Below are 115,343 nucleotides of genomic sequence, written 5' to 3' on the forward strand. Positions count from 1 at the left end.
AGATCGATTTCTTTCATTTTGTTAAAACGATTCATTAGTAAAACAATTCCGCCATGGATCGGTACAGTACCGCCAGCTAAGTTAGTGCCTGAACCTCTTGTTATAACAGGTATTTTAGCGTGATTTGCAACTTTTAAAATAGCAGCAACCTCCGCTACGGTGCCAGGAATCAGAATTGCGTCTGGCATTGCTTGGAAAAGAGGAGTTGCATCAAATGAATAGCAATACCTTTCTTGTGTACTATCCTTATACCATTCTTCTCCAACAATCTCGATAAACTGCGAGCGTATTGCTTGGGTGATCATCATAGATCCTCCCCTGATCAATCATAATTACCATAATCATATGTTGATTCTTTAAAAAAAAGAAATCACCCAAACCAAATATCGGCTTGGGTGATGATTTATTGATAATGATGAGAGATAGCTTCTGATGGATTTTCTGTTTCGTTTAAATCATGTGAAGGGAAGGTGAGGATAAATGTTGTTCCTTGCCCATGTAGGCTTCTTACTTCAATCGAACCATGATTTTCTTTAATTAATTGATAAGAGATGGAAAGGCCTAATCCGACTCCGTTATTTTTCTTGGTGAAAAATGGTTCAAAGAGTTTATTTAAGTCTTCTTGTTCAATCCCACAACCGTTATCTTCAATCGTAATTCTTGTTTTACTTTCCAGTTCTGTTGCATGAATATTTAATTCGCCGCGTTCTTCTAAAGCATCGATCGCATTGATAACCATATTCATTAAGATTTGCTGTAATTGTTGACGGTCAGCAAAAACATGACAGTTTTCTGGAATTTCGACTTTTACAAGAATCCTTTTTTCGACTACTTTTTGATTGAAGAGACGTAGAATGTTCTCTGTAAATGGCTGTAATTCAAAAAGTGTGGGTGTAGATTTTTTGGGTCGAGAGTAGTTCAATAAATCATCGACAAGTTGATTCAGACGCTCAATTTCATTCACAATTTGCTGAGAATAGTACGTACAAAACTCTTCGCTTTCCCTCTTTTTAGGCAACAGTTGTGTATAAGCGAGCATAGAAGTAAGTGGGTTTCGGATTTCATGGGCAATTCCTGCCATCAATTGACCCAAAGCACGTAAACGATTCGCTTCTGAAATACGGCGTTCTAACTCTTTTTTATGGGTAATGTCAGAAAAATTTAGGATAACCCCTATATTTTCTTGATCGCGATTAAATAGTGGAAACAGGCTGTAAGTAATAATCTTTCTTTCGTGATTTTTCACCCATTCTGTTTCAACTTGTAAAAAAACTTCATTTTGATGTAGGCATGCTTCAATTTTTTTGGCTGGAATTAAATTTACAATAGGTGTATGTATGTAAGGAGTCCCCACAATATTTTCTCCCAAAAGCATCGATTGAGCGCGATGGTTAAACATAGAGATTGCTCCTGATCGATCTAAAGTGATTAAACAACTATAAGCACTATCAAGTAACTGTTGTTGGAAAAGAAGATTATCCTCTAGTAACCCCATTTTTTCCTCAAGTTTTCGATTAATCGTTGCAATCTCTTGTGTACGTCGTTCCACTTCTCTTTGCAACATGCGATTCCACCAGACGACGGCGATTAAGACAATCGATGCAATACATAATCCTGTTCGAATCCAAAACATCCATTGATCAACATTTAGTTTAGCAGGAAGAATATACTCGCCGAACCATTTGTGTTCAATTTGATCGTAAATGCCACTTTGTTTTACTTTGTCAATCCCTTCGTTGATGATCGGGATTAAGTGACTGTTTTTAGGCATTACAGCTAAACTATATGCCTGAGGGTCAAGTGGATCTCCTACAATTTTAATTTGCTTTTGTTTATGGTTCTTTTGGATAAAGTATTGCCCAGTAATTCGATTCCCTACAAATGCATCGATTTTATTTTTTGAAAGGAGTTGGATCGCTTCATTTTGATTATCTACTTCAATAAGTTTGATCTGGCTCCCTCGTTTTAAGAGGTCGTGAGCGACATCGCCCCTTTGAACAGCAACACGATTTTGAATTAAATCGGCAACTTCTTGAATATGGATATTATCTGATCGAACAAAGATAGCTTGAGAACTTAAAAAGTAAGGTTTTGAAAAAGAATAAGTTTTCTCGCGTTCTACACTATATTTCATTCCTTGGATTGCATCTATCTTTCCTTGATGTAGTGCTTGAATAGCTTGATTCCAAGGCATAGGGTAGAATTCAAACCGAATACCAGTCTGCAAAGAGATGGCATTCATCATATCCACATTAAAACCAGAGTAGACACCTGAGCTACTAAAATATTCAAATGGAGGTAGATTGCGATCACCAGCAATTCTGATAACTTGGGTAGATTTGCCTTCTCCTGTAGCTGGAAAAGGAACGAAAAAACAGATGAGAAAAATGAACATGAGTAAAAAGCGTTTTCTCATGACAGGAAACTCCTTTATTGATGCTGAAATTGGTATGTATTTACAAACAATTACCAATTTCAGTATTATCTTATTTATCATATCATTTTCTTTTGAAAAGGAGAATTCCATATTCATGAATTTAATCTGACAATGCATACATTTACTCTTTATCTGAGGAAGTCTTTCTAATTAACCATTGGGACTTCGCCAATTTTGCGATCTATATAATTTATTTTTCAGTGGACAAAAAAGTGTACGTTGAACTATTGACTCCTCATTAACGAAAGATAAATGAATAGCGCGTTCGTTGAGTATTGAAAATACTTTAATTAGAAGTAATGTATTTTATTAGGTAAACATAAGAGAGGTGAGGTAATGAAAAGATATTATTTCATGGGTTTTGTATTGGTAGTATTTGGTTTATATCTGTCAGCTTGCAATTTTTTAGAAAATAAACCCGCTCAGGAGTGGTTCGAATACAAAGGAAAAAAATATCATTATACAGAACTAAGCGTGTCTTCGAAACATTTAGGGAGGCAATTAGGAACGATAAAAATAGATGGGGTAATGAATAAATTAATGGAGGTTAAAGGGTTAAATTCGAATGAATGGATTGCGATTCAGATGGAGAGTCAATCGACTGTTTCAATTTTCGTGTATATTCCCACTTCCCATAAATCGATTCAGAATGAGATCGAGAAGAAAATTAAGCCTGATCAATTCATTATCAAAAAAGAAAACTTTTCGAATCCGATTGCCCCTATTGAGACGATAACAGACCCACAGTTGATTTATATGTTACTTCAATCCAAAAAACAAAAAATCTTAAATATAAATCTAGAGGAACAATCTAATTCAACATACAATTTGTATTTCACTTCGAAAAAACTTCCACCATATGCGTATCGAGAGTTAACCTATATTCAAAGTGGAAACCAAGGATTTGTACAAACTGATTATCAAAGATATTTTAAGTTACCATCTCCTTTAATCTACAGTAATAATATGAAATGAAATGTGTCGAGTGAAGAATTTTGGTTGACTTGGAAATTTCATTTAAATTTATATATCCAATCTATTTTTATTTATAATCGAAAAAGTATAATTAATATTGTATTTGGGTCACAGCGAGAATTACTTCTTTTGAGCTTAATCGTACAGAATCCTTTTATATGAACGAGAGCAGAGCTATCTGATGGAAATATATAGGTTTGATGTCATTTTAGACACATTTGATATAAAAGTAACCAACTCTCTGTATACAAAGGAATCGGTTACTTTGTTTTAGAATTCTCTTCAAGAATTCAAGTTTATTGTGAGCATTAGCGGCATAACACTTTTGTCAATACACGTTCGAGTTCTTGCGGTGGTTGTTCGCTGACATTAGGTATTCGCCAAGCAACAAAGCCATCTGGTCGTACTAGCGTAGCACCAGTAGGAGAAATTCCATAAGTACTAATAAAGGATTTATCAACATCTATAAGATCATTATCTATACAGTATGCGTCTAGAGAAATATTCAGTTGTTTTGCCACATAAGAAGCAGCTTCGCACCAAGGTGTACCCTCTACTCCGGCTAGCAAAACAAAGTTACGACCAAAAAGATCGAGTATAGAAATCCGTTGGCCATTGCTTTCCAATGAAATATGAGGAGCGCGTGTACCAGGACGACCAGTTGGAATTCTTGGATCTTCGTAGAGAGAGTCATCCTCTGAATACACTGCCTTTGAGTGATAGATATAGCCAAAGATTGGTATTTCATATCCCATCTCTTTCGCTGTACTTGGAGAGGAGTGTTCGGGGTTTAAACGTTCACAATAAATCGAGTAGGCTTTTTCTACAGCCAGTTTAGAGGCTGGACGACGTTCCAGTTCATAGGATGATAATAGATCAGATCCAGCCTGTTCCTTAATGACCGTGGCTAGTTTCCAAGATAGATTATGTGCATCAGCAATCCCCGTATTTGCACCATAGGCGCCTGTCGGAGGGACAACATGTGCAGAGTCACCTGCTAGGAAAATTCTTCCTTGTTGAAAATGGTCTGCTAACCAGTCGGCCATTTCCCAGCTAACAACATTCTGAATTTTGACTTCCAAGTCAGGTACACCTACCGCAGAACGAATCAACTCAACACCTCGCTCACCTAAAAAGTCCTGCTCGCTCTCTTTCTTAAGATCATAAGGGGCAGAAAGGAAATAGCCGTTTTCATTCCCTCCAAACATACCTTGTACATTTGCGATAAAACACACGAGAAAACGTCGATCACGTAACACCGTTTGTAAATCGGCATGGAACCTTATATTTATCTGATGAGTTAGCGTTCCAGGTCCTTGGACTCCAATGCCTAATTTTTTTCGGATCGGACTTTTATTTCCATCAGCAGCCACTAAGTAGCGTGCTCGGACACGGTGTTCCTGCCCACTTGAGAGATCACGAATGACAGCACTTACTCCGTCGTCATCTTGCTCAACAGAGACGCATTCCGTTGCGAAACGTAAATCTGCACCTAGTTTGCTAGCTTGCTCTTTCAAAACAGGTTCTAGAATATTTTGTGGGATAATACAGCCTGATATAGGACTGGAAGCCATGGAGTAATTACTACTATTCTCTAGATATGTGCCAAGCTCCTTGCCAACGAGCGTATCCACACGTACCATCTTCGTATTTTTAAAGGCGTCTGGTGCAGCTTCCCGAATGGCTGATTCTACTCCAACAGTACGAAAGATCTCTAATGTGCGTGGATTAAAGCCACCAGCACGAGAAAAGGGCGAGATATTGGCATGACGTTCTACCAATAAACACGGAATACCATGCCAAGAGAGAAAGAGTGCGGTTGACAATCCAACTAAGCTACCACCTACAATCAAAACTGGAGTATTCTCGTCATAATTAGAAACATTATACATAACATCCTCAACCTTTCTGTCTTTCCTGATGTTAACAATAGGCCGTGATATTGAAGGATAGTACTTTGAATACCTATCCTGGATCTCTTTTCATACACAATGAAACAGTGAATCTGCTTGCTCGTTAATCATTTAACTCGAGCCAGCGCTCAAGTTGTTGCATAGCTTGTTTTGTTCTTTTGGATGATAATCCAATGTTGGTACTATTTATAAGCGCGATGATGGCAGAGGCAACAGCTTCAACATCTAGAGACTCTGACCAGTTGCCTTGTTTGATTCCTTCTCGAAGAATGTTCACTAGAAATTCATGCCATGCTTCGGCCTGTTTCTGAACCGTAATACGAATGATTGGATCACGTTGTGCACGCAACTTCGCTTCATTTAACGCGATGAAAAGGGCAGGTTCCTCCTGCATTAATTGCTGTATTAAGTGTAGATGGGAACGTAATTGCTCTACTGGAGTTTCTCCTATTGGCACGGTTTGAGCAAAACGTTGTGTCACATAGAGAACCACTGCTTGTACTAGAGCCTCTTTGGTCGGAAAATAATGATGAAGTGTAGCATGATTTAAGCCAACTCGATCTGCAACTTCTCGTAGACGTAACCCCTCAAAACCCTTTTCAGCAATTGTATGATAAGCAGCTAGAATCAAAGTTTGAGACCGGTCTTCATTCTTACTGGTCATGTATCCATCAATCCCCCTGTTCTTTCACTTTCTTTGTACATTAGTTAGATCTTCTATTGTCTCAACCAACCACTTGGTTAAATATTATCATGCAATTGACTAATCGTCAACCAAGTGGTTGGTTATATATAAATTGGTTTGTAAAGGTAGACTTTTAGGGCCCAAAGGAGATCATACAGACGATAGGGAAAGTAAAAAACAATCCTCTAATTTGAAAGCAATAAGACGAATCGAGAAAAGATGGAGCCAATTATTATTTTAGATTTGTTAACGGATACCGAGTATTGGTTAAACTGGACTCGTTTTTGGTCCGATCTCAGGACATGATAAAAGATAGACCATCTATTTAACTTAAATCTTCTAATCTTCTATTATGAAGAGGATAGGGACGAGTATATGAATAACTGGTTCAAGGTGAATTATGGAAATGTTGAACATGATATCCCTCCCCGAAATATATTTGAATCCTTAAACAAAATAAACCGACTACCTTTGCTTAACGTGTAGGTAGTCGGTCTAATTGTCAAATTGAATGTGGGCATCACTATCCTTTGGGTTTAACAAACAAGGCTGCAAAAAAAGAAAAAAAGATAGCAGCAGTGATTCCAGCACTCGTTAATTTAAATACACCTGTCATTAAACCTACCCAACCGGATTCTTTGAGTTCCTGCATAGCTCCATGAACAAGTGAATTACCAAAACTAGTAATGGGAATGGTTGCACCAGCACCTGCAAACTTGATTAAAGGTTCATAAAGTCCCAGACCATCCGTTATCGCTCCAAGTACTACTAAGGTAGCCATTGTATGAGCAGGCGTAAGTTTAAATCCATCCATCATAATCTGACCGATCACACAGATCAAACCACCAATAATAAATGCCCAAATATATTGGGTCATGAGGATTCCCCCATTTCTATAGAAACTGCATGGGCAATGCATGGAATGGTTTCTCCTTGTTGATAGGAGAGAGGAGAGAGAAGTGCTCCTGTCGCAACAACTAACATTCGTTTCCATTTGCCTTCACGCATCTGATTTAATAAATGACCATATGTGACTACTGCCGAACATGCACATCCGCTGCCGCCAGATTGCACCATTTGTTCCTCATAGTTATAAATCATCATGCCACAATCTTTAAATTGTGTACGATCAATTGGTACATTATGTTTTTGTAGGAGTTCATTTGCAATTTCAAAGCCTACTTTCGCCAAGTCTCCAGTTACAATCAAATCGTAATAATCAGGTGCTCTTTGTAAATCACGGAAATGTGCTTGTATGGTATCAACGGCAGCAGGTGCCATTGCTGCTCCCATATTGAAGGGATCACTGATACCCATATCGATAACTCTTCCAATCGTCGCTGAGGTGATTCTGGGACCATCTTTTGCACGGTCAACTACAACAGTTCCAGCACCTGTTACCGTATATTGCGCAGTTGGGGGTTTTTGGGAACCATATTCCGTAGGGTAACGAAATTGTTTTTCTGCTGATGAGTTGTGGCTACAAGTCCCGGCAAGAACTTGATCTGCTGCTCCAGTGTCAACAAGTAGTGATGCGATAGCTAAACTTTCCATTGAGCTGGAACATGCACCGAAAATACCAAGGAATGGTATACCGAGTGTACGCGCTGCAAAGCTGGTACTCGTAATTTGATTCATTAGATCTCCACCAATAAAGAAATGAATTTGGTCTTTGGAGTAACCAGCCTTTTGAATTGCTAAATCCCCAGCTTCTTCTAACATTTTTCGTTCAGCTTTTTCCCAGCTATCTTTATCGACCATGGAATGATCATGAATTCGGTCAAAGTCATTTGCCAAAGGTCCTCTACCTTCAAACGGACCAACAACGGTTGCTGTTGCATGAATTGTTGGTTTTTGATTGAATAACCAGCTTTGATGTCCTTTTAGCATAATTGATTCATCCTCCAGAGAGATTTGGATTGAAGAGGAGGTGGAGGGCGGCGACAATAATTGCTGCAACTGTGCCAAAAACGATAACAGAACCAGCCAGTTTAAACATTTGTCCACCAACGCCTAAGACAAATCCTTCGCTTCTATGTTCAATTGCCGCTGAAGCCATTGAATTAGCAAAACCTGTAACAGGAACTGCTGAACCAGCACCAGCCCATTGTCCTAATTTGTCATAAATACCTATACTTGTAAGAATCACGGAGAGCAAAATCATTGTCGCTACAGTTGCAGTAGCAGCATTATTTATTGGAATTTTTAGCGATTTCGTATAGATGTCTTGAATTGCCTGTCCTACGATGCATATCAATCCACCAACAAAGAAAGCTTTTATACAATTGAGCAATAGGGGTCTTGGTGGTTCATGTTTTTTGGCTAATGCTTGATACTCTTGCTGGACAGGGGTCATTTTTTTTAGCTGTTTATTTGCCATCAGCTTCACTCCTAATCAATAAGATAAGGCTTACTATCGTTAATAATCTGTTTGAGTAACTTGGAACTTTGTTGGTACATATTTTTGTAATTTTGATCTTTTGTAGAAAGAGCAAACAATTCCAGATCAGCTTCACATTTTTTCAAGACAGCTAAAACTTGCGCTTTTTCTTGAACCTTCGGTAGCTCAATCTGATCATCGTAGAGATCTATATATAGACTACCTTGAGCATCTACTTGGGCTGCAAAGATATTTGTTAAAGATACACCTTGTTTTTCTAATTCGGCATGTAGCCATCCACGATTCCGTCCAATCATTGTTAACCCCTTATCTCGGATTGTTCCATCTACAATGACCAAATGAGGCTCTTGTTCATTGCTTACTTTTATACCCATTGATTTAGAGGTTAAGGGTTGATTCTCTTTTTTTAAGAGAACATTAATAGCACCATTTGGCTCCATGACTGCAAATTCAACATCTGCTAATTTGAAAATCTGCTGTTTTCTTAATTCTGCTAGAAACTCATCTACTGTTAAGCGCTCTTTGCGAAAGTTATCATCTAATAACTTTCCGTTTTGAACAAGAATTCGCTGTTGACCATCTAACCAATCGCGAATTCGTTTCCCCCTCATTTGAAGAAATTCAATTCCTAGCACAATTGCTACCCATACAGCTAGCGAGATCATCCCTAGATACCATTTGTCTCCAGTTTCCAATGGAATATAGGAAGCAAGACTGCCAATTGTGATCCCTGTAATATATTCATAAAGTGAGAGCTGGGAAATCTGTCGTTTGCCCAACAGTTTCATCATCGCAAAAAGTAGAATGACAGCTGCTAAAGTACGAAATATAACATTGATCCATTCAGGCATACAACGAATCCTCGCTTTATCAAGATAAATACACTTGTAATATGACTCAATTCATCTTTGTGTATTCATTAAATGAATATTTTATGTTGAACCGTACAGATTAATAAACGAAATGAAAAGAGGAAGGAGGAAGTAATAAATGACTGTTTCTTCAGATGTTAAAACTTGTGTTGCTTCGTTAAAAAGCGCCCAAGCTAGCTTGGAACAATTTGCACTTAGTACTCAAAACAAACAAGCAAAACAAACTTATACACAGGCAGCTCAATCAACCGAACAAATCGTTTCGCAACTGGAACATAGAGTAAAACAACTAGAGAACGAAGAGCCACAATATAAAGGGTTTTAATTGAGGAAGGCTCCTAAGAGGAGTCTTCCTTTTTATTATAAACAAGTTTGCACCATAAACTAATATAAAAGCACTATACAAACATTTAGTTTCAGATAAAAAAAGATCGGTTAGTTGGAAGCCTAAACTCTTTAACAATCATATTGCCAGTTGGGGTAGAACCAGCAACTCTCGCCTAAGAGTAATGAAACCATATAATGAAAAATAGACAAATCCAAAAAGGATATAGGTTCATTATTTTATATCAGGAATGACGTTATCGGGGTACGGCAAGAAATACTTCTTTTTTGAGTTGAAAGACATTGTAGAAAATTAAACAGTTTGCAACTAAGTGATTATACTTAATCATTTTTCTCTGTCTCTGACGATTGTTCTCTGCGATGATCCCTTCTCCACCAAAGAATAACCATTTGATAAATCCATTAAAGGATTCACTTTTATTGGTAGCCGCTTGAATGGTGCTTCGCAATTCTTCATCCGATAAATAATTTTAAAAAAACAAGGCGCGAATTGCACAGCCTAATTCGCGAAATGCTTGATAGCCAGGACGTTCAAAATCTTTTCCACTTTGTTTGTCTACAAAAATCATGCGCTCCTCAATTCCTAGATCTAACATCTTTTTCATTTGGCGTTCTTGATTTTGATCTTTCGAAGAAACACGTACATACCCCAGTTTCATTTCTTTATCCTCCTGTGATTTGATTCAAATTATAGTGAGAATGTTTGTAAAGGTCAATCATGATTGGAGGATGTTTTTTTATAAAATTTCCTATCTTTATAAACGCTAGCTTCCGTTCGTCAGTGATGTATCCTAAAAGTATATCTTTACAAACATTTTACAGATACTTTTTTCTCTAGCACCTAAAAAGGGGTTGTCTGGTATATTTATTGTACATAAATTTTTTTATAAACTTTCTTTCCGCTAGGTGTATAAAATTACCTATTTTTCTTAAATCTTAACGGAGGAGAACCAATGAATATTCAAATTTTGATTATTGAAGATGATGTTGAAATAAACCAGTTGGTGGCTAAATACTTGAGTAAAGAGGGGTTCCATACACATTCTGTCTACAACGGAGAAGAAGCACTATCACATCTTTCCAATCATGAATATCAACTCATTATTTTAGACTTGATGTTGCCTAAAGTTGACGGACAGGAGATCTTACGCAAAATCCGTGAAAAGAAAACAACTCCAGTGATTATTTTGTCTGCTAGAGATCGAGAAATGGATAAAATACTAGGATTAGGACTTGGAGCGGATGACTATATGACCAAGCCATTTACGATCGGAGAACTAATCGCTAGGGTAAAGGCCCAACTTCGTCGGTATATGGATTTTAACTCAGACTCTACGAAAGCGGAACCAAAAATATTTAAACACGGAAGTTTAGAACTTCATACCAGTACATATGAGGTTAAGGTGAGTGGACATAAAAAACTTTTAACTTCTAAGGAGTTTGCCATCTTAAAGCTGTTTCTAACAAATCCCACTCGTGTGTTTAGTAAATCCCAAGTTTTTCAGACCGTCTGGAAGGAGGATAGTCTAGCGGTTGACAATACCGTTATGGTTCATATCAATCGACTTAGAACTAAGATAGAGCCAGACCCCTCCAATCCAGTTTATATTCAAACAGTTTGGGGTTTTGGTTATAAACTGGGTGAGGGGTGTTAGTATGCTGAGCATAGCTCTTGTACTTTTATGCCTTATCCTAGTTCTCTTGTTTCGGCATTTCCAGCTAATTCGTGAAATAAAAAAGATCATCAAGATCACACGGGGAATTCAAACTGGTAATCTTAATTTGCGTTATCGATTACAGATCTCGCAAAGAGACATAGAAAATTTAGGAGGAGAGTTAAATCGACTAGTAGACTACTTCCAAAACGGTTTTGAACGGATCACTTTTCTGGAGGAAGAGCGTAAACGGATGATTGCTAATATCTCACATGATTTACGTACTCCGTTGACTTCATTATTAGGATATACGGAAGCACTGAAATTTGATACTTCCTTAACAACAGAAGAGAGAGAAGATTTTCTTCGCATAACGTCCGAAAAAGGAAATGCCTTGCTGGTACTCTTACAAGACTTTTTTGAACTTGCAAAACTGGAAGCAGATGATTTTGAACTAAAGCTACAAAAAATCAACTTAGTAGAGATCGTGCCTGAGATTCTACTAAGTTTTTATCCTGACTTTGTAAAAGCTGAGATTACACCTATAATCAAACTTCCAGAAACTCCTCTTTATGCCCAAGTTGATGAGGTCTGCTTGCGGCGTGTCTTAAACAATCTTCTATCCAACGCCTTATGTTATGGCATTGACGGCAAGGAGATAGGTATTGCTCTAAGAGAGGAAGAAAGCCTTGTCTGGGTAGACGTTTGGGATCGAGGCAAAGGCATCCCAGCTCAAGATATACCTCATATTTTCGATCGATTATATACGGGAGAAGCTTCGAGGAATTCTTCCCTTCAGGGTACTGGTCTAGGATTGACCATTACGAAGAATTTGGTTGAAAAACAGGGTGGTCGAATTATAGTAACCAGTGCACCGAATGAGATGACTGTTTTTTCGTTTTGCTTAACCAAGGGATGAACACAAGTACTTTCTTAAATTTAAGGACTTTGTAAGGAATTTTTATTTGAGTTGTTAGGTCTCTTCTATATAGTAAGTTTCGAAAGGAGTGCTAACTGTGGACTATATTTTACGAACATATCATCTAACAAAACACTACAAAGATAAAGTAGTGGTCGATGATCTTAACATGAATATTAAAGCTGGCGATATTTATGGTTTTTTAGGGCAAAACGGTGCTGGCAAGACGACCACTCTACGAATGCTTTTGGGTCTGATTCGACCATCGGCAGGGGAGATCGAATTATTCGGCGCAGGATTGAACGGCAATAAAAGTAAGGCTTTGGAGCGTATCGGCGCTATTATCGAATATCCGGGGTTTTATCTCAACCTGAGTGCAGTTGATAACTTAGAGATTCATCGTCGTCTGATGGGTATGGGCAATAAAGAATGTATTGACGAGGTTTTGACCACCGTCGGTCTACTCGATGTGAAACATCAACAGGTGAAGAATTATTCGCTAGGAATGAAACAGAGACTCGGAATCGCACGGGCTTTGCTTCACCATCCGGAACTCCTGATCTTAGACGAGCCTACCAATGGTTTAGATCCAGGCGCGATACGGGAAGTTCGAGAACTCTTTTTAAAATTAGCGAAACAACGTGGTATCACTTTTATTATCTCCAGTCATTTGTTAAACGAGATCGAGCAAGTCGCGAATCGTATTGGGATTATTCATAAAGGAAATTTGCTTGAAGAAATAGATGATAAAACGCTACAGCAAAAGACGAGGCGCTTTCTGGAGATTAAGGTCGATGATGATCAACGTGCAGCCTATGTTTTAGAACAAGAACTACAGGTGACTGACTATCAGATAGCTGGAACTGGGGTTTTGCGGATATATGAATATTTGGACCGAACGGATCTGGTGAATACGACACTAACCCAGCATAATATTGGTGTAAAAGAAATCGTGTTATCTAGAGGGAATTTAGAAGATTATTTTCTTAACTTAACTGGAGGTGACAAATTTGCTTAATGTTGTTTATGCCGAAATCATAAAACTTAAGAATACAAAAATATATTGGTTGATCCTGATTGCATTGATACCTGTATGTCTATGGAGTATTTTGGCGGTTTTACCGAAAGTAGGTCCCAATGGTACCCTTGTTCCTTTTGATCTCCAAGAATTATTTTATCGACAAGGGATGATTGTAACAATACTAGGACCGTTATTGTTTTCTCTGATAACAGGATATATTGTAGCTCGAGAGTATCAAGAACGTACCATCAATCAAGTATTTTCTTATCCAGTCTCACGTGTTAGCTTTCTGTTTATAAAATTATTGGTCGTATTATTACTTATTTCGATTACTGCAGTACTTTCTTTTGTGATCGTGGTTAGCTCTATGCTACTTGTAATACATCAATTAGACATGACTATGTTATGGCTAGGGTTGAAGATGAATTTATTGATTTGTGTTCTCTCATTTGGCACCATTCCTGTGGCTGCAGCAATAAGCATGGTCTGGAAGAGTGTCATACCTACTGCAGTGTTAGGAGGGTGTGTCTCTCTTATTGCGGTAATATGCGAATTAGGTCATAGTATGAACGTTATCTTATTTCCTTGGCTTACACCTTATTGGCCAGTTCGTAATCTAGCTCAAGGTTTAGCTGAAATGGGTCCCAATCCTTATGTGATTCCTGCGTTGGTCATTTTGATAATAACTTTTGTCGTCTCACTCAGTTTCTGCATTTTCTATTACAAGCGTGCTGATGTGCACAGTGGAACATAATTGAAATGGAATTTACTTAGTTGTTGGAGATGCTTCCGTGCAAGGATTAGGTTTGAAAATTGGAGGAGATACAATGCGTATTTTCGAAATGATATTAATATTCGCACATTTGAGTACATTCATTTTGGCTTATTGGACAGATGCAAAAAAAGTTTGGCTAGGGGCTGTTGGTGTCAATCTAACAGTATTCATACTGCATGGGATATTCGAAGGTTTCCGGTACCAAATGTTTTTCTCCTATCTGTTTGTGATTTTGTTTACCGTCTATGCTTTAGCGAAAATAAATAATGAATTATTCGCCCGTAAAATCCCAAAAGTTATCAAAGTGATCACTGTCAGTTTATCTTTGATTGCACTTGTCTTTACATCATTGTTAGCATATGCTCTTCCCGTCTTTACGCTTCCAAAGCCAACGGGTAGTTATGATATAGGAGTAAAGTATTTTCATCTGATTGACGAAAAAAGGAAAGACCCTTTCTTGGATAAATCATCGAAAAAAAGAAGAGAAGTGATGGCGAAAGTCTATTATCCAGCCAAAAAAGATGAGTCGAAAGTCTTTTTTTCTTACTTTCACCATTCATCTGAGTTAATCCGATTACTTACCAAGCATTACGGTATGCCCAGTTTTATGTTAGACCATCTGAACTTAGTCAAAACGCACGCAAAAGAAAACTTGCAAATTTCGAATAAGAAACAAAACTATCCAGTAGTGCTGTTTTCTCATGGAGCTGGCGATTCGATGGAAGTCCAAACCACTATTAGTGAGAACCTGGCTAGCCATGGATTTATCGTTGTCGCGATCGATCATACCTTTACATCTGCAGCAACGGTGTTTCCTGATCGAGTCGTTTCTGCCAAGGAGGCAAACCCAAACAATTTCAACACAGGAGATTTAGATGCAGTCATTAACCAAATCATGGCCGATGATGCTAAATTTGTCATTACCAAGTTAGGAGAACTAAACCAAGGTAAGATGGATTCTGCTTTTAAAGGGAAGTTGAATTTAGATAAAATCGGTGCGATGGGTCATTCAGTGGGAGGTGCAGTTGCTTATAATTTGGCTAACAACGATAGTCGTGTGAAGGCAACGATTAATCTGGATGGACGAGTCTATATTTCTCCGAAAAAAGATGCAAAAAATATGTCTCCTTTTTTGATGTTGGCCAGCGATTCAGGTTTTGTTCAATCGTTACAGAAGCGAGAGGGCCTGCTCAAAAAATTTGAAGATATGCCTAAAGAAGAACAAAATATGAATCTCTCCATGTATGGTAACAAAAAGGAATACAAAAAGGCTTATGATGTTGATCAAAAAAATACCTTGGGGTTAGTCCAAGTGTTAAAGAGGTCTGGCAATTTATTTACGATTAAAGGCAGCGATCATATGAAATACAATGATATTGGACTATTCATAGAAAGCCCACTTCGCGAACTTATTGGAATTAAAGGAGAAATAGACCCAGCTCGAAACTTAGATATTTCAGGTGCTGTCATCTCTACATTTTTTAACCAACATTTGCAAGGCGAAACGAATGATTCATTGGAATCCTTGATTAGAAAGTACCCAGAACTAAAAAAAGTTGACTTGAAATAAAAAAGGGAGTGAATTAATATGGAAGAAGGATTGCGAGATAGGAAAACGGAAGAGTTTCAGATAGATAAGGGAGGCGTGAGCCTCTTTTTTGCGTAACAAAAGCAAATTACAGCCGTTAAACTATATCATTTAATCATATTTTCCGTTAAATCTTTTAACAAGCAATTACATTGTCTGATAAAATCGAGAATGTTTTGAAGCTCCCTATCATCATAATGCGATAATATTTGATTCAATTCTTTACCAAATATATGGAAGAGAGGTAAAATATCTTTTTCAGCCTTTTTTTGATCTAAGTGAATGATAACACGTCTTTTGTCTTGCGGATCTTTTACTCGACTGATGTATCCCACTTTCTCTAACCTATCTAATACTCCCGTGATAGCACCCGTTGTTAGTCCAGTTAAATCAGAAAGATGACCAGCAGTAATAGGTTGGTTCTTCAATATTACATCTAAACATTTGTGATCCGTAGGATTTAATCCTAACTTCGTACCAATCGACTGGTGAAACATAATCGTTGCTGTACTGTTATTTCGTAATTCTTCCGATAGATTGTTGATTATTTGGTTCCTTGACATTTGTATATCCCTCCATTTATTATTATCTTATCTTGTGAGATAAGATAATTTTAGTCAAATATCATTTTATCAATAATTAGTTGACATTTAAAGAACTAAAAAGGGAGATGAGCAAAATGTCATCGATTTCTGTAGCAATTTGCGGTGCTGGATTAAGTGGCTTGTGCTTGGCTCATTCATTACTTCGTGCTGGATTCAATGTACAAGTTTATGAACGTGATCTGGCACCACATATTCGTCGCCAGGGATATCGAATCACTATTGACGAATATGGTATCGCTGCGCTCCAGCGATCTCTGCCGCCTCATTTATTTAAGTTGTTTCTTGCCACAACTTCACCTATTGAAGAGGCTAGTTACTTTCGAGTAACTAATAAGGATCTTGGTGAGATATTTAGACTTACTTTTAAAGGCGATCCTAGCGGCATCAATTTACGTACACCACGGCAAATAGATCGCCAAACATTACGAACCATTATGTTGGAAGGGCTGCAAGATAGGGTTCATTTTGGTAAAGAAGCGTTACGTGCTGAGACGGAATCTGATGGAGCAACGCTTCATTTCTCAGATGGAAGTTATATCCATGCTTCACTTGTAGTAGGTGCTGATGGTGTAAACTCAGTCCTTCGTAAGCAATTTTTGCCAGATTATGAACCGGACGATATCGACAATTGGGGTATTTATGGTCGCACGCTACTTGTTCAAGACGAGGGTTTACTAGTTCCTCGTGCATTAAAAGCCAGTGGAGTATTTGCAATGGGTCCCTCGAATCGTGGATTCTTCTTTACTACAATGCGCTTCCAGGAGGCACCGCAAACAGCTTTTGCCCGTTTCGAAGTAAATCAAATACCTCCAATCACTGATGACTATGTGATGTGGGGGCTTGTCCTACCTAAGGAACAATTTCCAGAGTATCAAGAAAAACTTAGTTCCGAAATGTTGCAACGTGTTGCACAAGAGAATATTCAAAACTTTCACCCAATACTACAACGTCTTGTGAAGCGAGCTGACGTTGATTACACGATGGCAGTAAAATTTAGAGCAGCAAGAAAGCCAACTACATGGTCAGTCTCCCGAATAACATTTATGGGAGATGCAGTACACGTTATGCCTCCTACCGGATCCCATGGAGGTAACACAGCTTTACGTGATGCAGCTCTTCTCGCTGAAAAGCTTGAAGCAGCGATGATTCAAAGCGAATCTCTTGAGAAGGCGATCGGCTCCTATCAAGAGGAGATGAGCAAGTATGCATTTCGTGAGGTTGAAGCATCAAAGACGATGATGAAGCGATTCACCGTTAAAAATCCCCTAATGCGTTGGGCAATGTTGCGTGCTGTACCATGGATTCGTTCAATTACAAACAAACCACTAACCACTGAATGACTTATAAAACAACGATAAACAAAGGGTTGAAAAATCACCGTACATCGCTATCCAAGTTTAAAAAGCACTATTCTTTCAGTAAACACATAAAAGAATAGTGCTTTTTTTATGAGCCTACCACTCATCTTTCCATTATAATGCTGTGTTATATGACGACGTACCCGACTTCTTAGAGTTACTTTCAAACTGCTTTTCTGTTTCAATTTTTACTTCAGTAATTTATATTTCAATAAAGGCTTTTTATAAACATCTTACTCAAGATTTGATGAAATGAGTGCTCGCTCTAATTCTATGAAACATAATTTATCCGAAGAAGATTATTCTTTGCTCATTCGAACAATATTTGATCTCGGCAGCAACTCCGTCACTACCCTGTATATGGGTAAAAAACGAATCGAATGGAGAGACTATTAAAGGGAGATGGATGAATGATCACGAGGATGATTCATGAAGCCATTCTTGATATGAATCGGGTGCATCTTGAACCCGAAACTATTTTTCTAACAGTTAGCCAATGTAATGAGCTAATGAAAGAAATGAATTCTTCCATATATGAATCAATAATTAATGGTTTACCTTTATCTATCTTTGGAATTCCGATTATGCCCAGTAGTACAGAAGGTAAGCAAATTTATATCAAAGCAGAGAGAAAAGATAAATCAACGGTTCTTAGAGGCTATGAATGGGACAATAACAACACAATCAAACTGATTGAAGAACAAATATATCCATAGATGATATGAACGTCAGACTAATGAGAGGTTTAAACTTCCTTGTTTGAGTATTTCAAACCACGTTCGATAAGCTCTAGAATTGCTCACATCCCTAAGCAAAAGGGTAGATTCACTATGGAAACAATATTGCATTAATTATCAATAAAAAGTAAAATAAATAAGGATACAAGAACATATGTTCAAATTTATCCTATACAAGGCAGAAAAAAGGGGTAGTGTATATGCAAAAAGTTACACCATTTTTAATGTTTCAAAATGGCAAGGCTGAAGAAGCGATGAATTATTATACCTCACTTATTGAGGAATCAGAAATTAAAAATATCGTTCGTTACGGTGCGAATGATGTAGGGGAAGAAGGTACAGTTCTGATTGCTACTTTCTCATTAAAAGGTCAAGAATTTCTATGTATTGACAGCAATGTAAAACATGAATTCTCCTTTACCCCTTCGTTTTCAATCTATATCACCTGTGACAGTGAGGAGGAAATCAATGAGCTTTATGAAAAACTAATTAAAGATGGACAAGCACTTATGCCGTTGGGTGAGTATGGATTTAGTAAAAAATTTGGGTGGCTAAATGATCAATTTGGTGTCTCTTGGCAACTCGATCTTCCACAAGAAAAATAACACTAAAAATTCCATTTTATCTATAAAATAGGGAAACAGACGATTTTCTCTACATAAAGAATGAATCCCTCAGCCATTCAAACCGATGAGAGATTCATTCTTTAATTCGTTCTCAGGAGAATAGAACATGAATAAAATTATGAAATATATGGAATGTATTCGCCATTTGTATCCAGATTTGATTTTGTCAAAAATTGAACCGATATCAACAGGACAAAACAATGATATTTTACTCATAAACTCGAACTTGATATTTCGTTTTCCCAAATATAGGTCAGGCATCAAACAGCTTAAAAACGAAGTCAAAAAGCTGGATATGATTAGAGAACGAGTCTCGTTATCGATTCCTAACCCAGTCTATCGGAATTTGCATCAGAACAAGACAGAATGTGTTTTTATAGGTTATCCCAAAATAGAGGGAGAACCACTGTCAGACCGTATTTTTAATAAAATTGACGATATGAACATTTATCGGAAATTAGCCAAACAACTAACCAATTTTCTCAAAGAACTTCATAGTATTCCAATCGATGAAGAAAACAACCAAGAGATAGTGAAAATTATTTATTCAGAATGGTCGGGTCTATATGAACAAATCCAAGAGAAACTATATCCATATATGAATAAAAAGGGAATCTATCGAACAGAACAACACTTTAAAAAGTTTTTGGGAAATAAGGCTCATTTTGATATTCATCCTGTCTGGATTCATGGTGATTTTGGCACGTCAAACATTTTGTATAACTCGAAGGAGCAAATGATTAGTGGTATTATAGATTTCGATTCTTCTGATCTAGGCGATCCAGCAATTGATTATGCAGCACTTCTAGCTTCCTTTGGAAATGATTTTTTTCATCTCCTGCAAGATGAGGAGCCCGATGTCGCGTTATTTGTTGACCGAGTTCATTTTTATCATGGTACATTTGCACTTCAAGAAGCTCTATTTGGGTTAGAGAATAATGACCATGAAGCATTTCGAAATGGCATGGGGGATTATTGGTAAAAATTCTTGAAATTTACTTGAAACTACCCATAACAGAAGCGAAGGATGAGTATGATCGGATTATTCATAACTTCCCCAAAAAGAAAGACCGATTCATGATGGAGTATAGATAACTTGCAGTTCTTTTTGGATAGATATGCCTTTCGTGCATTCAATTGAAGATCTAGATTTTGATCTAATGGGGGTTGGGGGTCACAAGACTTATTGGAGTAAAGTGTACGTTAAGCAAAAAGATAAGAGAAAATCCCTTGATACCTGTACGTTATGATAAAGGGAGCTCCTTTCTATACTCTTAAAGGTCTTAGATGATCTGAATTAAGTATCTGTTTAAACTCTAAACATAATTGATATGCGCTTTCAAAACATACTTTCTATTGATACCACATATTACTACAGTGACAGAACTTGCTGGTCATGAAGATATTAATGTGACACGAAGATATGCTAAGCCCTCTACCAAAGAACTTGAACAGGCAATTGAAAAGGCGTTTGGACAATGAAAAAACTCAGTTCCTTAGCTGCAATGGGTACACACATTATCATCTTACCTGCATGTGAGTTTAACTAGAAAGGGAACAATAGGATGACGAAAAGAAAGGCTGAACTATGCTTGCTCTTACTTGCCTTGATTTGGGGCAGCACATTTGTCTTAATGGAAGATGCGATCAAATCGGTTCCTCCTTTCGCTTTTTTAACCATTCGATTCGCAATCGCCTCTGTCTGTTTGATTTTCATTGTGATTTTTATCCGCCGAACCCCCATAATGTGTAAGTCAATCTGGTTATTGGGATTCGTATTAGGCGGGTTGCTAGCATTAGGTTTTGCCTTGCAGATCCTCAGTCTACTTTCTACAACGTCAGGCAACTCAGCTTTTTTCAACAGTGCAGTAGTTGTCATTGTGCCTGTTTTTTCATTTTTGTTATTATCAACACCACTTACCACTCGCTTGATTTTCAGTCTAGCTATTGTGATGTTTGGACTCTACCTGCTCTCTGGATCCCAACTCGGTAGCATGAATCATGGTGATTTCCTTGCTTTTTTAGGTGCATTTCCTTTCGCAGTACATATTGTCTGTATCAAAAAATGGGGTACTACTTTACCTGTGTTTTCTTTAGTCGCTATACAGATGATTTTTGCTACCTTTTTCTGTGGATTAGCAACTCTACTCTGGGAACCCTGGCAAAAAGTCCTCGCACCAAACGTAATTTCTCAACCTTCCGTCTGGATAGCAATTACTATCTGCTCGCTGTTAGCGACCATTGGTGCCTATTTGATGCTAGCTTACTTACAACGATATACAACTCCTAACCGCGCGGCTCTCATTTTAACAACTGAACCGGTTTTTGCAGCAGGAATCGATTACATGTGGAATCAGGTAACGATCACTGATTGGAGATTACTTGGCTGCTTTTTAATCATTGTCGGAATCATTTGGGGGCAACAGGAAAAGAAGATGGGAAATCTTAACTCCGCAAGCTCTGCATGAATAGATAACTTATAATGTTAGAAACCTATCTTAAAAACCTTATCTAAAAAAAGAACTATCAAACCAAACCTTGATAAATCACCACTTTTTGTAAGATTGGCTTCTGACACTAGTAAAAACACCGACTCCTTAACGTACAAGTTGTCGGTATTTTTTAATGGTCATTGATTTCCTTAGCGTACAATTTTCTTTTTTCGATCACGGTGACCCTTTCTACTGGCGCTCTATTATTTTGAAAATTCGATACCCTGCTTTTCTAAGCGTTGGGCAAAACACTCAAAGTGTACTCAATAATCCAGTCCCTAATCAAGTCACTTAAGAATGTTAGGGTAAAAATGTTAATTCAATATCAGTTCAAAAGTGACGCAAAAAAGTCTTCTATGTCACTTTTGAGTATAATCAGGGGAAAGGTTCAAATCAGCATCCGGTAATTTTTTAGCATCACGAGTCAATATTACTGGACAATATATCTTCATGACACTTGCACTTTCATTGATTTGGTTATATCTATATTCGTGAAATTTAGACTGAGTCTTAACCTTCGCTTAACCGAACTTGTCTTATCATGGGGCTAACGGAATGAGAGGAGAGATGATATTGAAAATATTAGTAGTTGAGGATGATTTGTCAATACAGCGATCAATCAGCATGGGCTTACGAAAATTCGGCTATGCGGTTGACATGGCTTCAGATGGCGAGGAAGCGTTACAAATGGTCGAAATCTATGAATATGATGCGGTCGTACTGGACTGGCATCTGCCTAAAATTGATGGAATTGAGGTCTTACGAGAGATTCGGAATGATAAACCTGACATCAAGGTTCTGATTTTATCGGCGCGTTTCGAAATTGAGGATAAAATTTTTGGTCTAGACACTGGAGCGAATGATTATATGGTGAAACCCTTTCACTTTCGGGAATTGGAGGCCAGAATTCGTGCTCTACTCCGTCGGAAATTCATCCAGACAGATACAAGGCTGTCATATGGAGAGATTCTAATTGATACGTCATTAAAGGCTGTTTACATTAAGGAAAATCCATTAGAATTAACGAAAAAAGAATACGGCATTTTAGAGTATTTGATGCTCAACAAAGATAAAGTCATCAGTACAGAAGAGATCATGGAACATTTATGGGATAACAGCTTCGATGGTTTCTCGAACTCCCTCAAAGTTCATATCAATTCGCTTAAAAAGAAGTTAGCCGTTTTTTTAGGAGATCAAGAGGTGATCAAGAACAAAAGAGGATTTGGATACTACCTTGCAGAGGTACCACAAGATGCTAATTAAAACACTTCCACTTCGTCTTCGTCTGACCTTATTAATGGCTATCATACTTTCAATCGGATGTATCTCGCTTATGGTAGCTTCTATTTATGCCGCTCGTGTTATTTATGTTCAACCGCAGCTTGTTCCTAATGCGGATGTTCTTGATGGAAAGAAGGAAGGATCACTGTCTGTGCCACCTGTACCTCCTATACCATCTGTCTCACCTACACCCGTCTTGATTGAGCAGCAAATTGACTTTGCCTCTGCTGGTTTTCTGTGCGCGATATTGATCATCGCAAGTGGAACTGGCATTACCTATATGGTAACAGGAAGAGCGTTGAAACCTGTCACAAACTTAAGCAAAGAGATCGAAGAGATAGACGAAAATAATCTGTATAGGCAAGTTCAAGTCCCGCTGTCCAAGGATGAGGTTGCCAGTCTGTCCGTCTCCTTTAACCGGATGGTTCATAAATTACAAAAATCATTCTTGGCCTATAAACATTTTTCAGCCAATGCCGCCCACGAACTCAAAACGCCTCTTGCTGCGATGCTAGCTAGAATTGAGGTGGTACAACTAAGTGATCCTCCAATACTTGAAGAATATACGGAAGCACTAGAGGATATACGGAGCAATGTGGAACGCCTTAATTCCATCGTTCATGATCTGCTCCAAATGAATACAGATATGAATGGGTTTAGATATAAAACATTCAAAGCCAATGAACTATTTCAGACAATTATAAGAGAGTTTTCCTTAGAGATCCAACGCAAACATATTCATGTTGAGATTCACCTTGAGAATGTATTGCTATATGGTGAGAAAAATCTGTTATACCAGGCTTTCTCCAACATTCTTCACAATTCCATCAAATATAACAAGGAGAATGGAAACATCCAAATCACTGCCGTTCGGCATTCAGTTACAACGTGTATTACCATTGCTGATACAGGTATTGGAATTCCAGAGGATCAAATAGACAAGATCTTCGATCCATTTTACTGTGTGGACAAGTCCCGTTCGAGTGAACTTGGGGGCAACGGACTAGGACTGTCCATAGTGAAGGCGGTCATTGATAAGCATAACGGCTCGATACAAGTTCATAGTGAAGCAGGCATTGCTACCACATTCGTGATTCAACTGCCTAACTCCCATAGCTGAAATTTTAAAGTGGTTTGCCGTCCTTTGTTTTCTTAACTAAGAATTAACCTTTTCTCCTTTATAGTATTGGAATATCCATACTAAGGGAGGACGAAATATGCCAAGAACTATTTCCGTTTTTCTAGTGTTCATCGTACTTATGACAGGAATTGGACTAGGAGGTCATCTTTTTCAGCCACCGAAGCCGCCGTCCAAATCTGATGCTAATTATCCAGCATATGAGCAGATGATGACTAATCTAAAGGCCACAACCGTCTCGCCGCATCCATCCGGCTCAAATGAGCTAGAATCAGTTCGAGCTCATTTACTAGAGCAAATCCGTAAAATGAACTTGAAAGCAACGGTCGATAAAGTAACCGTCACAGTAGAGGACGTTAAGGCAGACCTAATAGAACGCAAAGGAGCACCGGATTTCAAGAATATACCAACCATTAATGGGATTTCTCCAGAGGAGGGTTTCACGAATACTATTCGTGCAAAAGCCCGATTTGACAAGAACGATAAAGTGGTTCTGCAAAATATACTAGTGAAGTTGGACGCTCCTGAAACAGATCGTGGTATCTTGATGTCAGCCCATTATGACACCAAACCGGAAACTCCAGGCGCTGCCGATGACATGATCTCCGTAGTCGCCATGCTGGAAGCCATGCGTCAACAGATGGGAAACCCGAATCTAAAATCAGACCTTTATTTTCTCTTCACAGATGGTGAGGAATTAGGAGCGATGGGAGCGAAATCATTCGTTCAGTCACACCCGGAGATGCAAAAGAAAATCGATCTGGTTGTCAACTTAGAAGCCCGAGGTAATCGTGGATCGCTACTGATGTTTGAGACTTCCAATCGCAATCTGGATGCTGTGCACTACCTTCAGTCTGCAAGCTCACATCCGTTGTCCTTCTCATTTCTGTCTGCATTGTATCACCGGATGCCAAATGGAACGGACTTGACCCGTTTTTTGAAGGCAGGCTACTCAGGCCTAAATTTCGCGGCAGCAGAAGGTGCTGAAAATTATCACAAAGAGACGGATAGCTTTGCAAATTTAGACCGTGGCACGGCATATCATTTTCTATTGACAGCCTTGGAAATAGCAGATCATGCATCACAAGTACCATTTAAAGAAGGAAGAAAACAGGATAGCCTTTTTTTCTCCTTGTCTCCCAGCTATTTGATGATCATGAGCAGTTTTACATCTTATATCCTATCACTAGTAGCTGTTGTGTCGGTCATATGGTGGATAAACCTGCAGATTCGAAAAGGCAACTTTCAACTTCGTACAATCATGGCAGGAACAAGTTATCTGCTAGGAGTGATGGCTGGGGCGGTGTTATTGAGCTGGGGGATTGTATCTGGGGTAACACAAGTGATGCATCTGGGAGAATCAACGAACAATGACATGATCTTCTTCAGTATCATCTTCATTGTGGGTATATGCTCTTTAATCGCTGGAATTATTCGGGCTCGTAAATTGTCATTACAGGAATCGCTCGCTGGTCTCCTACCTCTTCTCTTGCTACTGGTTGTAGGTAGTGCCGTTCTGTTCCAAGAAATAAGTTATTTATTCTCTCTAACCTTGCTGGGCACTTTGATTGTCGTCCTACTGAATAAATACCGTATCGCGAGGTGGATAGCATCAATCGTGATTGGCACGGGGATAGTGTTTCTATATACGCCTGTATGTTGGTTAATCTATGTATTATTTATGTTGCCATTTACTCCAGTGGCAGTCGCGATAAGCGTTATTCCGATCTTGATCGTTTCTGCTCTGTTCGTAACGAAAGAAACATAAGAGGGCCTAAGAATAAAAAAAGTAAGATAGAATGAAAATGAGGAGGTTCCAAAACAAAATCTAAAATAGGAATTTTTAATAAAGGGCGGATTTGTTTGTGAAGCAAATCATAACAACTTCAAAAGGAAATATAGAATACCAATTAGAGGGAAAAGGTAAATCTGTGATTCTTATCTTAAATGGAGGACACTGCTCTAGTTGTGATTCTCCAATTCCATTTAAACAGTTATTGATTAATCAAGGATTTCAACTTTTAATCCCTTCTCGTCCTGGATATGGGCGAACTCCTTCATCAACCGGCAAAATCTCAGAGCAGTTTACAGATGCTATAGTTGAGTTGCTTGATTCTCTCCATATAAAAAAAGTCATTGTTATTGCGATTTCAGCGGGTGGACGAACGGCTTTACAACTAGGGGGAAGGCATCCAAAACGTGTAGAAAAGATCATTCTTCAAGGGGCACTCACACATAATCAATGGCCAGATACAAGAACAAGATTCGGTGCATACATAATATTTAATCCTGTGATCGAGAAAAGTTTTTGGGCGTTTTTTCGTTTGATGCTCCGAAAATATCCACTTGGAACCTTGAAAGTAATGATGAGAGGGCTAACGAATTTACCAGTAAATGAAGTATTAGAAAAAATGAATAAAGAACAAATCAATAAAACCATTGAGTTTCTTGGAAAATTACAATCTGGTTCAGGATTTTTGAATGATATTCAACATCGATCAGGTGATTTGAGTCGTATTCAGGCACCAACACTGATTATTCATAGTCAACATGATGGTGGCAATCCCATTTCGCACGCAAATTATGCAGCAAAACATATTCCAAATGCAGAATTATTCATAACTGAAGCAGAAAGTCATCTGATATGGTTTAGTCATCATAATGATAAAATTGAACAAAAGATAATAGAGTTTTTGCAATAATTATCGGCGATGATACTGCGTGATTGTACTTTTTTAGGGCTCTGTCGACAAAACGCGAGCGAAGCTCGATTTTGCCGTCATTTAATTAACAGCCAAAAGACCATTAATATGGATGAAAACACCCAAGAATTAACTCAGTCGAAGATGATATCAGAAACGGTAAAAAGCACCTCCCGAATCATTTCAATTTCGAGAGGTGCTTTTTACTGTACTTTTCAAGGGTTGGGCAAAAATAACCTTATTATTTATGCTAACTATTCAAACAACCATAATAAAAACATGTTAAAATAAAAGTGCCCAATACTCCATATTCTCTACTATTTTTATTAATGAGGTGACACTTTGCAACAATTTTTTCGAGTATGTACATTGCTTGTCCTGGGATTGATATTGACAAGTTTACCATGGCTACAATCCACTGTAGCACAGGCACCGCCTGATATCGTCTCTGAAAAACCATTGAGTCTTAGCCAAATGCAAAAAGAAAATGCAACCTTTAAAACTAAAGTAGCGGCAGCGCCCATTTACTACAACGGTCCAAGAACAATCAAAAAAGTCGCACTTACCTTTGACGATGGTCCTGACAACACGTATACAAGTCAAATCTTAGATGTCCTCAAGCAATACAAGGTTAAAAGTACTTTCTTTGTTGTTGGCACGATGGCTGCAAACAACAAATACCAAGCGAATCTCAAGCGGATTGTCATCGATGGACATATCATCGCGAATCATTCGTGGAGTCATAAGGATTTAGCCAAGGTTTCTACAACTACACTCAACGCCGAATTAGACAAAACAAACGCAATCGTTTACAAATATACGAAGAAAAAAATGAAAATTTTCCGACCACCTTATGGGTCAGCAAAAGGTATTACAAACCAAGTAGCAAGTAAAGGGTTTATAACAGTAAACTGGGATGTTGATCCAAATGATTGGAAAAAGGGCATTACTGCAGCAGAAATTATCCGAACCGTAAAATCACAGACTAAAAATGGTAGTATCATTCTTATGCATAGTGCAGGCGGATCACGATCCGAAACAGTAAAAGCATTACCACAAATTATTAAATACTTAAAAAGCAAAGGATATACAATTGTAACTGTAGATCAATTACTGAACAAACCCGCATATGCCAACTAGGGGTGCGGAACTCATTTTAAGAAAAGCACAGAAGGATAAGTGAATTCGTGCCATGATGATGAACGGATCTCGTGTAAATCCTAATGTGAAGAAAGATCCGTTTCAGGATTATGATATTGTTTATGTCGTCATGGAGATGGAATCTTTTACATCCAATTATAATTGGGTTGATTATTTTGGAAGGAAAATCAGAAGGAGACTACATTCGTTTCCGTTTGATTTTCTTTTTCTTGATCAATTTGTAAATATCCCTAGACTATGTCCTATTTTTACAGAAATCTGCCGACTGAAAGCCCACAGTTTGAATCGTGAGATGAAAGACGACTTTGCTCGGTTATTCCTTTCAAGAGATTGCTAAGAGCTACCATTTTTTGTATAATCGAACGCATGAGCGGTGCTCATCCTGCTTGTAGCAGGCTTTGTTCCTGTGTACGTTATGGTATGAGGTTCAAGCGGCGAACTAAACTCTCCCGCTTGGTAAAACCATAAGAGTGATTGATGGAGCGAACTAGCGTACTGGTAACAGGTACGCCACCCATGTAGGTACATGCAACAGAAGTTGTAGAACTGCATGGGATGGGCTGATGGGACAGTCCCTAGCTTGGGAGTAGCACGAAGCAAAGGCGTACGCAAACTACCCAAGAATCCCATGCGTTAAGCGTGAGGAGTCTCAAACATATCTCCTTTGTACCTCAAATAGACTATCACTATCAACAATCCATTTACGAATATCTGGATATTATCATTGCTTGAAAAAGAAAGGATCTGAACTAATAAATATTCTGTTAACAAAGATGAGCGTACAGTCACCCATCAACTAGCAGGAATTGCTATTGTAGAACTGCACAGAATGAGTGATTGCACACCCTTTAACTAGAGCGATTTCCAAAACAGAATCGAATCAAGGAGGCTAACATCTATAAACTAATTTTCTTTTCGTCTAAACCTAGCATTTGTGATGTGAAAATATGAATTTCACGTAGAAGCGATGGGTTCTCAAGTAGAGAGACACCATAAGAGGGAATCATCGCTTTGATTTTCGGTTCCCAATCTTCCATCAGATGAGGGAAACATCTTTTAATGACTTCAAGCATTACATGTACGGCTGTTGAAGCACCTGGAGAAGCGCCTAATAATGCTGCAATCGAGCCATCAGCAGAAGTGATTACTTCTGTACCGAATTGAAGTGTTCCTTTGCCACTGGCAGTATTTTTAATAATTTGTACACGCTGACCCGCTACTACTAAATCCCAATCCTCGCTTTTAGCATTCGGGATAAATTCACGTAGCTCCTCCATGCGTTGTTCTTTCGATAACATCACTTGCTGAATCAGATATTTAGTCAGCGACATCTCTTTTGCACCTGCCGCCAACATTGTTAAAACATTATTTGGTTTTATGGATGATACTAAGTCGAACATGGAGCCTGTTTTTAAAAACTTTGGTGAAAAGCCAGCGAAGGGCCCAAAAAGTAATGATTTTTTATTATCGATATATCTGGTGTCAAGATGTGGAACAGACATTGGCGGGGCACCTACTTTAGCTTTACCGTACACTTTGGCATGATGTTGTGCGATTACATCTGCATTATTGCAGACCATAAATATTCCGCTTATTGGAAATCCGCCGATGTGCTTTCCTTCTGGAATACCGGATTTTTGCAGTAAATGCAGACTTCCCCCACCTCCCCCTATAAAGACAAATTTTGCACGACAACGTTCGATATCTCCACTATTGAGATTTCGGACTTTTAATTCCCACAATCCATCTTTCGTACGTTTCATATTATTTACACAATGTTTATAGCGAATATCGACATTTTTACTCTCTAAGTGGTCAAATAACATGCGCGTTAACGCGCCAAAGTTGACATCTGTTCCAGAATCTATTTTTGTTGCAGCTATAGGTTCGTTCGAAGTTCGACCTTGCATAATAAGTGGAATCCATTCCATTAATTTCTTTGTATCGTCAGAAAATTCCATATCTTGATATAAAGGGGTTTTTGATAGCGTTTCAAAACGTTTCTTTAAAAAGGATACATTTTGTTTCCCCTGCACCAAACTCATATGAGGTAATGGCATGATAAAATCATGAGGATTATTTATCAACTTACTTTTTACAAGATAGGACCAAAACTGCATCGAAAGCTGAAACTGTTCATTTATTTTAATCGCTTTACTAATATCTACAGATCCATCCGATTTTTCGACAGTGTAGTTAAGCTCGCACAATGCCGCATGACCTGTACCCGCATTATTCCATTCGTTTGAACTTTCTTGCCCTGCGTTTGCGAGCTTCTCAAACACTTTAATATCCCATTCTGGTACTAATTCTTTCAAGAGCGTCCCCAACGTCGCACTCATGATTCCAGCACCAATTAAAATCACATCTGCTTTCGTCTCTCTATTACTCATTTTTACCAACCTTTTACTCTAAAATTTACAGAAAAGATATGGATGTTCAATATTGTGGTGTCTAACTTTGTAATCTTTTCAAAACTTGAATCGCACTACTACTTCATAAACATTTTACAAATAATTATAAAGAGGTTCAAACCCGAATGACATATTAATATATACATAAGATATAAGTTTTATAAGTAACAAAATTCTGTTGTATGTGAGCAATGTTCGAGAAACTTTCGTGATGGGGTGAAATACTTGGGAATGCGATAGAATTGGGTATTATCAAGTATCGGATATCTACGTTGATTTGTTTAGCAATTTCATCTCTTGTGTGAAGTATGAGGATGGATCTTGTTAGCAAACATAAATCATAATATTTCGATATAGCCTTCTGTTCCATTTACTCGAATGCGTTGTCCATCTTTTATCAACTTTGTAGCATTTTCAACACCGACAACAGTAGGTAAACCATATTCACGTGCGATAACTGCTCCATGGGTCATCAGTCCGCCGACTTCGGTAACTAGGCCTTTAATGGATACAAACAAAGGTGTCCAGCTAGGGTCTGTAAAAGTGGTAACCAAAATGTCTCCATCTTCTAATACAGCATCCTCCATGTTTAAAATAACACGTGCTCTGCCTTCTATCACACCAGTAGAAACCGGTAGACCGACAATCGCTTCGTCTGGGAGGTTTTCTCGTTTGTACTCGCCCGAAATGATCTCACCATCAGACGTAATAACACGTGGAGGCGCTAATCTTTCATATAATCTGTACTCGTCTTTTCGTTTTTTGATGATTTGATAATCCAGTTTATTTGTCCGTACGACTTCATGAAGTTCTTCAAAAGAGAGATAGTATATATCTTCTTTCTCATGAATCACGCAAGCGTCTACGAGTTGTTCAGCTTCTTTCATCAAGGACTGCTTATAAATGAAATAGCGATTGATTATTCCATATTTTGGATATTCGCGATAACCGATGAAATTCCGGATTAGATCGATCATTTTTTTTGTTTCTTTTGCTTTTTGCTCACCATCTGGTAGTTTCTTCAATCGATTTAATAACTCTTGTTCTTTTTTCAAAGCTTCCTGTCGCCCTTGTTCAAATTTCCGTTTACTAGCATTCGGCTCGAATGTTTTGATGTTATTAAGAATCATGGGGATAAGTATAATTGGTTTTTCGCTCCAACGAGTTTTCGTGATATCGATTTCTCCGACACATCGCATTCCATATTTGTTAAGATAATTATGGATAGCATCTTTTGTTTCTTGTCCACCATCAAACTGAACCAGCTCATCCAAAAAGTGATCATCTTGAACTTGTTGTAAATAATTGATTACTTCTGGATAAGGACGAATCACATCGGCAACATCTAATAGCGCCAGACCCATTTCTGAAGTAATATTGTGTGGTACAGATTGGGAAAGCGTATCTGCTACGTTTTTTTCACCTAACCACTGGTTCATTTTTTCATTGATCCATGATGAAGCATTTATAGCAGCCATAATCACACGCAAACTTTGAGGGTCAAATGAAATTTTCTTTAACTGCTGGAGATCTTCCAGAATAAAATCAAATAAATCTGATCCTGATTTCATTTGAATGTTTTGATTTAACTCTTTTATCGAAGTTTGACTACTCTCAATCAAATCGGAAACGATTGTCGGATCGTTTTCGATTTGTATATCTGCTGAGAATCTACTGAGATTGTTTTTACTAGGACTATCATTTGGTAGCAATTGTATAAAATCTCGCTCTATGATGGTCATGAGTGCATCTTTTATGAGCGGATCGGATGGTCCTAGGGTATTTAATAACATTTCTCTGCCATCAGGTGAAGCCAGATTATGTGTGATATCAACAAATAATCTTCCACCAGCTTTATGCATGGATGCATTCGTTGTTAAAAGAAATAATGACAATCCCAATGGTTTCATGGGGTCAGTCATCATTTGTTGATGACCAACGGATACGTAAACGCGATTTGCTCGATCATCGGATTCAGGAATAGGGTATAAAGTAGTGATAGGGCGACTTTGCACAAAATAAAATGTTTTATCAACTAGACACCATTCAATATCTTGGGGACAACCAAAATACGATTCGATCTGTCTTCCTAAGCGTCCGAGCTGTAAAATTTGTTGATCAGTAAGTGTTTGCGTTTTCTGCTGCTCAGGATCAATTTGCCTCGACTCAGTTCCCCCTGATTTTCGTCCATAAATAGCTATTTTTTTGGTTGCGATCATTTTGTCGACAATTTTCTCTTCCTTTACCTTATAGCAATCGGCAGATACGAAACCGGAGACTAAGGCCTCTCCTAATCCATAGCTAGCATCGATAGAGAGGAGCTTTCGATTAGAGGTAATTGGATCAGCAGTAAATAAGACTCCTGATGCTTGTGGGAACACCATCTGTTGAACGATAACAGATAAATAAACTTGTCTGTGGTCAAATCCATTTTGCATTCGGTAGATCACAGCTCGATCTGTATAAAGGGAGGCCCAACATTTACTGATGTGCTGCAAAATAGCTTCTTTTCCAATGACATTCAAATAGGTATCTTGTTGTCCCGCAAAAGAGGCATGTGGTAAATCTTCAGCAGTTGCACTGGAACGTACTGCATAAGCATGCTCTTCGCCAAATTGGGAGATGGAGTGAGTAATATCTTTTACAACTTCGGAAGGAATTTCTATCTCCATTATATTTTTTCGAATCCTTCTACTGACCTCACCAATTTGATTTCGATTTTCTAACTTTAGCAGTGTAAGTTGATCTAATAATTCATGTAATGTTTCATTTTGTTCAAGGGCTTTTTGATAGGCTTCTGTTGTAACACAAAATCCTGAGGGCACGTGTATACCATGGATCTTCGATAGTTCTCCTAAATGCAACCCTTTTCCCCCAACGAGCAAAAGCTGCGTTTTATCAATCTCTTGAAAACGAACAACATAAGAACCCATTCCAATTCTCCCTTTCTTGAAACGCTTTTATTCTTTGATGTTTTAGAGTCATTACGACACTTGTCTTTTGTTAGTTGCTAAGCATATACATGATTCAGATCACGACTATATCTAAACTTCTAGACGATAAAAGATGAAACAAAGAATTTATCGTGTTCATGGTCGCCTTGAATCAAATATATGTATAAATTCTAGACCCTGGCTCCACTAATAAACAGTCTATTTCTTATCTTATTTATGTTTTATAATAGAGATGGGAGAGATGTATTGTTTAATGAACCATATAGGATAAAAAATGAAACATAACAGTTACAATCGTACCTTTTGTGCTGATTTTTCTTGGTGGATATCTTAATAGAGAGCGGAGCTATTCATTATTTTGCTCACAAAGTATTTTGACTCAGAGTAAATCTGAGTCTTTTTGTATCTAACGATGGAGAATATCAACACAAACCCAATAACCATGTAACCGTCAAAGTTGAGATAGTTTATGATGACAAGTAGACTAGGGAGGAGTAAGCTACCATGAAAATTAGTCTGTGATGAGGCTCATCGAACAATTTTCATAGTCTGTGGTGCCCCGTCAAAGGCGGCGAATATATCATATAGTAACGCAATGAGTTGATAGGGATTTAATTTCCTAAAAACTACAAGCATCGCAAAATCAACAGAATCATCCATGAGCATTTCATGCTAGGAGTTACTTCCACTCTTGATTACTAATAACCTGTTCAGATTGTACGGAGTGATTCTAATATTCGAATGCTCTTCGTAATGGAAGAGATATGGAGAAGAATCACCGAGAACAAACTTCATGTGGAAAGGGATGACTTGAATGAGTCAAAACAGCTCTTCAAAGACCAGAGGTGTTCTTGGAGAGTCAGATGCGTTGAAAGTAGTACGCCCGGTTCGAGAAATAGGAGTTGATGCTCTTTCTAAGCTTGGCATCTTAATTCTGTACCGATACTAAGCATGCCTTCAAGCACTTGCGCGAACTCGAAGGCATGCTTACTCTCAGGATTCGGTCTCTGAACCAAAATCTTTAAAGAGTGCCAATATGGAGAGATCAAACTCTCCTGCTTCTACCCCTGCCTTGAACGCCTCCCATTCTTCATAGGTGAAGAAAAAAGAGGGGTCTTCGGAGTTACTGGTTTTGAATTCTACTCCTCCTTCAATAGGATTAATGATGACTTTCTTTAATTCTGTTTGTTCTGTCCCTTCCATCGAAGTTTCGCCCGACGGCTCTTCCCTTGGTTCTTCCATATGCCCTTCCAGGCTCGCAACGCTCTGATGGCGTTGTGTGGCTATTGCTATCATTATCAGTATATTATAACTCTAAAACTAGAGTAACCTATTTCAATCCAAAATCAACACGATTTTGATTTATCCTACTTAGGGGCATGTACGGTGACCCCTAAACGGGATTAACTTTACCTATCCAAACCATAAAAATCCGGTGATTTCAGATATCTTAATGGAAATCTATCCAGTTAATAAAATTCCACTGCATGCTGTAAATTGAATTCCTATCAACAACACATCACAGTCTTGTTCCAAAACTATATATGCTATCATTTATCCTTGGTTGAAAATATCAGTTTCGCTTAGGAGTGGCGATCCCTTGCTGATGAGATCATTTTTAATGGAAGCAGGTCGAATTATCGAGCGAGGAACTCATCGAGAGCTTTTGGAGGAATAAGCTAAGTATTTTCAAATGATAGAGGTGTGGAGTTAATTAAACGAATTAGTCAGCGCACTGTCGTTTACTACAACAGTGCGCTTATTTCCTTGCTTTATTTTCAAATTGACTTCAACTGATTGATATCACCATTCATAATGAAATTAATATGCTTTGAGATTAGTTCTATTTCCCAATCCCACCATCTAATCGCTAACCAATCATCGATATTTTCTTTGGAAAAACGGGTTCGTATTGGTTTAGCTGGGTTACCACCAACAATGGTATAAGGTTCTACTGATCTGGTAACAACAGACTGAGTAGCAATAATTGCACCATCCCCAATTGTCACTCCTGACAGAATCGTTGCATCTTGTCCAATCCATACATCATTCCCAATTCGGATTCCCCCCTTTAGAGGTAAATCGTCTAGGGAGGGTGAATGTTGTTCCCAACCATGACCAAAAATATTAAATGGATATGTTGAGCCATCCATCCGGTGATTAGCTCCATCCATTATAAAAGTCGTTCCAGCTGCGATGGAGCAAAACTTACCGATGATCAATTGATCGCCAATAAACTCATAATGATGCTGTACTTGATCTTCAAAATGCTCTCCGTTTCTTGCCGAGTAGTATGAATAGTTACCTGCAATGATGTTAGGGCGAGTAATGGTAGGCTTGATAAATTGTACATTTTGATTACCTTTAATCGGGTATTTTACATTTGGATTTGGTCCTATCAAACGACTCACTCCTTGTTATATCTCAATTCTCCAATTTTGTTTTTTTCCTCTGCAAACCAAACAGCGCCATCAAAACTGATTGTAATTCCATGAGGTTCTGATTCTGGCGTAGGAATAGGGTACGATGTGATTTCTCCATTGATTGTGATTCGTCCAATTTGGTTACTTCCCCATTCGGTAAACCATAAGTCATTGTCTTGACCACTTATGATCGCGTGCGGTTTGGCTGAAGGAGTAGGAAGAAGAAATTCTTCAATTGAACCGTGTATGGAAATACGCCCGATTTGGTTTCCCAGGATTTCCGTAAACCATAAAGCTCCATCAGGACCACTTACAATGCCAACTGGTCCCGACTGTGGTGTAGGAATTTCAAATTCATCTATTTTCCCTTCAGAAGTAATTCTTCCAATCCGGTTTCCTTGATTTTCCGTGAACCAAAGAGCTCCATCATAACCTGCTGTAATAAATGAAGGAAAAGAATTTCGTTGGGGCAGCGGAAATTCATCTATTTTCCCTGACTTTGTAATCCGTCCAATTCGATTTCCAGCTAATTCCGTAAACCAAATCATACCGTCGGGTCCTTCTGTTATTCCATAGGGTTCCGAATCAGAATGTGGAAGAGGATATTCATCGATAATTCCATTTGAAATGCGACCAATTTGATTTGCTTTATTTTCTGTAAACCAGATATCACCATTCGTACTTGCCATGATGACGGAAAGCCCAGCATTTGCAGTTGGGATCGAAAATTCATCAATAGCACCAGAATGGGTAATAGTTCCAACTTTATTTCTTTTGTTATCAGTAAACCAAAGGGTTCTATCTTGACCTGAAGTAATACTGTATGGAGCCGAGTCACCAGAGGGAAGAGTGAATTCGCGAAATTGTACCTGCATAAGAAATAACCTCCAATCCATTTCCATGGATAGGAGGCAAGATGTACAAATAGAAACCTCATACCGGAGGTACCGTTGTGTGCTTGAAAAAGCCTATACTAATCCTATCCAAAGAAAATGATACATTTGTTTGATCATTTTTGAAGTTGTTAATGGATAAAGGATTAGTAAATCATCGACTTAACGGTCACCCTCTCATTTTAATGTTTTGATTCTATCATAAATGACGTGAAAAACCAAGACATCTTCTATCGTTTTGTATAACAGGGGATTGATATCATACAAAGTTCAATAAAGCCTTGGTGACAGTGGTAATTGGTTAACCACTGTCACCAAGGCTTACTTTTTTACCCTAGACCGCGTTTTCTGGGGTCACGGCAATTACCTGGACAGCATTCCGAACAATGAAGTCTCTTATCACAGTCTGCTGTTGCTTCACCACAGATCACACAGGAATCAGCAGTCATCATGATCTTCCATAGGGTTCGTTCTAACAAAAACGTTGCATCGTGTAGATCCTCAGTAGTGTCCTTTCAATACACGTAAGGGATGCTCGGAAACTGGTCAGCAATTATTTTACACAAAAAGCGTGATTTTCACAAAGAAAACTTATCGGGATTATATATTTTAATTTTTTGAAAACAAATTTGCTCATTATTGTAGATAGTATTGCCACAAGAATATAGCTCCTTTATTTTATTAAATCTATATTTATCATTTCACTTTGAGATGAGGGAAAGATCTTATGAATGATTCCATTTATAAAAGGGTATATGTTTAAAAAAGGAGAAACAAAAACATCCAAATGGCTCCACTTCATGTTGCATTGCGCAGAGAACGACGAAAAATAAAACGGATATTTAAATTTATATATCACTTAATGAAGAGTAGGAAGATTCCAGATTGGCAATGGATAAAATGTGATTCACCCATTGAAGAAAAAATGTACTTTGCTTTAAAACGCAGAGGATATAAAGTAATTACCCAATATCAAACGTGTGGTTATGAGGTAGACTTGGTATTGCGAAAACATCGAATTGCCATAGAATGTGATGGCTATCAGCACCACCACACAGCAGAGCAACGTAAACGAGACCAGAAGAAAAGTCGTATATTACGTTCGAATGGCTGGAAAGTGATACGTCTTTCGGGAAAAGAGATCTATCACAAAATTGACCACTGCATAGAAAAAGTTCAGCTACAAATCGGTAAAAGGAAAAGTATATAGTGAAGCGGATCAAGATTTATTATGACCCGCAATGTCTTCAAAAGATATTTCACTGTATACTGTATACTGTTTTTTGAAATTATGGTTCTGAGATGCTGTTTGCTAGAATGATTCGTTTACCACAACGTCTTCTATTGGTAAACGTATTGTTTTATATGCTGGAGCTGAAGCGATTCCTGCAGCAATCATCATGATCGGAATATATCGATCAGGGATTTGGAGCTTCTCAGACAGTTGATCCGCTTGAAAGCCGCCCATCGGAACAGAATCATACCCTTTTGATTTTAAAGCTAACATAAGTTGCATAGCAAACAAAGAAGCATTTAAAAATGCACTTTCTCGCCTTACAGATAAGGGCGCTTGGAAAGCATCATTGATATCTTGCAATGCCCGCTGGTACGCTTCCTCTGACATGAGTCCAGCATCTACAAGTGGTTTATGCACGGCATCAGCTGTTTTATTTGCTTCAAGGTCGCCCAAAACAATAAAGACAACAGATGCATCCACTACTTGTTTCTGATGATAAGCAATTGGGGAAATGGCTTTCTTTTGTGCTGGATCTTGAATCACGATTACGCGCCAATGATGTAAATTCCATGCTGAAGGGGCGGTTTGGGCTAGTTGAAGAATTTCTTGTAGCTCATTAGCTGGAATCACATAATCTTTTTTGTATTGACGAACAGCATGACGACTTTTCAGCACTTCAGAAAAAGATAACATTTTTTGCATAATCATTCTCCTTTTATTTTTATTGATAACTCAAATCTGCAATTATATAATCCTTACAATGGTCATGATGTCATCTATTACATGAACAGTAATGACTGCTCATGTAAATGAATAGGGTCTTAATTATTTCGGAATATTCACATCTTTAAGTTAGATAATATTTAACACAGTGAAATGAATAAACATAAGCATGCTAATTAATTGACTTAAGTCATTTGATTTATAGAACTAACATGAAACTTGCCAACTAGCTAGTCAACAATAGTAACTTTACCTAGATATGCAACAAATGCATATATTGAATTTCACAAACTGTATCGGTACAAAATGTAAATAAAAAAATTTAACCAACACCTTTACGAGCAGGTAGTCGGTAAATTAGAGGTGACACTAGAAAAAGGAAAATTTACAATATTAAGGGGATTTGATTAAAAATACCCATTTTCACCACGGTAAGGTGTAACCGAAGATGATTCATATCCCTGATCGTTAAACAGCCGGAATGATTCACAAGTAGTAGCCTTTTTGATCATCATGCTGGTGAGAATTTATGAACACTAAACAATGTCCATTGTTTTTTACTACAAAAAGTGAAACAATTTTTAAAAGGAGTATAGTATGAGATAATTCCAAGGTAGCAACCTCTTCTAACCAATTTGGGGATTACAAATGATTTAGAAAGAACATGCATTACGAAAGGATCAGGTATAACAAATGGGATTGGATATGATGATCGGTGGTGCAATTCTAGTGTTTCTATTCTTGATTGGATCATATTTTTATACGAATATGACCTATATCAAGAAACCATTAGCGAAAATGTACAATGCGGGATTTACCGAGAAACAAATGAAGTTAAGAGATGGAACAGTTTTAAACTATGGAGAAGGACCAGACAATGGACAAATACCTTTATTATTGATTCACGGTCAAGGTATGAATTGGAAGGATTATGCGAAAGTACTGCCTGAGTTATCAAAACATTATCACGTATATGCTGTAGATTGCCATGGACATGGAGGATCTGATAAGAATCCTAAGAAATATTCAGCTAAAGAAATATCTAAAGATTTTATTGAATTTATTAAAGCTAAAATAGGTAAGAAAACAGTCATCTCTGGTCATTCATCGGGTGGAATGATTGCAGCATGGATTGCATCGCATTCATCAGATCTTGTGCTAGGGGTAGTGATCGAAGATTCGCCTTTCTTTGCAACAGAACCTGGTAAACAAGAAAAGACGTATGCATGGGTATATGATTTTAAACTGTATCAAGATTTTAAAAATCAAAACAAAGTAAAAGATTACTTCACATACTATTTAAAACATAACTATTGGAGAAAAGTTTTTGGCAATCTCCTTTGGAATAGGTTTTCAAAAGATGCTCAATCTTATAAAGAAAAGAATCCAAATGAACCAGTACACTTATTTTATTTACCTCCTACTATCAATAGGATATTTGAATCTGTAACATATCCATATGATAGAAGGTTTGGGGAAACATTTTATGATAATACTTGGTTTGAAGACTACAATCAAGCACTGGTGCTATCAAAAATTAAAAGTCCAACTATTTTCATCAAAGCAGCCACTAAGTATGATGAAGATTTATTATTAGCAGCGTTATCAGACAAAGATGCTGATAAAGTAGTTGAATTATTAGAAAATGGAAAGAGGATCAATATTGATTCCCCTGGACATGATATACATTACGATAAACCTAAGGAATTTACGGAGATTATGGTTAATTTTTTAGAAGATGTGCAATTGTGAATGTAGAAGAATTAGGGTGAAAGCCAGATCAAATGTATAGAATTTTTATCTATTGAGGACTACTGTTCAAGTATCTTTTTGTGTTCTTCTTCAATCAATGATATTCACCTCTTCATCTCCATTCATAGCTACTTTATTGATGATAACAAAAATAGTTAATTAACAACGATTAGTTAAAAAATGGGAACTGTGGACCGATGAGAACTATTTTACTTATATCTACCGTGTAGCTGAACCGTTGAATATTCAACGGTTTTTGTTATTTAATGGTAAAAAAATGAAATATATAGATGATTGATTCCAGTAGACGAGTGGAAAACATAAGAATGAATGGAGGTAATTAGTTTGAAAAAAATAGAAGTTAGAAATGTCACTAAGATATTTGGTCGGACTTCTAAAAAAGCACTCAAATTATTAATTAATGGAGTGGATAAGAAACAAATATATAAAAAAACAGGACTAACAGTAGGGGTGAATCAAGTATCTTTCGATGTAGAAACAGGTGAGATTTTTGTGATCATGGGTCTATCAGGCAGTGGTAAATCAACCTTACTACGTATGCTCAATCGATTGATTGAACCAACAGTTGGTCAGATTTTTATTGATGGTGAAGATATTGTGCAAATGCCGATCACTCAATTACGGCATATTAGAAGGAAGAAGTTAGCAATGGTTTTTCAACACTTTGCGCTTTTTCCTCATCGAACAGTACGAGAGAATGTTGAATACGGATTGGAAATTCAAGGGGTTGAAATAGAACAAAGAAAAAATAAGGCTTTAGAAGTCTTACAGTTAGTTGGATTAGATGGTTGGGGAGAGCGGTATCCTGATGAATTAAGCGGGGGTATGCAACAACGCGTAGGATTAGCACGAGCATTAGCAAATGATCCAGATATTCTAATGATGGATGAAGCCTTTAGTGCACTTGATCCACTCATTCGTAAGGAAATGCAGGATGAGCTATTAGAGTTACAGCGTTCATTGCAACGAACCATTATCTTCATTACACATGACCTCGACGAAGCATTACGTATTGGTGATCGGATTGCACTCATGCGCGATGGATCGATTGTTCAAATTGGAACACCTGAAGAGATTTTAACAAATCCGGCAGATGAATATGTGAAGAAATTTGTAGAAGATGTAAACTTAACGGATATTTTGACCATTGAGTCAATCATGCGCAAAGGAGAAACGGTTCTGATTGGACGAGAGGGTTGTCGTGTTGCTTTGAAAAAGATGCGCGAAAAGGGCATTCCAACTCTGGTAGCAATTGATCGGGATAAAAAAGTACAGGGATTATTGACAGCGGACGGTGCTCGAAAAGCGTTAGAGACTGGAAAATCAGTTGCTGATGTGTTGGTCCATGATGTGGTGCAAGTTTCAAAAGAGAGCTCAATTAGTGAATTACTTCCCATTATGGCGGAGCAAGATTTCACTCATCCAGCAGTAGTAGTAGATGATAATCAGCGATTAATAGGTATTGTGGGTCGTGGCGCTATCTTTGCCGCACTAGCAGGAACAGGAGGTGAAGATAAGTGACTGCATTTAAATTACCACTTGCGGAATGGATTGATGCCATTGTCAATTGGCTACAAGTTCATTGGAAACCCTTATTTCAATTGATTAGCCATCTAATCCAACCAACTGTTGATTTTTTTCAGCGTTTCCTCACTGTTATGCCTTCACTTGTTACGATCCTTCTAATCGGGACAATCGCATGGTGGATCAGTCGCTTTCGTATTGCCATCTTCACCATTATTGGACTTTTATTGATCGATCACTTAGGTTACTGGAAAGCAAGTATTGAAACACTTTCTCTTGTATTAACAGCAACTTTGATTTCATTGATCATAGGTATTCCTATTGGATTATGGTCAGGAAAAGATGAACGAATACAAAATATCGTAAAACCAATTCTCGACTTTATGCAAACGATGCCAGCATTTGTTTATCTAATTCCTGCCGTATTCTTTTTTTCATTAGGAACGATACCTGGCGTTTTTGCTTCAGTTATCTTTGCTATGCCTCCTACCATTCGCTTTACAAGTCTAGGATTACGCCAAGTCTCACTTGAATTAAAAGAAGCAGCAGATGCATTTGGATCAACACCTTGGCAAAAGCTATGGAAGGTTGAAATCCCATTAGCTAAACCTACTATTTTGGCAGGAATTAACCAAACCATTATGCTTTCTTTGTCAATGGTTGTCGTCTCTTCCATGATTGGGGCAGGTGGATTAGGATCGATCGTTCTAGAATCGATTTCACGCCTAAAAGTAGGTCGTGGCTTTGAAGCAGGGCTTTCTATTGTGATTATTGCGATTCTATTAGACCGTTTAACTCAAAATGTAGGAGATCAAAGTAATAAAAAACGGCAAGGTTATAGCTTTTGGAGAAAATGGACAGGAATTGTGTTATCTGTTGTTATCGGGGTACTTGCTATCATAAGCATTTTTCCACGCGAAGAAGGAGAAAAAGTAACCCTTGCTTATGTGAATTGGGAGACTGAGATTGCAAGTACACATGTTTTGAAAAACGTTTTAGAAAGTCAAGGATTTCAAGTAGAAATGAAACAGGTAGAGGCAGGGCCGATGTGGCAAGGGGTTGCTTCGGGAACGGTAGATGCTCATGTAGCAGCTTGGCTCCCTACAACCTCTAAACCGTTAATGGAAGCAAGCAAGGGTAAGGTGGATGATTTAGGTCCAAATTTAGAAGGAACCCGAGTAGGTTTAGTTGTGCCTAAATACGTATCAATTCGTTCAATTGATGAATTGGCATCAGTGTCTGATCGGTTCAAAGGACAGATAATTGGAATCGATCCAGGAGCAGGTTTAATGAGTAAAACACAATCAGTGATAAAAAATTATCATTTGCCAATGAAGTTAGTGGAAGGCTCTGATGCAGCGATGACTGCCTCACTTGCAAAAGCAATCAAGGAAAAAGAGTGGATAGTGGTAACCGGTTGGGTTCCACACTGGAAATTTGCGATTTATGATCTTAAATTTCTAGAGGACCCAAAAGGAATGTATGGAGGAACAGAGAGTATTCATACAATTGTGCGTAAAGGGTTGAAGCAGGATAAACCAAAAGTTTATCAGATTATCGACCGTTTTCATTGGACAGTGAATGATATGCAAGAGGTGATGATGAAGATACACAGTGGCACTTCACCTGATGCGGCTGCAAAGGAATGGATTCAAAAGCATCCAAAACTAGTGAAGCAATGGGTAAAGTAATTTTTCTTCAGTAAAAAAAGAAGATTGATCCCACAAGAAGTAACATAGATCGTCTATCAATATATATTCAGGATGAAGGCTCAATCACCTTCATCCTTTTTAATGAGCAAATTATATTAACAAGACATAAAATAATCGAAATAGAATAAGAGGTGATAGATTTGAAAAAAGTTGTTCTTGATCCAGGGCATGGTGGGAATGATTCTGGAGCGACAAATGGGTCATATCAAGAAAAGGATTTCACTTTACAAATCTCTCTGGCAATTCGCGATTACTTGAAATCTCAATATCAAGCTGATATTTATATGACTCGTACAACTGACCAAACCGTTAGTTTAAAAGAGCGGACAGATTATGCTAATCGTCTGAAAGCTGACTTCTTCTGCTCTATCCATGTCAACGCAGGAAAGGGAACAGGATGGGAGGGCTATATTTTTAATGGTAGGGTACCCTCTTCAACAATTCGATATCGTGATATGATCCATCATACAGTAATTGAAGCAATTGGGCAGAAATATAGTGTCAACGATCGAGGTGAAAAGAGAGCTAATTTTCATGTTCTTCGTGAGACTCAGATGTCATCTATCTTACTGGAAAACTTATTTATTGATCATTCAACTGATATTCGATTACTCACAAACAGAATGTTTATTCAGGATTTATCCCATGCGATTGCAATAGGAATTGCGAAAGCTCTTCATCTACCTTCTGTTTAAAGTATGCTATAATAATATACAGACATATATATAATTGAAGGAAGAATGAGAAAAGTGAATTACATCAAGATCTACATCGAACTTACCATCTAATGAAGAAAAATATTAATAATTGAATCATATATTTTTTAGCAAAGAAAGCCCATATCCTTCAAGATGAGGAGGCGCCTAAATTGGTCATTTTAAGTGTGATCTTGGGCATCGTCTTTATCTTAACTGGTTGTGCAAAAATCTTTCAGTTCAATCTACAAGTAGAAGATTGGGAAGAGTATGGTTATCCGCTTTGGCTGATGAATGTGACAGGGATTATCGAAGTGCTTTGTGGTATCGCTTTTGTATTTGGAGGTTTATTTCACCACTTAGCCGTTGGCGCAAGTATCTTAATTGCGATCATTCTCTTAGTTGGACTGTATACGTGTTTGACGCGTGAAAAACGCCTCTGGAAGCGGTCAATTTTTTTAATTATACTTTTCATTGCAGATTTAATTGTGATGATAGGATTTTATTGAGAAAAAGGGCTGTTGCGAATTCGCGATAGCCCTTGTTTTTTGTCAGAATAATGGAGTTATCCACAGATATTGGAAGATTGTGGATAACTCTGTGGATAACTCTATTTTAGTGAGGTGATACTTATAGCTATGAATCCATTAATCAGGCAATATGCTGTAAATCAGCATATGGTTCATTTAAAAGATCCGAATAACCCCATTCGACAAATAATCATAAACGAGAAATTAGGGCTATGGAAAGATACATTCGGTAAAGACATTGATAGGATGTTTGACTGGGATTTGGTTCCTGTTCCTCTAGTTGAAGATGCACTCAATTATACGCCGGATGGTCAGGAATTAATCGACCCTTTCTCGAAAGAGCAAAAATTAGAGATATATAATCAGGCTTTTCAGCTAAGTGACCAGACCACAAAAGGCAACCCAAATCACAATCTACGCCATCATCAACAGTTTGTTACCAATCAACACAATGGTTATAATGCGTTTGAACAGGCTGTCGAAGAAGTAACCGGCACTCCATTTCGTTTCCCTGAATACCAGAAATTGGTCGCTGAAATAGCCGGAGCACTTCATGATTGTCATCATATGGGTGCCGCTTTTCTAACCGATGTTCCACCTGAAAAACGAAAATATTTACCTGAGGTAGGCAACAATGTGACAATGGAAAGTTTATCAGCGGTTCAAGCTGATTATTTTTTAAAGCAACAAGGCTTTAATGTCCCAGCGCGATTAAAAGGAAGTTTTGTTATTGATGCGACCAAAAATGATCCCCAAGCTAGATTTGGTGGGAGTGCAACTCCAAAAAGCTTTGATGGCGCATTGGCTAGAGCAGCCGATATTTTTCTGCTTAGCGAGTTATATACATCGCTTAAAGATCATGTAGACATTCATTTTATAGAAAATGGGCTTACACCCCCTGCTACAAGATTGGGGGATCTATTTAATCGAGTTGGATTTTTTTATAATCATGTAGGGAACACAATGGATATACTTGATAAGGCGTCGAATGACTTAGCTGATTCACTCGATATAGATGCGAAATCAAAAATGAAGTTACAAGGCTCGTTAAAAAAAACAAAATTGACCGAGCGTTTGGGATGGAGAGCAGGTCTTGCTCATCAGAAAAAGCAACTAAAGATGTTAGAAGAAGGAGATCCGGCTCTACACGGGATGCTGCGTTCAACGTTGGCAAGTGCTGGGTATCGTGTAGCTGGTGATGATATTATAAAAGAAAGATGATCATATATCAGAATGAGCGATTTCTTTTTCATAAGTAAACCCCTCTCCTAAAACGTCTCTAGCATCATGAACAACAATAAAGGCATGAGGATCATTGATCAAAACGAGCTCTTTTAATTTTGGGAGTTCATAAGCAGCGATAACAATATACAATATTTCTTTGGCGTTACCTGTGTAGGCCCCTCGGCCATGCATAATAGTAACGCCTCGACCCATTCGCTTGGTGATCTCTGTTGAAATATTTGACGCACGTTCTGAAATGATGGTTACGGCCTTTGATCGATTGAGCCCTTCGATGACAAAGTCGATAATTTTAGCACCAACAAAAACAGTAATTAAGGTATACATGGTTGTGGTAAGTCCGATTACAAAGATTGAAACAAGTAAAACACATAAGTCGAAAAGAAACATAATCTGACCAATACTAATGCCAAAATATTTGTGTAATATACGCGCAATAATATCAACCCCGCCTGTAGTCCCACCTGTCCGGATCACAATCCCTAAACCTAATCCCACGAAAATCCCAGTAAAAAGGGCTGCTAACAACAGATCATCCATTGGATACTTCCAATTGGCAGTTATATTAAGAAATAGGGTAACCGATCCTAATCCGACCAAACTATATATAAAAGTCTGTTTCCCTAATATTTTATAGCCGATAATAAATAGCGGAATATTAATAATGAACATGATAGTACCTGGTGACCATCCGTATAGATAGTGCAACAGGATGGAGATCCCCGCAAAACCGCCTTCTGCTAAGTGATTGGCAATCGCAAAAGAATTAACACCGATTGAAAATAGAAAAGAACCCAAAATGATAAGGATGAGACTTTTAAGATGCGTGAACCAGCTTTTTTTCATAATTTGTTTCCTTTCCATGATTACTCCTCCTTAGACTACCCTGGATGTAGAAAATGATAACATTGGAGTTCTGACTCCAAATCAGGTAACATGAAAGTTGTGGGAGGCGATGATTTTGCCAAGAACTATACAAGATATCCAATTGGAAGTGGATCAATATATTAGTCAGTTTAAAGAAGGATATTTCCAACCTCTCTCGATGCTCGCTCGTTTAACAGAAGAAGTGGGTGAACTCGCCCGTGAAGTGAACCATCGATTTGGCGAAAAGCCAAAGAAACCAGAAGAGGCTGATAATTCTATTGAAAACGAATTAGGGGATCTTATCTTTATTATTGCTTGTTTTGCAAATGCATTAAAGATCGATTTAGATCAATCTTTTTCACAAGTAATGGAGAAATATCGTGTTCGCGATCAGAAGCGGTGGACATATCGAGAGACAGAATCATGAGGAGAAGTGAAAGATGAATATACAAGTCATCGTAGCTGGATCAACTGGAAAAATGGGTCGAGAAGTTGTCAAGATGCTAGGTCAACATGAGTATTTCGAGTTTGTTTGCGGAGTATCTCGTAGTTTGGCAGGGAAAGATGCAGGTGAAGCAATTGGTTTGTCCCACTTAGGCGTTCCTTTGGTGGCGTCTGTACAAGAAGCGATTCAACGTTATCCGCATGCAGATGTATTAGTCGATTTCACACAACCTAGAAGTGTTTTAGAACACGCTTTTATGGCTTTGAATGCTGGAATTCGTCCTGTAATCGGGACATCTGGGCTGAATGAGGAACAGATAGAAAGATTGAAAAATGAAGCTCAACAGAAAAATTTGGGTGCAATCGTTGCCCCGAATTTTGCAATTGGCGCTGTATTGATGATGGTTTTTGCGGCACAAGCTGCGAAATATTTACCACATGTGGAAATTGTAGAATCCCATCACGACCAAAAATTGGACGCACCTTCGGGGACTGCGGTGAAAACAGCAGAGAGTATCTTGGAACATCGTTCAGGTATCATTGAACAAGGACATAATCAGGAGGAAGAATTGTTGCAAGGAGCTCGAGGAGCTTATTATCATGGTTTCCGGATTCATAGTATTCGCTTACCTGGATTAATTGCTCACCAGGAAGTGTTATTTGGTGGTTCCGGTCAATTGCTGACGATTCGACATGACTCTTTTGATCGTGAATCGTTTATGCCTGGTGTAAAAATAGCAATTGAACAGGTTATGAAAAAGGATGAGCTTATTTATGGATTGGAGAAGTTACTGGAAGAGTAGAATGATTTGAACGAAAGGGTGTACATGTTGAGAATAGCCTTGATAGCTCACGATCGAATGAAAGAACAAATGGTACAATTTTCTATTGCTTATGAACCGATACTGGAAAAGCATAAATTATATGCAACGGGAACAACAGGAACCAAGATTATGGAAAATACGAATCTAGAGGTAAAACGTTTTCTTTCAGGTCCTTTTGGTGGGGATCAAGAGATAGGGGCATTAATAGCGAAAAATAAGATGGATTTAGTATTGTTTTTCCGAGATCCATTAACCTCTCAACCACATGAGCCCGACATTTTAGCTCTATTACGATTAGCTGATGTTCATAACATACCGGTCGCCACAAATATGGCTACTGCAGAGATACTGATTCGGTCGATAGATCAGGGGGATTTGGCTTGGCGAGATTCGATTTAACCAGTAGTAAGATAGAGCCAAAACACCTCTTCGCCGCACAAACAGTGATGGGAAAATTAGAACAACAGGGGTTTCAAGCATATATAGTGGGCGGTTTTGTCCGTGATTTTATCCTACAACATCGCTCAAAAGATATTGATATTGCTACAGATGCACGACCTGATCAAGTGATTTCGCTTTTTAACCGAACGGCGCCAACTGGATTACAGCATGGCACCGTTACGGTCATTATTGATGAAATTCCAATTGAAGTCACGACTTTTCGTGTTGAAAAGGATTATAATGATCATCGTCATCCAAGTGTTGTTCAATTTGTAAATTCATTAGAGGCAGATTTAAGCCGACGTGATTTTACGATTAACGCAATGGCAATCAGTATAGATGGAGAACTATATGATCCCTTTGGGGGTGAAGATGACCTTCGAAGAGGTCTCATTCGGGCGGTAGGTGATGCAGAACAACGCTTCCTTGAGGACGCTCTTCGAATGATTCGAGCGATTCGTTTTGCGACAAAATTAAAGTTTAATATAGATTCATCTACTGAGAGAGCATTGCTTAACCATCGATCTCTCTGCCAACATCTATCAATTGAAAGAATAGTAGCAGAGCTGGAAAAAATTTGGGATTCCGAGTACTCAAGTAGTGGAATACAACGATTTGTCAATTATCACTTATGGAAACGTCTCCCTGTTTTTTCTTGCTGGAATTGGATAGAACCAACCGTTCATCAATATCAGATGTTTGATCTAAATGGGGATCGTATTACAAAGTGGCTTTTTTTATTTTTGTTAGGAAATCAATCGGATATAATTATAAGTTGTCAAAATTTACATTTCTCTAATCAAGATACAAACGAATGTTTACAAGCCTTTGTCTGTTATCAATTAGGTGTAGAGAATTTGGATGAAGAATCAATCATTCGCATGTTACTCAAATACGGATTTCAGACAGTGAAAAGAGCTTTTTATCTTATTCAATTTATGCAGTGTTCATCCACAACATCCATGGAACGTTTGGAGCATTTATGGAATCGGTTGATCATTCATCATCTTAAAGAGTTAACTATCAATGGGAATGATTTGTTAAGTATAACTTATCGATCACCTGGTCCATGGATTGCAAAGACTTTAGAAGAGCTATTATTCCTTGTCGCAAGCGGCAAATTACCGAACCATCGCCAGAATTTATTGGAAGAAGGTCGCCGAATTGTCAAAACATTTACGTAACCAATTACTTCGACTATTGTTAGAACAACAATCACCCTATATTTCAGGCGAAGAGATTAGTAAGCAACTTGGATGTAGTCGCGCGGCGATTTGGAAACATGTCCAAGAATTACGAAACCAAGGGTATGAAATTGAAGCACGGTCTCGTAATGGTTATCGTCTCATTTCAAAACCTGATCGAATTGCCCCTGAAGAGATAAATTTCTATCTTCAAACAGAAGTTTTGGGTAAGGAAATCAGATATTATCCTGCCATTACTTCAACTCAAGAGTCTGCTCATCAATGGGCACTAGCAGGTGCCAAGGAAGGCTCTTTGGTAATTGCAGATCAACAAACAACTGGTCGGGGCCGTTTAGGTACTTCATGGGTTTCTCCAGCAGGGACGGGTATCTGGATGAGCCTCATTTTACGACCAAATGCTTTATTGAAATTTGCCTCACATTTTACTTTATTAGCAGCCGTTTCAGTGTTTGAGGCCATTCAATCGCTTAGCTCTTATCCTATCCATATAAAGTGGCCAAATGATCTATTAATCAATAAGAAAAAAGTTTGTGGCATTTTAACAGAATTAAAAGGAGAGCAAGATCGAGTCGATTATATGGTGATTGGAATAGGGTTAAACGTGAAGCAGAATGATCAATTACCATCACATGCTACTTCCTTAGAAGAAGCTGCCGGGAAACAATATATACGTGCTCAAGTCATTGCACAAATTCTTCAACGTATCGAACTTTGTTATATGGAATATGTTAAAGAAGGATTTGCACCCATCCGTAAACGATGGGAAGCAGGAGCACAGTCTTTTTTTGGAAGAGAAGTTCAAGCGAAAACATGGAATGGTGTGATAAAGGGGATTGCTGAGGGTTTAAATGATGATGGGGCATTAATCATTCGTTCAGAGGGAGAAAAACGGATCATTTATTCTGCCGATATTCAAATGACTTAATCAACAATGCTATAGCAGGTTAAATTGTTTTTATGTATAAAATCATTTATCATATATTTAGACGGTATCCATTGGAGCCGTACTTTTCAAGAGCCAGTTAATTCGGAAAATCTAGCTCTGAGCCATTGGGACGGAGACTGCAAAAAGGAGAAAGTGTTCGCCAATTGAAATTTCTGTTAGATTGGCGTATTCTTTTTTGCTCTGCCCCACATGATATGGAGGGTGAGGCAAAAATGCTAAGAAAAGTAACAACGAAGCAATTACGTCAACAAAAGAAAGATCGAGAGCCAATCGCCATGATTACAGCTTATGATTATCCGTCAGCTAAAATTGCTGATGAAGCAGGTGTTGACATCATTCTTGTAGGCGATTCAGTTGGGACTACTGTGCTAGGTTATGACTCGACCATACCAGTTACAATTGAAGATATCTTGCACCATACCAAAGCAGTAACTAGAGGTGCGAAACGATCATTAGTAGTAGCTGACCTTCCTTTTGCAACTGCACATCTTTCTCAAGACGAAGTACTGCGGTCTGCGACACGTTTGATGCAGGAAGGTGGAGCATATGGAGTTAAGGTAGAAGGTAATTCTGGGTTGACGAGTAAAATAAATTCTTTGACCACCGCTGGAATCCCTGTGATGGGTCATATTGGCTTAACCCCACAGTCAGTAAATCAGTTAGGTGGTTATGCATATCAGGGGAAAGATCGTGATACAGCAAAACGTTTATTAGATGAAGCGGTACGAATTGAACAGGCCGGAGCCTTTGCTCTGGTTCTTGAGTGTGTCCCGGAAGAGCTGGGAAAGTTGATAACAGAAACGATTTCAATCCCAACAATCGGGATTGGATCTGGGAAGCTTTGTGATGGTCAAGTACTTGTCTTTCACGATTTATTAAACTTTGGAGCAGCATTTCATCCTTCATTTGTGAAGGTGTATAGTGATCTAAGTAAAATCATTCATGAAGCAGTTCGAACTTATGTGAAAGAAGTAAAAGAAAAGCAATTCCCAGAAGAAAAGCATGTTAGACATATTACAGAAGAGACTTTTGATTCTCTTTACGGAGGACACAGTAAACATCATGAAGCACATTAAGCAAATCAACCAGCTACGAGTTGAATTGAAACAGTTTGCTTCTCAAACAATTGGATTTGTTCCTACAATGGGATATCTTCATTTAGGACATCTAGAGCTTATCAAGCGAGCTAGAGAAGAATGTGATATCGTAGTTTTGTCCATATTCGTAAACCCTCTACAATTTGGACCCAACGAAGATTTTTCACGCTATCCAAGGGATATCGAAAGAGATGAACAGTTAGCGAAAGAAGCAGGAGTTGATTTTCTATTTTCTCCATCTGTAGAGGAAATGTATCCTGAGAAGCCATTAACCCATATTGAGGTTGACGAGATCACATCTAAACTTTGTGGATCATCGCGACCAGGACATTTTTCTGGTGTGGCGACTGTTGTAACTAAGTTATTTCATATTGTTTCACCTGATCGTGCCTATTTCGGGTTGAAAGATGCTCAACAAGTAGCAGTGGTGGAACAATTAGTTAAGGACCTCTCATTTCCAGTTGAAATTGTACCATGTGATATTGTCCGTGAAGAAGATGGATTGGCATTAAGTTCTCGAAATGTTTATCTCTCTTCCGATGCCAGGAAACAAGCAACAGTTTTATATCGTGCCTTAAAGGAGATTCAAGCAAATCCTCCCTCTGATCCTGAATCAATTCGTTCGATTTTGCATGAGCGGATATCTGCTACACCACTTGCACGAATCGATTATATCGATGTTTTAAGTTATCCTGGATTACAAGCAGTAACCACGATCGAAAACCAAACAGTTATTGTGGCAGTTGCTGTTTATTTTGACCAAACTCGTCTAATCGATAATATATTGTTGAGGTGAATTGAGTTGCTTCGTTCGATGATGAAAGCAAAAATCCATCGTGCAACAGTTACGGAATCGAACTTGCACTATGTAGGTAGTGTTACCATAGATAGTACTATCCTTGAAAAAGTAGATATCATGCCAAACGAAAAAGTGCAGATTGTCAATAATAACAATGGAGCAAGGTTAGAAACATATGTAATAGCAGGTGAACCAGGAAGTGGAACCATCTGTTTAAATGGCGCTGCTGCCCGCCTAGTACAACCAGGAGATCAAGTGATTATCATCGCTTATGCATGGCTGAATGAATCGGAGGTAGTCCAGCACCAACCTAAGATTGCCATCATGAACGAGCATAACCAAATTGAACAATTGATTGAAGAAGAGGTATATGGCTTAACCACTCCATAAGTTGGGGTGGTTTTTTCCTGAAATCATAGGACATACACATGAAAACCCTATTTTTGTAGCATACTGCTATGGAATAGGGGGGATTACTTTGCTACATACACAGTGGTTTGAGCAAATGAAAAAAACGTTGGAAGAGATGGAAGAAAAGTACCCTCAAAGCACTGATGGCGAACGAGAAAAGTATAAGTTGCAGCTTCAACAAATTCGTAAAAATTGTGATCAGCTATTAAAAGCTTGGGCAACAGTTGAAGCTCAGGTAGGAAAGTTGTCCAAGAAACATCCCGAATTATTTGGAGAGGTAGAGGAAGAGGCAATTGGCGAGTCTTTTTACTTAGAAGAGTCAGCAGTTCGACACTTCCGCCAAGGACAAGGATACTATCAATTAATGATGTTTAAAGAAGCCAATCAGATGTTTGAACAAGTGATAAATGAAGAACCAGACTTTATATTGGGACGTTTGTATCTCGGATTATCTCAATTTCAACAAGGAGAGTTAGAACAGGCCGAACAACATTTTCGCTGGGTTTCACATATTTCCACTGAGGATATATTTATCGGATTTTCTTTTCATATGCTCGGCTGTATTCAAGTTCGAAAGGAAAATGATCTACAAGCTGTTCGATTTTTCCAAAAAGCTGTTTCCTTTTTACCTGATCTTCCAGACGCATGGTTTAATATAGGAGCCTGTTATTATCGACTTCAAGAATATCAAGAAGCGATTTCTGCATTTCATCAAACATTAAAATATGATAAAGATGATTGGGAATCAATGTATTATCTCTCTAATTGCTATCGGTATTATCACGATTGGGGTAATGTCTCATTTTGGAGACTTGCTTCTTTGGAAAAGCAAAAGCACCCTCAGATTATTGAATCAATTGCCCAAGATTGTGAGGAAATGGGCGATCATGAATGCGCAATTAATTGGTATCTTCGTCTGATGGTTGAAGATCGAAATTCTTGGACAGCTTATCATGGAATGGTGTGGAATTTTTGGGTAATGGGTAAAAAAGATGCTGCTTGGCTTTGGTTGAAGAAAGGGCTCACACTATTTCCCCAACAAATAGAACTTCTTTACTTACAAATCTGGATGCTTTTAGATGAGGGTCGATTAACTGAACTAAAACAAATCATACAAATTCTACCTTTAAACTATCATGAACGACCCATAACCTGGATGATCTTCTCTCGTTTTTATTCTTTGCAGGGGAATACCGATGAAGCGTTTCGGATAACAGAAGAAATGGTACAACAAAGTAATCAAACGATACAAGCATTTGGATATTATCAAAAGGGACGTATTCTATTGGACAAACAACAACCTCAGCAAGCTATTCGCTTCTTTCAAAAGGCATTTGAATTAGAATCGAGCTGGACAGAGCCTAAGTTTTTCGAAGGTATTTGTCATATGCTCGCAGGGGAACTTGATCGAACCGAACAATGCTGGAGAGTGATTGCTTTTCCATATATGGAAAACTAATTTTTTGGATCAGACATCCAATAGCGGATATGTTCTTCTTTTGAAGTTGGAATTCGATCTATGACTTCACCGTTAGGATGATATCTATATTCATATTCTCGATAATGTTCAACACGCCATTTTCCGCCCTTACGATTCTTATCGCGAAACTCATCAGTGGAAACAAATTGCATAACATAACGACTCGTTATTTGTGGTTGATTTGTATTTAAATAAGAAGAAGCAGGGCTCGCTAATGGAAGAGACCAATAATAGCGCCCTAGTATGAGTGTACCAATCATCAGGTTGATTGCAATAGTTGTCACTAACAAAGTCAATTTTAATCGTTTTTTTAGCACTTGCATGTTTGAATACTCCTTCAATTTTCTTTTACTTCTACTTCTTTGACGTCATTCTATGCGTGCGAATCGTGAACTACCCCATTTTTTCGGTTGGATTTTCCAATAAATATGTTACAATAGACCTAGATTATAATTTTTATTAAATGATAACGTTTCTCTATTGGGGGTATATTTCATGCATAAAGTTGTGATTTTAGGGACAGGACCCGCAGGTCTAACTGCGGCCATATATTTAGCTCGTGCTAATATGAACCCATTGGTGATCGCTGGACCAGAGCCAGGAGGACAGTTGACAACAACTACAGATGTAGAGAACTTTCCGGGGTTTCCAGATGGAATAATGGGGCCTGAATTAATGAATCAAATGGAACAACAGGCAAAACGATTTGGTGCTGAGTTTAAGACTGGTTGGGTGAAAAAAGTGGATCTGTCAAACCGACCGTTTACTCTTTATCTCGGAGATGAAGAAATCAAAACAGAAAGCCTCATTCTATCTACTGGAGCTTCAGCAAAATTACTACAAATACCAGGTGAAAAAGAGAATATTGGTCAAGGAGTTAGCACTTGCGCTACATGTGATGGCTTCTTCTTCAGAGGGAAAAAACTGATCGTGGTAGGCGGTGGTGACTCAGCAATGGAGGAATCCACGTTCTTAACAAAATTTGCGACAGATGTTACCATCGTTCATCGTCGTAATGAACTACGAGCATCAAAAATAATGCAAGAACGAGCAAAGGAAAATGAAAAGATTAAATGGAAGTTAAATCGTACACCAATCGAAGTCGTGACAAAAGAACAAGGTGGTGTGAAAGGCTTACTGGTAAAAAATAATGAAACAGGTAACCAGGAATTAATTGAAGCAGATGGCGTATTTATTGCGATAGGTCATAAACCAAACACCGACTTCTTAGAAAACCAAGTGAAAACTGATCAAATGGGATATGTCCTTGTAGAACCAGGTACAACAAAAACTAGCATCCCAGGTGTTTTTGCTTGTGGCGACGTTCAGGATCATTTTTATCGGCAAGCGATCACCGCTGCTGGCACGGGATGTATGGCAGCTTTGGACTGTGAACGATATTTAGAGGGCAGTGCATATCAAGATTGGAGCTTTTCACTAACTAAATAACTATAAAGGTAAAGCCGGCTTGAGTGAGCAATTGATGCTAAGCCGGCTTTGTTTTTTTGTTGTAATAGAAACAATAACCTGTTATAATGACATTGTTTCTATTACAACAAAAATTCGAGGTGATATCTATATGACTTTGGAAGGAGAGTTAAGTGCTATTTTTAATAGAGTCTCCGAAAGACATAAGGTTATTAAAGAAATAGAGCAAAAAAAGTTCAAATTCATGCAGGAAAATACGTTTTTAGAAGTTCATTGCATTGATTGGATCGAAAAGTTGAATGACCCAAATGTAACAAAGCTCTCCAAAGCATTACGAGTCACAAGAGGAACAATCAGTAAAATAACAAAAAAACTAATTTCTGATGGATTGATTGAAAAATATCAAAAAGAAAAGAACAAAAAAGAGATATATTACAAATTAACAGAAGCTGGTCGTGAGATTTATTTGGAGCATCAAGCAATGCACAAAGCACTACTAGAAAAAGATCATGCATTCTTTAGTAAATTAAGTGTGGCCGAAAAAGAGCAACTTGTGATGATATTAAAGAAAATTTATGGAGAAATAGCAGAAGAATTAAAGAAGATAGGGCTAGACAATTATATATAAACGGGGGCTAATCTTATGACACAAATGGATTATGAGTATATAGAAAGCTCTGTCACTTCCAAAGACGGAACGGAGATTAGTTATAAAGTGATGGGAGAAGGCCCTGGGCTATTAATTGTTCATGGAGCATTTCGTGCTTCACAGCACTATCTTAAATTAGCTCAATATCTATCAAAAGATTTTACAGTCTATATCATGGATCGACGTGGTCGAAATAAGAGTGGGACAAAGGGCGATCAGTATAACGTTCAAAAAGAATGTGATGATGGAATAGCAGTTATTCAAAAGCATAATGTATCTTTCTTATTTGGACATAGTTTTGGAGCGGTGGTTTCGCTTAATATTGCTTTACAATATCCTCTTAAGAAAATTGCAGTTTATGAGCCACCCATGGTTCCCTATTTTCCAACATCATGGATACCCAAATTTGAACAAGAACTTCATAAAAATGACTATGTTTCAGCAAGTGTTTCCCTAATAAAAGGTTTACGCATGGGTGGTGTTATGAGCAAACTTCCAAAACCAATCCTAAAACTTCTCTTTCAATCTATGGCAAAAGGACCAGAATGGGAAGAAAATGTACAACTTTTACCAACCGTTTCGGCAGAGGCACAAGCTGTATTGACATGGGATTCAAATATAGACCGCTACAAAAAAAACTCTATAGTAACATTAGTGATGGCAGGAACAAAAACGCCTAACTATCTGCTTAAAAGTGCAAAAGAATTAGGGACCGTATTGCCCAATAGTCAAAACATATTTATAGAAGGACTTGATCATAATGCGCCTGACGAAAGAGCTCCTGAGAAAATCGCACAGATATTAAAAAATTATTTTATAAAATAAAGGAGGAACACCATGAGTGTTTTTCACGGATTAGATGTACCTCTTATGATACTTCTTTTATTAATTTGGATATCTAATGGTTGGATATCGGGGCGCCTTATATTTATTTCAGAATTCAATCAGATTAGGAAATATACAGCTGCATTGAGCATTTTGTCCATTATCTTATTATTACTTATTGTATTTATTATTTTAGAAGCAATTTTAGGACTTGGTTACTTATTTGAAAATGACAAAATGCCTTTGATTTATACATTGTTACTTTTACCACTTCTAGGCGTCATCTTTTTTTCCGTTCCAAAAATAAAAAGCATCTTTCATGAGATGAATAATGCGCCAAATGATGAAATCAGTAAAAATATACGTCAGTTCATAACTAGCTTACCATTTGTTCTTCCCTTTCAACTAGGAATATACGTGACAATCATGAATCTTTGTTTCTTCCTATTTCCATTCGGATTTCTATCTTTCATAGATTATGCTACTCCATATATCTTGCTTCTTTTTATATTCTTAGTACTTTGGTTTCGTTATCGCCACCGACAACGAGTAATTCTTGAGCAAAATCATATGAAAAATAGTTTATGGAACCGGTTATGGAGAACATCTATCAGTCTAGTTCTTGCAGTAGTGAGTCTTGTAGTCTATTTGACGATGGCAGTAACGGCAACAATGTCGAATGGAGTATCAGAAGAGAGTTCTAAAAAAAATGTTAAAGTCCATAGAGGTTATGTGAAGATAGAAGGTGCAAACCTATATTATGAAGTAAGAGGCGAAGGTCCACCCCTTCTTATGATCCCTGGAGGGGGAGGAGACGCAGGATTTTATACTTACGTTGCCAATATATTAGCTGATCGTTATCAAGTCATCACATATGATAGGAGAGGAAATTCTCGAAGTAAATGGAGTGGTCCGCATAATTTTGAATTGAGCCAACAAACGCGTGATGCAGTAGCTGTATTGCGTGCAACTCATCACAATTCTGCATATGTATTTGGAAATAGTGGTGGTGCTATTTTTGCATTAGAAATGGCAGAGAAATATCCTAATATGATAAAAGCTGTAGTGGTTCATGAACCTCCAATAGTTAAAGTTCTCCCAGATCAAAAAAAATGGTTAACGCTCTTTTCTGACATAGATGAATCTTCAAATCGCTTGGGTGCTGAATTTGCTAACACACAATTTGCCTTTGCACTTGGTATACCCGCAAGTGCTTTTACGCACATTCCAGAAGATTTTCAAGGACGAAACGGTAAGAATATAGAGATTCTGATAAATAATGAAATGCAACCCTCTATTCATTACATGCCAAACATCGAAAAAATAAAAAGAAACAAAGTAAAAGTAATCATGGCAGCAGGAGAATTATCTCTTGCAAAAGAGAGATTTTATGCTCGAACGGCCCCTATTTTGGCTCAGCAACTACAAGCCAAATTAGTTATTTTCCCTGGTCACCATCTTTCTTATTTCGACATGCCAAAGAAATGGGCGGAAGCACTAGATAAAGCGATTAAAGGGGGATCTGAGGTAACTCTAAAATTGGCCACTATCTGTCACATCTGCTTTTTTGATGATTTCATTCAATATATTAACTCTACTTATGCACAATTGATCTACTTGATTCTAGAGAATCCTAAGACCACTATGGGCTTCTTAGGGTTCTTTTAGACTTTGAAGATCTATTGGAGAATGAATTAGTTATTTTGCCACAACAGCTCAGACGCTTTTCACCTCCTAGGCAGAAAAATCTTCCTATGATGACTTCATGATTTGTCACAACTGTATCTATTTAACTTTTGCCTCTTGTGCAAATAGATACATAAAAGTGGCCCTGAAAATACTTGAATAATGAGATAACAACATAAAAATCTGTTACAAGTTATTAATGTAAATCCTCACCAAATGCAAATGATGGACGAACTTGTATTTTGTCTTTCGTCAACTTTCAATTCGGATCGATTCAGAGAGGAAGCAAAATAAAAAACTGAGCTAAATGATGATGACGCGATATCTAAACAAATTTTGCTCATTTTAATCGTTGCACAATATATTGTATGCTATATACTCGAGTAGTAACTATATATAGTGAGGCGTGATCGAACTTGGCAACGAAACAAAGAATCTGGGAACCATTACATAAGTTAATTGATAAAGCATGCGTAAAATTTTCAGATTGTAATCCCCAAGCTTTAATAGAGGAAATTGATCAGCAGCTACATGATGGGTTGTCACTTCAAGAGAGTTGGCAACAGGCGATTCAAATCACAGTAGAAAAGACAAGTATGGAAGAGCCAAACTGGCAATTTGTTGCGGCTCATCTATTTGCTCATAAACTTTATCATGGAGCTTCCGAAAATCGTGTATATTCTGCAAAGCAAAAATATGGTAGCTTCCTAGAGTTAATACATACATTAACCGAGCAAGGATTATATGGTTCCTATCTTTTAGACCATTATTCTTCACAAGAGATTGAACAGTTGGAAGAAGCGATTGTGCCAGAACGTGACTATTTGTTCAACTATATTGGTTTGAAAGTTCTTGCTGATCGATACTTAACTAAAGATTTTAGTGGTCGAGTGATGGAACTTCCCCAAGAACGGTTTATGATAATCGCAATGCATTTGGCAATGAATGAAGAACGTCGTGTGTTCTGGGCACGACAATTTTACGATGTGTTATCCCGTTTAGAGCTAACAGTAGCAACTCCGACTCTTTCAAATGCTGGAAAGCCATTGCATCAGTTATCGTCTTGTTTCATTGACACTGTTGATGATTCATTATGGTCGATATATAACACGAATTCAGCAACAGCTCAAGTTTCGAAACATGGTGGAGGTGTGGGCATTTATCTGGGAAAAGTTCGCTCAAAAGGTTCAAAAATTCGTGGTCATAAAGGGGCATCAGGCGGTGTAATCCCTTGGATTCGTAACTACAATAATACTGCAGTTGCTGTTGATCAACTAGGCGTGCGTCGAGGTGCCTTTGCGATCTATCTGGATGTGTGGCATGCGGATATTCTCGATTTCCTTAATCTTAAAACCAATAATGGTGATGATCGGTTAAAAGCTCATGATATTTTTCCAGGAGTTTGTATCCCTGACCTTTTCATGGAAAAATTAGAAGCGCGCGAAAGTTGGTATTTATTTGATCCACATGAGGTTCGAGAGGAAATGGGCTTCTCATTAGAAGATTCATATGGAAAAGAATTTACCAAGCGTTATCAAGCATGCGTAGAGCATTCCACTCTTAGTAAAAAAGAGATTCCAGCACTGGATATTATGAAACGCATTATGGTGAGTGCATTTGAAACTGGAACACCATTTATTTTCTTCCGTGATACCGTGAATGAGGCAAACCCAAATAAACATCTTGGAATGATCTATTCATCTAATCTTTGTACAGAGATTTGTCAAAACATGTCTGCTACAGAATTGGTTAGTGAAGAGTTAGAAGATGGCGTAATTATTACCAAGCAAAAACCTGGTGATTTTGTTGTATGTAATCTTTCATCAATCAATTTGGGACGGATTCAAAACAATGCAGACATTGCCCGCATTCTTTCAGTCCAGATGCGCATGTTGGACAATGTGATCGATCTTAATCATTATCCTGTAAAACAAGCTGAGATTACGAATCAAAAGTATCGTGCTGTTGGTCTAGGTACAAGTGGATATCATCAATATTTAGCTCAAAAAGGGATTCGATGGGAATCAGAAGATCATGTTATGGAAGCTGATCGACTGTTTGAAGAGTTGGCTTATCAAGCAATCCGTTCTTCAATGGAACTAGCAAAAGAAAAAGGAGCTTGTCCAGCTTTTAAAGGTAGTGAATGGGAAACAGGACGTTACTTTGAACGACGTGGATATATGGATGAGCGTTGGCAACAGCTACAGCAAGATGTAAAGCGTTACGGTATGAGAAATGCTTGGGTTTTTGCAGTCGCTCCAACTGGCTCAACATCTTTAATTGCTGGTTCAACTGCCGGGATTGATCCTGTATATTCGAAAGTATTTGTTGAAGAAAAAAGAGGGGTCTCAATTCCACAAACGGCTCCAAATTTAAACGCAAAGACAACTTGGTTTTATAAAGAAGCTCATCATATTGATCAACTTTGGAGTATTCGCGCCGCCGGAAAGCGACAACGCCATATTGATCAATCACAATCATTTAATTTATACATTACTCCTGAAACAGGAGCACGGGACTTTTTGCAGTTGTATACCGAAGCATGGAAACATGGTATGAAAACAATTTACTACGTACGAAATCAATCGGTTGATGTAGAAGAATGTGTGAGTTGCTCCTCATAATGAATTAGAAGATAGGATGGTAGATTCGAAATGGCAGAGTTAAACCGTAAAAAAATTTTCAATGAGCATGGTCAGCGTGGTACACAACGTTTAATTAATGGTAACACGACAAATCTGCGCGAGTGGAATCGAATCAAGTACGACTGGGCTCACAAACTTTACAGAACGATGTTAAACAATTTTTGGATTCCGGAAGAAATTCCACTCGCCAGTGATGCAAAAGAGTTTGAAAATTTGACAGCAGAAGAGCGTCGAGCCTTTGATAAAACTATTTCATTTCTCAATTTTTTGGACTCGATTCAAGGCGAAAACTTGCCGAATATCAATGATTACGTGACAGCTCCAGAGGTAGCATCGTTACTTAATATCCAAGCATTTCAAGAAGAGATTCATGCTCAATCTTATAGCTACATCTTGGATAGTGTCTGCTCTCCAGAAACGCGTGAAAATATCTATGATGAATGGCGTCATGATGATCATCTTCGCGAGCGAAATCGTTTCATCGCTGATCTATATCAGCAATTTGTTGATCATCGTGATGATACACATTTTGTGCGAACCTGTATGGCAAATTTTCTTCTAGAGTCGCTCTATTTTTACTGTGGATTTGCTTTCTTCTATACACTGGCTCGTCAGGGGAAAATGACTGCGACAGCTACTATCATCAAATACATCCAACGGGATGAGTTAACACATGTTGTACTTTTCCAAAATATGATCAAGGAGTTACGCAAAGAGAATCCAGAACTATTTTCTGATGCTTTTATCGAAGAACTCAGAGAGATGACGCGAACAGCGGTAGAACATGAAATTCGTTGGGGGCAATATATTATCAACAATCAAATCACAGGATTAACCAATGAAACTCTTGAAAAATATATTAAATATCTTTCGAACGAACGATTAGGACGATTAGGTCTTGAGATTCTATATCCTGAAATTACAGAACATCCAATGCGTTGGGTAGAAAGCTTTTCTAATCTCAATGCCACAAAAACTGACTTTTTTGAGCAAAAAGTAACCAATTATGTAAAAGCAAGTAACTTAGACTTTGATGATCTGTAAATGATAAAAAGGAGTAAAAGATTCAATGGATGAGGTGTGGAAGAAAGTATTAGAATTTCATCAACTTTTCTCTGTTCCGCATGCAACAAAGCCCACAATGCTTACAACTGAAAGAGCAAAGGTCCGTATGGAATGGATCCAAGAAGAGCTTGGTGAAATGATTGAGGCGCAGACACTCGATGAACAAGCTGATGCCATGATCGATACCATCTATCTTGCTTTGGGGACTTTGGTTGAAATGGGTGTGAAACCTGAAAAATTGTTTGAGATCGTTCATGAAGCGAATATGAGTAAGTGTTGGAAAGATGGTAAGCCGCGCTATCGAGAGAGTGATGGTAAAGTAATCAAACCTCCTACCTGGATTGATCCAGCACCAAGGCTGAAAGATGAAATTAAGCGGCAGCAAAACGATACGATCGAGTCAAAAGACTGTAAATGAATGAATAAGGTAAAGTAAGTGAGGCCAACTGCTTAAGCAGTTGGCCTTTTAAAATCGGAATGAAATTTTCTTAAATTCAATGTAATGGATGAATAAACGAAAAAGATTGACAAGGAAAATGAACCCTGTTAGTATGTTAGTCATATAACATACTAACAGGGTGATTTAATGAAAGTAATCTTCGACGATAAGCAACCTATATTCCAACAAGTAGCCGAAGTCATTGAGGATGACATTTTGAATGGCGTCTATAACGAGGGAGATCAGATTATTTCGGTTTCACAATTCTCAAAAACCTCCCAAATCAACCCCGCAACAATCACGAAAGGGATTGCCTTGCTGGTGAATGAAGGAATCCTTTATAAAAAAAGAGGAATGGGAATGTATGTTCATGAAGGGGCAAAAAAAAAAATTATGATCAAAAGACGGGATCGATTCTACAACGAACTTGTACAAAATTTGCTTGACGAAGCAGAAAAACTAAAATTGAACCTTAACGAGGTGATTGAAATGATTAAACAGAAGAAGAAGGAGTTGGGCTATGATGAAGACAATTCTTGAATGCAAAAATCTATTGAAAAGATATGGGAAACATAATGCATTGATCAACCTTGATCTTACTTTGCAAGAAAACACAATTTATGGATTGTTTGGTTGCAATGGAGCTGGGAAAACTACACTACTCAATATGATTTCAGGAAATATTTTCCCGGATCGTGGAGTAATCAACGTCAATGAAAAACGTTTGAATTATGGTGATTCTTCGAAAGAAATCTGTTATATCTCAGAGAAACAGTACTATTTCAGTGGTGTGAAGGTCATCGATCTACTAGAGTTAGCTGCTGCCTTTCATAATCGATGGGATTGGAATTTTGCTAATCAACTACTGAAAGAATTCAAACTAAATCCTCAGCAAAAGATTGGTCAACTTTCTCGAGGAATGAAAACAATTTTAGGAAATACAATCGGGCTAGCAAGTCGAGCTCCTCTAACAATCTACGACGAGCCAGAAATTGGACTAGATGTACTCATGCGCGAGAAATTTTATCGCATATTAATAGATGATTATTCCAATAATCCACGAACGATTTTACTTTCCACCCATCTAATCGATGAAGTGACCAAGGTAATTGAGCATTTTTTTATCATCGAATCAGGTACGATCCTTCTCAAAGATGCCGTGGAAAATATTTGTATTTCTTCGCACCTACTAACAGGCAACCGTACAGAAATTGAAAAGTTCACTAGTGATAAACAAGTAATATATCAAGAATCTTATGGAAAAGGTATGCTCACGGTCATTTATGATTTGCTCACAGAAGAAGACAAAAGACGAGCAAAGATAGATAATATCTCAGTTGAAAGATTGTCACTTCAAAAATTCTTTGCCTATTTACTCGAAAGGAGGGAATCAAGTGGTGAACGGACTGAAAATTCAATTTAAAACTTCTTTCTATCTTCTCCAAGGTTATTTTTGGAGTATTATTGGCCTAAAGTTTCTTGATATCATATTAAGTCTCATTTGGGGTAATGAGAAGGATACTTATGTTTCTCCTGGTAATTTCATTACTATTTTTCTTCTTTTTGTGGCTACAGTTCTGCCATTAAGCTACTTTAAACGTGTAATTAATTTAGGTGCAAGCCGTAATGAATATTATACTGGATTACTTTCAATCTATGCGATCTGGATAGGTATCTTCGCCGTTTTTAATGTGATATGTCTAAAGATCGAAATGAGTTTATCTCTTATTTATAAATATAACTATATGAACATCTTAGAAATTTTTCACTGGGATCAATTTGGCATCATCGGAATGTTTATTTACCAAATAGGGGTTTATTTACTTGTTGTTTCTATATTAAATTTACTATTTTCATGCCTACAACACTTCATTGGATGGATTATTTGGATCATTCTTATCGTTGCTGCTATTTGGATCAGTATATCGTTCTCAACACTCAAACCTAAACTAGTAGAAATATCTCTGACACTGCTTTCTAACGATTCGTTACTACAGGGATTTGGACTTAATTTCCTGATTAGCTGTTTATTTTTAACAACGGGATGGTTGTTTACGAGAAAACGTTTAATTTTATGGAATAGAGGATGATAGCCAATGGATAGAAAAGCATTGCAAGCTATACTAGTCATGATTATTGTAGTTCAGCTTTTACTTACCGGTTGCCAAGCTTCAGAAGAGGGGGATTTATCCACTGAAGAGGTCAGCAAATTTGTAAATCAATTTTTTCAGCAGGAAAAAATAAAAAAAATGAATGTACCTGGAGGAGCTGTAGTTGTAGTTAAGGGAGATAAAATCTTATATGAAAAAGGATTTGGTTACGCAAATCTAGATAAAAAAATAGCTGTTGATCCCAAAAAAACAGTCTTCCAAATGGCTTCTACTACAAAGTTGTTTACGGCCACTGCGATCATGCAGTTAGTGGAACAAGGGAAAATCGATTTAAATAAGGATATTCAAGCTTACCTAGGGGATATCAAATTTGATAATCCTTATAGAAATCCAATTACTGTGAAACATTTATTAACTCATACATCGGGCTTTGCTTCAAGTGAAACACAAAAAATTGATTTTGAAAGAGATTTACTAAAATTTCATCCAATAAAAACTTTTTTACAGACTCATATACCTCCAGTGGTACGAAAACCTGGTGAGGTGTTCATGTATGATAGTTATGGTTATACTTTATTGGGTTACATGATAGAAAAAGTATCAAATTTACCATTAGAACAATATATGAAAAAGAATATTTTTCAACCTTTGGAGATGAAAAATAGTACTCTATTTTTATCACCTGAAATCCTGATAAAACGATCCCTCGAATATGATCCGAATGGAAATGTAATCACTCCCTATACATGGGCGCCTACAATTGATGGAGCAGCAGGGCTCAATGCAACACCTCATGATATTGCCAATTTTATGATTTCCCATTTGAATAGTGGTGTTTTCAAGAGTAAAAATATTCTCGATTCAAAGACCGTTATGGCGATGCATAAATATCAATCTGAAATTCATCCAACATATCCGGATACAACGCTTGGCTTTGAAAACTCGCTACTTACTCAAGACCACCATAACCAATACGTTATTTCTAAAGGAGGCGATGCTGAAGGTTTTAGCAATTTACTAACTCTACTGCCTGAACAAAAAGTAGGTTTCTTTATTGTAGGAAACAAACCTTCTGACATACGCCAAGAGTTTTATAAGCAATTTATGAATCGTTTTTATCCTAACAAGAAACACCTCGAATACATGAAAACACCTCAAGAAAAATTACAGCGGTTTGCAGGAACTTTTATGGATTTACGTAAAGATTTTTTAATCACTCATATCACTCCATATGGTGATGGGGAGTTAGCACTTGAATATAATATTTCATTTGTTAACAATGGTAAGAAGAAAATAATTTACAGACAGATTGATCCATTATTATTTGTCAATGATGAGGGACAATTGCTAGCCTTCAAAGAAAATTCAGATGGTTCGATCACATATATGAAGAATCTATTATCTTATTCTCAAAGGAGTGAAGTTCCATATTTTCCTGATGTCCAAAAAGATGATGACTATGCACAACAAATTCGTAATGTTCAAGTGTCAAAACTATTGCCCTCAACATGGAATAACCAATTTGAACCGAATCAACCGATAACAAGAGGAGAATTTGTAACCATGACGATGTTGGTACTTGAAGTTTCCCCTACAATTGAACCAGAACAAAGAAAAAATGGATCCATTACAGAAAAGGTGAAGAAAGCTATGGATCTAGGGATTTTAAACAATCCTGACAAAATGGATGAACCGATTCAACGACAGGAAGCTGCAACTATTTTTATGAGAGCAGCCAAGAAACTTAGGATGCCAGAGATAGATAAGTTGGATGCTCAAATAACAGGAGAAGTAAATGACGAATCAACACAAGGGGTTAAGGCAATAGTCGCATTAGAATTATTTGGACCTGAAGTTACTAAAACCAATACAGGTGTTGATTACCATCCTAAACAATATATGCTTAGAAAAGAAGCTGCTGCATTAATTTCCGAAGCCATTTTTAAGTTAGCCCCCTGATGTTGCATTTTGTATCTAAACACATAAAATGGATACAATAAAGGCTGACCACTATTCACCAACTAAAGAGTCTATAATGGCGGCAACCGTTATAGACTTAGGCTTAATTAAATAGCTCCATTAAATTTTTGAGCAGTTCCAAGGATAAAAATTGTTACCATAAGGATGGCGATGGCACTCGTCCATCCTTTTTTGACGTTTTTTTTTACGTTTCCAGGCTAGCTATGAGTTATCACCCCTTCAGTAATGTCCGATTATTGAATAGGTAAAGAGGGAAGGGGTGATTCTGATTCTTGCTTTTGCTCGAAATAATAGAGGGAAATGATAAAGATTGAACCTACAATACCATAGATAACTTGATTAATATATAAGCAGCAACTATTTTAAACCAAAGGAGCTAATCATGAACAAAAAACGACTACATACAGAAGAGTTTTCCTCTCAGAATATGATACGCACCCGTAATAAAGAAGAGACAAAAGCTGCTTTGCTGGCTGCTGCCCGACTGCACTTTGCTCGTGATGGGTATGAAGCCACTAGTTTACGTGATATTGCTGAGGATGCAGGAGTGAATGTATCGCTTATCTCTCGATACTTTGGATCGAAGGATAAGCTTTTTCAAAAAGTAATTTCTTTTGACCAAAATCGTATTGATGAAGCAATACATGGACCATCAGATCAATTGGGAGAGCGTTTGCTCATGAGTATCCTAACTGATCCTGCTGGTTCGAATCATGACCTTTTTGTTACACTGTTGCGTTCGTCTGACCATCCACCTGCTATAGAGTATATGGAAAATTTGCTAAGAACCTTAGAAGGCAATCTAACACAATTCACAGACGCTCCCGATGCCGAACTGCGTGCAAGTTTTATAACTGCTTTGCTTACTGGAATGGTTATTTTAAGACGACTCTTGAAAAAAAATACTCTTTCAGAAACTTCTGCTGACGTACTACTTCCCTACTTTCAAAGTGTTCTCTCAACTCTTTTATCAGAAAAGGATTTTTAAAACCTCTCACTAAGTAAACAATCGTTTGCAAATGATCTAAAACGTGATATATTTTATATGTAAACAGTTGTTTACATATAAAACTTAACATAAATGAGGAGAGGGAATTTTTATGAAAAACTATATGATCGTAAAACAACCAGTGGCTGATTTAGCCCGATTTCGAAAAGCATTTGATGAACTGCAACCACATCGAAAAGAGTATGGCTTGATTGATATCGGCCAATTTCTCTCTGCTGATGAACCGAATACAGTTATTGTAATGATGGAGTATACAAGTCTGGAACGTGCAAAAGAATATTGGCATTCAAAGGTACTTGCAGAAGGCAGAGAGAAAGCTGGTGCATTAGGACCAAACCTTACTCCACCAGAACGGGTTTGGCTTACAGAAGGTTATGTAGAATGATGAAAAAATTTGTTTCTGAAAAATGAAATGAGAAAGACTATTCCTTTATTGTTGACTCAGAGGAATAGTCTTTCTCATTTCTCCTATTCAATTGATTTTGCAACGGTCAGAGCATGAATTTTCCCACTTGTTTTTCTGGTGAAAATCGATTTAAGTATGGATTTTACCCAATACTTACCATTCAAATCCGTTTTCGCGTTCATAAATAATGTTAAATGGCTTTTTATGAGATAATCATCAAAAGATGAATACACATTGCCACTCTTACCTTGTAAGTACGCAAAAACATCAGCAATATGGATCAATTCGTGTACTGTGTTATGTTGGGTGAAACCGTCAATACTATGACGCTTAAAATATCCTTTTAATGCACCAGCATATTTTTCGCATCACGATATCCTGCTTTGGTCATTATTAATCTAGAAAATACGAATCCACAAAATCCACTTTAACACCTAACAATTAATTTACATATAATATAAATTGTAGGCTCCATTATGTATAAATATGTTAGAATTTAAACTAATCATTTCGAAAGGAGGTCTGGGAATGAGCGAAGAAATTGAGGTTACAATTCCCCTACCATCCTATCAGGTTAAAACATTAGAATCGATTGCAAATAATGAGTATGGCAGTAGCAATGAAGTAGATAAAGTAGTCTTTTCGGCACTATTGGATTATTTTGAGTCTCGCGATCCAAGAGAAGTAACACAACGAATGGTGCAAGAGGGAATTGAAGTATTAGAAGATCATGTACGAGTCTTATTAGACTTGGTGAAAACTTTATTATTATCTTCCAGCTATGATACAGCGAAAATTCGTATTCTTTTGGAGCATCTTTTTGAACGTGAAATAGGACGGGATTTGATCGATGAGTTATATAATCGTACTAACCAATCTATTATCGAGCGTTTCCGCGAAGAAGAATTGGAAACCACGGCTCAATTGATCACAGACAATGAAAATTTACAATTAAGTCTACGTAAATGGGAAGAAAGAGAAGGGGAAATCGATCAATTAAAATCTCGTCAAGAGCAAGAAGGCAAAAAAAAGGAACAAGAATTTGCATCTGCTGTTCAAAGGGTGAATCAACAACTTGCTGAATCAGAAGAAAGACAGAAGAAAATGACAACATGGGTTAATGGCTTGCTTAATTTCTTAAACCAGCGTCAAGGTGACCCAAATACATTGATTCAGGAGTATGCGAGACAGAATCCTAAACCGAAAGGGGTTATTTAAATTTAATCAGGGGGGAGGATTTGATGAATAACGACATTATACAATATAAGGTTAAACTACCAAAAGAATTGGTGGGTCAAATCTCTGAAACATCTGATGTTGAATTAGTTGATGTGCTTCGGCTAAGTGTAGCTCGTTATCTTCAGACATATGCAGCAGAGAAAGTGATGTCTGAATTGATTAGTCAATATGTGGAACGAGCTGAGGGTCTATTTGAAGAGCGTTTTGATAAGATTACTAACTTATTAGCCAGTTTAAGTTATGTTAGCAAGTTTAACAATAACATTTTAAATGCTATTTTTGTAAATAATAATGGTAGTGAATCTGATTTAGAACGCTTTTACAATGAGGCGACAGATACAGTTCAAAAGTATTTTCAATTTGACGAAACAGAAGGCAATATTCTTCCGATTATGGAAGAGAATGACCAATTGCGTATTAAAGTACAGGAGCTTGAGAAAAGAGCGATTTCGCAAGCGGCAACAGCACAAACAACAGGTGGTGGAAATACTGCCGAACTTACTTATGCGAACCAATTGCCTGACGATAAGGCTGCTCTTGACCTAACAATCAAACGCATCACAGAACAAATTAAGATCATGGAGCAAAAAAAAGCGGAAGCAGAAAGACAGAAACGCGAAGTAGTCGTATGGATCAACGGCTTGATTACACATTTAGTTAATAATTACAGCCGCTTGAAAACAAACGAACAAATTATTCGGGCTTATATCAAAAGGAATCCTAAACCTAAGATTCAATAACAGATAGGGTGGAACATGATGGAACATGTATTGAGCATTGATAGTTTCTCTACAGAAGATTTACTTGCATTATTTCGACTTACTGATCGCATCAAACATTATCCTGATCGATATCGTGAAGTATTATCTAGTAAAGTGGTCGCTACTCTTTTTTATGAACCAAGTACTCGTACTAGGCTCTCCTTTGAGGCAGCCATACAGCGATTAGGAGGACATGTAATCAGTACAGAAAATGCACGTGAACTTTCCTCTGCTGTAAAAGGTGAAAATTTACGTGACACGATTCGTGTTGTTCATGGATATGCAGATGCTATCATTCTTCGACATTATGAAAATGAGGCGGCTGATATTGCTGCAAGCGTTGCCGATGTTCCAATCATTAATGCAGGAAGTGGTTCCAATGAACATCCAACGCAGGCGATGTTAGACCTTTACACAATCTATTCACATAAAGGAAGATGGAACCAGCTTTCATACGTCCTTTCAGGAGATCTTCGCTATGGACGTACTGTTCATTCTCTAGTCAAAAAACTATCTGAATCGCCAAATGTGACGATTTATGGCTTGAGTCATCCTGCATTTAGATTGCCTGAAGAATATATTGCTTTACTACATAAAAATAACATTCCATATCATGCATGTAGCCGAATCGAGGAGATTCCCTCAGATATAGATGTCATATATCATACACGGACTCAGTTGGAGCGGATGGAAGATTCTGATGAATCTGTCCAGGAAATTATTATAGATCTACAAGCTTTGAATCATTTTCGTGCTGAGACAATTCTACTTCATCCTCTCCCTCGTAATCGTGAAATCGCTACAGAAGTTGATCAAGACCCGCGAGCTCTTTATTTTGCCCAATCAAAAAATGGAATGTACGTACGAATGGCACTATTAACCACTTTATTAGGAGAGTAATTACACAACTTAACAACTATGTTGGTTCTCTACAATGACATCTAAGCGCTGTTTCAGGACATGGATGAATTTGCTGAATGGAACTGGATTGAGCAACTTGAATTATAAGAAAGTTTACCAAATGCTGTAATGCATATTCAGAGATCCGCCGGAGCTAAAGGCAGCAGTCTTCGGTGGATTTCGGAACATTGCTTTAAGTGGAATGAAGTTGCTTTTTCGTGCATGACTTGGAGCCAAAGATTCTGGGTCATGCGCTAATAAATATACATAATATTCAACTATCTAACATTCCCTTTCTTGGTGTTTTACATATCGCCTATAAAGAAGGATGAAATAAAAAAAGCAACCTTTGTAGTTAGTTTTTATGTTGCGGTTGCTATTGATTTCATTGTTCTTTCCGATCGCTTGTAAAGATGCAAAGGGCTCTTATAAGAATTTATGGTAAACTAAGAGTAGTATTTAAGGAAATGGAGATGTCAACCATTGTGAAGGAAGTAGACACTTGCGAAATTACGGTCATACATGAAGAACAAGTGCAACATGCGAAAGAGTCCATGTTGCCAGAGGATCAAATTGCTCGATTGTCAACTGTATTTCAAGCGTTTAGTGATCCGACTAGACTTCGAATTCTTCACTCGCTTCGACAAAATGAAATGTGTGTCTGTGATCTAGCAGCGTCATTAGAAATGACTCAATCAGCCGTATCGCATCAGTTACGAAAGTTGAAGCAAGCAAGAATGGTATCAAATCGTAAAGAGGGTCGAACGGTTTACTATCGTTTGCACGATGAGCATGTTGAAACATTATTACAAACTAGCCTTTTTCACATTCTACACACTTGAATGAGTTGACTCAGATAGATATCGATCAATATCAGGGCGTATTTTATTAGGGGAAGTGGTAGGTGCATAGCGCATCACAACTTCTCCATTATGATCGATCAGAAATTTTGTAAAATTCCATTTGATATCGTCATAGAGCACTCCTTTCGCTTTTTTAGTGAGATATTGAAATAAAGGATGTGCTCGATCTCCTTTTACATCGATTTTTGCAAAGATCGGGAAAGTAACATGATAATTGGTTTGACAAAATTTCAAGATTTCTTCTTCTGTTCCTGGTTCCTGATTCATAAATTGATTGCAGGGAAAAGCCAGAATGGTAAAGCCCTGCTCATGATAATCTTCGTAGAGTTTCTGCAATTCTTGATATTGTGGTGTAAATCCACATCTACTTGCCGTGTTAACAATTAATATAATCTGACCCTTATAGTCCTTTAGAGACTGGTTACTTCCATCGACACGCTTAGCCGAATAATCATATATGGTCAACTTTTTTCACTCCTATTTGCAAGTTTTCGTCTATTATGCTTCTTTTTAAAACGAACGTCAAAGCATTCTGTAGAAAGATCTCGAAAAAATGTTTTTTGTTAAATGGGAGAGGTCAATAAGTGAAACGACGAATACGAAGTCTAAGTGCGATTGGTTTAACTTTCTTCTGTCTATATGCTTTTTATTTATTTTATCAGTTTTACTATATAGAGAAACCTGTTAGAAAAGCTTTAAGAATTATACCAACCGCATCCATCTATACATTTGAGTTTACGACTGATCAAGTTCGGTTAAAAATCATTCTTCCCCCAAAATTCATCTCGAATTTCCCCGAATTATATAGTCGGTTAGATGAAGTAATAGGTGAACGTGATTTACTCATCCAGTTTAAAGGAAATCCAGATACACGATTGACAATGGCTTGGGATCGGATGATGTATGGTATCCAACAAGGTGTAACCAAAAAAGACTTTGTGAAGATTTATCAGACAGTTGATCGTATTTCAAAACAGAAAAATGTGGAATATCGTTTGTCGCATGAAGAGGATTGGGTTCTCATTCAATTAAAACATAATAAACATTTTTTATATCAGGTGGTCTTGTTAGATCATGAACGAATGGAGGAAGATGATATGATTTTGCATCGTTTGGAAATATTAAACATAATTAACTGAAGTTAGTCTGTTCAATAAAAATGCAGATTTGTTTAGGTATCTTTGTTAAGATAATGGTAGTTCAAGATAAAAGAAGGAGAATCTAGTTAAAATGAACCGATTATCGAAACGAGTACAACAGTTGACCCCTTCGCCAACTTTGGCGATTACAGCAAAGGCGCAAGAGCTGAAAGCTGCGGGACATAATGTGATTGGTTTAGGTGCGGGTGAACCAGATTTCAACACACCTAAACATATACTTGAAGCTGCTAAAAAAGCAATGGATGAAGGACAAACAAAATATACACCATCTTCAGGTATTCCAAAATTGCGCCAAGCGATTGTAGATAAGTTATCAAGAGAGAATGGATTGACCTATGTCCCTAGTCAGATCACTGTTACTGTTGGTGCAAAACATGGATTGTATAATTTATTTCAAGTACTTCTGAACAAGGGAGATGAAGTAATTGTTCCAATGCCTTATTGGGTAAGTTATTTGGATCAAATTACACTTGCTGAAGGACAACCTGTCATATTAACAACTGATGAGCAGCAGAATTTTAAAATCACACCAGAGCAACTAGAAGCTGCGATTACAGAGAAAACAAAAGCAGTTTTGATTAATTCTCCCTCTAACCCTACAGGGATGGTTTATACTCCTGAAGAATTACAAAAGATCGGAGAAATTTGTGTAAAATATGATCTTTGGATCATCTCAGATGAAATTTATGAGCATCTTGTATATGATGAACAATTTTCTCCTGTTAGCATTGCTAGTTTAGATCCGCGTTTTTATGAACGAACATTTGTCATTAATGGAGTTTCGAAGACGTATTCTATGACTGGTTGGCGAATTGGCTTTGTAGCGGGGCCAGCAGATGTAATCAATGTTATGAACGATTTATCAAGTCATAGTGTATCAAATCCAACATCTATCGCGCAGTTTGCAGCTTTAGCAGCTTTTACAGGCCCTCAAGAGCCCGTGAAAAAAATGAAAGCGGCATTTAAAGAAAGACGAGATTATGTAGTGAATAGAATTCATGAGATTGAGGGGCTATCTTGTTTAACTCCTCCAGGGGCATTTTATGTATTTATCAATATAAGAAAAGCTCTTGAAGAATCTCCTTACCAAAATTCTGATGAATGGTCAACTGCATTATTAGAAAAAGAGCAAGTTGCTGTTGTTCCAGGGTCTGCGTTCGGGTCCAACCACCATGTTCGCATTTCTTATGCTACATCGATAGAAGATTTGCAAGAAGCATTTAAACGAATTGAACATTTTACTAGCCATCTTGCTGTTAACCGATAAGTTAAGGGATAGGCCACTTCATGAAGTAGTGGTCTATCCGAATGATGATATGGAAACATTCTAGTTCTTGGGGTGTTTTATATATTTCAATCTAATAATGCCTATTTCTATTTTTCAATATGGAGAGTATAGATGATGTTACAAATAAAAAATAGTTTTGCCAGCGATAATTATTCAGGTACACATCCTGATGTGATGGAAGCAATGATTCAAGCAAATGGTGGTCATGTTCGATCCTATGGTGATGATCCATATACATCAACTGCTATTGAAAAGTTCAAACAACAATTTGGCGAAAATGCAGAAGTCTTTTTTGTATTCACTGGTACTGCTGCTAATGTATTAGCATTGAAGGCTGTTACCCAACCTTATCATTCGATTATTTGTGCTGAGAGTGCACATGTCCATGTTGATGAATGTGGAGCTCCAGAGCGTTTTACTGGATGTAAGCTACTCACTGTTCCCACGAAAAATGGAAAACTCACTGTAGCCCAACTCAAAAAACATCTAAAAAGGTTTGGGGATCCCCACCATAGTCAACCACGCGCAGTTACGATTACGCAAAACACTGAGTTAGGAACAGTTTACACCCTAGATGAAATCAAGGAGATTGTAGACTTCACGCATGAAAATGACATGATATTACATATGGATGGCTCAAGATTATCAAATGCAGCAGCTTCATTAAATGTTGGTTTAAAAGAATTAACAGCTGATCTAGGTGTAGATGTTCTCTCCTTTGGAGGATCGAAAAATGGAATGATGTATGGTGAGGCGGTAATATTTTTCAATCAGGAATATGCGAAGGACTTTCAGTATATTAGAAAACAAGGGATGCAGCTTGGCTCTAAGCAACGATTTATTGCTGCCCAATTCAATGCACTACTCACAAATGAGCGGTGGTTCAAAAATGCACATCATGCGAATTTAATGGCCAAAAGATTAGCAACACAACTTAAACAAATTCCTGCTATCAAAATTACTCAGAAGGTTGAATCAAATGTAGTTTTTGCATCTATGGAGCCTGCTTTGATTTACGATTTACAAAAAGTTACTCCTTTTTATATTTGGGATGAAGAAAAATCTGAAGTGCGTTGGATGACTTCCTTTGATACATCCGAAGAAGACGTTGATGCATTTGTGAAATTTATTCGTGATTATTCCACGAGGTGAAAACAATTATTGTGTTATAAATCCTGCGAAAGGTCCTATCATGCAATTTAAGCTCACAGAATGATCTCTTAAACCAATATTTAACGGGTCTAAGGAAACTTGCAGCAGTAAAGGATGAAGAAGAAGTTATCAGAGAATTAAATCAAGAAGATTATAAGCTAGAAGATCAAAATTTGTTAAGTGCTGAATGCGGGTTAAGTGTACTAGACGAATTAGATAAATAAGAAAGAGATGGTTTAATAAAGTCTTTTATTGAATATGAGTTTGCGCAATTTTCACCTGAAAATCTAAACGCTTCGATGCCCGTAAAATTGTCAATGTTGTTTCAAAGATTCGCTGGGGCAAGAACCTTTATGGAAAAGGTAGCACTTTATTATTTGCAAACAGACAAAAATCTTTGGAAAGAGTCTAGCAGTCAACGAGATCAGATCGATACTTTTCGTCAGAACACTCAAAATCAATTAATAGAACAACAAAATGACTTGTCTATTCAACTTTCTGCTTTACACAAACGATTGCAACCTCCATTATTACCAGATATAACGATAATGGAATCTCTACTTTCTCAAAAAGAACGCTGAAAAGTGTCATTTCATAATGAAATGACACTTTTTTTAGGTAAGCGGTCTAAATTCGTGTACCCAAACCTTTGCTTGTGGAATCCAACGCATTTTAGGATGGAGTGAGAGAATATAGTCCTTGTATGCTTGCAAATTGGAAAATCCTTCTTGCTTTGCATCATGATCTTGCATGTCACCCAATGATTGTTGATAAACTCGATATACTTCAAATTTTTGTCCTTGGAGTTTGAGAACTTCACCTGGATCAGCATAACGCCCATTACGACGAGTAGCTAATTTTTGACCCGAAAGTACTCGGTCGATATCTGTTTTTTGTGTAATTAAACGATCGATTGTGCATGTTTTCGGTGGAAGATGTTCTATCATACTCACCTCGTCTTTTGCTTGTTCAATACATTTTAACTCTTCTTGTTTAAATAATATCACTTTAGTTTTGTCCAAATCTAGGCAGGGATCAAAATCCTGGAAGATCATTAGTTGTACCCTGTTTCTCATTTGCGATATATTCATCAATAATTTTACACAGTAGGGGAATTCCTAATGCTATTTGTTTTTCTGTACTATTGGTAAAACTAAGTCGTAAATGGTTATGTTGCGGATTGGTTGGATAACAAGCTGAACCAGGAAAAAAGTCAACCCCCTGTTGTTTTGCGTAAAATAGTAGCTCCGTGCAGTTTATATGTTCAGGCAGTGTGATCCAAATATTAAAACCACCTTTTGGATATATCCAGTTTATCTTTGCCAAGGCATGTTTTTTTAACAGCTTTATTGAAAGATCACGTCGATATTTTAATTGGTCACGTAGTTGTTGTACCAATTGATCGAGCGATTGCTGTTGGAAAATGGGAAGGATAATCCATTGATTAAATAATGGATTTCCCATATCTGCATTTGTCTTTGTCCCTAGCAATCTGCGTAAAATACTTTTTTCTGCAGATAGAAAACCCACCCTACACCCAGGAGCTAGCATTTTGCTTAGCCCTTTCAGATAAATCACATGTCCTTTCCTATCGAATGATTTAATATGTGCAGGAGGAGGAGCATCAAAATAGATTTCACTCCAGGGATCATCTTCAAGAATTAAACAATTAACTTCTTCTGCTATTTCTAATAATTGTTTCCTTCTTCGTTCGCTCATAACTCGACCAGTCGGATTCTGATAAGTGGGGATTGTGTAAATAAGTTGTGGTTGATACGTATCTAGTAAACGAATCAAGTGATTGATTGAAATTCCCTCTTGATCCATCGGTACGGGAAGAACGGTTGCGCCTCGACTTCTAAAAACATCGATTGCACCTGGATAGGTTACTTCCTCCGTGATCACAATATCCCCAGGTCCTAAAAAGCATCTTGCTACTAAATCTATTCCTTGTTGAGAACCATTTGTGACTAAGATATCTTCAGCAGTGATCGGAATTTTTTCCCTATTTAAATACTTGGCAAATGCTTGTCGTAGAGGGAAAGCTCCTTGGATCTCCCCATATTGAACCAGCAATTCGGGATGAGTTTGGATGAGTTCTTTAACATGATTACTCAAAATTTGCGCAGGAAGAAGACTAGGGTCAACTACAGATAAAGAAAAATTAAGTTTAGCTGGATGTTGGCTATAATATAGTTGTTGAGCACGATGTAGATAATCAGGTATTTGTAACATTGTTACCATGTCATGATCTTGTGTATCAGACATCTCGTTTACGAAAGTACCTTTTCCTTGTACACGGGTAATATATTTTTCTTTTTCTAGCATAGTAAATGCTTGTATTACTGTAACTGGACTTACAGAAAGCTCTTTTGCCAGTTTACGAATGGAAGGAAGGCGAGCGCCTCCAGGAAAATAACCGGATTGAATACGGTCAGCAATTTCTTGGAAAATTTGTTTTGATAACGAAATTTGTGCTTGTCGATTCAATTCAATCTTCATTTAAATCCTCCTTCCAAGTATTAAGTGTTATAGTCCGTTATTGACTGTTATATACTACATTAAATAATATCATTCCGTAAACATATTTTTTAATATACTGAGGTGTATAAAATAATGTCTATACCAAAAGTAATTACAATAGCAGGCTCAGATAGCAGCGGAGGAGCAGGAATTCAGGCTGATCTAAAAACATTTCAAGAATTAGGAGTATATGGCATGACAGCTCTAACAACCATTGTCGCTATGGATCCAGACCAAGGATGGAATCATTTGGTCTTTCCTGTTAACTTAGAAACAGTACAAGAACAGACCAAAACAATTCTCGAGGGGATTGGTGTAGATGCATTAAAAACAGGGATGCTTGGATCGGTTGAAATTATTGAACATGTTGCTCAGCTGATCGATAAACACCAATTAGAACGAGTCGTGATTGATCCGGTGATGGTCTGCAAAGGAACTGATGAGGTGTTACATCCAGAAACAGCAGTAGCCATTCGGGAAAAATTAGTACCTCGTGCGACAATTGTTACGCCTAATCTGTTTGAAGCTGGGCAACTGAGTCAAACCAAAACCCCAACCAACTTGGAAGAAATGAAACAAGCTGCTTCCATTATCAAAGAATTAGGAGCAAAATATGTACTAATCAAGGGTGGCAGTAAATTGCAGCATGAACAAGCAATCGATTTACTCTATGACGGGGAAACATTTACAGTTTTAGAGTCAGAACGAATTAATACGACATATGTTCATGGAGCTGGTTGTACGTATGCTGCAGCAATAACAGCAGAATTGTCTAAGGGACAAGCTGTTCCTGAAGCCGTTCAATACGCTAAGCGATTTGTTACAGAAGCTATCCGTCATGGATTTAAACTCAATCAATATATTGGTCCAACGCTTCATATGGCTCATCGATTAAAATAATCATTTTTTAATATTGGTATAAGCATCTTCCATAAGGGAGATGCTTATTTTAAATAGGATTGAATATAAAATTATATTGAATTAACATGATCATTCGGTCATAATTGGGTATAGATGTATAGACCAATTATGCGAAGGAGGTTGTTATGAATTTTTTAGATCGTGAGCGTATTCAACTTGATGTATCAGTTGACACACCAGAAGCAGCCATAAGAGAAGCAGGGAAACTACTGGTCAAAAATGGAGATGTGGAAGAAGGTTATGTTGAAAAAATGGTAGAAGCCTTTCGTCAACATGGTCCCTATTTTGTGATAGCTCCTCAGATTGCTCTTCCACATGCAAGACCGGAAGATGGCGTGAACCAAGCTGCTCTATCATTGATTCGTTTAGAGAAACCGCTTTCATTTGGTCATCAAACCAATGATCCGGTTGAACTGGTATTCGCATTAGCTGCTTCATCGAGCAATGAGCATCTAGAGGTACTGCAAAGAATATCTAAGCTTCTAGGTAATAAGCAGACGATTCAACAATTGTTAATGACAGGTTCGGTCGATGAGATCGAGATCATAATAAAGGAGTTAAGTACATGAAAAAGATTTTAGCTGTTTGTGGTTTAGGACAAGGTACCAGTTTAATTTTAAGAATGAATATCGAACAGGTACTAAACGAATTTGGAGTCACCGCTGATGTTGAACATATGGATGTTTCAAGTGCTTCTGGAATTGAAGCAGATTTAATTGTGACGAATTCAGAATTAGCCAAGTCATTACCTGAGCAACAAGAAAAGATTGTAATCGTGGAAAATTATTTTGATTTAGATGAAATTAAAGATGCATTGCAAGGACATATATAGAAGGAGTTGATAATGTATGAATATACTTACTTGGGTTGCAAATAACATTTTTGGAACGCCTGCTATCTTACTAGGTATTATTGTATTTATTGGACTTCTTCTACAAAAAAAGACAGCGAGTCAGCTTATTACAGGGACTTTTAAAGCAATTATTGGATTTTTGATCATTAGCGCGGGGGCAGGAATCATTACAGGAGCGCTCAATATTTTTGAACCCATGTGGAAAGTTGTGTTTGGTATTCAGGTTCCACCGATGCAAGGTTTCCTAGGACAAACGAAATTCAACGAGCAATTTGGAAGCGCTGTAACGTTAGCAATGTCTATTGGTTTTCTGATCAATATATTATTAGCAAGACTAACCAAGCTAAAATATATCTATTTAACAGGACACATGATGTTTTGGACCACTACAATCTTCGCTGGAATTATTATCAATACTGCTGGTAATGTCTCATTCTGGCCTTTAGTCATTTTCCTCTCTGTTTTCATGGGTCTGTATTGGACCATTCAACCCGCACTCACACAACCATTCATGAAACGAATTACAAAGAATGACCAGATTGCTCTAGGTCATACCTCCGCCTCTGTTGCGCTGCTTGGCGCTGGATTAGGAAAATTATTCGGGAATAAAGAGAATGACGCAGAGAAAATCAAAGTGCCAAAGGGTCTTGAATTTATCAGGGATTCAAATGTGATTACAGGTTTGACCATGGGAGTTCTTTTCTTAATTGGTTCATTTTTTGTTTTAAGTGCTGGGAAAAATCCAGTTGCTGCTGAACTGATCAAAAATGCTGGTACGCAAAACTTTGCGATTTATTCGATTATCCAAGCACTTACTTTTACAGGTGGAATCGCCGTTGTATTAATGGGAGTGAGGATGTTTATAGGAGAACTGATTCCTGCTTTTAAAGGAATTGCAACACGGTTGGTTCCGGGCGCAAGACCGGCTTTAGATGTCCCCGTTGTTTATCCATATTCACCAAATGCAGTCACGCTTGGATTTATTGGGACGCTCGTTGGTGCTTTAATCTGGTTACTTGTACTGGGTCAAGGAATTGGTTATGTATTCGTACCAACGATGATTGTTTTATTCTTTCATGGCGCTGCCGCAGGTGTTTTCGGAAATATTACAGGTGGTGTACGCGGTGCATTGTTAGGAGGTTTTATTACTTCGACTGTTGTGGCATGGGGTCAATATTTGATGGTTACTAACATGATCACAAAAACCATTCCAGATACTGCAATGTGGGCTGCAGATTCAGATATGTTTATTTTAGGACCGATTGTACAGTTGTTCGCTAAAATTTTGTTCTAGGGAAGTGTCAATGAAATGAGTTTTATTCGAACATTTGAAGGCGACATCAAACCGGATACTTTAGGATTTACTTACTCACACGAACATATCATATGTCGTCCTCCGTATTGGGTTGAAAAGGGGGAAGACGATCTTCTGTTAGATGACTATGAGTCTTCGAAAAAAGATGTATTGGATTTTAAAAATGCTGGTGGTAAAACCATTGTAGATGCGACGGCAATCGATTATGGTCGAGATGTTGAAAGTGTTGCGCGTTTAGGTAAGGAAACAGGTGTGCAAATTATAGGAACTGCTGGATTTAATAAAAGTTTTTTATGGACTGCTCAATTGACGAGGTCACATCGAGAACAACTTGGAGAATATGAAACATATGGCCAGTGGATCGAGGAAGCTTCTGTTCAACAATTGACACAGCATGTTATTCGTGAAGTTGAAGAAGGACTTGAAGGTACTTCTTATCGCGGGGGGCAAGTAAAGTTTGGAACAGGATATAACCGGATTACACCGCTTGAAATAAAGACGATTCGAGCGGTAGCTCAAGCACATCATGAAACAAAAGCCCCTGTTCATTCGCATACGGAAGCAGGAACAATGGCATTAGAGCAGATTGAAATATTAAGACAAGAAAAAGTGAATCTCCATTATGTTAGCTTCGGACATATGGATCGAAATCCTGATCCGTACTATCATGAACAGATTGCGAAGACGGGAGCTTTTTTAAGTTTTGATGGTGTAGCGAAGATTAAATACTATCCAGAGAGTACAAGAATTAATTGTATTTTAGAGCTGGTGAAAAAGGGCTATGCTGACCAGATTTTAGTGAGTGGTGATACAGCTAGAAAAAGCTATTACAAGCACTATGATTATGGTCTAGGTTTAGAATATATTATTTCAAAATGGGTTCCAAGATTTATAGAAGAGGCAGAAAACCGAGGTTTCCATGGGCAAGAATTAATCGATAAGTTTTTTATCAGTAATCCCGCTCGATGCTTTAGATTTAAATAAAATGGCGGTGATCAGTTGATGCAGTTTGATAAACAGAATTCTTATGAGATATCTGATCTCATCCATTCATCAAAAACAGCGATTCTCCCGGTTGGTGCAGTTGAGGCACACGGACCCCATTTACCACTCGGAACTGATAATTTATTGGCCGAACGTCTCTCGAATTTACTTGCAAAGCGGGTAAATGGACTTGTTTTACCAACGCTTCCTTATGGGCAAGTTTGGAGCTTACGTGATTTTCCTGGGAGCTTAACTTTATCAAATCAAACATTAACTCAAATGATTGTCGAAATTGGTGAAAGTCTATTTCAACAGGGCATTCGTCTTTTTGTAATCGTGAATGGTCATTATGGCAATGCTGTTGCTCTAAAAGAAGCTGCTCGTGTCCTTTATGACTCATTTCAAAAGAATCGTGTCATGTGTATGTTTTATCCAGGAACGAAGAAAATTATTGAAGAAGTGCGTGAATCACCGTCAGTTCATGATAGCTATTTTCATGCTTGTGAGCTTGAAACATCTTATATGCTCTATTTAGCGAATGAATATGTTGATATGAGTCGTGCGATACAAGATATACCTGAGATTCCTGCTGAAACGGACATTTCACCTACTCCCTGGAGCCAATTTACAAAAAGTGCCGTATTAGGTGATGCAACGAAAGCAACCTATGATAAAGGAGAAAAAATTATACTAGCTGCATTGGATGAAATGGAGAGAATGATTTTAAAAGCAAAGGATGACTTAGGTTGTTAACAAATCGGCTACATGGTTTTCTACTATTTAATTTTCTGGTAAAAGATGATCAGAATCTAGTAGAAGTCTTAGAAGCAGGAAAAGGATATGTTGTACCAGGAATCACTGCCGCAGATCATTCAATAGAGGAGGGAATTCAAAAGGTTCGAACATTCAAGAAACATGTGGATATGGTGAGTATCGGTCTGGGCGGGAATGGTAATCCGGAAAATTGGAAGAAGGCGTTAACCATTGCTTCTACGACTGGTGCAGGTCATCTTAATCAACCATTCGAACGAGCTAGTTATGCTCAGGGATATTGTGAAGGTCAAGGGAAGCGTCAATGGGTCAATGCATTAGTAGCTCCCACAGGTGAAGTGGGTCAAGTTCAATTGAGCTCAGGGCAAAAGATGTCTACACATGCTTTTGTCGATTTGGTCTATACTTTAGGCATCCCATCAATTAAGTTAATGCCGATAAAGGGTTTAACTCATTTGGATGAATTGGTTGACCTGACACGTAAAGCTGCATATAGAGGAATAGAAGGAATTGAGCCAGCAGGTGGAATCTCTGTCGACAATATCGTTAATATGGTTGAAGCTGTTCAAACAAGTGGCATCAAGCTTTTTATGCCCCATATATTTGGTTCAACGATTGATCCTCAAACAAAACGTACCATTCCAGAGCAAGTGGCCATGATTTTAGAGAAGGTGAGTGGTTAGTGCAAATGATGAGTATGTATATCCAACAGATTCGAAAGCTTTTGGATCGTATAGAACAAGAAGGAGCGGAAGCCATTCGAAGAGGTGCTGATAAAATAGCTTCAGCAATTGAAAATGGAGGTATTGTACAGATATTTGGTTGTGGGCATTCACACATACTGGGTGAAGAGGTATTTTATCGAGCTGGCGGATTAGCACCTGTTCGTGTCATTTTTCATGAACCTTTAATGCTGCATGAAGGGGCAGTTACATCCTCGCAAATTGAAAGAAAAAATGATTATGTTGACTCATTTATAGAACAGGAAGAGATCCGTCCTGAAGATGTAGTCATTGTCGCTTCTACATCGGGCAAAAATCCAGTTCCAATCGATGTAGCATTAAGTGCAAAAGAAAAAGGTGCATATGTAATTGGTCTAACTTCTTCAGCTTATGCTAATGAGCCTTCCCGTCATAAAAGTGGAAAGCGTCTTTGGGAAGTTGTCGATTTAGTCTTAGACAACTATGTGGAGAAAGGTGATGCGATGATTCAACATCCAAGTTCATCAATTCGCTATGGTTCAGCTTCAACTGTGATTGGGGCTACAATTATTCATTCATTAATGATCGAGGTTACCAATCGCTTAATTGAAAATGGATATAATCCACCTCCTGTCTTTATAAGTGGTAATGTTGAGGGGGCTGACGAACATAACCAGAAACTCGTAGAAAAATATCAAGAACGTATTCCGTTGTTATCTTAGAGATGAAGCCTCTCGATGAAGTCATGAACTTCATCGAGAGGCTTTTTATTTTTCATATCTTCATTCATTTTTGTTATTAATTTGGTGAACATGGAAAACACTTCTGCTTCATCAGTTGGAGTTTAGAGCATTAAATTAATAAATTGCTAGTCTTTTATAATAATTATTTCCGGTATATAAATATTATTGGGAAGGGGAATTGAATAATGAAACTTAATCACGCGAATTTAACTGTGACCGATGTACATGCTGCTATGAAATTTTCTAGAAACATATTTTAATCTTGAATGTAAAGCTACAAAGGGAGATAATTTTGCAATAATGCTAGATGAGGATGGTTTTGTACTTACTTTGATGAAGGGAAAAGAAATCAATTATCCGAAAACTTTTCATATTGGTTTCTCACAGAGAAGTGAAGATCAAGTGGGCGAAATCAATAAGCGTATGAAAAAAGATGGATTTGATGTGAAACCACCTGTACACTCTCATGGTTATACTTATTATGTAAATGCACCAGGTGATTACTGTCGAAGTACTTTGCTAATTTCCCAAGCATTAAACCAGCTATAATTCAATGAACAACTTTAAGGAAGAGTGCCATTCAGTGGATAAATGGCACTCTTTTTCTTTTAATTCGATTTCCACTTAATATTACAACCAAGACTAGGCTTCTGTCTTTCTGGAACAGGTTTTCCAGCTAATATGGAATCTAGTGCTGCGCGGATTGAAGCACCATTTGGTTCGATTCCATTCCCTGGACGGGAGTCATCGAGTTGACCACGATAAACACATTTTAGTTCTTTATCAAAAATATAGAAATCAGGTGTACACGCTGCTTGATATGCTCTAGCTACTTCTTGTGTCTCATCATAAAGATAGGGGAAGGGGTATTGTAAATCTTCAGCTACCTGTTTCATATTTTCTGGAGAATCATCAGGGTATGAATCAGCATCATTCGAGTTAATACCGATAAAAGAAATACCTTTTTCTTTGTAATGATTTGCTACATTGATCAATTCTGCGTTAATATGTTTCACAAAGGGACAGTGATTACAGATAAAAAAGATTACCGTTGCAGTATCAGAAGCTAGCTCTTTAAGTGATAATGTTTGATTTGAGATCACATCAAGCAATTCAAATGGTGTAGCTGGATTTCCCAATGGGAACATATTGGATTCGGTTCTTGCCATTTCTAACACTCCTTTTTAACCAAGTATAACAAAGTCTATGGAAGAAGGGAGAATGGAGATGAAGAAAAAGAAATACGCCTTAGCTTTCTTTTTGGCAGCAATGGATAAAGGTTTTCGCGAACGTATATTTCTCGAACTCTTCTATGGGAATGTTAATTTTCTTTCATATGAAAAGGATGACTTAGAACGTAAAGGCTTGCTTCATCGGACAGTTACTCGAAGATTTTATCAGGTATTAAGAAAAGAAGCTGAAAGTAATGATTCAAACTCATTTCCAATTATAAATGAACAATTATGTGTAGCAAATTATGAATCCAAACTAGATCATTAGTTTGGATTTGTTTTTTTCTTTTTTTGAGTAATTTCTCAAATCAGTAGTTATCTCTTTCTATCGAGAAATAGGAAACCGAGTTTTAGGCGTAGAAGAGCTAAAATGCCGTAAAATTAAGCTTTTCAGCTCATTCTAAGGGTTACAAAAGAAATATTTTGTAACCCAACATATATGATATTGTTGAAGAACTTAGCCAGATTATATTAGGTTCATAATTTTGCTTGTAATCTTTTCTTACAACACAAAAACTAATTTTAACTAAACCATTTTTCAGAGTGTTCATTTGAAAATCAAAATTAACTTTTTCGAAAATTGTAGTAACAGAATTCTACCATCGTTTACCCCTAACATTACATTTTTTTAAGGTTACAAAATTTTTCGGTACCCTATCAGAGGTTATATTATTTTTAAATCGATCATTACTGTTTAACATGCTCCATTTCTCTATCCAATTCTAAAGCAGGTTCAAAATCAACTTCTACTTCCAATGTACCTGACGGTCCAAAGAATTCGTAGTGAATTTGTTCTTCAGATACTCCCCATTGTTTTAATGCACCATATACTGCCTTCATAAATGGAATAGGGCCACAAAAATAAAAATCGGCTTGGGAATCTGGCAATATTGTTTGTAACCAATCCAACGTGAAAAATCCTTCCATATGATAGTTCTCTTTTTCACGATCTTCATCTGTTGGCTGTGAATAGATAAAAAAGGCTCGGAAATTTGTATTGTTCTGCGAAAGCTCATCGACATGATCACGAAATGCATGAACCTTGCTGTTGGCAGCAGCTTGAATAAATGTAACTTGGCGATCAGATTTTGTCTCCATTAAATAGTTAAGCATGCTCATCAACGGAGTAACTCCAACTCCTCCACTAATAAGCACAACAGAACGATCACTTTTCTTATTTAAAGTAAATATACCAGCTGGAGAACTTAATTCGACTTTATCTCCTTCTATAACATAGTCGTGCAAAAAATTAGAAACCATCCCTTCTGGTGAATGATTCGTTGCGCTTTCTATTTTCACTCTAATTCGATAATAGTCTTTCCCAGGAGCATCTGATAAGCTATATTCACGAATTTGTGTATACTTCTGGTCAGGCATGTTTACTCTTATACTAATATATTGACCGGATTCAAAAGAGGTAATCGCATTTCCATCTTGGGTTTCAAATAAAATGAGGTAATCACTCCACTTTCTTTCACTTTTCGATCTACAATAAACTCGCGAAAACCCTTCCATCCACCAGATTGTTTTTCGGATTTCCTATACAAGTCTGCTTCAGTTTGAATAAATACATTTGCAATAATTTGGTACGCTTCTGTCCATGCATCGATAATTTCATCAGAATCTGCACCACATAACACATCTTTGATTGCAGCAATTAGATTTTCGCCAACTATCGGATATTGCTTCGGAGTTATACCTAAACTCCTGTGTTTATGGGAAATCAATTTCACTTGATCTAAGATCTCCTCTAAGTTATCAATATGCATTGCAGCTGCATAAACTGCATTTGCTAAAGCAGTTTGTTGTCTTCCTTGTTTTTGGTTGGCATGATTAAATATTAAGTAGTTCAGGGTGATTTTTAAATAACAACTCATAAAAGCGGGTCGTAATATCTGTTCCATGTTTCTCTAAATCCGGAACCGTAGTTTTAATAATCTTTACTTTCTCCGCACTTATTTCATAAATCGATGCCCCTTTAAACCTTTTGCTTAGTATCTCCTTTCTTTTTATTTATATTGATCTATCATTCTTAGGAGCATTTCCCTGTTAAAAAGAATCAAATATACAAAATATAACAATCATGATTTTGTAACTCTAAAAAACTAACAAACTAATGATATCCATCTACTCTAGTTTTTAAATTTATTCTTTTATTCAGATCCAATTATTTACATTTTTTCATATTTTCCGGATCTGCTACTGATGTGTCCATGCATCAATGAACTTCTTCTTCTTTATTGCTTTTAAAAAAGATACATTTCGATAATGGATGGATTCCCTTACAACACTGCGTTGAATTTCCAATCTACAGTTTTTGTTTAATGATGTATCATTCCACTTCCGTATGTCCAGGGATTGAAGATTAATCAAGAGATTGGAGATCGGTAAAGGTTAAATGCAGGTCAGCCTGTAGCTGCTTTGACTATCGTTAACGGGGGCAGTTATTCTGAGTTGTCCCTGTTTTAACAAAATTGATCTTATGATCTTTCCGCAGCCCATGCTTCTCCATCGAATGTCACAACAGCTGCCATTGATCCGCTCATCTTTAGAAGGGAAAATAGTACTACACATAAAATAACGGATACAACCATAAAAATAAAATCATGACCACCCGTGCATATGGACGGGTGGTTGCCCTTGTTATTAACAAAAGTACTGGCTGTTTTTAACTTCATCAACGCATCAACCCTTTACTGTCGCACAGAATGAAAAATGGCGAGATCAGTCTCTATTGGTAGCTTGTTTCCAATACAGACATAATACGGAACGTTTCTTAGTTATATAAAAATTGACTCATATTCTGAAAAATGTTACGATTCCCATGTCTTAGTTTATGAGTTTTCATAGGAGGTTACAGATGACAATCACTCCGGAAATCCAGTGCGTAAAAAAAAATCCCACAATCCCATCAAGAAGAAAAATTGAAATCGCAAATTGGATTGAACACTTAAAAATGATCCCCCATCCCGAAGGAGGCTATTATCGAGAGATTTATAAATCTCAGGAATTTATTTCAGATCAAGAATTAACAACAATACGTTATCATGGGAAACGCAGACTTTCTTCAAGTATTTATTTTTTATTACCTTCAAACGAAGTATCTAGATTCCATCGATTAATTTCAGATGAATTATGGTATTACCATCATGGCAGTCCATTAAACATATTTATAATCCATCCTTCTGGAAAATTAGAGAAAATCAAATTAGGTCCCAATTGGAGAAATGGAGAAGTTTTACAAGCTATCATACCTAGGGGGTCCATTTTTGGTTCAACAGTAATTGATGAGGGCTATTATTCATTGGTCGGCTGCATGGTATCTCCTGGATTTGAATTTTCTGATTTTACACTATTTAGACGAGACGAATTGCTTAGACTATATCCTCAACATGCAGATATTATTTCACGACTTACAATACCTTGATAGTAGGATATCCAATAAAGGGTATCCTTATTATTTGAGAATAGACGAAAACTTGTTAATATAGTATGATAACGTTTGAATACTATATTAACCAATTTATGAAAACACTAATGAATACATAATTATTTGTAGTAAAATAGATTATGAAAGGGGGGATATTTATGATCATCGAACAACAATCATCCATTCATATTACACAGTATCTAAATCGGATTATGGAGGAAGATCATACACCTTCTTATCAACGAATTTGGATAGACAAATATCATGGTACAACGATCTTTAATCCCCAACAGATCGCCGAGCTAACAGTAAAACAAAAGGAAGAGCCTAGAAGAGCGGATCAACGATATGTTCGAACACTCGGACCTGACCCAAAAACCAAACAATGGTGCCAAACATTAAATGATCTTCTATTACAATCTCGGGAACCCCATCCAAACAGTCATGGATTGGAAAAAGGACGCAATACATCCACATATATTGAACCGCATCGAACACAAAAGAAAGTACTTTCTGTGTCCCTATATAATGCATTTAGCTCTGTAGGAAAAAAACGGGTTACTTCTATTGCTAGACATTTACTTGGAATTGAAGGAAATGCAGCTACATTTTTTGGCGAAATTGCAACAAAACATGGAAAGTTGAACTTAGGAAATCCTTTAGCACCTCAATTGTTGAATATCCAAGCATATAAAATGGATCGCTATCTAACCGATTTTGTTCGTAAATATGGATTAGAATATAGTCGCTTTTTAGATGAACTCACCTTCTCATCTGCCTACTTTATCCAGACAGAAACAATTGCAAAGATTAAAAGAATTATATCTCGCTGTGGGTGGATGATTGATAATGAGACAGTTAATATTCAATCAGGCAATCACTTTATAATAGCTGGTCATGTTGTTGTTCCTCGCGAAGGAGTTGTCCGCGAAAAGAAAGAACATCGAAAAGAAGCCACAAACACCATTCCTTCTATCAATCAATCCCATACAAATCAAGCGAATAAAGCATTAAAAACTTTAACAAACCCTTCAGATCGATTGTCACGCGAAAAAGGGCTAATCCGAAATCTAAAGGGATTATTAAATCGTAAATAGGATAAAAAATTCAACATATTTCTTGCTTGCTAGTTTCCATTTAGTTGAAGCTAGCTTTTTTCTTTTGCGCCTTAAATTATATAAGAAGTTCGAATTACTATATAGTTGCCCAATATATAAAAATCTCAAATAAACCAAGAATCAGCAGAAAACAACCTACCATTCTTCTAATCACCTTGCTCCATTGATTCAATTGATTTTTCCAACGATTTTCAACGCCACTGATGGTAATAATCGCCATGATCAATAACAATGGGAGTGCTGTACCGATTCCAAACAATAGTGGAAAAATGATACTCTTTCCCTCCGATAACAAAAGTGGAACAAAACCACCGAAAAAAATAACTACCATAGTGGGGCAAAAAGCTAAAGAAAACGTCACACCCATTAAAAATGCACCTAAAACTCCACCACTTCTTTTTTTAATAATAGACAAATGATTTGTTACTTTGCGTAATGACATGGGCCATGATAACCAACCTATAAGAAATAATCCCATCAAAATAAAGAGAGGACCCATCCATTTGCGCATAATTGAAAAAATTGGAATCGCTTCTTGCGCTAAAGACTTTCCTAAATAAAGCGTTAAGTATCCGAGCGTAGCATACACAAGAACTTTTCCGATTACATAAGCACTCATCTCTAACCAGATTTTCCTACTCTGAACACGTTGAGCGCTAAAAAAAGCAATCGCACCCATGTTTGAGGTCAATTGACAGGGAGAAAGCGCACCTGTAATGCCTAAAAAAAAGACTATGAATATAGAGATTTGCGTTGTAAAGACTACTTTTTCAAATGGATAACTCATCCATTGACTTAATTCGGTTAACCAATGGTACAATATTTCAACCCCTATTCTTGTTATCTATATCCTATTTATTACTATTGTGATGTATCTCTTTACATGTTACATTTATTTACGTTAGTTATAGATCTTAGTTTTATGTTGTTGTTTTCCAACTTCTTCATATGTGAGAGGAGACAGAATGAACAAACTTTCAAGCCAACTTCCCGTTGTTGAGCGTAAATCGAAAAGAAAAAAACTTATATTTCTTAGTATCTTTTCTCTTTTGCTTCTTGTAGTAGTTGGTTGTTTTGGCTACCAATTTTATAAACATAAAGATTTAGTAGACCCACAGAAACTAAGTCTCTCAAACAAACGTACAGCAGTGGTTAATATACAAAAAGATCCTTTTATTGTCTTATTAATGGGTACTGATGGTCGAAAGCCAAAATCGCATAATTGGCGCCCAGATGTGCTGATGCTTGCAGCTGTCAATCCAAAAACAAAATCAATTAAATTAATTAGCATTCCAAGGGACTTATACGTTGAAATTGCAAATACAGAGGGTGCAAAAGATAAAATCAATGCTGCAGCAGCTTATGCATATAACAAAAAAATAGATCCCATTCAAAACGTCCGAGAAACTGTTGAGAACCTTTTAAATGTACCAATCGACTACTATGCAAAAGTTAACTTTCAAGGATTTATGGAGATTGTTGACGTTTTAGGTGGAGTTAATGTAAATGTCGAATTTCCATTCCATCAGAGAGCAATTGGTGGTGAGATGGTCTATTTTGAAAAAGGCCCTGCTCATCTCAATGGTTCTCAAGCACTTGCCTATGTGCGTATGAGACATCAAGATCCAAACGGAGATGCTGGGCGCAATAAACGACAACGTGCTGTCATCCAAGAGTTAATTGATCAACTCGTTAGTGTAAATACTGTAACGCGTTTCTCATCGTTAGTGACAACCGTTGCAGATAATTTTCAACATAGTTTTTCATTCTCCGAAATTCCAACATTAGCCAAGATCTATAAAGAATCAAAAGGAAATATTCAAGAAGTAACTTTGACCACAACATCAGGTCGACATTATTTAGGGGGAGTAAATGCATATATTGAGAAACTGTCTGAACAAGAGCGTCAACGCATCAGTACGCTAATTCAAAAACAGATTCAATATACACCAAAAGCTCCACTATCTCCTTCTACAGAAACAACTAATCATGAAGATGACATAAAAAACCAGCGTTAAGCTGGTTTTTTATGTTGATGAGCCACATGAACTACCACCACAAGATGATGAACTGCTGCTACACGAACTAGAGCTACTACTGCAAGATGATGAATTACTACTGCATGAACTACTGCTACAAGAACTTCCACATTTATGATGATGATCTGATGAAGAATCATTTGGCGAAGAATCATCACCGCTGTAATCATTCCAAGTTGACTCCGTATCATAGCTGTGACTGTGACTATGGCTATCATGTGATAACTTTTTCTTTTTTTCCTTATTCAAGTTATAAGAGTTGCCCTGTTTAGTACCATAATTTGAATGATGTCTACTATTACGATGGTTTGGCTTATTATAAGCTCTCCTACTTTTAATTAATATTAAAAATAGATAAAAAATAACCAAAATTATAATTGCAATTAATACCATATACATATCTCACCACTCCAGTATCGCTTCAATATAAATGAGTGTAAAGAAATTATTTCGTAGTTTTATCTAATACCCTGTTTACAAATAAATAAAACAAAAGAAATATTTTCACTCCTCTTATCCATATTATTTTTTATTAAAATAATATATCTACTAATTATTATTTTGTGATGATAAATTATATTTATATATCTGGTGTGAACATTTTGAAATGGAGGGTGATTTGATTGCGTTCACACTTTAAAGGAATACTCTACATTCTATTATCCGCGACTGGGTTTGGGCTAACACCTGTATTTGGAAAGATGGCATTTCAAGCAAATGTTTCAATAGAAACGCTACTTTTTTTACGTTTCTTAGTTGCTTTTATCTGCCTATCAATCTATCTTCTTATAAAGGAAAGAAATTTATATCCTTCTCGCGATCACTTTTGGATTTTAGTACTTCTAGGATTTCTTTACTATGCACAAACAACTCTTTATTTTACTTCACTTAAACATATTATCGCAACGCTTGCAGTAATGTTACTCTACTTATATCCAGTTTTTGTGATGGTACTATCATTGATTTTTGAAAAAAGATCTGCGACCAAAGGAATGATTTCAGCTTTGATACTCTCCTTGGTCGGTATTGGGACATTGCTGGGTATCCCAACAGGGAAAATTGATATTTATGGGGTAATATTGGCCATTAGTTCCGCCTTAGCCTATGCTATCTATGTCATGGTTGGTAAACGTTTGATCATTCAGCTTACTCCAGTTGTAACAAGCACATGGATCATCTTTTTTACTATGCTTGCTTTTCTACTCAGTGGAACCTTCACCCAACATCTTCAATTTCAATTTTCCACAAAAGGGTGGATTGCAGTTACCGCACTCGCGTTATTTTCAACTGTAGTTTCCTTTTGGTCTTTTTTTGCAGGAATGAAATTTATTGGTTCTACTCGTGCTTCGATTGTCAGCACATTTGAGCCGATTGTGACAACTGTTTGTGCAGTGATGTTACTAGATGAATCAATCAATCTCGCTAAAATATTTGGAGTTTCATTAGTGATAACAAGTGTGATTTTACTAATCCTATTGGAACGAGATAAACAAGTGAAGCGAAGAACTGTATCCTAATTACTTTCTCGACAAGAAAGCAGTAGATCTTCCTGTTCATGATGGAGGATCTACTAACTGAAAAGCCACTTTACTCGCTGTACGTTTCCACAAACTGAGCTCATGGCAAATAAAAAACGCTTAATTTTAAGCGTTTTTGGTTCAGACCTGATTCAAGATCCGATGGAGCTATTTATTATAAGTTTCTACAGAGGTTAATCGATCATAGTAGCTGAGATATTCATCTTTTTCTTCACTATTACGTAGGGCCATAGCTGTTCTTGGATGTTCGTTCAACATTCCAGTCAATGCATAAGGAACGGTGTATCCCCATTCTACTTTTTCGCGTAATGGGATCATCCATTCCTGAAGTAGCTTTAAAATAGGACGCAAATCATATTTTGCATCATTTAATACACGGAAAAGAAGTTCAGTAGGACAATTTCCAGCTGCCCTTCCCATCCCAAATAATGAAGAATCAAGGAAGGTGGTGCCTTTATGCATCGCTACTAAAGTGTTGCTAAATGCAAGCTGTAGATTGTTATGAGTATGAATGCCAATTGTTTTTTGTGGAACATACTTTTGAAAAAACTCAACATAATATTCGATATCACGATTCAATAGGTTACCAAATGAATCTACAACATAAACAAGATCAACAGGGCTTTCATTGATTAACTGTAGCCCTTCTTTTAATTCATAATCTCTTACGTTGGATAGAGCCATAATGTTAATACTTGTTTCATACCCCAGTTGATGGAACTTATTTACTAACTCAATTGCTTTAGGTACATCTTTGATATAACAAGCAACTCGTACTAAGTCTAATAAGCTTTCTTCACGTGGTAAAATATCTGATTCATCGACACGACCGATATCAACCAAACACGAAAGTTTCGTTGCTCCTTTTGCTTCAATGACCTGGCGTAAAAAACGGTCGTCTAAAAAACGCCAAGGACCACTCGATTCCCCCTTTAATAGCTTTGGAGAATTCTTATACCCGATCTCCATGTAATCGATTCCGGCTTGATTTAATCCATCATAAATGCTCCGAACCATTTCGACACTGAAGTCAAAATCATTTACTAATCCCCCATCGCGAATGGTTACATCAATTACTTTATGTTCCATTTTATCTCCTCCGTAACCCTACAACCGGACTCGCTTTTTCGCTTTTATCCTTTTATGTGATAAAGCAACTTGCTTTATTTTATGAAATTCGATAGCGTTTGTCAAGTGAATCAATCCTCATCATACAAACGATCGTAAAAATATGCAATCCTATGACTGAAATTGGTTTTCCATCTGATGTTGAAATCCATAAAAATAAGTGAATAAGTAGCCGCTCATGTAAGCTGTGATTAAACCTAAAGCATAACCAATCATCCCATGTACTCCATGATCAATTAACGGAAAAAGCGACAAGCCTGAAACACCAATAGAATATGAAGCTACTTTCCACCAAGATACTATTGCTCCTCCAAACCCTCCTCCAATACAAGCTGTTAAAAATGGTCGTCCTAATGGTAACATCACCCCATATAGTAATGGTTCACCTATTCCAAACAATCCCACAGGAAGTGCACCATAAATCGCCTTCTTTAGATTCTCTTGTTTTGTTTTATGAAGAATCGCGAATGCCGCTCCAATTTGCCCAGCCCCACCCATTGCTTGGATTGGAAACAGTGGATCTTTCCCTAATTGATGAATTAATTCAAGGTGAATTGGATAAAAACCTTGATGGAAACCAGCAACAACTAAAGGTAAAAAAGTGGCACTAATGATAAAACCAGCAACCCAACCACCAAAATGTAAAATGAACATAATTAAGTGTGTGAGTCCCTTTGCTAATAAGCCACAAGCCGGCATAATAACGAGATAGGTCAAACACGCAGTGAATAGTAGAGCGAAAGTTGGTGTTAGGATCGGATCAAGTGAAGAGGGCAATCTTTTATGCATGAACTTCTCAACCTGAGCAAAGCAAAAAACAGCTAGCATAGCACTAAATATCCCACCTGATCCTGGAGAAAGAAGATGATCATGAAATAGATGCAGCTCAGAAATGGAGGGATGGATAATAAATCCTCCAATAATCGCTCCTAAAACAGGTGTTGCACCAAGCTCTTTTGCTGTGAAATATCCTACTAAAATCGTTATATAAGCAAATAGGACAGATCCGCTCAAGTTTAATATTTCGATGAGAGGATATTTACTAATCTCGATCTGAAAACAGTAATCCATCAGTTGAGGAAGTGATTTGGAGATGCCAATCGTCAAACCAGAGGCAATTAATGCAGGAATAATGGGTACGAAAATACGTGAAAAGAGACTAAGAATATCTTTATTCGCTACTCCAGAAGATTTTTTTGGTATAAATTTCTGCTGATCTACTCTATTAATCAGAATAGAAAAAATATTATTAACCCTCTTCGGTCCTAACACAATTTGAAAACCATCTTCTATTACTACACCTAATACACCTTGAGTTTTTTTTAGGACCTCATCATGAACTTGATTTGGATCAAATACTTTCACTCGCAGTCTAGTCATACAATGGTCAAGCTCTTTGATGTTCTTCTTGCCGCCCAAATACTTCATAATCTGATCTGCCAATTTATGATCATCGGTCTTCATGCAGGCACTTCCTTGACAATGCATCTCTTAAATTCCCTGAGCATTGCCTTAAATGGCTTTTAGCTTCAAGATATGAAAGCTGAAAATGATTCATAACAATAGCTGTTTTAACATGCCCCTTTGCTTTTTCCAGCAGTTGATGCGCTTCATTTGCTGGTAAACCAGTTAAAGAAGAGACGATACTGATCGCACGATTGCGAAGTTTCTGATTTGTTATTTGTACATCAACCATTAAGTTATCGTACACTTTTCCAAGTTGAACCATAGTTGTTGTGGAAATCATATTCAGAACCATTTTTTGAGCAGTTCCCGCTTTTAACCGAGTGGAGCCTGCAATCACTTCTGGACCAGTCTCAATGGCAATCACATGATCAAAAGGTTTGTTTGAAAACCCTTTATTTACTGTTAGAAGGACTGTTAAGGCACCGATTTCTAATGCATATGATAAAGCGCTTATAACATATGGAGTTTGACCGCTAGCAGTGATACCTATCACACTATCTACTGAACGTAGATGAATACACTGTAAATCTTCAATTGCATCTTCCTGTCGATCTTCCGATTTTTCAACTGCATGATAAAGTGCTTCTTCACCACCGGCAATTTTAGCCATGATCTTGTCATTTTGCACACCAAAAGTGGGGCCGCATTCAGCAGCATCCATAACTCCTAGTCGCCCACTTGTTCCCGCTCCCATATAAATAATCCGCCCACCTTTTCGGCAACGCTCCACGATTGATTCAATCGATGATGCGATTGTAGGTAACTCCTTTTGAATTGCTTCAGCAACAATTTGATCTTCTTTGTTCATGAGCGTGATTATTTGTAATGGGGATAATTGGTCTAATCCTTTGGACATGAGATTTTGCTGCTCTGTTGTGAGCTTCTCCATCTCATCACCCACCTATTCTAATTATAAATAATACACAAAAAGATTAACATTGAAAACGGATATTGTAAACAGATTTTTAAGATAAATCAAATAAACATCTGGGATAGTTCAAATAAATCAGATGGTCTATTATATATATGTATATGCAAAATTGGGAGGTTGAACGTATTGATCAAAAAAATAATTTTTCATTGGCCTTTGCTTATTCTATTACTAGTTTGGTGGCAATTCGATACAATTTCTCCCTATCTTAACCCATATGGTTGGTTCATCCTTGGAATTATCATCATTTACTATATGATAAGACTTGGTTTACATGTTTTTTTTCTATATCAATTAAACCAATCCGACTCTGTAGAGACCGTCAGAGTCATTTTGCCAAGGGCTGAAAAAAAAGTATCAACAGAAATGATCCATTTTTTTGAGTTTCTCAATACTCTTTTATTGCCAAAATTCCCTTGGCAATATTACGTAAATGGGGTCAATTCATTCACTTGGGAAGTTCAACTAGATGCAAAAGGAAATAAAGAAATCCTTATCTCAGCATCTCCATTTATTTTGCCGGAAATTCTCAAAAATTTACAAACCATTTATGAAAATGCTCGGTTCGAGACAGTAAAGTCAGAACTAACTCATCAGCCTCCACAAGAATTTATGCAACTTCGACTTGAACACCCTGGAGAATTAGAGAGTTTTTCAGAACGAAAATTTATGGATCAACTTTTTCAAACAGTAGACGAATTAAAGGGTGAAGCAGGAATTCAAGTTATGCTAATCCCAGTAGATTATCAGACACAACGTCGCCAACTAAAGAGAAAGGGAATGGATGCCCTATTTAACACAGAAATTCGAATTTATGCATCTAATCAACAGTTACTCAAGGCCCTACTTGGCACAATTGGTGAGTTGTCTCCTCAAAATCGCCTTATTCCAGAAGGGATCATTTCATACCAAATTCGTAAGTGGTTTAAAAAACATTATTGGGATTTAGTTATAAACAAATATTTTTCTTTATTTTTAGGACCTAGAGTGGTTCTTTCCTCAAATCAATTAGCATCATTACTACATTTTCCATCTTCAATCCTATGGGTTCGTGGCACTTATCGTTATCAGCATCGTCGTTTACCTGTCCCGCAAGGTCTTCCAGTTAACCAAGAAGTCGTATCTCCCATTGCTGTGACTGATGAAAATGTGGAAGTTGGCTTAACAGATGAGATGTGGAAGCAACATCTGCTTGTGGTAGGAACTGGAGGAACTGGGAAAACAACTACGCTTGGTCAGCATGCTTCTGCTTGGTTTTCGCGTCCAGATGAAGGCGCACTCGTAATTGGTAGTCAGCCACATGAATTAATGTTTATTCTTCAATTTGTGCCAGACTACAAGAAAGTTTATATCATCGATATGGACAAGCCCTCAAAATATGGTATCAACTTTTTAAGCAATGATGCTTATCCAGTAGATATGATGGTTGAAGATTTTATTGGGATATTTGATCCACCTTTTGCAGCTCAAATCAAAAATATGGACTTTATTCAACAGGCATTTCTGGCTCTTCGTCAAGCTCGGGAACAGTCAATAGTATGGAAAGAAGCCGTCCCACGTATTGACCTACGTCATATTCGAGAAGTGCTAGCTAACGAAAAGTATAGAATGAATTTGATTCATGTCTTACCACAAAACTCCGATTTGCAATTATATTGGATTGAGAAGACACAATTAATGCGCAATCCTCGGTATTATGTTACCTATGTACAACCAATCATTGGAGTATTTAATCGTATTCTTGGAGTAGAACGTGTAGCAAAAACCTTATGCCATCCGAATACGATTGATTTGAAAAAGGCGATCTTAGAGGAAAAAGCTGTTGTAGCATTACATGGAGGTAAATGGGACTATGGTTTTAATGTAAGTGATTTTGCTGGTAATATGCTTCTTACTCTATTATATCAATCCATTCTACATCAACGTGATATACCTGAAGAGAAGCGTGTAAACATTAATCTGATTTTAGACGACTTTGGCGGTTTTTGTAGTCGAATTTTGATGATGTTATTAGTAAGGAGTTCCAGAATGAACGTGCGGATAGCATGTGCTGCTGGTACATGGTTTGACGTTCCGGAATCGATGCGTACTTTCTTTGACGATCTTATTTTAAATAAAATTATTTTTCGGGGTCATAATCATCGGGATGCTGACTACTGGGGTGGATTGATGGACAAGCTTGAACCAGAGGATTTTCTAAATATGAAACATCGCTATGGCGCTTTTTGGTTCCATGCAAATGGTTCACAACAAGACCCTTTTATTGCTAGAGCGATTTATGATCAGCATAAAGGTCGTTTTGAACAATATCATCTTACACATAACTGGCCAACTGAAGATCTTCAATTGCAACTTGATCCACTCATGATGCCAAATATCCCAGGCACTCAAATTAAGCCCTATCTTCCAAACATGTCTGGTAAGAATAAAAATCAATTTTAAAAAAAGATGTCTATAAATGATCATTAGACCGATTCTTGATCGAATCGGTCTAATACGAAAGAAAAAATCTAATGAACTATACGATGTTTAACTTTGTATTCCCAGAATCGTTCACATATTGTGTTGCTCATGTCCAGATAAAACGAAAATCGATTAATTCAATTGGTTATTTATGATAGTATGTCTTCTCAAAATACCATACCGTATAGTATAATAATCAGGAGAATCCAATAAAACTGACAAAAAGAAAAATGATTAAGTAGCACTTAATAGCCTTCGAAATTAGCAAGGGAGGTCTACAAGTCTGCTGAAGATATTTAGGTGTGAAGATTGATCAAGTCCATGCTACTCACGTACATCTATTTCATACTTGAAAAGCTTAATCATTTTACATTTTATTGAGGGAGTGATTCCTTTTGTTGCGTAAATTAAGTGCTGGCTTGCTAGTTGCTGTCATTGGTGTCTTTGGTTTGTTTGTTAGTTTTAATCAGGCTGAAGCTTCTCAATATGATGGCAAAAGCCCTGTGAAAACTGGTTGTCATAAAACTGGGTGGGCACCTAAAACAAAAAAAATTTCCTATGGCAATATAACTGGTACCTTGTATCTCATGTTCAGTAGCAAATGTAAAACTGCTTGGGCATATGTAAAGCTAAATAAGCCCCTCCCCAAAGGATATCAAGTATTGGGATTTGTTACCCGGAATAAAGATAAGCGAATAGGTACTTGTAGAAATGGTAATGGTCATATCATTCACGGACAAACTAGCTGTTATAGTGCCATGGTCTATGACATGAGCCCAAATACTTCCTATGCACAGGTTTATATTAAGAAACCAGATAAACCTGATCCTCTTTATAAGACTCGTACAAGTTCTTACTAAAAAGTTCCACTAATTTCTCCGCACGATCTACGACATTTCTTTTGTTCGAATGCATTAGAAAAAATGATTAAATGTTCATGAAGTTGTATCCATTATTGCTTTATACCAAGCTTTATACCAATCCTAGTCGAAAAGCAATGTTAGACAAACTGAACCAGTCCTTTTTCAGAACTGGTTCTTATTTAAATATATACAATTCTACTTTGCGGTTTTTGGTAGGAACCCTTTCGCTGGGTATATACAAAATGTAATGGAACTTTGGGCTCTGTGAGGACTCAAAACATACTATACAAGGAGGAAACTCAAATGAGAATACAAACTCAAAAAAATTCAACAGAAAATTCTTCATCATTAGCGTTATGGGCTGGTTATATTCTCTTAGCGATTCCTGTTATTCATATGTTTTTGGCGGTGGGAGGATCCATTACAATGTGGCAAAACATGTTTGCAGAAGGCTTATGGAATACGATTTCCCCACCTTGGACAGCAGATGATTTGGAACGTCAGCGAAATTTTTGGACTCAGATAGGAAGCTTCTCTATACCCATGTTCATTCTTGGAGCGAGTATCGTATGGTTATCATCCCGCCACCAGATATTACCATCTTTTCTTGGTTGGTCACTACTTGTCTATTCAATTATTGGTGGTTTCTTGTGTCCAATCGGAGGATTTTGGCTAATTGCTATTCCTGGTTTTTTGTTGATTATGCACTCTCGGTAAACCTGTTTCTACTCTCTTAAATTGATGGATATGTGATGGTACCTTAATATGTTTCACTTAACGAAATACATTCAACATTTTTTTCGAGTTCTATAACCGACTTCACATAAAAATTTTTATCTTTATAGTCTATAAACCCTTCGTTTACAAACTGAGCTATCGAGCGATTCACACTTCTAATTGGTGCACATGCCTCACTAGATAATACTTGCTTTGTAAGGTTATGTAGATCCCCCATTTTATAATGATTGTATATACTCAGCAATACACGATCCTTCACTGTTAGTAGTGATAACTTTGCTACAATATCGGAACTTAAAATCAATTTTGAAGCAAGTTGTTTAACAATGTAAAAATTAAAGTTAAAGTCCATTTTCATCCACTCATAAACTTTTTCCTTATGGATCGCAATTATTTCACAGTTTTGCTTTGCAATAACACTTAGTGTTTTAACGTTTTCATTAAAAATTTCAATCTCTCCAAAGCAACTATATGATTGATAAATAAATACCGAAAGCATCGTTCCTGCATAGGTTTGTCTAAACACTTCAGCAATACCCGTGGTTAGAATATAAAGGTAGTTATTTTGTTCACCTGGATGAAGAATAATACTACCTTTCTTATATGTTCTATAAGTAAATGATTTTCTAATATGTGCTGGTGCATTATTCACAATTTTTCCGAAATTCATTTCCTCACCTTCTTTTTAATTCCGGGTCATTTGACCTATATTCATTATAATTGGGGTTATATAGTAAGGTCAAATAAGAATGGAGGTTAAATAATGAGAAAGATAATTATAGATACAGATACTGGAAGTGATGATGCAGTTGCATTAATTATGGCATTAAAATCAACGAAAGTTGATGTTCTAGCTATCACTACCGTTTGTGGGAATGTCCCACTTGACTTGGCAACTAAAAATGCTTTAATGACTGTAGAAATAACCAATGCGCAAAAACCACCTATCTATAGGGGAGCTGCCAAACCACTTATGCGGGATTTAGTTACGGCTACTAATGTTCATGGTGAGGATGGCATGGGAGATTGTGATTTAATTAATCCCACTATATTGCCAGAAACCAAACATGCAGTAGATGCTATCCTTGATATTATTGCAAATAACCCAGGTGAAATAGAAATTGTAACCATCGGACCTGTTACAAATATTGCTCTTGCGATTTTAAAAGCACCTGAAATTATGAAAAAAGTTAAACATATTTACTCTATGGGTACTTCCGGATTTGGGCCCGGAAACACTACACCTGTTGCTGAATTTAATGTGTATGTAGATGCAGAAGCATATCGTATTATGCTTAATTCTGGTATACCTATTACTATTATTGGATTTGATCTATGTTTAGGGGATGCTGCTTTGAATAAGGACGATATAGATGTACTACTAGCAAGTGGCAAGAAAGAAGCTGAGTTTTCCGTTAAATGTAATCGTTCTTTGCTTGAATATAATTTACAAAGAAATAATGAACATATTGTTGACTTACCAGATGCCGTGGCAATGGGGATTCTATTATGGGATGATATTGTACTTGAGGATAAACTCTGTTACTGCTATGTATGTACCACAGAAGAAGCAACTTATGGTCAAGTAATCATAAATGACGGGAGTAAATTAGCAATCTCTGATGGTTTTGGTAGAAATTCTTCTAATGCAACTATCTGTAAAACGATTGACAATCAGCTATTCAAGGAACGCTTATTGGAATTATTGGTAAGTTAACATCAGCAAAGTGTCATATCCAGTAGCCACCACGTATGTTCACCATCTCGACCTGTGCTAAAGGTACAATCTATCATAGAGGATCGACCTTGATTTCCGCCAGATCAAGTTCCATGAATTTTGATTCATAGGTTGAGCGGAGCTAGAGTACCATATTTCAGTTCCTCTTATAGTTAGATAGTAAGACAAAAAACTCTCCTTCAAGAGAAGAGTTTTTTGAATTCAATTTGACCATTCGAACTATTAATGTCAGGGAAGCGGACATTTGACGGACTGGTTACCATCCAACTTCGTAGGTTAATATCATTTTTGAACTACTACCACCTCTGTAGGTGGTAGATTCCTGCGAACACCAGACCAACGTCCAGTTATCTTAGCAGGCTCTACCCGCCGTCCCAGCGGTGAAAACAAAGTATGCTCTGCTATGCTCCCTACTTTCGCTTGGTTTTCGCAACTTCGGTGAGCTGGGTGGTTGAAGATTTTACGTTACTGACCCTTTCCAGCAACAACCCCATATCTTCAGTTTTCAAAGAGCTACAACTATTCTAACAAAAAAAGTGGTTCTAAGCATCCCGTAAAAGGGATATCGAACCACGTCCCATTCACCTCACCGCTTGTAGAAGCGGGAGTCCTCTTGGACGAATTTGGATAGACAATTTATAGGTAATGTTTCTTCATATACCTGATGTTTCCATCTTTTTAGACTCTTTCTCCTCTTTAATCAAAAAATAACTTTTATTTATCTGTTTTTATGTTTATCATAAATTAAAACCGGGTATCATTGTCGTAGAAATTAGAACAATAAAAATACCTGTATTTATTTTACTAATAAATACAGGTAAAATTAGTGGTGTTAACGATAAACGATAGACTCGTAAGTTGAACGATTTAATTCCTTAGCAACAGTAAACATAAATTGTTTTGTTGCTTCCACATCTTCTTTGTCAATGACTGATACATGTGAATGAATGTATCGACCAACAATTCCAATTGCAACCGATGGTACACCCTGACCAGTTATATGAACTCGCCCTGCATCAGTACCCCCTGGCGATACAAAGAACTGGTACGGGATTTTTTCACGTTCAGCGATATCAAGCAAAAAGTCACGGATTCCAGGCAATGTAATCATTGATTTATCATAAATTCGGATTAGCATACCTTTTCCGATCTGTCCAAAGCCATCTTGAATTCCTGGAGTGTCACCAGCAGGTCCCACATCGACAGCAAAGAAAAGATCTGGATCAATCAAATTGGCCGCTGGTGCTGCACCACGTGTTCCTACTTCTTCTTGAACTGTGGCTCCAGCATAAATCACATTTGGATGTCTCTCGTATTGAAGTGCTGAAAGAAGCTCGATTACCATTCCACAACCAAAACGATTATCCCATGCTTTGCTCATTAGCCGTCGCCCGCCCTCTAGCTCAGTAAATGGGCTGTGAGGAATTGCAGCATCACCAGGTCGAATCCCCCACTCACTTACTTCATCGGCGCTTGTTGCACCGATGTCGATAAACATGTGCTGGATTTTTGTTACCTTATTTGCTGCTTCCTTATCTAGAAGATGGACAGGTGTTGCACCAATCATTCCAGGGATTCTCTTTCCTGTGCGAGTGATTACATCGACTCTTTGTGCAGGTAATACCTGTGACCACCAACCACCTAGAGGCTGGAACTTCAAAAAGCCTTCTTTCGTTACTCGTGTCACCATAAATGCGACTTCATCCATGTGACCTGCGACCATGATCTTGGGACCATGTGACTCCCCACGTTTGATACCGAAAACCCCGCCCAAGCGATCCTGGATTATCTCATCCGCATATTCACCAAGGTATGATTTCATCACCTTGCGGACTTCTCCTTCAAATCCGGGTGCACCTGGAACTTGGGTTAACACCTCAAACATTTCCCAATCGATCATCTGCTTAGATCTTTCCAGTAGTTTCGTCATTTGCAGCCCCTTCTAGCTGTTGATTTTTTAACCATTCTTGGTAGCGGCGATGAACAGTAGCTCTAGACACGTTGTAACCAAAACCTTTCAGTGTTGCTGAAATTTCTTCATAAGTCAGTTTTTTCCGTTTAAGAGCAACAATCTGTTCAACGGGCACCCTTTTTTTCTCCCTTCCGCCCGTTCCCTGATTTTTAAGATTGCGAGTTGGATTATATCCTTTTTCTCGAATCGCACGCTGCATTCCCCAGCTAATCTTCTGGTTCATCATTTTTCTTTGCAATTCTTCGACCTTTGCGATGATATGAAGAACAGTCGAATCACTAGCGTCTAGCTCAAGCTCTCCTCCTTGTTGATAGGAAAAAATGCGGCATTTATAGCGATTTAATTGATGAATAATAGCTAATTTTGCTTCTCCTCTGCCAAGACGTGTTTCATCTTGTACAAACACAGCATCTATAGAACCGGACTTCAGGTTATCCAATAATTCGTATAAACCTTTTCGATTCAGGTCATATCCGCTATGTTGTTCGGAAATTGTTTGAATAACTTTTGCTTGCAGTTCGTCAGCCCATCTGTATAATAATTCTTGTTGTCTATTTAAGCTGGACTCTTGATGTTCCTTCGTTGTACTAACCCTTGTATATATGATGACATTCATTAGAAAAACATCTACCTCCAAAGGAGTGTCCGTCGTGATTGATAAAAACTTGATCAATAGGATCAACGAACTCGCTCAAAAAAGTAAAGAAACAGGACTTACTACTCTTGAGAAGGAAGAACAAACACAGCTTCGACAAGTTTACTTAAAAGCGATTCGAACACAAGTAGTTGATCAACTTGCTGGAGTTCGCTTTATTAAGAAACAGTAATGAAGCACATTTCAATTATATAAAAAGACCTTAATGCCTTCAACCTTAGGATAAATGAGATATACTCACATCTTTATCCGACAGATATAGTTATAAATGTAAATTATGTTTTATCTAAAGAATACTACGATGATTATAATATATGAAAATAAAACGCAGAGTGTTTCGGCGTTTTATTGGAGATAAAGGTTGAATTTTTGGGTAACTTTATTTTTTTCTCTTTACTTTTTTTGCAATTAGGTTTATGATGCAAACAAGTTCATATTAAAATGAATAAGTTGAGGTGATAAAAAATGATGCCTTTTAAAGAGATGGCGAAACTGGATAAAATCATCCACGAACCCGCTCGTCTCTCCATTATGAGTGCCTTAGATGCATGTACAATGGCTGAATTTTTATTTCTTCAAGAATTAACAGGACTTACTAAAGGAAATCTATCTTCTCATTTATCTAAATTGGAGAGAGCTGGATTCTTAATGATCGATAAACAATTTGTGCGACGTAAAATCCCTCACACAACCATTCGAATTACACGTGAGGGAAAAAACGCAATTTCGTCTTATTGGAAACAATTAGATCAGATTAGAGAAATAACAAAACAATGGGAAAAGAAAAACAAATAATTACAACCCTATTAATCTGACTAATAACATAAATTATACAATAATGGTTGATTATTATTTTCAACCATCCTAGAATAGAGTTAATACATTGATGAAAGGAAAACGTCTATGGTTAAGGTAGTTACATTATTCTATCAAGCAGAAGAACCCAATGTCTTAGATGATTACTATTACAATCATTACTTGCCAATGGTTCTAAGAATCCCCGGTTTAATTAAAGTGGAAACGAATCAAATGTACACAGACATGAAAAAAGTGTTATTAAGAGATACCGATCTTACTCCAATGTATCAAATCATTTCCGAAATGTATTTTAAAGATCTTAGTTCGTTTGAAGAAGGTTTTAAAACTGAAGAGGGTGAATACATAGCAAACAGTGCAATAAAGGTTGCATGGGACTTAATTACTTGTGTTATTGGCGATGTAACCATTGTAACTCCCGAAGAATTTGAAAATAATCCTGGGATCATTCGACGGCTTCATCGATCTTAACTTCCAACTATAGAAATTAAAATTGTTTTCTTATATTTGAATTTCAAGAATACGAATACGCTACATCAATTTATTTTTTATTTTTATTAAATATACTTCGCCAAGTAAAGTTTTATTAGTTATATTAAAAGTATATTTAGAGGAGGGAAACAATCTAACTCCATGTTAGATTGGATAAAAATGAATTTTGATCAGTTATTAAAAGCCTACTCACCGTTTAAACCAGAGGTTCACCCAGAAGTAGATTCAGCACAAAAACATACAATTGAATGGGCTACTCGATTTCAGATCATTGAAAACGACGTTACATATGATCGATTTTACAATGAAAATAGTGCTTGGTTAGCTGGAAGAACATTTATTGATGCTGGATTAGAAGAACTTTGTATTGCGGGAGATTGGTGCTCTTGGCTCTTTCTGTTTGATGATCAATGTGATAATCAAGACCTCGGGCGTCAACCTGATAAGCTTCGAAAGATATTAGACGCTTTTATTGACATTCTTGAACAGGATCGCAAAGTTACATTAAAAAATGGTAGCCCTTTCGAAGCAAGTCTTTCAGACTTCTGGGAACGGGCTAGAGCGAAAGCCACTCATCATTGGATAGAGCGTTATCGAAATAGCTTGATTGAGTATTTTCATGCACTTCATTGGGAATCTAAAAATAGAAAACAAAAAAAATACCCTAGCGTTAAATCGTATATTCAACACAGAATTCATTCTGGAGCTGTTTATACTGTAATAGATCTCGCGGACGTTGTAGAAAACCTATCATTTTCTCAAGAAGTATTAAATGATCCAACATTTAATCGTTTACGTTATTTAGCAAATGTGATTTCTTGTTGGTTTAATGATGTACTGTCTTATGAAAAAGAAAAATCACATAACGATTACCATAACTTAGTTCTCACGCTTGAAAATGAAAAAAACATCCCCGTAGAAGAGGCTATTACAGAAGCTATTCGTATTCATGACCAAGATGTAGAAGAATTTATTCAATTGGAAAAGAAAATTCCTAGTTTTGGAACGCAGATGGATGATCATATTGGTAAATACTTGAGTGTATTGAGATCCTGGATACGTGGTCATGTCGATTGGAGCTTTAACGACACATCTCGCTTTACGATATACAAATGATGCCGCCGAGAGGATTTGATTAAAATTCGACTCTATTTTCTAGGTACTGGAGCAGGTTTACCATCTAAGGAACGAAATACATCTAGCATTGCTTTAATTCATAGTGACAGAAATAACGAAACATGGCTTTTTGATTGTGGTGAAGCAACTCAACATCGAATCCAGACTTCTCCATTACGCCTTTCAAAGATTAATCGTATTTTTATTACTCACTTACATGGAGATCATATCTTTGGATTGCCAGGCGTTTTAAGTAGCCGTTCTGTTCAAGGTGTCACTTCACCTCTATATCTTTATGGGCCAACTGGCTTAAATAAATATGTAGAGACTTCTCTTTCTTCAAGTATGACACATCTTCAGTATGATCTGATCTACCATGAGATATCTGATCAACAACAAATACATATACCTAATTTTATCATTCATGTAGCAAAATTAGCTCATGGTATTCCTTCTTATGGATATCGAATAGAAGAAAATGATCGACCCGGAGAATTACTCGTGGATCAGCTTAAAAAGCTGGGAATCCCCCCTGGACCGATTTATAAGAGATTAAAAGAAGGAGAAAGCGTAGAGTGGAATGGTGAAATCATCAATGGTAATGATTATTTGGGCCCCGTAAAGTCAGGAGCCCATTTAACCATTACAGGTGATACAAAACCTACAAAAAAAACAATCGAACTATCCAATGGAGCAGATGTGCTTATCCACGAAGCGACTTTTTCAGATCAATTAAGTGAAAATGCAGCTCTTTTCAATCATTCTACAACAACACAGGCAGCTCAAATAGCAAAACAAGCTGGAGTAAAAATATTGATTTTAACTCATATTAGCCCACGATTCCAACTAAAAGATCATGTGAAATTACGTGCAGAAGCAACCACCATCTTTGCTAACACTTATATCGCAGAAGATGGATGGTCATTTTCTGTTTCGCGAAAGTCCATTGAATCCATCGATTGATCTCGGTAATTTTTCATTGCAACTAAATCTTCTTTGTCCTTTTCTTTTTGCAATCGTATCCATTGAATAAAAATCGCACCGATAGCTGAAATATAGACAATCTCTTGTATAATCTTCATAATCACTCCACCCAATTGTTGATCATCTCGTGGTGACATAATAGGCACTAATTGAGACATTTCAGCATAACTGTTGAAAAGAACATGATCCGCAAAAATAATCAATGCGCAAGCGGGTGTTAGTAATACACCGTTTGCAAAGATTAGACCAAGTTTTCGAAGCGGTTTGAGATAGTCCATCTCTGAAATCGGACAAAGAATAGGCCACCACATAAAAATCGCCATGACGAGTAAAATGAAGTGTGAAATATTATGATAAATCATTTCCTTCATAATCGCATCAAAGACAACTGGAACATGATAGAGTGAGATTAGCCCATTAAATAAAAACAACGAAACCAATGGTCGAGTAAAAAATTGAACAATCTTTTTAATCCATTTTATTTGTATGATTGGGCGGATTAACCAACCAGGCATCCCCAATAACAATAGTGGTGGCATCACGATATATAGTAATGACATCTGTAACATGTGCATGCTAAATAGTTCATGTGCTAATAACACAAGTGGACTACCCATTGCTAAATAATAAATTGTCCAACCAATCAAAAATGATAGTTTCGTTCTAAGCTTTACAGGCTCTGAACCTTTGATTAAGAAAGAGAATGGTCCTGTTATGAGTAAATAAACAATTGCTCCCAGCAAAAAAAGCAGATTGAGTTGAATATCCCAGTTTGCTGTATATGTAAAGAGCCGAAAGAACTCAGTGCTAGTCACAATTCACACCTCCATCGATCACTTAACTCCTCAATCTTAGCATAGACAAAAACAGTCTATTTCAATATTCTTTGAAGGAGATGTGAAATTTTCCATTCAAAGATAAAAGCACATCTAGAAGCTAATCCTATATGCCAGGGACCACCGTATCATTTCGGGAAAATTATATATATAATCATATTTTAGAAACATTCTACCGACTACCTAAGGCAGAACCAGCAACTGAACGACGAAGTGTAATTTGACCAAAAAATAAAAAACTAAGCTCTTTCAGGAGTTCCAAAAAACGTGGATTTACCATGTTAAAATCTAAACGTCATACTAAAGAAACAGAACGCATCTTTTTTTCATAACGAAAGGTGTTTTTAAAGATATCTGATTAACTGTCTCATATATTGTTTTTTGTATTGTTAATAAATTCTCGTATGACGGATGCAACTTTTTCAGGCTGTTCCTCAGCTGAAAAATGTCCACAGTTTTCAATTGTCTTCGTACTTATGTTTTTCAGGCCGTTTTCTTTAAATCCTTTGATATATGCTTCTATGTCAATATGTTCATCTTCGCCACGCAGGTAGAGAATCGGCATGGATACCATATTCTCTTTTGATGCAATATTATCTTTTTCATCCATAGGAAAACTTCTATAAAAATCAAATCCTGCTTTTAATGCGTTCGGACGAGTATAGGCTTCAGCATATAATTTTCTAAGAATATCGCTCACCGTCTTACCTTTTCCAGCCAGTACATCATAAAAATAGGAAAAGTACGATAATTCGTTTCCTGCAACAAGTTTTTCGGGTAATTCAGGTATAGAATGAAAAGCAAAATGCCAGATATATGGATTGCTTTTCACCTTATCCCATGGTTCAACCCCGGGGATAACAACATTCATAATGACCGCACGAGAAATTCGATTAGGAAAGTTCTTCAAAAAAGCATATGTTATTTGCCCACCAATATCACATCCAGCTAAAGTGATATCTTGTAAATTCATCGTATCCATAATACCATGAACATACTCTGCTATGTTGCGTTTGCTGTACGACTGCAGAGGGGTATTTGATTCCCCAATACCAGGCAAGTCGATGGCTACAGTATGATAACCCTCCGAAAGAATCATCATAACAGCTTTAAATTCTAACCAACATGTTGGCCACCCGTGAATAAAAAATATAGTTGGCTTTGATCTGGAACCCGCTTCGACCACATGAATAGGTATCTTATTAACCATAACTTTCTGATGTATGAATAATCCCTCTGTGTTTTTGTCTGTTTCTTTCATCATAATCCACTCCATTAAAGATTCAAGTTTCTCGGTCGTATGTATACTCTACCACTCATAACATAGCAACAGTACGTTATCTTATATTTTGGTTATAGAACTTTCTTATTTCCTCAATCCTTTTTTCACTTAATGAAGCACTGTTCTGATATCACTTCTCCTAATTGCAATTCTTTACTTTGGTATCATTCATGATAAAACACTCCTTCTATAATTGGATTTTCCGAAAATAAATCTGGATGATAGAACGAAGTTTTCTTTTTGAAGCTGTTGATCCATTACTAACTGCTTATACACATATGGATCAAATAGATTGATGAATGTACTTGAAATCAAGGTAGTCAGAATGGAGCGATCAAAGACCCCTTTACTTTTCTCTTCCTCCATACTTTCAGAGATTCCATTGAAAATAAAGAGACATCTATTTATGTAAGTAGCGATATACAGTGGTACGAGAAATCTCCATCATTTCGGCTATATCCTTAATCGGAGTTCCGTTATAAGCAAGTGTTTTGTGGAAGATGTAGGAATTGTGATAGGAAGAGGTGAAAATCAAACTCCCAATTCATATATCTCACTTACATCTGGTAAAAAACTTCTAGCAACCTACACAAAAAAAGGCGGAATATACGAACTACCTGGAACAAAAAATAGGGTAGCTATACTTCCAGACCCAGTTTACGAGTATGCACTGTCCACTAATTATGACAATAATGACTATGTTCAAACCAAACGAAATGATCTTTTGGTTGAACATCTAAAAGAAATACAAACAAATTCCGGCTGTAATACCATGTTGACCATAAAATAATCCACTGTTCAAACTACATTTCATATAGTTACTATTTATATTTTTAGAATTGGAACTTTAAATCTTTGAGTTTTGTCATAGCTGGAAAGGCTATGACTTTATATTCTCAGACGAGTAAGTTTGCTTAGTTGGACCGATTTAATTTCCTTTCTAACCCTAATTATTTTGATGATCAGTGTTATCTTTATCAGTTAAGTAAAAAAAGGCGTACTTGATCAACAAGTACGCCTTTACTATTAACGGTTTATCCCCAAGCTAAAAATGGATTCTTAAAATTTCATTAATATCCACATGCATTTGATGATATTTCGGATTATTCAGTGTGTTTTTTAAGCTGTAATAGAGCACCCTCAGCTCTTTATCTGTAAATGCTCGATTTTTTGCAGCTGCTCTCATGATTTTCTGAGTCTCTTTCAATTTCTCTTCATCATTAAAGGGTATATAGTAAGATTGGTTTATGTATTCCACCTTGATCATGTCCATGGATTTCCCATTCACTTCCACTCTTCCATACCGCCCCCAAAACCATCGTACATTCTCTTCGATTTCCTCAATATTGATCTCACATCGAACACCACTATAATTTATAAACCCGCTTAATCGTCGAAGTCGAAGGTATTCATCCACACATTGGTTGCTATCTTTCTTCAACTGATCTAATTTCTTTTTCAATCGATGAACTTCCATGAAATAATCGATTGCCATAGGAGATAAACCTAATGTCTCCCCCAAACAAATATGACTCTTCTTCATTAGTTATTAACTCTGGTCGATATTTATGCCGAAAGGAATCTCTCAAACGTTCATTTTGGAAAAAGATATACGATGGGATTTTCAGATAAGGGAAATCTTCGTTTGTAATATAGGGATATCCCTGTTCTTGACAAAGATATGTTACTTTTTCTTTTTCTCCCACAAAGATAGCAGGCTTTACACCTAATAAAAAAGCTGTATCATATCTAATAGAGATCACGTCTTTCCTAGATATTTATCATGTGATTACAATGATTCGATGAACAAATCGTTATCTTTATTTGTTGAGCCACCCAGGCCTTCTAGCAAATCAAAATCATATATCTTTTAAAGCGAAAATTCATCATTAGACAAAGTATTTATTCCCTACTTCAATAACGATTTGCTTCTTGTTTGATTTAGGATTACCCATCCATCATCATAAATAACAATACATCTTCACACATCTGTGAAAGGAAAAGGCAACCTCTTTGGCAATCTTTTTAAAGAACCCTTTACAAATCTACAAATCCTACATCATTGACTCTCAATTAAGGCGTGGTCAATAAAAACCACATTTTTTATTGACGATGTTTTTTGTCAATAACTTCAGTAGGAACGCTGTTCGAACTTGATTGCCACTTTGAAACCAAAACCCGATTACCTATTCCAATCAAATATAGATAACCGAGTTTTATTGAGTTTAGTTAAGACTTAAGACGATACATCAACAGATGAACTAAAATTTAAGATATTGATGCTAATAGTCATCTTGATTTCACATTGGCTAATAAATTTGATCTATACTTTACGAAAGCAGATTAAATGCTTCTGCCAAATATTTTCCAGTAATCGACTTTTTTGATTGAATGATCTGTGCAGGTGTACCTTCAAATACCACTTGACCGCCTTTACTTCCTCCGTCCGGTCCCATATCGATAATCCAATCTGCTTGGCTGATCACATCGAGGTTGTGCTCGATAACTATTACCGTATTACCTGTATCCACTAGCCGGTTCATAATCCCTAGAAGCTGACTATTATCTGACATGTGTAATCCAGTCGTTGGCTCATCCATCACGTATATATTCCCCTTCTTATGAAGCTCACTTGCCAACTTAATCCGTTGACACTCTCCTCCTGAGAGAGTGCTGAGCGGTTGACCAAGTGTTATATAGTTTAGCCCCACATCACTCATCGCTTGGAGCTTGATTACAACTTTTTTTGTTTCAAAGAAATCCAATGCTTGTTCCACATTCATCTCCAATACTTCTGCGATGGACTTGCCCTTTAACTTATATTCAAGAACCTCATCCTTAAATCGTTTACCCCCGCATACCTCGCATGGTAGCTTTACACTGTCGAGGAATGCAAGATCTGTATAAACTACACCTAATCCTTGGCAGTTTTCGCATGCGCCCTTCGAATTGAAACTAAACAGACCTGGTTTAACCTTGTTTGCTGAAGCAAACGCCTTACGTACATCATCCATAATACCCGTATAGGTTGCCGGATTCGAGCGCGTGGAAACTCCTACTGCCGATTGATCAATGACGATGACATCCGAATGTTGACCGAGCAATACTTCATTAATTAATGTACTCTTGCCAGAGCCGGCTACACCCGTAACGACTGTCATAACCCCAGTGGGAATATCCACACTCACATTCTTTAAATTGTGCAAAGTTGCCTCCTTGATGGACAACTTTCCGGTTGGTTGTCGAAAGTCATCCTTCAATTGGAGAGATTGCTTCATATAGTTTCCTGTCAGTGTATCAGCCTCCAATAGGTTCAGAAAACTCCCTTCATACACAATGGTACCCCCTCGACTACCTGCATAAGGACCAACATCGACAATATGATCTGCTATCTTAATTACATCAGGATCATGCTCTACGACAATCACGGTATTTCCTTTGTCACGCAATTTTTGAAGCAATTCATTTAAACGATGTACGTCACGAGGGTGCAAACCAACACTGGGTTCATCAAAGATGTAAGTGACATCCACAAGACTCCCACTCAAGTGCTTCACCATCTTGACACGCTGCGACTCTCCCCCCGACAATGTATCTGTCTCTCGATCCAACGTCAAGTAATCCAGGCCAATATCCACCAGATGCTGCAATTTCTCGGTTAGTGATTTGATAACAGGAACGGCAACCTGATCATCCACTTCTTGAATGACACGAATGAGATAACCGACCTCCATGGAAGACATATCTGCAATGTTGAGCCCATTAATT

At 37.3% G+C, this 115,343-nt stretch carries 110 protein-coding genes and 5 pseudogenes (2 of these 115 cut by a window edge); 79 read left to right on the plus strand and 36 right to left on the minus strand.

The features are described 5' to 3' along the window. Both BUB71_RS00530 and BUB71_RS00535 read right to left on the minus strand, forming a co-directional pair. Window positions 1-305 carry the start of an FAD-binding oxidoreductase gene (locus BUB71_RS00530; RefSeq protein ID WP_073150286.1) on the minus strand. It extends 1,108 nt beyond the left edge of the window, so only the first 305 of its 1,413 coding nucleotides appear in the window; it begins with the start codon at window positions 303-305; its stop codon lies beyond the left edge, outside the window. A gap of 98 nt (window positions 306-403) precedes the next feature. Continuing rightward, window positions 404-2,416 carry a transporter substrate-binding domain-containing protein gene (locus tag BUB71_RS00535; protein WP_073150290.1) on the minus strand — a complete coding sequence of 671 codons (2,013 nt, stop codon included), beginning with the start codon at window positions 2,414-2,416 and terminating at the stop codon, window positions 404-406. Window positions 2,417-2,773: 357 nt separating this feature from the next. On the opposite strand from BUB71_RS00535, the gene BUB71_RS00540 reads away from it, so the two are divergent. After that, window positions 2,774-3,412, plus strand: coding sequence for a hypothetical protein (locus BUB71_RS00540; protein ID WP_073150294.1), 639 nt, complete (start codon window positions 2,774-2,776; stop codon window positions 3,410-3,412). Window positions 3,413-3,720: 308 nt separating this feature from the next. On the opposite strand, the gene BUB71_RS00545 is transcribed toward BUB71_RS00540, so the two are convergent. From BUB71_RS00545 to BUB71_RS00570, 6 genes are all read right to left on the minus strand, one after another. Then, the gene (locus BUB71_RS00545; RefSeq protein WP_073150298.1) at window positions 3,721-5,304 is read right to left on the minus strand and encodes an FAD-dependent monooxygenase; all 1,584 of its coding nucleotides are present in this window, start codon (window positions 5,302-5,304) and stop codon (window positions 3,721-3,723) included. A gap of 124 nt (window positions 5,305-5,428) precedes the next feature. Next, window positions 5,429-5,989, minus strand: a complete 561-nt coding sequence (locus BUB71_RS00550; RefSeq protein WP_073150301.1) for a TetR/AcrR family transcriptional regulator — start codon at window positions 5,987-5,989, stop codon at window positions 5,429-5,431. 544 nt (window positions 5,990-6,533) lie between these two features. Continuing rightward, window positions 6,534-6,887 carry a stage V sporulation protein AE gene (gene spoVAE, locus BUB71_RS00555; RefSeq protein WP_073150304.1) on the minus strand — a complete coding sequence of 118 codons (354 nt, stop codon included), beginning with the start codon at window positions 6,885-6,887 and terminating at the stop codon, window positions 6,534-6,536. Then, window positions 6,884-7,900 (minus strand): stage V sporulation protein AD, encoded by a 1,017-nt coding sequence (gene spoVAD, locus BUB71_RS00560; RefSeq protein ID WP_073150307.1) that lies wholly within the window; start codon window positions 7,898-7,900, stop codon window positions 6,884-6,886. The genes spoVAE and spoVAD overlap by 4 nt, the downstream gene beginning before the upstream one ends. Before the next feature lie 7 nt (window positions 7,901-7,907). Next, window positions 7,908-8,390 (minus strand): stage V sporulation protein AC, encoded by a 483-nt coding sequence (gene spoVAC / locus BUB71_RS00565; protein ID WP_073150310.1) that lies wholly within the window; start codon window positions 8,388-8,390, stop codon window positions 7,908-7,910. Window positions 8,391-8,401: 11 nt separating this feature from the next. Next, the gene (locus BUB71_RS00570; protein WP_073150313.1) at window positions 8,402-9,262 is read right to left on the minus strand and encodes a DUF421 domain-containing protein; all 861 of its coding nucleotides are present in this window, start codon (window positions 9,260-9,262) and stop codon (window positions 8,402-8,404) included. Window positions 9,263-9,401: 139 nt separating this feature from the next. Between BUB71_RS00570 and BUB71_RS00575 the strand changes: the two genes are divergently transcribed. Then, entirely contained in the window at window positions 9,402-9,608 is a 207-nt protein-coding gene (locus tag BUB71_RS00575; protein WP_073150316.1) for a DUF1657 domain-containing protein, read from the plus strand. Between the two features lie 283 nt (window positions 9,609-9,891). Here the strand turns inward: BUB71_RS00575 and BUB71_RS18995 are convergent. Beyond that, window positions 9,892-10,287, minus strand: a pseudogene (locus BUB71_RS18995) (Tn3 family transposase); the annotation flags it as partial. A gap of 294 nt (window positions 10,288-10,581) precedes the next feature. Between BUB71_RS18995 and BUB71_RS00585 the strand changes: the two are divergent. The 5 genes from BUB71_RS00585 to BUB71_RS00605 all read left to right on the plus strand — a co-directional run bounded on the left by BUB71_RS00585 (window position 10,582) and on the right by BUB71_RS00605 (window position 15,568). Continuing rightward, window positions 10,582-11,283, plus strand: a complete 702-nt coding sequence (locus BUB71_RS00585) for a response regulator transcription factor (RefSeq protein ID WP_073150320.1) — start codon at window positions 10,582-10,584, stop codon at window positions 11,281-11,283. 1 nt (window position 11,284) lies between these two features. Then, a complete protein-coding gene (locus BUB71_RS00590; protein WP_073150322.1) occupies window positions 11,285-12,202 on the plus strand; it encodes a sensor histidine kinase in 918 nt (305 codons plus the stop codon). A 97-nt stretch (window positions 12,203-12,299) separates the two neighbouring features. After that, complete coding sequence (locus BUB71_RS00595) at window positions 12,300-13,220, plus strand: ABC transporter ATP-binding protein (protein ID WP_073150325.1); 921 nt, start codon at window positions 12,300-12,302, stop codon at window positions 13,218-13,220. Beyond that, entirely contained in the window at window positions 13,213-13,977 is a 765-nt protein-coding gene (locus tag BUB71_RS00600) for an ABC transporter permease (protein ID WP_073150328.1), read from the plus strand. Before BUB71_RS00595 ends, BUB71_RS00600 begins: the two co-directional genes overlap by 8 nt. A 73-nt stretch (window positions 13,978-14,050) precedes the next feature. Then, complete coding sequence (locus BUB71_RS00605; RefSeq protein WP_139278938.1) at window positions 14,051-15,568, plus strand: alpha/beta hydrolase family protein; 1,518 nt, start codon at window positions 14,051-14,053, stop codon at window positions 15,566-15,568. Between the two features lie 125 nt (window positions 15,569-15,693). Here the strand turns inward: BUB71_RS00605 and BUB71_RS00610 are convergent, their stop codons facing one another. Beyond that, entirely contained in the window at window positions 15,694-16,149 is a 456-nt protein-coding gene (locus BUB71_RS00610) for a MarR family winged helix-turn-helix transcriptional regulator (protein ID WP_073150334.1), read from the minus strand. 116 nt (window positions 16,150-16,265) lie between these two features. Here BUB71_RS00610 and BUB71_RS00615 point away from each other — a divergent pair, with 116 nt between their 5' ends. From BUB71_RS00615 to BUB71_RS19925, 11 genes and pseudogenes are all read left to right on the plus strand, one after another. Further along, window positions 16,266-17,531, plus strand: coding sequence for an FAD-dependent oxidoreductase (locus BUB71_RS00615; protein WP_073150338.1), 1,266 nt, complete (start codon window positions 16,266-16,268; stop codon window positions 17,529-17,531). Window positions 17,532-17,959: 428 nt separating this feature from the next. Continuing rightward, a complete protein-coding gene (locus BUB71_RS00620; protein ID WP_073150341.1) occupies window positions 17,960-18,265 on the plus strand; it encodes a hypothetical protein in 306 nt (101 codons plus the stop codon). 221 nt (window positions 18,266-18,486) lie between these two features. After that, on the plus strand, window positions 18,487-18,891 hold the full coding sequence (locus BUB71_RS00625) for a VOC family protein (protein ID WP_073150345.1): 405 nt from the start codon (window positions 18,487-18,489) through the stop codon (window positions 18,889-18,891). Between the two features lie 127 nt (window positions 18,892-19,018). Continuing rightward, window positions 19,019-19,894, plus strand: a complete 876-nt coding sequence (locus BUB71_RS00630; RefSeq protein ID WP_073150348.1) for a phosphotransferase family protein — start codon at window positions 19,019-19,021, stop codon at window positions 19,892-19,894. Between the two features lie 583 nt (window positions 19,895-20,477). Next, the gene (locus BUB71_RS00635; RefSeq protein WP_073150353.1) at window positions 20,478-21,380 is read left to right on the plus strand and encodes a DMT family transporter; all 903 of its coding nucleotides are present in this window, start codon (window positions 20,478-20,480) and stop codon (window positions 21,378-21,380) included. Window positions 21,381-21,977: 597 nt separating this feature from the next. Next, window positions 21,978-22,667, plus strand: a complete 690-nt coding sequence (locus BUB71_RS00640; protein WP_073150356.1) for a response regulator transcription factor — start codon at window positions 21,978-21,980, stop codon at window positions 22,665-22,667. Continuing rightward, window positions 22,657-23,805 carry a sensor histidine kinase gene (locus BUB71_RS00645; RefSeq protein WP_073150359.1) on the plus strand — a complete coding sequence of 383 codons (1,149 nt, stop codon included), beginning with the start codon at window positions 22,657-22,659 and terminating at the stop codon, window positions 23,803-23,805. The genes BUB71_RS00640 and BUB71_RS00645 overlap by 11 nt, the downstream gene beginning before the upstream one ends. 97 nt (window positions 23,806-23,902) lie before the next feature. Continuing rightward, window positions 23,903-25,591 carry a M20/M25/M40 family metallo-hydrolase gene (locus BUB71_RS00650; RefSeq protein ID WP_073150362.1) on the plus strand — a complete coding sequence of 563 codons (1,689 nt, stop codon included), beginning with the start codon at window positions 23,903-23,905 and terminating at the stop codon, window positions 25,589-25,591. Window positions 25,592-25,688: 97 nt separating this feature from the next. Next, the gene (locus tag BUB71_RS00655) at window positions 25,689-26,525 is read left to right on the plus strand and encodes an alpha/beta fold hydrolase (RefSeq protein ID WP_073150365.1); all 837 of its coding nucleotides are present in this window, start codon (window positions 25,689-25,691) and stop codon (window positions 26,523-26,525) included. A gap of 342 nt (window positions 26,526-26,867) precedes the next feature. Continuing rightward, window positions 26,868-27,665, plus strand: a complete 798-nt coding sequence (locus tag BUB71_RS00660) for a polysaccharide deacetylase family protein (protein ID WP_084730874.1) — start codon at window positions 26,868-26,870, stop codon at window positions 27,663-27,665. A gap of 43 nt (window positions 27,666-27,708) precedes the next feature. Beyond that, a pseudogene (locus BUB71_RS19925) lies at window positions 27,709-27,846 on the plus strand (aminoglycoside 6-adenylyltransferase); the annotation flags it as partial. Window positions 27,847-28,582: 736 nt separating this feature from the next. On the opposite strand, the gene BUB71_RS00670 reads toward BUB71_RS19925, so the two are convergent. The 5 genes from BUB71_RS00670 to BUB71_RS00690 form a co-directional block, all read right to left on the minus strand. After that, window positions 28,583-30,079 (minus strand): malate:quinone oxidoreductase, encoded by a 1,497-nt coding sequence (locus tag BUB71_RS00670; RefSeq protein WP_073150374.1) that lies wholly within the window; start codon window positions 30,077-30,079, stop codon window positions 28,583-28,585. A gap of 359 nt (window positions 30,080-30,438) precedes the next feature. Further along, the gene (ppsA, locus tag BUB71_RS00675; RefSeq protein WP_073150377.1) at window positions 30,439-33,033 is read right to left on the minus strand and encodes a phosphoenolpyruvate synthase; all 2,595 of its coding nucleotides are present in this window, start codon (window positions 33,031-33,033) and stop codon (window positions 30,439-30,441) included. Window positions 33,034-34,047: 1,014 nt separating this feature from the next. Next, window positions 34,048-34,257: a hypothetical protein gene (locus tag BUB71_RS00680; RefSeq protein ID WP_139278939.1), complete on the minus strand. Its 210-nt coding sequence runs from the start codon at window positions 34,255-34,257 to the stop codon at window positions 34,048-34,050. Between the two features lie 575 nt (window positions 34,258-34,832). After that, window positions 34,833-35,453 (minus strand): Vat family streptogramin A O-acetyltransferase, encoded by a 621-nt coding sequence (locus tag BUB71_RS00685; protein WP_073152561.1) that lies wholly within the window; start codon window positions 35,451-35,453, stop codon window positions 34,833-34,835. A gap of 8 nt (window positions 35,454-35,461) precedes the next feature. Further along, entirely contained in the window at window positions 35,462-36,352 is an 891-nt protein-coding gene (locus tag BUB71_RS00690; protein WP_073150383.1) for a Vgb family protein, read from the minus strand. 805 nt (window positions 36,353-37,157) lie between these two features. Between BUB71_RS00690 and BUB71_RS00695 the strand changes: the two genes are divergently transcribed. Beyond that, the gene (locus tag BUB71_RS00695) at window positions 37,158-37,580 is read left to right on the plus strand and encodes an endonuclease domain-containing protein (protein WP_073150386.1); all 423 of its coding nucleotides are present in this window, start codon (window positions 37,158-37,160) and stop codon (window positions 37,578-37,580) included. Window positions 37,581-37,682: 102 nt separating this feature from the next. Here BUB71_RS00695 and BUB71_RS00700 read toward each other — a convergent pair whose 3' ends face one another. After that, window positions 37,683-38,309, minus strand: coding sequence for a nitroreductase family protein (locus tag BUB71_RS00700; protein WP_084730876.1), 627 nt, complete (start codon window positions 38,307-38,309; stop codon window positions 37,683-37,685). 714 nt (window positions 38,310-39,023) lie between these two features. Between BUB71_RS00700 and BUB71_RS00705 the strand changes: the two genes are divergently transcribed. The 6 genes from BUB71_RS00705 (at window position 39,024) to BUB71_RS00730 (ending at window position 45,785) form a co-directional block, all read left to right on the plus strand. Then, the gene (locus tag BUB71_RS00705) at window positions 39,024-40,082 is read left to right on the plus strand and encodes an alpha/beta fold hydrolase (protein WP_084730878.1); all 1,059 of its coding nucleotides are present in this window, start codon (window positions 39,024-39,026) and stop codon (window positions 40,080-40,082) included. A 330-nt stretch (window positions 40,083-40,412) separates the two neighbouring features. Beyond that, window positions 40,413-41,624: a quaternary amine ABC transporter ATP-binding protein gene (locus tag BUB71_RS00710; RefSeq protein WP_073150394.1), complete on the plus strand. Its 1,212-nt coding sequence runs from the start codon at window positions 40,413-40,415 to the stop codon at window positions 41,622-41,624. Further along, window positions 41,621-43,318 carry an ABC transporter permease/substrate binding protein gene (locus tag BUB71_RS00715; protein ID WP_073150398.1) on the plus strand — a complete coding sequence of 566 codons (1,698 nt, stop codon included), beginning with the start codon at window positions 41,621-41,623 and terminating at the stop codon, window positions 43,316-43,318. The genes BUB71_RS00710 and BUB71_RS00715 overlap by 4 nt, the downstream gene beginning before the upstream one ends. A 161-nt stretch (window positions 43,319-43,479) precedes the next feature. Beyond that, entirely contained in the window at window positions 43,480-44,034 is a 555-nt protein-coding gene (locus tag BUB71_RS00720) for an N-acetylmuramoyl-L-alanine amidase (protein ID WP_073150402.1), read from the plus strand. 173 nt (window positions 44,035-44,207) lie between these two features. Then, window positions 44,208-44,543, plus strand: coding sequence for a DoxX family protein (locus tag BUB71_RS00725; protein WP_073150405.1), 336 nt, complete (start codon window positions 44,208-44,210; stop codon window positions 44,541-44,543). Window positions 44,544-44,672: 129 nt separating this feature from the next. After that, window positions 44,673-45,785 (plus strand): hypothetical protein, encoded by a 1,113-nt coding sequence (locus tag BUB71_RS00730; RefSeq protein ID WP_073150409.1) that lies wholly within the window; start codon window positions 44,673-44,675, stop codon window positions 45,783-45,785. Here the strand turns inward: BUB71_RS00730 and BUB71_RS00735 are convergent, their stop codons facing one another. Next, complete coding sequence (locus tag BUB71_RS00735) at window positions 45,786-46,670, minus strand: YitT family protein (RefSeq protein ID WP_245815481.1); 885 nt, start codon at window positions 46,668-46,670, stop codon at window positions 45,786-45,788. It lies immediately after the preceding gene. Window positions 46,671-46,767: 97 nt separating this feature from the next. On the opposite strand from BUB71_RS00735, the gene BUB71_RS00740 reads away from it, so the two are divergent. The 9 genes from BUB71_RS00740 to BUB71_RS00780 all read left to right on the plus strand — a co-directional run bounded on the left by BUB71_RS00740 (window position 46,768) and on the right by BUB71_RS00780 (window position 54,299). Further along, window positions 46,768-47,100, plus strand: coding sequence for a nucleotide pyrophosphohydrolase (locus BUB71_RS00740; protein ID WP_175552235.1), 333 nt, complete (start codon window positions 46,768-46,770; stop codon window positions 47,098-47,100). A 13-nt stretch (window positions 47,101-47,113) separates the two neighbouring features. Continuing rightward, complete coding sequence (gene dapB, locus BUB71_RS00745; RefSeq protein WP_073150416.1) at window positions 47,114-47,920, plus strand: 4-hydroxy-tetrahydrodipicolinate reductase; 807 nt, start codon at window positions 47,114-47,116, stop codon at window positions 47,918-47,920. Window positions 47,921-47,947: 27 nt separating this feature from the next. Beyond that, window positions 47,948-48,340, plus strand: coding sequence for a methylglyoxal synthase (locus BUB71_RS00750; protein WP_073150420.1), 393 nt, complete (start codon window positions 47,948-47,950; stop codon window positions 48,338-48,340). Then, window positions 48,322-49,566: a CCA tRNA nucleotidyltransferase gene (locus BUB71_RS00755; protein ID WP_073150423.1), complete on the plus strand. Its 1,245-nt coding sequence runs from the start codon at window positions 48,322-48,324 to the stop codon at window positions 49,564-49,566. Before BUB71_RS00750 ends, BUB71_RS00755 begins: the two co-directional genes overlap by 19 nt. Then, the gene (locus BUB71_RS00760) at window positions 49,547-50,512 is read left to right on the plus strand and encodes a biotin--[acetyl-CoA-carboxylase] ligase (RefSeq protein WP_139278940.1); all 966 of its coding nucleotides are present in this window, start codon (window positions 49,547-49,549) and stop codon (window positions 50,510-50,512) included. Before BUB71_RS00755 ends, BUB71_RS00760 begins: the two co-directional genes overlap by 20 nt. 233 nt (window positions 50,513-50,745) lie before the next feature. Continuing rightward, on the plus strand, window positions 50,746-51,609 hold the full coding sequence (gene panB / locus BUB71_RS00765; protein WP_073152576.1) for a 3-methyl-2-oxobutanoate hydroxymethyltransferase: 864 nt from the start codon (window positions 50,746-50,748) through the stop codon (window positions 51,607-51,609). Beyond that, window positions 51,596-52,426, plus strand: a complete 831-nt coding sequence (gene panC / locus BUB71_RS00770; protein ID WP_217653522.1) for a pantoate--beta-alanine ligase — start codon at window positions 51,596-51,598, stop codon at window positions 52,424-52,426. Before panB ends, panC begins: the two co-directional genes overlap by 14 nt. 6 nt (window positions 52,427-52,432) lie before the next feature. Continuing rightward, a complete protein-coding gene (gene panD, locus BUB71_RS00775; RefSeq protein WP_073150431.1) occupies window positions 52,433-52,819 on the plus strand; it encodes an aspartate 1-decarboxylase in 387 nt (128 codons plus the stop codon). Window positions 52,820-52,907: 88 nt separating this feature from the next. Beyond that, window positions 52,908-54,299, plus strand: coding sequence for a tetratricopeptide repeat protein (locus BUB71_RS00780; protein WP_139278941.1), 1,392 nt, complete (start codon window positions 52,908-52,910; stop codon window positions 54,297-54,299). On the opposite strand, the gene BUB71_RS00785 is transcribed toward BUB71_RS00780, so the two are convergent. Next, window positions 54,296-54,643, minus strand: coding sequence for a hypothetical protein (locus BUB71_RS00785; RefSeq protein WP_073150438.1), 348 nt, complete (start codon window positions 54,641-54,643; stop codon window positions 54,296-54,298). The genes BUB71_RS00780 and BUB71_RS00785 overlap by 4 nt on opposite strands. Before the next feature lie 172 nt (window positions 54,644-54,815). On the opposite strand from BUB71_RS00785, the gene trxB reads away from it, so the two are divergent. From trxB to BUB71_RS00870, 17 genes are all read left to right on the plus strand, one after another. Further along, window positions 54,816-55,769, plus strand: coding sequence for a thioredoxin-disulfide reductase (trxB, locus tag BUB71_RS00790; protein ID WP_073150441.1), 954 nt, complete (start codon window positions 54,816-54,818; stop codon window positions 55,767-55,769). Window positions 55,770-55,899: 130 nt separating this feature from the next. Next, window positions 55,900-56,376 (plus strand): MarR family winged helix-turn-helix transcriptional regulator, encoded by a 477-nt coding sequence (locus BUB71_RS00795; RefSeq protein WP_073150443.1) that lies wholly within the window; start codon window positions 55,900-55,902, stop codon window positions 56,374-56,376. 15 nt (window positions 56,377-56,391) lie between these two features. After that, window positions 56,392-57,222, plus strand: a complete 831-nt coding sequence (locus BUB71_RS00800; protein WP_073150446.1) for an alpha/beta fold hydrolase — start codon at window positions 56,392-56,394, stop codon at window positions 57,220-57,222. Between the two features lie 12 nt (window positions 57,223-57,234). Beyond that, entirely contained in the window at window positions 57,235-58,890 is a 1,656-nt protein-coding gene (locus BUB71_RS00805; RefSeq protein ID WP_073150449.1) for an alpha/beta fold hydrolase, read from the plus strand. 434 nt (window positions 58,891-59,324) lie between these two features. Then, window positions 59,325-61,532 carry a ribonucleoside-diphosphate reductase subunit alpha gene (locus BUB71_RS00810; protein WP_139278942.1) on the plus strand — a complete coding sequence of 736 codons (2,208 nt, stop codon included), beginning with the start codon at window positions 59,325-59,327 and terminating at the stop codon, window positions 61,530-61,532. A 30-nt stretch (window positions 61,533-61,562) separates the two neighbouring features. After that, the gene (locus BUB71_RS00815) at window positions 61,563-62,597 is read left to right on the plus strand and encodes a ribonucleotide-diphosphate reductase subunit beta (protein WP_073150452.1); all 1,035 of its coding nucleotides are present in this window, start codon (window positions 61,563-61,565) and stop codon (window positions 62,595-62,597) included. A 25-nt stretch (window positions 62,598-62,622) separates the two neighbouring features. Beyond that, window positions 62,623-63,036, plus strand: coding sequence for a pyrophosphohydrolase domain-containing protein (locus BUB71_RS00820; RefSeq protein WP_073150455.1), 414 nt, complete (start codon window positions 62,623-62,625; stop codon window positions 63,034-63,036). Window positions 63,037-63,204: 168 nt separating this feature from the next. Continuing rightward, on the plus strand, window positions 63,205-63,597 hold the full coding sequence (locus BUB71_RS00825; RefSeq protein ID WP_073150458.1) for a GntR family transcriptional regulator: 393 nt from the start codon (window positions 63,205-63,207) through the stop codon (window positions 63,595-63,597). Next, window positions 63,578-64,480, plus strand: coding sequence for an ATP-binding cassette domain-containing protein (locus BUB71_RS00830; protein WP_245815482.1), 903 nt, complete (start codon window positions 63,578-63,580; stop codon window positions 64,478-64,480). Before BUB71_RS00825 ends, BUB71_RS00830 begins: the two co-directional genes overlap by 20 nt. Continuing rightward, window positions 64,455-65,147: a hypothetical protein gene (locus tag BUB71_RS00835; RefSeq protein ID WP_139278943.1), complete on the plus strand. Its 693-nt coding sequence runs from the start codon at window positions 64,455-64,457 to the stop codon at window positions 65,145-65,147. Before BUB71_RS00830 ends, BUB71_RS00835 begins: the two co-directional genes overlap by 26 nt. A gap of 6 nt (window positions 65,148-65,153) precedes the next feature. Next, complete coding sequence (locus BUB71_RS00840; RefSeq protein ID WP_073150464.1) at window positions 65,154-67,127, plus strand: serine hydrolase domain-containing protein; 1,974 nt, start codon at window positions 65,154-65,156, stop codon at window positions 67,125-67,127. 403 nt (window positions 67,128-67,530) lie between these two features. Then, window positions 67,531-68,136: a TetR/AcrR family transcriptional regulator gene (locus BUB71_RS00845; protein ID WP_084730882.1), complete on the plus strand. Its 606-nt coding sequence runs from the start codon at window positions 67,531-67,533 to the stop codon at window positions 68,134-68,136. A 112-nt stretch (window positions 68,137-68,248) separates the two neighbouring features. Continuing rightward, window positions 68,249-68,542 (plus strand): hypothetical protein, encoded by a 294-nt coding sequence (locus BUB71_RS00850; RefSeq protein WP_073150467.1) that lies wholly within the window; start codon window positions 68,249-68,251, stop codon window positions 68,540-68,542. Between the two features lie 549 nt (window positions 68,543-69,091). Further along, entirely contained in the window at window positions 69,092-69,781 is a 690-nt protein-coding gene (locus BUB71_RS00855; RefSeq protein WP_073150470.1) for a hypothetical protein, read from the plus strand. A 23-nt stretch (window positions 69,782-69,804) separates the two neighbouring features. Beyond that, window positions 69,805-70,542 carry a hypothetical protein gene (locus BUB71_RS00860; RefSeq protein WP_073150473.1) on the plus strand — a complete coding sequence of 246 codons (738 nt, stop codon included), beginning with the start codon at window positions 69,805-69,807 and terminating at the stop codon, window positions 70,540-70,542. 15 nt (window positions 70,543-70,557) lie between these two features. Then, complete coding sequence (pyrB, locus tag BUB71_RS00865) at window positions 70,558-71,463, plus strand: aspartate carbamoyltransferase (RefSeq protein WP_073150476.1); 906 nt, start codon at window positions 70,558-70,560, stop codon at window positions 71,461-71,463. A 473-nt stretch (window positions 71,464-71,936) separates the two neighbouring features. Next, entirely contained in the window at window positions 71,937-72,305 is a 369-nt protein-coding gene (locus BUB71_RS00870) for an ArsR/SmtB family transcription factor (protein ID WP_084730884.1), read from the plus strand. Here the strand turns inward: BUB71_RS00870 and BUB71_RS00875 are convergent. Beyond that, window positions 72,294-72,791 carry a glutathione peroxidase gene (locus tag BUB71_RS00875; RefSeq protein ID WP_073150479.1) on the minus strand — a complete coding sequence of 166 codons (498 nt, stop codon included), beginning with the start codon at window positions 72,789-72,791 and terminating at the stop codon, window positions 72,294-72,296. The genes BUB71_RS00870 and BUB71_RS00875 overlap by 12 nt on opposite strands. Window positions 72,792-72,910: 119 nt before the next feature. On the opposite strand from BUB71_RS00875, the gene BUB71_RS00880 reads away from it, so the two are divergent. From BUB71_RS00880 to BUB71_RS00895, 4 genes are all read left to right on the plus strand, one after another. Then, on the plus strand, window positions 72,911-73,465 hold the full coding sequence (locus BUB71_RS00880; RefSeq protein WP_073150483.1) for a hypothetical protein: 555 nt from the start codon (window positions 72,911-72,913) through the stop codon (window positions 73,463-73,465). Between the two features lie 91 nt (window positions 73,466-73,556). After that, window positions 73,557-74,753: a pyridoxal phosphate-dependent aminotransferase gene (locus tag BUB71_RS00885; protein WP_073150487.1), complete on the plus strand. Its 1,197-nt coding sequence runs from the start codon at window positions 73,557-73,559 to the stop codon at window positions 74,751-74,753. Window positions 74,754-74,885: 132 nt separating this feature from the next. Beyond that, window positions 74,886-75,926, plus strand: coding sequence for a threonine aldolase family protein (locus tag BUB71_RS00890; protein WP_245815483.1), 1,041 nt, complete (start codon window positions 74,886-74,888; stop codon window positions 75,924-75,926). Window positions 75,927-76,279: 353 nt separating this feature from the next. Then, a complete protein-coding gene (locus tag BUB71_RS00895) occupies window positions 76,280-76,507 on the plus strand; it encodes a hypothetical protein (RefSeq protein ID WP_073150491.1) in 228 nt (75 codons plus the stop codon). A 33-nt stretch (window positions 76,508-76,540) separates the two neighbouring features. On the opposite strand, the gene BUB71_RS00900 is transcribed toward BUB71_RS00895, so the two are convergent. Together BUB71_RS00900 and pdxR are read right to left on the minus strand one after the other, a co-directional pair. Further along, a complete protein-coding gene (locus BUB71_RS00900) occupies window positions 76,541-76,873 on the minus strand; it encodes an ASCH domain-containing protein (RefSeq protein ID WP_073152596.1) in 333 nt (110 codons plus the stop codon). Between the two features lie 88 nt (window positions 76,874-76,961). Next, window positions 76,962-78,428 carry a MocR-like pyridoxine biosynthesis transcription factor PdxR gene (gene pdxR, locus BUB71_RS00905; RefSeq protein WP_073150495.1) on the minus strand — a complete coding sequence of 489 codons (1,467 nt, stop codon included), beginning with the start codon at window positions 78,426-78,428 and terminating at the stop codon, window positions 76,962-76,964. Between the two features lie 114 nt (window positions 78,429-78,542). Here pdxR and pdxK point away from each other — a divergent pair, with 114 nt between their 5' ends. From pdxK to BUB71_RS00950, 9 genes and pseudogenes are all read left to right on the plus strand, one after another. After that, window positions 78,543-79,349: a pyridoxine/pyridoxal/pyridoxamine kinase gene (gene pdxK / locus BUB71_RS00910; RefSeq protein WP_073150499.1), complete on the plus strand. Its 807-nt coding sequence runs from the start codon at window positions 78,543-78,545 to the stop codon at window positions 79,347-79,349. Window positions 79,350-79,495: 146 nt separating this feature from the next. Next, the gene (locus tag BUB71_RS00915) at window positions 79,496-79,939 is read left to right on the plus strand and encodes a PTS sugar transporter subunit IIA (protein WP_073150502.1); all 444 of its coding nucleotides are present in this window, start codon (window positions 79,496-79,498) and stop codon (window positions 79,937-79,939) included. Next, complete coding sequence (locus tag BUB71_RS00920) at window positions 79,936-80,202, plus strand: PTS sugar transporter subunit IIB (protein WP_073150505.1); 267 nt, start codon at window positions 79,936-79,938, stop codon at window positions 80,200-80,202. The genes BUB71_RS00915 and BUB71_RS00920 overlap by 4 nt, the downstream gene beginning before the upstream one ends. Before the next feature lie 16 nt (window positions 80,203-80,218). Continuing rightward, window positions 80,219-81,517, plus strand: a complete 1,299-nt coding sequence (locus BUB71_RS00925) for a PTS ascorbate transporter subunit IIC (RefSeq protein ID WP_073150508.1) — start codon at window positions 80,219-80,221, stop codon at window positions 81,515-81,517. 15 nt (window positions 81,518-81,532) lie between these two features. Further along, window positions 81,533-82,522: a phosphotriesterase family protein gene (locus BUB71_RS00930; RefSeq protein WP_073150511.1), complete on the plus strand. Its 990-nt coding sequence runs from the start codon at window positions 81,533-81,535 to the stop codon at window positions 82,520-82,522. Window positions 82,523-82,540: 18 nt separating this feature from the next. Continuing rightward, the gene (locus BUB71_RS00935; RefSeq protein ID WP_073150514.1) at window positions 82,541-83,275 is read left to right on the plus strand and encodes a creatininase family protein; all 735 of its coding nucleotides are present in this window, start codon (window positions 82,541-82,543) and stop codon (window positions 83,273-83,275) included. Then, window positions 83,269-83,976: a KDGP aldolase gene (locus tag BUB71_RS00940; RefSeq protein ID WP_073150517.1), complete on the plus strand. Its 708-nt coding sequence runs from the start codon at window positions 83,269-83,271 to the stop codon at window positions 83,974-83,976. The genes BUB71_RS00935 and BUB71_RS00940 overlap by 7 nt, the downstream gene beginning before the upstream one ends. A 5-nt stretch (window positions 83,977-83,981) precedes the next feature. Continuing rightward, on the plus strand, window positions 83,982-84,716 hold the full coding sequence (locus tag BUB71_RS00945) for an SIS domain-containing protein (protein ID WP_073152600.1): 735 nt from the start codon (window positions 83,982-83,984) through the stop codon (window positions 84,714-84,716). A gap of 206 nt (window positions 84,717-84,922) precedes the next feature. Further along, window positions 84,923-85,260: pseudogene (locus tag BUB71_RS00950) on the plus strand (VOC family protein). Between the two features lie 85 nt (window positions 85,261-85,345). Here the strand turns inward: BUB71_RS00950 and BUB71_RS00955 are convergent. Next, window positions 85,346-85,906 carry a thioredoxin family protein gene (locus tag BUB71_RS00955; protein WP_073150520.1) on the minus strand — a complete coding sequence of 187 codons (561 nt, stop codon included), beginning with the start codon at window positions 85,904-85,906 and terminating at the stop codon, window positions 85,346-85,348. Window positions 85,907-85,964: 58 nt separating this feature from the next. Between BUB71_RS00955 and BUB71_RS00960 the strand changes: the two genes are divergently transcribed. After that, window positions 85,965-86,237 carry a hypothetical protein gene (locus BUB71_RS00960; protein ID WP_139278944.1) on the plus strand — a complete coding sequence of 91 codons (273 nt, stop codon included), beginning with the start codon at window positions 85,965-85,967 and terminating at the stop codon, window positions 86,235-86,237. A gap of 419 nt (window positions 86,238-86,656) precedes the next feature. Here BUB71_RS00960 and hmpA read toward each other — a convergent pair. Then, window positions 86,657-87,928 (minus strand): annotated as a pseudogene (gene hmpA / locus BUB71_RS00965) (NO-inducible flavohemoprotein). 901 nt (window positions 87,929-88,829) lie between these two features. Between hmpA and BUB71_RS00975 the strand changes: the two are divergent. Beyond that, the gene (locus BUB71_RS00975; protein ID WP_084730886.1) at window positions 88,830-89,396 is read left to right on the plus strand and encodes a cupin domain-containing protein; all 567 of its coding nucleotides are present in this window, start codon (window positions 88,830-88,832) and stop codon (window positions 89,394-89,396) included. 161 nt (window positions 89,397-89,557) lie between these two features. Further along, window positions 89,558-90,496 (plus strand): RNA-dependent RNA polymerase family protein, encoded by a 939-nt coding sequence (locus tag BUB71_RS00980; protein ID WP_073150531.1) that lies wholly within the window; start codon window positions 89,558-89,560, stop codon window positions 90,494-90,496. A gap of 97 nt (window positions 90,497-90,593) precedes the next feature. Here the strand turns inward: BUB71_RS00980 and BUB71_RS00985 are convergent, their stop codons facing one another. Continuing rightward, a complete protein-coding gene (locus tag BUB71_RS00985) occupies window positions 90,594-91,337 on the minus strand; it encodes an urease accessory protein UreH domain-containing protein (protein WP_073150534.1) in 744 nt (247 codons plus the stop codon). A 145-nt stretch (window positions 91,338-91,482) separates the two neighbouring features. Between BUB71_RS00985 and BUB71_RS00990 the strand changes: the two genes are divergently transcribed. Continuing rightward, window positions 91,483-92,535, plus strand: a complete 1,053-nt coding sequence (locus BUB71_RS00990; RefSeq protein WP_073150537.1) for an LCP family protein — start codon at window positions 91,483-91,485, stop codon at window positions 92,533-92,535. Here BUB71_RS00990 and BUB71_RS19000 read toward each other — a convergent pair. Continuing rightward, window positions 92,532-92,726: a hypothetical protein gene (locus BUB71_RS19000; protein ID WP_175552236.1), complete on the minus strand. Its 195-nt coding sequence runs from the start codon at window positions 92,724-92,726 to the stop codon at window positions 92,532-92,534. The genes BUB71_RS00990 and BUB71_RS19000 overlap by 4 nt on opposite strands. Before the next feature lie 453 nt (window positions 92,727-93,179). On the opposite strand from BUB71_RS19000, the gene BUB71_RS01000 reads away from it, so the two are divergent. Beyond that, window positions 93,180-94,073, plus strand: coding sequence for a DMT family transporter (locus BUB71_RS01000; protein ID WP_073150545.1), 894 nt, complete (start codon window positions 93,180-93,182; stop codon window positions 94,071-94,073). Window positions 94,074-94,241: 168 nt separating this feature from the next. On the opposite strand, the gene BUB71_RS01005 is transcribed toward BUB71_RS01000, so the two are convergent. From BUB71_RS01005 to murQ, 3 genes are all read right to left on the minus strand, one after another. Continuing rightward, window positions 94,242-95,183 carry an aldolase catalytic domain-containing protein gene (locus BUB71_RS01005; RefSeq protein WP_073150548.1) on the minus strand — a complete coding sequence of 314 codons (942 nt, stop codon included), beginning with the start codon at window positions 95,181-95,183 and terminating at the stop codon, window positions 94,242-94,244. Window positions 95,184-95,333: 150 nt separating this feature from the next. Next, window positions 95,334-96,686, minus strand: a complete 1,353-nt coding sequence (locus BUB71_RS01010; protein WP_073150552.1) for a PTS transporter subunit EIIC — start codon at window positions 96,684-96,686, stop codon at window positions 95,334-95,336. Continuing rightward, entirely contained in the window at window positions 96,673-97,578 is a 906-nt protein-coding gene (gene murQ / locus BUB71_RS01015; protein WP_073150555.1) for an N-acetylmuramic acid 6-phosphate etherase, read from the minus strand. The genes BUB71_RS01010 and murQ overlap by 14 nt, the downstream gene beginning before the upstream one ends. Window positions 97,579-97,746: 168 nt before the next feature. Here murQ and BUB71_RS01020 point away from each other — a divergent pair, with 168 nt between their 5' ends. The 3 genes from BUB71_RS01020 to BUB71_RS01030 all read left to right on the plus strand — a co-directional run bounded on the left by BUB71_RS01020 (window position 97,747) and on the right by BUB71_RS01030 (window position 101,663). Continuing rightward, on the plus strand, window positions 97,747-100,062 hold the full coding sequence (locus BUB71_RS01020) for a hypothetical protein (protein WP_073150559.1): 2,316 nt from the start codon (window positions 97,747-97,749) through the stop codon (window positions 100,060-100,062). Window positions 100,063-100,478: 416 nt separating this feature from the next. After that, a complete protein-coding gene (locus tag BUB71_RS01025) occupies window positions 100,479-100,943 on the plus strand; it encodes a DUF2690 domain-containing protein (protein ID WP_073150562.1) in 465 nt (154 codons plus the stop codon). A gap of 306 nt (window positions 100,944-101,249) precedes the next feature. After that, on the plus strand, window positions 101,250-101,663 hold the full coding sequence (locus BUB71_RS01030; RefSeq protein ID WP_073150565.1) for a DUF6463 family protein: 414 nt from the start codon (window positions 101,250-101,252) through the stop codon (window positions 101,661-101,663). A gap of 43 nt (window positions 101,664-101,706) precedes the next feature. On the opposite strand, the gene BUB71_RS01035 is transcribed toward BUB71_RS01030, so the two are convergent. Then, window positions 101,707-102,354 carry a Crp/Fnr family transcriptional regulator gene (locus BUB71_RS01035; RefSeq protein WP_073150568.1) on the minus strand — a complete coding sequence of 216 codons (648 nt, stop codon included), beginning with the start codon at window positions 102,352-102,354 and terminating at the stop codon, window positions 101,707-101,709. A gap of 93 nt (window positions 102,355-102,447) precedes the next feature. Between BUB71_RS01035 and BUB71_RS01040 the strand changes: the two genes are divergently transcribed. Further along, complete coding sequence (locus BUB71_RS01040) at window positions 102,448-103,401, plus strand: nucleoside hydrolase (RefSeq protein WP_073150571.1); 954 nt, start codon at window positions 102,448-102,450, stop codon at window positions 103,399-103,401. Window positions 103,402-104,254: 853 nt separating this feature from the next. Here the strand turns inward: BUB71_RS01040 and BUB71_RS01045 are convergent. Further along, on the minus strand, window positions 104,255-105,352 hold the full coding sequence (locus BUB71_RS01045) for a M42 family metallopeptidase (protein ID WP_245815484.1): 1,098 nt from the start codon (window positions 105,350-105,352) through the stop codon (window positions 104,255-104,257). Continuing rightward, window positions 105,327-106,010 carry a YneB family resolvase-like protein gene (locus tag BUB71_RS01050; RefSeq protein WP_073150574.1) on the minus strand — a complete coding sequence of 228 codons (684 nt, stop codon included), beginning with the start codon at window positions 106,008-106,010 and terminating at the stop codon, window positions 105,327-105,329. The genes BUB71_RS01045 and BUB71_RS01050 overlap by 26 nt, the downstream gene beginning before the upstream one ends. A 34-nt stretch (window positions 106,011-106,044) precedes the next feature. On the opposite strand from BUB71_RS01050, the gene BUB71_RS01055 reads away from it, so the two are divergent. From BUB71_RS01055 to rnz, 5 genes are all read left to right on the plus strand, one after another. After that, complete coding sequence (locus tag BUB71_RS01055; protein ID WP_073150578.1) at window positions 106,045-106,221, plus strand: DUF896 domain-containing protein; 177 nt, start codon at window positions 106,045-106,047, stop codon at window positions 106,219-106,221. Between the two features lie 293 nt (window positions 106,222-106,514). Continuing rightward, window positions 106,515-106,844: a transcriptional regulator gene (locus BUB71_RS01060; protein ID WP_073150581.1), complete on the plus strand. Its 330-nt coding sequence runs from the start codon at window positions 106,515-106,517 to the stop codon at window positions 106,842-106,844. A gap of 108 nt (window positions 106,845-106,952) precedes the next feature. Beyond that, on the plus strand, window positions 106,953-107,336 hold the full coding sequence (locus BUB71_RS01065) for an EthD family reductase (protein WP_073150584.1): 384 nt from the start codon (window positions 106,953-106,955) through the stop codon (window positions 107,334-107,336). Window positions 107,337-107,516: 180 nt separating this feature from the next. Continuing rightward, window positions 107,517-108,473: a terpene synthase family protein gene (locus BUB71_RS01070; RefSeq protein WP_175552237.1), complete on the plus strand. Its 957-nt coding sequence runs from the start codon at window positions 107,517-107,519 to the stop codon at window positions 108,471-108,473. Window positions 108,474-108,488: 15 nt separating this feature from the next. Next, the gene (rnz, locus tag BUB71_RS01075; RefSeq protein WP_340148287.1) at window positions 108,489-109,436 is read left to right on the plus strand and encodes a ribonuclease Z; all 948 of its coding nucleotides are present in this window, start codon (window positions 108,489-108,491) and stop codon (window positions 109,434-109,436) included. Here rnz and BUB71_RS01080 read toward each other — a convergent pair. The 3 genes and pseudogenes from BUB71_RS01080 to BUB71_RS19930 all read right to left on the minus strand — a co-directional run. Beyond that, a complete protein-coding gene (locus BUB71_RS01080) occupies window positions 109,373-110,272 on the minus strand; it encodes a cytochrome c oxidase assembly protein (RefSeq protein ID WP_175552238.1) in 900 nt (299 codons plus the stop codon). The genes rnz and BUB71_RS01080 overlap by 64 nt on opposite strands. Before the next feature lie 388 nt (window positions 110,273-110,660). Then, the gene (locus BUB71_RS01085; protein WP_175552239.1) at window positions 110,661-111,557 is read right to left on the minus strand and encodes an alpha/beta fold hydrolase; all 897 of its coding nucleotides are present in this window, start codon (window positions 111,555-111,557) and stop codon (window positions 110,661-110,663) included. A 418-nt stretch (window positions 111,558-111,975) separates the two neighbouring features. After that, window positions 111,976-112,068, minus strand: a pseudogene (locus tag BUB71_RS19930) (helix-turn-helix domain-containing protein); the annotation flags it as partial. Between BUB71_RS19930 and BUB71_RS01100 the strand changes: the two are divergent. After that, window positions 112,069-112,365, plus strand: coding sequence for a hypothetical protein (locus BUB71_RS01100; protein WP_139278945.1), 297 nt, complete (start codon window positions 112,069-112,071; stop codon window positions 112,363-112,365). A 255-nt stretch (window positions 112,366-112,620) separates the two neighbouring features. Here BUB71_RS01100 and BUB71_RS01105 read toward each other — a convergent pair whose 3' ends face one another. Then, window positions 112,621-113,097 (minus strand): hypothetical protein, encoded by a 477-nt coding sequence (locus BUB71_RS01105; RefSeq protein ID WP_139278946.1) that lies wholly within the window; start codon window positions 113,095-113,097, stop codon window positions 112,621-112,623. A gap of 808 nt (window positions 113,098-113,905) precedes the next feature. Then, window positions 113,906-115,343, minus strand: partial view of an ATP-binding cassette domain-containing protein gene (locus BUB71_RS01115; RefSeq protein ID WP_073150609.1) — the 3' portion only. The gene runs 839 nt beyond the window's last position; the window shows 1,438 of its 2,277 coding nt (coding positions 840-2,277); the start codon falls outside the window, past its right edge — the gene reads right to left on this strand; its stop codon occupies window positions 113,906-113,908.

Origin of the sequence: Seinonella peptonophila (assembly GCF_900129355.1) — a bacterium.
GTDB lineage: Bacteria > Bacillota > Bacilli > Thermoactinomycetales > Thermoactinomycetaceae > Seinonella > Seinonella peptonophila.

Coding starts and splice junctions, on each gene's coding strand:
- BUB71_RS00535 (WP_073150290.1), bottom strand. CDS start 2,416: ATGAGAAAACGCTTTTTACTCATGTTCATTTTTCTCATCTGTTTTTTC.
- BUB71_RS00540 (WP_073150294.1), top strand. CDS start 2,774: ATGAAAAGATATTATTTCATGGGTTTTGTATTGGTAGTATTTGGTTTA.
- BUB71_RS00545 (WP_073150298.1), bottom strand. CDS start 5,304: ATGTATAATGTTTCTAATTATGACGAGAATACTCCAGTTTTGATTGTA.
- BUB71_RS00550 (WP_073150301.1), bottom strand. CDS start 5,989: ATGACCAGTAAGAATGAAGACCGGTCTCAAACTTTGATTCTAGCTGCT.
- spoVAE (WP_073150304.1), bottom strand. CDS start 6,887: ATGACCCAATATATTTGGGCATTTATTATTGGTGGTTTGATCTGTGTG.
- spoVAD (WP_073150307.1), bottom strand. CDS start 7,900: ATGCTAAAAGGACATCAAAGCTGGTTATTCAATCAAAAACCAACAATT.
- spoVAC (WP_073150310.1), bottom strand. CDS start 8,390: ATGGCAAATAAACAGCTAAAAAAAATGACCCCTGTCCAGCAAGAGTAT.
- BUB71_RS00570 (WP_073150313.1), bottom strand. CDS start 9,262: ATGCCTGAATGGATCAATGTTATATTTCGTACTTTAGCAGCTGTCATT.
- BUB71_RS00575 (WP_073150316.1), top strand. CDS start 9,402: ATGACTGTTTCTTCAGATGTTAAAACTTGTGTTGCTTCGTTAAAAAGC.
- BUB71_RS00585 (WP_073150320.1), top strand. CDS start 10,582: ATGAATATTCAAATTTTGATTATTGAAGATGATGTTGAAATAAACCAG.
- BUB71_RS00590 (WP_073150322.1), top strand. CDS start 11,285: ATGCTGAGCATAGCTCTTGTACTTTTATGCCTTATCCTAGTTCTCTTG.
- BUB71_RS00605 (WP_139278938.1), top strand. CDS start 14,051: ATGCGTATTTTCGAAATGATATTAATATTCGCACATTTGAGTACATTC.
- BUB71_RS00610 (WP_073150334.1), bottom strand. CDS start 16,149: ATGTCAAGGAACCAAATAATCAACAATCTATCGGAAGAATTACGAAAT.
- BUB71_RS00615 (WP_073150338.1), top strand. CDS start 16,266: ATGTCATCGATTTCTGTAGCAATTTGCGGTGCTGGATTAAGTGGCTTG.
- BUB71_RS00620 (WP_073150341.1), top strand. CDS start 17,960: ATGATCACGAGGATGATTCATGAAGCCATTCTTGATATGAATCGGGTG.
- BUB71_RS00625 (WP_073150345.1), top strand. CDS start 18,487: ATGCAAAAAGTTACACCATTTTTAATGTTTCAAAATGGCAAGGCTGAA.
- BUB71_RS00630 (WP_073150348.1), top strand. CDS start 19,019: ATGAATAAAATTATGAAATATATGGAATGTATTCGCCATTTGTATCCA.
- BUB71_RS00635 (WP_073150353.1), top strand. CDS start 20,478: ATGACGAAAAGAAAGGCTGAACTATGCTTGCTCTTACTTGCCTTGATT.
- BUB71_RS00645 (WP_073150359.1), top strand. CDS start 22,657: ATGCTAATTAAAACACTTCCACTTCGTCTTCGTCTGACCTTATTAATG.
- BUB71_RS00650 (WP_073150362.1), top strand. CDS start 23,903: ATGCCAAGAACTATTTCCGTTTTTCTAGTGTTCATCGTACTTATGACA.
- BUB71_RS00670 (WP_073150374.1), bottom strand. CDS start 30,079: ATGAGTAATAGAGAGACGAAAGCAGATGTGATTTTAATTGGTGCTGGA.
- ppsA (WP_073150377.1), bottom strand. CDS start 33,033: ATGGGTTCTTATGTTGTTCGTTTTCAAGAGATTGATAAAACGCAGCTT.
- BUB71_RS00680 (WP_139278939.1), bottom strand. CDS start 34,257: ATGGAAGGGACAGAACAAACAGAATTAAAGAAAGTCATCATTAATCCT.
- BUB71_RS00690 (WP_073150383.1), bottom strand. CDS start 36,352: ATGCAGGTACAATTTCGCGAATTCACTCTTCCCTCTGGTGACTCGGCT.
- BUB71_RS00695 (WP_073150386.1), top strand. CDS start 37,158: ATGGCTCCACTTCATGTTGCATTGCGCAGAGAACGACGAAAAATAAAA.
- BUB71_RS00700 (WP_084730876.1), bottom strand. CDS start 38,309: ATGCAAAAAATGTTATCTTTTTCTGAAGTGCTGAAAAGTCGTCATGCT.
- BUB71_RS00705 (WP_084730878.1), top strand. CDS start 39,024: ATGGGATTGGATATGATGATCGGTGGTGCAATTCTAGTGTTTCTATTC.
- BUB71_RS00710 (WP_073150394.1), top strand. CDS start 40,413: ATGGAGGTAATTAGTTTGAAAAAAATAGAAGTTAGAAATGTCACTAAG.
- BUB71_RS00730 (WP_073150409.1), top strand. CDS start 44,673: ATGAATCCATTAATCAGGCAATATGCTGTAAATCAGCATATGGTTCAT.
- BUB71_RS00735 (WP_245815481.1), bottom strand. CDS start 46,670: ATGGAAAGGAAACAAATTATGAAAAAAAGCTGGTTCACGCATCTTAAA.
- dapB (WP_073150416.1), top strand. CDS start 47,114: ATGAATATACAAGTCATCGTAGCTGGATCAACTGGAAAAATGGGTCGA.
- panB (WP_073152576.1), top strand. CDS start 50,746: ATGCTAAGAAAAGTAACAACGAAGCAATTACGTCAACAAAAGAAAGAT.
- panC (WP_217653522.1), top strand. CDS start 51,596: ATGAAGCACATTAAGCAAATCAACCAGCTACGAGTTGAATTGAAACAG.
- BUB71_RS00785 (WP_073150438.1), bottom strand. CDS start 54,643: ATGCAAGTGCTAAAAAAACGATTAAAATTGACTTTGTTAGTGACAACT.
- trxB (WP_073150441.1), top strand. CDS start 54,816: ATGCATAAAGTTGTGATTTTAGGGACAGGACCCGCAGGTCTAACTGCG.
- BUB71_RS00795 (WP_073150443.1), top strand. CDS start 55,900: ATGACTTTGGAAGGAGAGTTAAGTGCTATTTTTAATAGAGTCTCCGAA.
- BUB71_RS00800 (WP_073150446.1), top strand. CDS start 56,392: ATGACACAAATGGATTATGAGTATATAGAAAGCTCTGTCACTTCCAAA.
- BUB71_RS00805 (WP_073150449.1), top strand. CDS start 57,235: ATGAGTGTTTTTCACGGATTAGATGTACCTCTTATGATACTTCTTTTA.
- BUB71_RS00815 (WP_073150452.1), top strand. CDS start 61,563: ATGGCAGAGTTAAACCGTAAAAAAATTTTCAATGAGCATGGTCAGCGT.
- BUB71_RS00820 (WP_073150455.1), top strand. CDS start 62,623: ATGGATGAGGTGTGGAAGAAAGTATTAGAATTTCATCAACTTTTCTCT.
- BUB71_RS00825 (WP_073150458.1), top strand. CDS start 63,205: ATGAAAGTAATCTTCGACGATAAGCAACCTATATTCCAACAAGTAGCC.
- BUB71_RS00830 (WP_245815482.1), top strand. CDS start 63,578: ATGATGAAGACAATTCTTGAATGCAAAAATCTATTGAAAAGATATGGG.
- BUB71_RS00840 (WP_073150464.1), top strand. CDS start 65,154: ATGGATAGAAAAGCATTGCAAGCTATACTAGTCATGATTATTGTAGTT.
- BUB71_RS00845 (WP_084730882.1), top strand. CDS start 67,531: ATGAACAAAAAACGACTACATACAGAAGAGTTTTCCTCTCAGAATATG.
- BUB71_RS00850 (WP_073150467.1), top strand. CDS start 68,249: ATGAAAAACTATATGATCGTAAAACAACCAGTGGCTGATTTAGCCCGA.
- BUB71_RS00855 (WP_073150470.1), top strand. CDS start 69,092: ATGAGCGAAGAAATTGAGGTTACAATTCCCCTACCATCCTATCAGGTT.
- BUB71_RS00860 (WP_073150473.1), top strand. CDS start 69,805: ATGAATAACGACATTATACAATATAAGGTTAAACTACCAAAAGAATTG.
- pyrB (WP_073150476.1), top strand. CDS start 70,558: ATGATGGAACATGTATTGAGCATTGATAGTTTCTCTACAGAAGATTTA.
- BUB71_RS00870 (WP_084730884.1), top strand. CDS start 71,937: ATGTCAACCATTGTGAAGGAAGTAGACACTTGCGAAATTACGGTCATA.
- BUB71_RS00885 (WP_073150487.1), top strand. CDS start 73,557: ATGAACCGATTATCGAAACGAGTACAACAGTTGACCCCTTCGCCAACT.
- BUB71_RS00890 (WP_245815483.1), top strand. CDS start 74,886: ATGATGTTACAAATAAAAAATAGTTTTGCCAGCGATAATTATTCAGGT.
- BUB71_RS00895 (WP_073150491.1), top strand. CDS start 76,280: ATGGAAAAGGTAGCACTTTATTATTTGCAAACAGACAAAAATCTTTGG.
- BUB71_RS00900 (WP_073152596.1), bottom strand. CDS start 76,873: ATGATAGAACATCTTCCACCGAAAACATGCACAATCGATCGTTTAATT.
- pdxR (WP_073150495.1), bottom strand. CDS start 78,428: ATGAAGATTGAATTGAATCGACAAGCACAAATTTCGTTATCAAAACAA.
- pdxK (WP_073150499.1), top strand. CDS start 78,543: ATGTCTATACCAAAAGTAATTACAATAGCAGGCTCAGATAGCAGCGGA.
- BUB71_RS00915 (WP_073150502.1), top strand. CDS start 79,496: ATGAATTTTTTAGATCGTGAGCGTATTCAACTTGATGTATCAGTTGAC.
- BUB71_RS00920 (WP_073150505.1), top strand. CDS start 79,936: ATGAAAAAGATTTTAGCTGTTTGTGGTTTAGGACAAGGTACCAGTTTA.
- BUB71_RS00925 (WP_073150508.1), top strand. CDS start 80,219: ATGAATATACTTACTTGGGTTGCAAATAACATTTTTGGAACGCCTGCT.
- BUB71_RS00930 (WP_073150511.1), top strand. CDS start 81,533: ATGAGTTTTATTCGAACATTTGAAGGCGACATCAAACCGGATACTTTA.
- BUB71_RS00935 (WP_073150514.1), top strand. CDS start 82,541: ATGCAGTTTGATAAACAGAATTCTTATGAGATATCTGATCTCATCCAT.
- BUB71_RS00945 (WP_073152600.1), top strand. CDS start 83,982: ATGATGAGTATGTATATCCAACAGATTCGAAAGCTTTTGGATCGTATA.
- BUB71_RS00955 (WP_073150520.1), bottom strand. CDS start 85,906: ATGGCAAGAACCGAATCCAATATGTTCCCATTGGGAAATCCAGCTACA.
- BUB71_RS00960 (WP_139278944.1), top strand. CDS start 85,965: ATGAAGAAAAAGAAATACGCCTTAGCTTTCTTTTTGGCAGCAATGGAT.
- BUB71_RS00975 (WP_084730886.1), top strand. CDS start 88,830: ATGACAATCACTCCGGAAATCCAGTGCGTAAAAAAAAATCCCACAATC.
- BUB71_RS00980 (WP_073150531.1), top strand. CDS start 89,558: ATGATCATCGAACAACAATCATCCATTCATATTACACAGTATCTAAAT.
- BUB71_RS00990 (WP_073150537.1), top strand. CDS start 91,483: ATGAACAAACTTTCAAGCCAACTTCCCGTTGTTGAGCGTAAATCGAAA.
- BUB71_RS19000 (WP_175552236.1), bottom strand. CDS start 92,726: ATGATTACAGCGGTGATGATTCTTCGCCAAATGATTCTTCATCAGATC.
- BUB71_RS01005 (WP_073150548.1), bottom strand. CDS start 95,183: ATGGAACATAAAGTAATTGATGTAACCATTCGCGATGGGGGATTAGTA.
- BUB71_RS01010 (WP_073150552.1), bottom strand. CDS start 96,686: ATGAAGACCGATGATCATAAATTGGCAGATCAGATTATGAAGTATTTG.
- murQ (WP_073150555.1), bottom strand. CDS start 97,578: ATGGAGAAGCTCACAACAGAGCAGCAAAATCTCATGTCCAAAGGATTA.
- BUB71_RS01030 (WP_073150565.1), top strand. CDS start 101,250: ATGAGAATACAAACTCAAAAAAATTCAACAGAAAATTCTTCATCATTA.
- BUB71_RS01035 (WP_073150568.1), bottom strand. CDS start 102,354: ATGAATTTCGGAAAAATTGTGAATAATGCACCAGCACATATTAGAAAA.
- BUB71_RS01040 (WP_073150571.1), top strand. CDS start 102,448: ATGAGAAAGATAATTATAGATACAGATACTGGAAGTGATGATGCAGTT.
- BUB71_RS01045 (WP_245815484.1), bottom strand. CDS start 105,352: ATGACGAAACTACTGGAAAGATCTAAGCAGATGATCGATTGGGAAATG.
- BUB71_RS01050 (WP_073150574.1), bottom strand. CDS start 106,010: ATGAATGTCATCATATATACAAGGGTTAGTACAACGAAGGAACATCAA.
- BUB71_RS01060 (WP_073150581.1), top strand. CDS start 106,515: ATGATGCCTTTTAAAGAGATGGCGAAACTGGATAAAATCATCCACGAA.
- BUB71_RS01065 (WP_073150584.1), top strand. CDS start 106,953: ATGGTTAAGGTAGTTACATTATTCTATCAAGCAGAAGAACCCAATGTC.
- BUB71_RS01070 (WP_175552237.1), top strand. CDS start 107,517: ATGAATTTTGATCAGTTATTAAAAGCCTACTCACCGTTTAAACCAGAG.
- BUB71_RS01085 (WP_175552239.1), bottom strand. CDS start 111,557: ATGATGAAAGAAACAGACAAAAACACAGAGGGATTATTCATACATCAG.